Consider the following 87,475-nt stretch of genomic DNA (forward strand, 5'->3'; position numbering starts at 1 on the left):
GCGAGCCAATACCTCAAAGCCTAAATAGGTCACATATGCCACACAACAAACCATGAGTGTAGTAATGACGACAAGGGGTGTATTATTCAGCAAAACGATGTTTATGAGATTGGAGCCTTCCCGCAAATTACGGGAGCCAATGTACATAAAATAGATCACATACATTAAACCCACCGCAGCACCCGCATATTTACCAAGTAATTTCCGGCTGATCGCTGTCAGGGGAAGTGTAGGGAAATGTCTGGATATAGAGGTATAGAACCAGAACAATACAGCCCCAAGGATCATACCGATCAGCGAGGCCATCCATTCGTCCCTGCCTGCCGAAAAGCCTAGATTGATGACCGCAGCAACACCTATTTCAAACATAAGCATCAAGGAAATCATTTGCCCCGTACTGATCTGGTTTCTATTCATCTCTAATCCTCCCCTCCGCTGCTATATGGATTGGTACGTGTCAATGTGTTCATAATGACGGACTGTACGTCGACTTCCACTTCACTTTGCGAAAATTTCTCAGACCAGTCATCACTTTCTTCCCATTGCTTATATTCAGGAGAGCGGTTCTTCTCCAGCACATAGCCAAAACCAAGCACATCCGTACCCGCCTTCTGTGCTGCGGTTACAGCTGACATGACAATCTCCTTGGTCTTCTCACTCCAGGTTTTCTCATAGATCTCAATGACCTCCCCTTCATCCAGCTTCAGCGGACAAGTCACCTCATTAATCGTACCTTCCTGCTTCACATCAATATGAAAATGAGGTACCCCATCGATGACCGATGCTTTAATACTGGACTTATAGAAATAGGCTTCAATCCCGACAACTTCCGCGGGATCGATGTGGCAGGACAAATTAACCATTGACTTCATCGATCTATTCTTGATAATCGCAAGACCCAGCGGCTCATCACCTTCCATCCACCCTACCAGCTTGTCTCCCTTGAACATGGCCATGCCATCCAATTTCGTGTAAGCAGACACATAAGAGCTTTCGGTATTTTTTCTTTCTGTGCCCGCGCTTTTGTCTCCTTTAACCACCACACCACTGATTGTGGGGCCGCCACCCGGAACAATCATCCCCCGGATCGTTTCATCCACCTCTGACGAGAAGTTATGCGAATATTGCTTGGAGGCGAATCTGACCTTTTCCGCTATATTGTTGGCTGTAATTGGGCTTACTGGACTTGTAATGGCGAGCACGTCTTTGGCCTTTGAGCCTCTAGCAATAAGAATCTGCATGGTAATTCTCGTCTCGGGATCTCGCTCAATGAGATCTATAAATCGGCCAATGCCTACATCCCTGGCCAGATCTTCACTGATAATCACGACTTCAGCATGAGAACCTGACGATCGCCTCGGAATCTTCTGAGACATTTTGCTGACGACTTCCTGTAAGGTTCTTCCCTGATCCGAGAATACAAATGAGGGTGTGGAACCAATTTTCCGGCTACCCGATACCTCATTGGATACAACACCCTGAAATGAGAATTCGTATACTCCCTTAGCATTGCCACGGTCCATTGCAAAGCCGGAAAGAATCAAGCGATCCTTCAGCTCTACGGCATCCCAGCAGCTCGTGAGGATCATGGACACCAAGGTTAGTACAGTGATAAGCAGCAGCTTCCGCTTCATATCAAGATCCTTTCTGTTTGTTTTGTCTTGCACTTTCATTCTTATCATCCGTTTTATCCGCGGTAACAGGCCCATCCTCGGTTACGACGTTATACTCACCGCTCCGGCTGCCTGGTCTCTGCTTCATCAAGGAAACGGGAAGTCTGAGAACCGCGTCCTTCTGCTGCTTCAATACGAAGGGACTGAACGGGGTCATGTACGGAACACCAAAGGATCTCAGACTATTCATGTGAGCGAGCAGCGCGATCAGCCCCAGCATGATGCCGTACAAGCCAAACGTCGCAGCAAGTACGATAAACCCGAACCGAAATATACGTCCTGCGATCGCCATGGTATAGGTTGGAATCGCAAAGCTCGCGATGCCAGTAATGGCGATAACAATCGTGAGCAGGGGACTCACAATACCGGCTTCTACTGCCGCTTGTCCCAGTACAAGACCGCCGACGATATTTGCTGCCTGACCTACCACGCGCGGCATTCGAACCCCCGCTTCTCTCAGAAGCTCGAATATCGTCTCCAGAATAATCGCCTCCACGAAGGAGGGGAAGGGAATCGCTTCTCGCTGTGCTATAAGACTGTACAACAGTGCACTTGGAATCAGCTGATAATGGAAGGTCGTCATGGCGATATATAAGGACGGTCCCAGCAGCAAAATGATAAAGCTGATGATTCTTAGCAGACGAAGCAGTGTCGCAATATCGTTCCGATCCGAATAATCTGCTGCACTATGAAAAAAATGTATAAACACGGTAGGTACGATCAGGACAAATGGGCTCCCATCCACAACAAGGACGACCCTTCCTTCAAGCAAACGGACTGCGGTCGTGTCGGGCCGCTCTGTGCTGTATACGGTCGGGAACGGGGTTATTGCCTTATCCTGAATAAGCTCTTCTATATTGGTCGAGTCAAAGACCCCGTCAATTTGAATTTCATCCAGTCTCCGAAAGACCTCGGCCACGACATCTTCATCTGCAATCCCGTCCATATAAAGAACGGCCACACGTGTGTTGGACTTATAGCCGATCGTTTGATACGTCACTCGCAAATCCGGACTATGAATTCTTCTCCGCAGAAGGGAGACATTAATGGACAGTGTTTCAACGAACCCTTCCTTGGGTCCACGGACGACAGACTCCGTCTGCGATTCTGTAATCGCCCGGAATTCTCCGCCGGCTGTAACGATATGAAGCACATCTGTGCTGTCCTCGGTCAATACGAGCGTGTTCCCGAGCAGCAGCTTGTCCATCATATCTTCCCAGTCTTTGCAGTACTCCACGGTACCCAGACTGAATACTTTCTTCGTCAGTCCTTCCTTCAGAATGCTCTTGCTGTCTTTACCGTCTGTGATTTTATCCAGCTTGAATTCAGAATTCAGCAAGGAACGAATAATAAAGTCGTTAATTGTGTCTTCCTTTACCAAACTGCTGATGTATACGATAGCAATAGAAATACTGGGGCTCGTTCCTATTTCCAGCTTTCTAATTGTAATATCACTACTGTTCCCATTTTGGATTAGAATACCATCCAGCATCTGCTGAAGATTTCCGCTGAGCTCATCAAGCTTAGCCTGAGGTGCTTGTGAAGATTGAGACACGGGTGATCCAGAAGAAGCCTCGCTATTAGAGCTGTCAGAATTCTTGTCTGATTGGTCACTGCCGTTTGAGGCATATTCACTTCCTGCAGAAGCCACTTCCGGCTGCTGCTGATCCGATGACTCAGGAGCTTGATCTTGGCTGTAATCGCTATTTATATACTGAGCGGTACTTTGCTCCGTATTTTGGACTGGGTCCTCGCTCGTATCTTGTGCAGGTTGGTCACTGGACGATTTTGGCTTGAGCTTTTTTAAGTATTCACTGCGACGATGACGTTTCAAGCTGCTCCCCTCACTTCCAAAAAACGTATATACTGATTCTTACCATCCAGTATTTACTTTATGTATGGATTTATAAAACGACAAAAAAGCTTCCTGCATATTCAGGAAGCTTGTGCTTATATTCGCTGTGTTATTTATTGATTTATACTAACCTCTTATTTACGATCCGGAGAGAATTCCTTCAATCCGTTCCAGTACTTCCGCCTCTAATTCGATTCCAGAGGCCCCGATATTTTCTTTGACCTGCTCCGGACGGCTTGCACCCACGAGTGCACTGGATACATTCGGCTGACGCAGAATCCAGGCAAGGGCCAGCTGACCCACCTTAATATCCAGCTCGCCGGCAATGTCAATTAACTGCCGAACCTTCTCAATTCGCTCAGGGCTCATTTTCTTGTCATCCCATCCAAGCCTTGCAGCACGGCTGTCCTCTGGAATGCTGCCTGTATCGTTATATTTACCTGTCAACAGCCCTTGTGCCAGCGGAGAATAGACGACTTGTCCGATCCCCTTCTGCTCGCCAAGCGGAATAATCTCATCCTCAATATACCGCTCAAACATATTATAGATCGGCTGGTTCACGACGATCCGATCAAGCAAATACCGGTCTGCAAGACCCAGCGCGGCCTCCATCTGAGCTGCTGTCCACTGGCTGACTCCGACATACAGCACTTTGCCTTGACGAACCAGATCGTCCAGCGCTCTCAGTGTCTCAAGCAGTGGCGTTTCGGGATGGAACCGGTGGCAATAATAGATATCTACATAATCGGTGCCGAGCCTTCTAAGGCTTGCTTCGCACTGCTCCATAATGTGCTTCCGTGAAAGGCCTTGATCATTCGGACCCTCGCCCATCTTGCCGAATACCTTGGTAGCCAGCACATAGGATTCCCTTGCGTAATTCTTCAGTGTCTTGCCCAGCAGCTCTTCTGCTGCTCCGCGTTCATATACATTGGCTGTATCAAAGAAGTTGATCCCCGCATCATATGCAGTTTCAATGGAACGAACCGCATTCTCCTGCTCAACGTATCCTCCATACGTGAGCCAGCTTCCAAGACTGATCTCGCTGACCTTCACACCGCTGCCACCTAATCTCCGGTACTTCATGCGTGCCATTCCTCCCTTGAAAAATATGTATTTGTTTCCTTTTTAATATAAACCTTCGGCCTTAAAATGAAAAGGAACGCGACAATTCCTATAAGCATAAATAAATAACAAAAAATCCGGTACTCCAAGCGTACCGGATAACGGATTATGCATCTTTTATAACAAAAACGTTCCTATGACCAGCGATACTCCGATAATAATGGAGCGAAGCAATTGAGCCACTGCCATATTGCCTTTCTCAATCTCTTCACACACTTTGAACTTCGGCGTTATAAAATCAAATATAAGATATACAAGAATAAGTACAGCAATACCCACTACAGACCAGACAATCATATCTACCCATGAATGCGAGCTGAAGGAGACCATAGCCACAATAATACACAGACCCAGCAGCTTGCTGCCCATGTATACCCCGGCCGCTTCATTCCCGCCTCTAATTTCCTTCCCGTCGTCAAACCGGGTAACCTTGCTGAACAGGGTATATCCGACGAATAGGATAACCAGGATCAGGACAATCCCGATGGCCACATTCAGCAAATCAACTCCGAAATTCTCCATTTTCTATTGTTCCTCCTTCAAATATATAGGAAATGCAGCCGGACAATAATAAGCCATATCCCCTGTAATTCTGCCGCCTACGCGTGGAAGCAGCCCTGAATACTGGCCGCCAATAACATAAACTCCAGTCAATAAATATCCGGAAAAAGGGCCCTCTTCCGTATGTACCTGCACATCCTCCATCTGACAGCGCAGCTGATAGATAAGCGGCTGATTCCCGTAATAGTTCTGAATGTCCTCACGGCTGTCTTCCTCGCTCTGTCCCCATTCCGCCTCCGTCAATTGGCCTGCCTCATCAAACAGGGAAGTCCCCTTGCCCTCTCTTCCCCAATATCCTTTGGCAACATAAGCCTGACCTTGTTGAATAAACAGTGCGGGACTGTAATAGGTTGGCAGCAGATACTGCTGTATGGCCTCTAGCTGCTCACCCGTATACAGCGGTTCACCCAGCAGTTCGCTTGCCTCTTCGTGCCGTTCATATAGTGACCAGATTAGAGCCATGAAGCCTTTGCTCTGGGTGAGTATGCTTTGAGCCGGATTAATAAGACCTAGCTTCCCCTCTTTTACCAGCTCAAGCATCCATTCTCCAATTCTGTCCTCTGTATCCTCACCTTCGTCATTGACCAGATACTCTAATGGATACAGCCGATATAGCACCGATATGCGCTCACCCTTGGAATACAGCCCCTCACCTCGGACGATTTCCAGTTCAGATAGGGGAACATAGCAGGCTTCATACCCCATTTCTTGAACGATCTCCATCAGGTACTCGGTGTTGCGCCGATCCTCCACATGCCATTCATAGCAGGTGAATACAACGCGGCCGCCAAGTCCAATCGATTCATAATACTCAAGCAGCAGGCGAAAAGCCTGAGCAATATGCAGCCTCATCTTCACCGAAGTGGCCTGCAGACCGGAAGTATGACACTCGATCAGCTCCCGTGCCAGATAGGAGGCTTCAGGAATTCCAGTTGGAGTATCCGTATTATTCTCTATACACTTGATCCGCCCGCCAGGCTCCAGAATAAAATCCTGCCTGGATACCCCGTGTCCCGGGACCTCCATTCGCGCTGCAGGAATAAGGCTTGCAGGAACACCCAGCTGCTGCGAAAGAAAGGCATCCGGCAAATATCGCTGGGCAAAACGCAGTGTGCTCAGATAGATGCTGTCGATCATCTCCGAGGCATACATCAGCTGCTCGATTTCTTTTTCTGAATAACGTACTGCAGCAGGGAGACAATACTGTTTGCCGTACATCCGATGGTAGGGAATCTGTTCAGCTCTTTCCCCTGCAAAAATTCCATCATGCGGCTTATCAAATGGCAAAATTCGATTCATGTGATCTATCCCCCAGAGCTGAAAAATCCGCCGCTGCCAAAGCCCTTGGAGCTGGAACTCGAACTTGATTTATAGGTAGCAGAGGATTTGCCTGAAGATGAGCTTGATCCGCTGCTGCCTCCATAGTAATAAGCTCCGCCGCCGCTCGACCCGCTGTTATCATCACAATATCCATCATTATTATAATCGTAGCAGTCATCCGATTGATTACCGCAGCCTGCCAGCGCTACAGGAAGGGTGAGGAGAAGAGAGAAGGTCACCATCTTCTGCGCGTTAATTTTCTTAGGGGCTTTGGGCTTCTGAGCTGCATCGGGCTTATTCGTTCTAAGCCTAATGTCTTCTGTCTGTCCGTTCATCTTAGAATTCACCTCGCTTCAAATACAGCACAACCTTGGACCGATCGGTGTCAAATACGGTGTACACACTCTCATAGGTTTCATCACGGTGAACTAGATAATGATCCAGCAGGAGCCGTGCAATATCCATTGTCGAGGACAGAGGGATATTCAGCTCGAACGACTGGAAGGAACGCCCCTTCCACAATACATATTCACAAGCGATACTGCCTGACGATACTTGATAAGCATCGAATGCGGCTTCATACAGTGCTTTGCCATAACTGTATTCGTCCGGATTGAATTTCTTCGCGTAGATGAAATGTCGATGTCCATCTTCAGATTCGTTAGCCGTATGCTCATACAACTCGCCGCGAATGATCGTTGCATTCACCAGCTTGCGGACAAACAGCTCTTCTTGAGACACATGAAGCTGAGTGAGCGGTTCAATCACTTTCTTATCCGACTCAGACCAGTGCTCATAAATTACCGGTACATGCATGTTGTCATCTTTCCCCCATCTTGAGTCTTCTCTTGCCTTGCAGATCAGGCCTCTTGTTTATGCTTAATTTTAAACGTACGAACAGGGGAAGAGGTTACAAAAATTTTCAAAATTTCCTTTAACACCATTTATAAGGATAAGGATCTATGCAAAATTCGGATTGAGAAATCCGAATTGAATGATCACGGATGAAGGTACACTCTTTCCAGCTCACTTGCAGGCAGAGGACGGCTGAAGTAATAGCCTTGAACCTCTCTGCAATTATGCTGGCTGAGAATCTCCAGCTGATCCTTCGTTTCAATCCCTTCCGCAATGACATTCAAATTCAAATGATGCGCCATGTCAATGATGCTGGCAACAATCGCTTTATCACTATCATTGTGAGCAATATCCTGAATAAAGGAACGATCGATCTTGAGCTTGTTGATGGGCAGTTTTTTTAAGTAGCTTAGCGAGCTGTATCCGGTTCCAAAGTCATCCAGACTTATTCTGATGCCCAGATTCGCCAGCTCCTTGAGCACGGTGCTGGACACCTCCGGATTCATCATCAGACTTTCGGTAATTTCGAGCTCCAAGTACTTGGCCTCAAGCCCAGTCTGCTCAATAACATCCTTGATTTGCTGTGTCAGGCTCGAATGATAGAACTGATGAGATGACAGGTTGACGGCTACTGAAATCAGCGGCGCCCCTGATTCATGCCATGACTGCATTTGGCGGCATGCTTCGTACAATACCCTTGACTCCAGCTCCATGATTAATCCGGTATCCTCTGCCACAGGTACGAACATGCCGGGAGGCAGTATGCCCTTTGTCGGATGATTCCACCTTACCAAGGCTTCAACCCCGATAATGGATTCGTCATCAGCCCTTATTTGAGGCTGATAATGCAGTAAGAACTCGCCGCGCTCCAATGCTCTGCGCAAGTCAGCTTCCAGCTCGACCCGCTGCTCCACCTGGGCGTTCAGCTCACAGGAGAAGAATTGGTAGCCGTTCTTGCCATTCTTCTTCACCTCGTACATCGCCGTATCGGCATTCTTCATAAGCTGGATCGCGTCCTTCCCATGGCTGGGAAACACCGTAATTCCGATGCTGGTAGAGACGTAATAGTTATTCCCCTTCATATCATAAGGCTCACTGATTACCGCCATTAACCGTTCAGCCAGCTCCGAAGCATCTGACTCCTCGTTATAGTCGAGCAATAATATGGAGAACTCGTCTCCGCCGATGCGTCCTACCACCACACTCTTGTCCATGGTATGATGGACAATCCTCTTGCTCATCTCCTTCAGAAGGAGATCCCCGTACAAGTGCCCCAGTGAATCATTGATAATCTTAAACCGATCCAGATCCATCACCATGAGCACAAACGGCTGTGTCTCACTATTCTCCCTGTCAATGAGATCCGCAAGCACATTATTAATCAATCGTCGATTAGGCAATCCGGTCAGATCATCGTGAAAAGCTAAAAATTGATTTCTTTCCTTCACTTGCTTCTCAAAGGTAACATCCCTGACGATAATGTAATGGCCTGTAACCTTCCCCTCAATAATGATGGGTACATGCACCATGTTAAGATCAACACGGGTGCCCGCCCGGTTATAGATGACCGATTCATAGCTGAGCTTCTCTCCTGCTACAGATTTCTTATACATATCACGGACTCTCTCCCGCTCACTTGGGTCAAAAATCGGAAGAATCTCTTCAATATGCCGGTTCTTCAGCTCTTCTTCTCTTACCCCCGTGATTCGCTCGACAGCAGGATTAAATCCGATGATGTAATGACTCAAATTGACCGAGATTACCCCATCCTGATTGTTATCATATAGGGACTTATACCATCGTTCCTGCTCTCGCCTCTCCTTCTCCTGATTAGAAAATCTTCGTGACACATATAGCCCGATCATAGAGAGACCCAGTGTAAGTAAGGCTCCGCCGGCAATAAGATAACCAAGCCATGTTTGATCCAGCTGAACCCCGGACCGGTTCAAATGAATATGATTCATATCGTACTCGGTTCCCAGCATGCCGATATAGTGCATCCCTGAAATTGCAGCCCCCATGAAGAGTGCACCACCGAGTTTTTTCAAGTACCAGCTCTTCGAGTACTTTGTATTCTTGACAAAATAAAACGAGAACCACAATGCAGCAACCGATGCCAGAAAAGCAACGAGAACAGATAAGACAACAAAAATCCAGTTGTAATAGTGGTCTACAGCCATGGCCTCCATCCCCAAGTAATGCATAGAGGAGATCCCTGCTGCAATGATGCTCGCTCCTAGATATAATCGCGTTCTGGTCAATGATCCATATGCTACAAGGTACAAGGTGACAAAGGAAGCTCCGATCCCGACCACAACAGAAGCCAGAATAAGTGTTAAATCATACGTAACGGTCAGGTGAGTAGAACCGGCCATCGTGCCGACAAAATGCATAGACCACACACCCAGTCCCAAGACAACGGCTCCGTACACAAGCCAGGCTCGGTTTGCCCCCTTCGAACTGCTAAGGGCTCCCGCCAAAGTTAATACGTTGTAGGATGAGACTACAGCGATCAGATATGAGAATAGAACCAGCAATTGGTCAACCGAATGTTCAGTGTATTCCATGAAACTCCCTCTTTCATTTGTCATACGCACCAATGAATAATATATCGTCCAATAAAAAGCAAAAAGTAACATCACGAGTCACCATTTGGTTAACAAAAAGAGCCTTAATTCGTTTAATAACGAACTAAGGCTTCATTAAGGCATACGGGCTTTGCTATTGTACCGGTCAAGCGCTTGCTGCTGAATAGCAATGGCCTGCTCCATATTCATGGATTTCAGCTGCTGTATATAGCTCTCAAACTCGGAGAGAGGCTCAATGCCCATAATCATCTTGAGAGACACTTCGTCGACATGCTTGTTGACCTCCTGCATAATGGCGGACAATTCCGCATTCTCTATCTCCGACTTTGGAAGTGCAGGCAGAAGGTGAAGTGAAGCATCCGTATCCGCCCAGATCTGAATCGCCTCCTTCTGTTCAGGCAATGTGTAATACTGCTCCAAATAACGAATGTCCTGCACGAACGGGCCAAAATAGCTGGCACGGGTGTACATCGCGAGCGCCTGTGACGGAGAGAGCTTATCCTTATTGTTCAGGATGAGATCCGTGTATGTCGGATATCCATCGATCATCTCATAGCTCAAGCCTTCAATTCCAAAATTAAACAGCAGATGTCCTTCTTCTCCATATCCGTAATCCAGCATTCGGATCGCAGCCTCTGCATTCTGAATGCTCCCTGAAAGTGCTACACCGCCGCTGATGCCCACCTCAGGAGCCAGCTGCCCGAACTTGGGGCGCATCCCTTCATGTAGGACGGGGTAAGGAGCGGCGATGAGTTCTGCGGAAGGATTCACTTCTCTGATCTTCGGAAGCCATGTCCCAATGCCCGCTCCTGCATTCCATATCGCTGCTCCGCTCCTCTCCATCGTCATGTTCATATCCTGGGTTTCGGTATCGGTTGTTGCAAAATGCTGGTCAATGAGACCTTCTGCGTACCAGGATCGAAACAAAGCCAGGAACTCCTTGTATTCCGGCTCCATCGGACCGAATTTGACGACTCCGTCCTCCATATAGAAGCCTTTTCTTATTCCGTAGGCTCCCACGAAGCCCCCGCCCTCAATTCCGGATAAAGGGTTTGAATTACCAAGAATCGTAAGCGGGGCGGGTACTCCTTTTTGCTCTTTGAAGGCGGTTAGTACGGTATGCCACTCCTCAATGGTCTTCGGGACAGGCAGCTTAAGCTCATCCAGCCAATCCTTCCTTATAATAGGACCCTGATAGGTACGCAGCTTATCCTCTGCCTGAATGAACGGAAAGACGTAATAGCTTCCATCTGCCGTCTTGATTTGACGATCGATTTCAGGGTGGTCTTCTAGAAACTGTTTGAAATGGGGTGCATGCTCCTCGATGAGCTCATTTAATGGGAGGATAATGCCGTCATGAATCGCCTTCTCTGGTCCTCCGGGATAATTCATCCATTCATACTCGATCATATCCGGCAAATTGCCGGATGTGATCATCACATTAAACGCCTCTTTACCTTGATTGAGGGGCGGATTAATAAATGTAAGATTCACCCCTGTTCTCCGCTTCCACTCTTGAAAGAAAGGAATATCCTCCAGATTGGATTTGATACTTGCCGCGTTATTGCTTAGACCTGCCCAATACGTTAGATCGGCCTCGTCTTCCAGTACATCATCCGAATCCGTATGCTGAAATTCGGCCACACTCAATAGAGAAGATTCGTTTCCCCCTGTATTCATACAAGCCGACAGCATGAGCATGGTTAAAACAGCCAGAGCAGCGATCCACCCTCTCTGATATCGTAGGAGCCGGCATCCCATTCATAGGCCTCCTTTCTAATAGAGCTCTTTATATTTGCCAGGCGTAATCCCTTCATACTTTTTGAACACCCTGATAAATGTTGCGGCATCGTTATATCCTACATGCTTGGAGATTTCATTGATTGAATCCTGCTTGGCAGTCATCATCTGCTTGGCCTGCTCGATCCGATATTTGTGAATGCAGTCAAGCAGGCCTTCTCCTGTATGTGTTCTAAACAGCTTGGACAGATAGCTCCCCTTGAGCTCAAAATGCTCTCCAATTGAATTAACATTCAAATTCATATCCTGGTAATTCTCTTCAATGTAGCTCGTAACCTGTGCCGTTAAACGCACCAGGCTGTCTTCTTTCTCCTGCGTAATGCCGTGTGCTCGCTTGGCTGCAGCATAAGAGCAAACCTCCTTTAACAATGACTCCAGCGCTTCACGCATTTCCTGAAGGGTATCACAATCGGTAATGTGTTCAATGAAGCGTGGATTGCGCTCCACGATGCTCTGATCCACCTCGTTAATCGCCTTCATCATGGTAGCTGCAAGGTTATACATCAGACACCGGGCAATCGTTAAGGACATAACCGGCTTGTTAAAGTTGCGGTCCGTTATTTCTCTCATATAATCGGTTGCCTGATCTAATTCCCCGGCTTTGATCAGATTAATCAGCTGCTGCTCGACCTGAAGCGGATAATAGTAGCCGTATTGATCTTCCAGGGCACCTTCTACCCGGATATTCTCATGCTGAATGATTCCGCTCTTGCCAAGGACCATCTTATATTCCATTGCATCCACAGCCTCTTGATAGGCTGTAGCTATTCCAATCCATGAGCTGTGCTTCCCACTGATGGAGACGGTTATTTCCATCTCATACCGATGAAGGAACTGCTTCGCTTCTGACGCAATGGCATGGAGATCAGCCGCCGCCTCACAAGAATCCGCTTTCAAATTTACGAGGCACACCATCATATCATCTACCTCGGCTACGTATCCAACATGCTGATGCGTATGCACCAGCTCCTCTACCACATTGGAAACAATCAGCTGGATGAGCTTTCTTCGTTCGTTGATATCAATACCCGGCAGCTTCTCATACAAATTCTCTTCATTTTCTACATCAAACAAAATAACAGCAAAATCCTGCGATTGCAGCGGCATGTGAAAGGAACGAAAGGCATCCTCATACGGGACAAGTGTATCGGGTCTGCCCTTCAACAGGCGATTGATCAAGTTGGACCTGAGCACCTGTTCATGCTTGTGCAGCTGCATGCTGATCTCATCATGCTTCGTTCTCGTTTGCAAGACTGCCTCCTGAATAAAACGCAGCTCATTGCCCTCCTGGAGCTCCATCGTTCCAGTATGATCTGTCAATGCACGCACCAGCTGCTGAATCGGCGAATAATTCCTTCTCATAAAAAACCAGGTGATGAGTATCGCACTGATGATGCTCACCGCGATGCTGATATACGTGAAGCTGCGGACATACTCGGCTTTTTCCCAATAGATCCGGCTTGGGATGATGAGCGCATATTTTAGGTCCGATACGGCCGATGGAATGTAGAATATTTCTGATTCCCCCTCTGCTGTTGCGGATAGCTCTACCCGCTGCCCCTTCAGGAATGGAGCAAGCTCCGGTGCATCCGGACGGGTGGACATAAGCACCTCATTATTGTCATTCAGAATGAGCAGCAGGCCTTCATTGAAGCCGGCAATGCTCTCCAGCGGCTTCTGAAACCGGGTCATATCGGCCATAACGACCACGCTTCCGGTATCTCTCCCATTCAAGCCCTTAGGCAGATGTGTTATGTAGGCAATGGATGACGGCAGCTCCGTATTATTTAAATGGGGCAGTACCGTGAACCGGTTTGAGCCGGGAAGCTGAACGGTATCTTTCCATTGCTCATAGGTGAGAGTCCCTGTATCATGCAGCGTTCTAAATGCGGTTTCCATATCCCGGACATTCCCGGAACGGAGGACAGAATGATCGCTGTCCCGGACAATGTAGAACTCGTCGATTGAGGCATAAGATGTCTTGTACAGCTTGAATTGCTGAACTAATTGATAGGAAGTATAGGAAGATTCCTCAGGAGAAATATTGGAGTACATCAGTGTCTGCAGGTTCGAATTCCAGGTCATCTCCATACTCAGACGCTTCATCAGATCAATCTGGTTATCGATCGTATATCTGACTTGCTTCAGAAGCGAATCATTCGCCCGGTCAATCTCGCCCTTCAGTGTATCGCTTGCCTGAAAGTAAATGACAAGACTAATGATGATCGGTATAAAAAGGACTGCCGTGTAAGAAACAAGCCAGGTGACAATGATGCTTTCACGCTTTTGCCACAAATGTTGAATGTTCCTCAATAGTCCATCACCCTATTATTCGTTTTTTTGTGAAGTTCCACTGACTGTGGATTACATTATAACGAAACAAGGCCAGGGACGGAATATACAATAAGTACAATATCATGAGCAAAACGTACAATCCCTTGGAGTCATGATGAAAAAAGAACGCAAACAGCCCGAAGGGCAGCAGCAATACTGTCATTCGGGTGTTGCGCTATATTGTGCTGTATATCCAGTAATGCTAGAATATCCGATGCTTCCAGCCATTCAGCTTGGCGGTCGCCTCAACGAAGAAGTAATCTCCATAGATGAGCGACACGTTGACATTCTCATCCGCAGGACGGTTTCCCGTCCCCTGCAGAAGCATTCCTTCATGAGCGGTGTTGTCCCATGTTCCGTAAGATTGATATAGAGAACCGAGGATATGTTCAGCAGCTGCACGATATCCTCTCCCCTGGGTGTCTCCAAGATGTCCCGCCAGATCGATGAGACCCGAAGCCGCACAGGCCCCTGCCGAACTGTCCCTCGGAATACCACCTTCCTCTTCATCCGCTCTGAAGTCCCAGTAAGGAACCCCATCCTCCGGCAGATGAGCGATGAAGAAATGGGCGACACGCTGTGCAGCGCGAAGATACGTCTCATCACCTGTATGAGTATACGCATTCGTCATCCCGTACAGCGCCCATGCTGCTCCCCGGCTCCAGGCCGACTCCTGAGCTGCCCCTTGGCCGCCGATTGCATCTACCCGCTCTCCTGTCTCCGGGTCAAACCGGACGATGTGATAAGTAGAGCCGTCCTCCCGGATAAATTGTCTCACGACCGTATCCGCATGTGCTCTGGCCACATGCATGAATCTTGGATCGCCGCTCTCCTTCGCAGCCCAGAACAACAGAGAGAGGTTCATGGCGGTATCGACGATCGACCATCCTGTCTTATCCGCTCTCCAAGCTCTAATAAAATTCCCCTTCAGATTGAACCTTCCAGCGAGGAAATTGGCTGCAAACAACCCCCGCCTTGCTCCATCCTTGTCGCCTGTAATCTTGTGCTTGATGACCGCTGTCGGTAGAAACTGAAAGCCCACATCATGATCATAACGGTTCTCCGTCAGGAACAGCTGCTCCATTCGTTCATCCCAGCTCCAGGCGGCATCCTTGTACCGCTGCTCACCCGTCATATCATGCATAATCCACAGAATACCCGGCCAGAAGCCGGACGTCCACCAATCCAGTCTCGTATCATCGTAGATGCCGTCACTCTTCGCCACATGAGGACATTTGCCAGCCATCCTGGGAAGCACCGCATCGACCTTTCTACAGATTTGTTCCCATACCGCCTGATTTGCAGCTGTTTGCAATTGCACCATGAACAATCCCTCCATCCGCTGAATTTTTGGATACTAGCCTTTAAGCGAACCTACCATGACGCCTTTGACGAAAAAGCGCTGCACAAACGGGTACACGCACAGAATCGGTACTGTTGCGACGATAATTGTGGCATACTTAATCGTTTCCCCAATCTGAAAACGGTCTCCGGCTGAAGCTCCGGTGGACATGCTGTCTGTTGAGTTGGCAATCAGGATCTCCCTCAGCACCAGCTGGAGCGGGAACAGCTCCCGGCTCTTAATGAACACCGATGCATAGAACCAGCCGTTCCATTTATCTACGGCATAATACAGAATCATAACGGCAATGACCGGCATGGACAGGGGAATGATAATGCGGAACAAGATGGTAAAGTGGTTGGCACCATCAATTTTGGCCGATTCCTCCAGACTGTCCGGTATGCCCATAAATGCCGTACGCATAATGATCAAGTTAAACGTGCTGATGCTGAACGGTATAATGGTAGACCAGAGCGAATCCAGCAGTCCGACGCCCTTGACCACAAGATAGAGAGGAATCAGCCCGCCGCTGAAAAACATCGTAAATACGATCAGGAACATAAACACCTTGTTCCACATCACATTTTTGCGTGACAGCACGTACGCCCCAAGAGAAGTCATCAGCAAGTTCACGGTGACCCCCACCACGACAATGAACAGCGTATTCCGAAACCCGAGTCCAATCCCCGGGTTAGCAAGCACGCTTCGATAAGCATCCAGATTAAAGCCTAGCGGCCGCCACAGAATTCCGTCATTCTGCAGCAGCTTCGCCGCATCGCTGAAGGAAGCGAATAGTACATAGAGCAAGGGATACAGTGTTGCCGTAACCAGCAACAGCAGGAATGTATAATTGATGAGATCAAAGATCCGGTCAAACCAGCCAGTTTCCTTTTTCATATCGCTTCACCTCACCATAGGCTGTTATTACTGACTCTTCGGCTAATGTAGTTGGCTGTCACCAGCAGAATCAGATTGATGACGGAGTTGAACAAGCCCACCGCTGAGCTGTAGCTCCATCCGAATTCCAGAAGCCCCTTCCGATAGACAAAGGAGGAGATGACATCGGCTGTCTCATAGGTCACCGGATTGTATAGCAGGATAATTTTTTCGAAGCCGACATTTAGAAGATTCCCCATCCGGAGGATGAGCATAATCGTGATCGTAGGCAGAATGCCGGGCAGGGTAATGTAGAACATCTGCTTCAAACGGTTCGCTCCGTCAATGCGTGCAGCTTCATACTGCTCTTGGTCAATGCTTGTAAGTGCCGCAATGTAGATGATGGATTCCCAGCCGATCCGCTGCCATATTTCGGACAGAATGTAGATCGGCCTGAACAGCTCAGGCTTCTGGAGCATGGCCTGCCCATCATAGCCAAGCCACATGAATAATCGATTGATCAGACCATCCGCATTTGTAAAATCCGTAATAATTCCACAGATCACGACCAGTGAAATAAAATAAGGCATGTACGTAATCGTCTGCACGACCCGCTTGAACCGCCGCTGACGAACCTCATTTATGAGCAGAGCAAGCAATATGGGCATCGGAAATTCAAACAACAGGGAGTACAGGCTGATCAGCAGCGTGTTCTTTAGAATCCGCCAAAAATAGTAGCTGTCAAAAAAATCAATGAAATGCTTCAGACCGACCCAATCGCTGCCGAGAATGCCTTTAATGGGTGTATAGTCTTTGAAAGCAATGACTGCACCGTACATCGGCGTGTAATGAAAAATGAGATAGTACGCGACGACCGGAAGCATCATGAGATAAAGGTATTTATTCAACATGAAATCCCGGATAAACCGGCTTTTGAAAGATCGGGAATGGTCCATGGGGCGGTTTAGTCACCTCATTCTTTTTGAGAGTTTATTGATCTATTTGGTTAACGGTTGTTGTAGCGCTCCAGTGCGGCCATTTGAATCTCGATCGCCCGATCCAGGTTCAGCTGCTTCATCTTCGCTACATAGCTCTCGAACTCATCTACAGGGTCGGTTCCGAGAATGATCTTGATCGTCATCTCGTCCACAAGTGTATTGATATCATTCATAATTGTGGCATACTCGGAGCTCTCCTCCGGGTTCGGCGTAATCGGCGGCAGACTGTACTTCTCTGCATCTGTTTTACTCCAGATTTCTATCGCTTCACGCTGTGTCTCAAGTGCAAGATACTGCTCTATATAGCGTCTATCCTGGACAAAAGGCCCGTTGTAGCTGCTTCGTGCGTACATGGAGATGGCTTGAGCCGGTGCCAGATTGTCCGGGTTCTTGAGCAGCAATTCCGTAAACTGCGGGTATCCGTCTTCCGTCAGATTATAGCTGACACCTTCCTTGCCGAAATTGAAGAACATATGCCCCTCTTCACTGTATCCATAGTCGAGCATCTTCACAGCCAGCTCTGGATTCTCAGACGTTGAAGTAACAGCAACCGTTCCTTCCGACGAATATGCCTGATTTCGCTGTCCAAACATCGGCACCTCGCCCTTGTTTAGGACGGGATAGGGGGCAGCAGCAAGCACAGCGTCCGGATCATTCGCTTCAACGAGCGGCTGCCACTTCCCGATGCCTCCGCCTGTATTACCGACCGTGGCTCCCGTCTCACCGGAAGCCATATTGCTGTCAATCGCTTTCAAATCTGTCGTCGCGACGTTCTTGTCGATCAAACCTTCTGTATACCAGCTGTTGAATAAGCGAAGGTACTCCTTGAAGCCCGGCTCTGCCGGTCCAAATTTCACCTGTCCATCCACCTGATAGAAGCCTCTCGTGACACCGAATGCACCTAGAAATGCACCATTTCCTGAATCATTAAAGAACCTCGGTTTACTGACGACTGAGAAAGGAGCAGCAGCACCCTTCTGTTCTTTGAAAGCGCGCAGCGTCGTTGTCCATTCGTCAATCGTCTCTGGAATGGGAAGGCCCAGCTCATCGAGCCAATCCTTACGTATGATGGGCCCTTGGAATACACGCAGGTACTCGTCCTCTCTAATGAACGGAAAAGCATAATAACTGCCGCTATCCGTCTTCACCATCTTGTCAATCTCCGGATGCTCCGAGAGGTACTTCTTCAAATTGGGTGCGTACTTGTCAATAAGCTCATTCAGCTCAATAATGTAACCGTCTTTGATCGCCTTCTCTGGACCCCCCGGAAATCCGAGGAAATTATACTCAATCATGTCTGGCAGATCCCCGGAGGCAAGCATGACATTGAGTGCCTCTTGAGCCTGTCCGGATGGAGGCGCGGTATAGGACAGCGGAACTCCGGTTGCCTTTTGCCACTCCTGAAAAAAAGGAACTTCATCGTGTGTAGCCTTGACTCCTATGAGGTTCCCTGGAAGCTCGCCCCAATAGGATAACGTCACATCGGTTTCGATTGGATATGTCGTCTCTTCCGTGACCACCGGAGCTTCTTGATCTCCTTCATTGGGTTCCTCCGCACTTCCTCCATTTCCAGTACAGCCGATCAATAAGGATGACATCAGCGCCATCACAAGCGTAGAAGCAAACCAACGTTTCATGTACCCAACCCCCACTTTGATTGAATTGAATTGCTGTAGTGACAGATTAATGGATGAAAGCTAGAGCGCGATATGTACAAATCATCAAATGGAGTGTTTATTTTGTTCAACGGAACTGACCATTTCGCAAATGCAATAGACAAAAACGCAAAAAGCGATGGAATGGCTCCTTCGAGAATACCTAGAGGTCACCTAAATTTGCTTCCAAGCGCAATGTTTCTGGCTAACGCGCGTTTCTATCAGGTGCCGGGTGGTAATAATTGAGAAATCGGAACATATTAGGCCCGTACTTGAATAGGAGGATTTGAATATATGAATGACATGAATCAGGAATTTACTGCAGCAGAGCTGCCGAAGAGCCGGGAATCGTTATGGCGTGGAACCGTCTCTCTGCCTTCATTTGAACGATTGTCTGAGAACCTGAACACAGAAGTAACAGTTATTGGTGCCGGTATGACGGGGATTACTACCGCATATCTTCTCGCCAAGGAAGGCTATAAAGTTGTCCTTATTGAGGCAGGCTCAATCCTGGATGGAACGACAGGTCATACGACCGCGAAGATTACTTCCCAGCACAACCTGATCTATCACGAGCTCATTCAACACTTCGGCCATGAACAGGCCAGACTGTATTATGAGGCTAACGAGGAAGCACTGCGTTTTATTCGAAGTGTCATTACCGAAAAAGAAATCGACTGTCAGCTGACGGAAGAGGACGCGTATGTCTATATTCAATCGGAGAATGATCTAAAGAAGCTGAAGGACGAATTCGATGCCTATCAGCAGCTGGCTATTCCCGGTGTGTGGCATGATAAGCTGCCGATTCCGGTACCGGCTGTAGCGGGGATCAGTGTGCCGAATCAGGCACAGTTCCATCCACTCTCTTATCTCAAGAAGCTGGTTGAAGAGCTGATTCACCTCGGCGTTAAGATCTATGAAAAAACGACGGCTGCTGACCTCAAAGAGGAGGATAACAAGGTGACCGTCATGCTGGAAAGAGGCGGACATCACATTACAAGCGAGCATGTGGTCGTGGCAAGTCATTTTCCGTTCCATGATCCACGTATGTACTTTGCCCGTATGCATGCAGAGCGCTCCTACGCCATTGCTGTGGAGCCGGAAACGGAGTTTGAGGGCGGCATGTATGTAAGCTACGACAAGCCGGAGCGCTCTGTCCGCTCTGCACTGTACAATGGCAAGAAGCTCCTCGTTATTGGCGGAGAGAATCATAAGACGGGTCAGGGAATCAGCACGCACCAGCATTTTGAGGAGCTGGTTCGGTTTGCCGGACAGCATTTTGGTGTGAAGAAGGTCCATTTCCGGTGGTCTGCACAGGATCTAGTCACCATTGACAAGATGCCGTTCATCGGGCCAATTGGCGGAGCTTACGAAAGGGTGCTGGTTGCCACCGGCTTCCGCAAATGGGGAATGACGACGAGCACCGTTGCCGGCAGACTTCTGACGGATCTCATCGTCGGCCGCCACAATCCTTATACAGAATTGGTTGATCCCGGCCGGTTCAAGGCAGATCCTTCGATCAAGAATGCATTAAAGGATAATCTGGATGTAGCCAAGCATCTCATCTCGGGCAAGCTGGGTCTCGTTCACAAGAAGATTGAGGATATTCAGCCTGGTGAAGGTGCTGTTGTACGAAATGACGGCAAGCGCGCGGGAGCCTATAAGGACGAATCCGGAACACTGCATCTTGTCGATACGACCTGTACCCATCTGGGCTGTGAGGTGGAATGGAACTCGGGCGAATGCTCGTGGGACTGCCCTTGCCATGGCTCGCGGTTTGCTTATGACGGATCTGTGCTTGAGGGACCTGCAGTGGAGCCTTTACCTAAACTTGATGCACATCAGGCCTAGCGGCTTGTTCAAAATTTCTGGATTGCCTTGTTTCTAATAAGCGAAATCATGGTAGATAGATAGCATGAACTTAAGTGAAAAAAGCTTAAGTTCATAATATCAATAGATAGCATGAACTTAAGTGAAAAAAGCTTAAGTTCATAATATCAATAGATAGCATGAACTTTTTCAGCTTATGATTAGGAGGCATTTCATATGGATTTACAAACTGGCAAACTCTATTGGCCTGCTACGGTGAGCAGTCCTCCCATCTATCCCCCGCTCACCGAAGATATTCAGTGCGATGCGCTCATTATCGGCGGGGGCAGTTCAGGCGCCCAGAGTGCGTATCAGCTTGCGAGGCAAGGCCTTCATGTCGTCGTGGTTGATAAACGAACGATTGGAGGCGGAAGCTCAAGCACCAATACGGCACTCATTCAGTATGCCGGTGACAAGATGCTTACAGAGCTGGCAGCAGATTTTGGTGAAGAGAAGGCTTCGGCTCATCTGAAGCTCTGCAGACAAGCCATTGACGACATTGAGCAAGCCTGCAGTCAGCTGCCGGATGCAGCTGATTTCGTTCGCAGAGACAGCCTGTACTACGCCTCATCGGAAGCTGATGTACCTGCACTTAAGCAGGAGCATGCTCTACTGAAAAAGCACGGATTCGATGTGTACTTATGGGATGAGAACCAGATTGCAGCGAAATACCCCTTCCGTAAATCCGGCGCCTTGTATTACAGAAACGATGCGGAAATGAATCCGCTGAAATATATTTACGGTTTGTTTGAAGAAGTCAGAGGGATGGGCGGCAAAGTTTACGGAGGAACCGAAATTACCGGCAAGAAGTTCAGTTCAGATGAGGCCGTCTTCTATACTAAGAGCGGACACCAGATTCGCACCAAGTATGTCATCATGGCAGCCGGTTACGAGCAGATGGAGCTGACGCCTAACGCCAATGCCACAATTACCAGCTCGTACGTTGTCATTACGAAGCCTGTTGCTGATCTAAGCAGCTGGTACAAGCGAACGCTTCTATGGGAAACGGCTCGTCCATACATGTATATGAGAACAACACCGGATGATCGAATTATTGTCGGCGGCATGGACCAGGAGACGCATCGATCCGTGAGCAGGGATGCGCACATTGAGTCCGGACGAGATCAACTGATGAAGAATCTGTCCGAGATGTTTCCTGAAATCAAGACCGAACCGGATTACGTGCTTGGTGCCTTCTTTGCCGGAACGCTTGACGGTCTTCCGATGATTGGCCGAAGTGATGAGTACCCGAACTGCTATCACATCATGGCTTATGGAGACAATGGGACGGTATACAATATGACCCTGTCCCGCATTGTCACCGACATGATAACGAAGGGCAGCAGTCCTCACCTCGACTTGTATCTGCGCTCGAAGCCGCCGCGTAAGCAAGCCCAGTAGTAATCAACCGAAAGTAAATAGACCGCCTGCAGCTGCTTGTCCAGTCAGCTGCAGGCGGTCTTTCTTTTGTGCCACACATGATCCCACCTTCGACGGAAGTTTTAGTGCATGATGTGGTTCTGCTCCTGATCTCTATTTTCATCAATGTAGTCCCATTTTTTAAGTTTAAGCATATATGACATTCGAATTAATGCCCGGACCAGCATTTGAATACTTCCCAGTATAAATAGACAGGTACCGATCAGCTTAACTTCCGGATAGAACAAGCAGAAGCTGCCGGCAAGAAACAAGAGTGATGTGGCAATTTCGCTAATCATATGCGCGATTTCATAACGATTGCGAATCTGAAGTCTTTTTCTAGATCGGGGTGATCTTCTACGATAGAAATGGAGACCTATCCTTCTTTTCTTAGCATGCTTCTTCTGGGAATGCTCCTGTTTATGTGAGCTGGGCTCCTTCGCCTCTTGATGGTTGTGATTCATGTACGATCCTCTCCTTCTCTGCTTTCCTTACCCGTAGGGGAGAGTTTCAAACGGATGAGCCGCTTCATAAATTTCACTACCTTGCATTATTCAGTACTGAGTGTTAATATTTACCTGTTCACTACTATATAATAAACAGTACTAATCTAAATTTAGTAATTATTTTTAAAATGATGGCCACAGAAAGGAGACCCGAATCTGGTTGAATGTGAATATCCAATTTAAAAAAGGCGCATTAGAGCTGTGCGTTCTTGTACTGATTCACCGTAAAGACCGTTATGGATATGAGCTGGCTCAAGCCGTATCCAGGCATATTGAGATTGCAGAAGGCGCCTTGTATCCCCTGCTTCGCCGATTAGTCGCAGATGGATACTGTACTACCTATCTGCGTGAATCTAACGAGGGGCCTCCGCGTAAGTATTATAGTTTAACGGATTCTGGACTTGCCTATATGCTGAATTTGGAGCTTGAATGGAATGTATTTGTGTCCAGTGTTACCAATCTACTGAAGGAAGGATATAGCGAATGAACAGACGTATGTTTATGACGGCTCTGGAACGCGAGCTTAGACTGCTTGACAAAGGTGAACGGATGGAGCTGTTAAGTGATTACGAGCAGCATTTTGAAATGGGCTTGGCTGAAGGCAAGACGGAAGAAGATATTTCTAGAGAGCTGGGTCATCCAAGAGAGCTGGCGCTGGAAGCCCTCGGTGATCGGTATGCTCCCCCAGCACGGGAGGCCGCTTCACCTAGGTTCAATTACAATAACGCCTATGGTACATCTAACAATGCAGATGTGCCATTCACAGCGAGTATGCCTTATATGACAGAATCGAGATCAAGCCACCGCGCTTTCGGCAGCTTTTTCTCTGCCATCGGCATGTTCTTTCTGAATCTTATCTTTGCCCTGCCGATCTTTGCAACCATATGGTCCGTGTGGCTGGCTATTGCCGTAACATCAGCCGCTGGCGTTCTGGCTCCATTCCTTGCCCTGGCCGACTTTATGTTCCAGGAGAAGCGTGTGATCTGGGCTGAAGCGTCCGTTAGTATCGCCATGCTTGGCATAGGTATCCTGCTCGGCATTTTCTCGCTGTGGGCCGCCAAGAAGCTCGGAATGCTCACACGGAGTTATGTAAGCTGGAATGTCAAAGTGGTGAAAGGAAGGAACCAATAATGAAGAACTGGTTGAGATTTGGCATAGCCTGCATTGCTGTCGGCGTTGTCGGCATGTCCATATTCGGTTTTGAATTTGGAGATGACCGGATTGCATACGAGAAAGAGCTCGCATTTCCGGAAGCAGGCATCCATTCACTTGTAATGCGGACCGATAGCAGTACGAATATTAAGTTTGTACCGACTGAGGAGGATCAAATTACCGTATTGTTCACAGGCAAATGGCATCAGGATGCCATAGATCGAATTGAACAGACCGCGCCGGAGGGCAGCACACTTACAATGGATACGACAGCGGAGGATTCTTTTCAATTCCTATCCTTTAATCTGGATTTCTCAGACAATCATATCGAGGTTCGGATGCCCTCAGACAAAATACTAGTTGAGCTTATTGTTGACAATATATCAAGCAGTAACGATATTACCGGAGTCAAGGCACAGCATGTTTCTATTTCATCAACCTCAGGCGATTTCGAGCTCGAAGATGTTCAAGCCAGTCAACTGGCCGTGAGTCTCTCTTCAGGCAATCTGGATATGAAGAATGTCATTGCCAAGGACAGTGCAAGCTTTGAGATGATCTCTGGAGATATTGAGCTTGAGGACCTCACTTCAAGTCAAATTGCAGTAAAGCTCCAGTCCGGTAGTATAGAGGCGGCGGCAATACAGGGTCAGCTGGAGGTCAAGTCCACTTCCGGGGATATTGAAATTGACGATCTGCACGGAGATGCCAGCATTGAAGTACAGTCCGGGAATGTGGAAGTCAGTCAATCGGTGATCGGCAACTTAGATATCCGGGCTGTATCCGGCGATGTGGAGGTTATAGCAGCACCTGATTTTGCCGGATTCTATGATGTTCAGGCCGTATCTGGAAGCATCCATGCTCCCGAATCACCAAGAACCGGAACAGAGCTGATTAAAGTGCGCACCACTTCCGGAGATATTCAAATCGAACAGCCGTAAGCTTCAATTAACTTGCATTGAGGCCCGGCAAAAAATCCATACTATATGAATCCACTTCATGAATCAATTCATGATAGCAAGGGAGAGATTAGGTATGGATTTGCAAAGTGGTAAATTATATTGGCCTACAACTGTTGTTCAGCCTCCTTCCTATTCCAGGCTGGAAGAGGATATATCCTGTGATGTACTTATTATTGGTGCAGGCAGCTCAGGCGCACAGTGTGCCAATATTCTGGCTGGACACGATCTATCTGTGGTCGTGGTTGATAAAAGAAAAGCAGGTGCAGGCAGTACCAGCACCAATACGGCACTGATACAGTATGCAGGCGAGAAGAGCTTCGTATCACTGAGCAACTCCTTCGGTGAAGAGATCGCCGCACGCCATCTCAAGCTGTGTGAGGCGTCCATTAACGATATTGAGCGGGTGTGCGCTCAGCTGCCATTCGATTCAGAGTTTATAAGACGAGACAGTCTGTATTATGCAAGCTGCAAGGAGGATGTCCCTGCCTTAGCGGAAGAACATGCCCTCCTTCAAAAGTACGGGTTTCAAGTTGATCTGTGGAATGAGAAGCATATTTCTGGACTCTACCCTTTTCAAAAGGACGCTGCGCTCTATTATCATAATGATGCCGAGATGAACCCTTTAAAGTTCGTTTACGGGCTTCTGGAGAACATCAAATCTCAGGGAGGGCGCATCTATGAAGAGACAGAAATTGTAGGCAAACGTTTTGAGCAGGATTACGCTGTCTTCTATACCAAGGAACGCCGTAAAATTCGTGCAAGGCACGTCATTATCGCTGCCGGATATGAGGATAAGGATTTCAAGACGGAGAAAAATGCCACTCTGACCAGCTCATATGCTGTCATAACCAAGCCGATTGACGATTTCACCAGCTGGTATAAACGTACCTTGATCTGGGAAACCGCGCGTCCCTATGTATATATGCGTACAACTGCGGACAATCGGATTATTATCGGAGGTATGGATAAAGACACGACCTATACGGCAACAAGGGACTCCAAAATCATGGCAAGCAAGGACAAGCTGATTCAGGAATTTAACAAGCTGTTCCCTGACATGAATGCAGAACCTGAATATTTTCTCGGAGCGTTCTACGGAGGCACGCATGATGGGCTGCCCATCATCGGTCAATACGAAGGTTATCCACACAGTTATGTCATTATGGCCTATGGAGATAACGGGACCGTATACAATGGTGTCTTAGCCAAAATTGTCTCTGACCAAATCGTTACAGGATCAAGCCCTGACCTCGATATCTATCTGCAGAACAGACCGTTAGCCGCCAACTAAGTCAGTGCTTTTTACAGTCCAATATATCATTAGTCAACATCAAAGGGAGACATGCATCATGGATCTGCAGAGCGGCAAATTATACTGGCCAACCACGGTCCGCAATCCTCCTGTTTATCCGTCTTTAGCAGAGGACATTCAGTGTGACGTTCTAGTGATCGGGGCGGGAATATCAGGATCTCTATGCGCCTATCATCTTGCTGAGCGGGGGTTAAAGGTTGCTGTCGTAGACAAACGCAGGATCGGAGAAGGCAGCACAAGTGCCAATACCGCTGTTATCCAGCTATCAGGTGAGAAGAGCTTCGTGACACTGGCCAACCACTATGGTGAACAGATCATCGCGCGGCATATACACCTGTGCTGGCAGGCGCTGAATGAGCTTGAAGACATTTGTACGAAGCTGCCGATTAATGCACAGTTTGTTCGCAGAGACAGCCTGTATTACGCTTCCTCTACAGAAGACATTCCTTCCATTCATAAGGAGTATGACTTCCTGAGCAGGCTTGGACTTCCAGTCGAGTTGTGGAATAGGGAGCAGACCAGAGCTGTGTATCCTTTCGACAAACCGGCTGCACTGTACAGCTACAACGAGGCAGAGCTGAACCCGCTCAAATTCGTGTATGGATTATTGGAGAGGGTGAAGTCTCTCGGCGGCTCCATTTACGGTGAAACAGAAATTACAGGAAGAAGAAAGGATATGAAGGAAGCTGTCTTTTATACGGCTGCTCCTCGCCGGCACCAGATCAAGGCCCAGCATGTCATTATCGCTGCAGGGAATGAGAACCGTGATTTCCAATCGGAGAAGAATGCCGATATGATCAGCTCCTACGCGGTAATCACCAAGCCAGTGCCTGACCTCTCCAGCTGGTATAAGCGCACATTAATCTGGGAAACCGCACGTCCTTATGTCTATATGCGGACAACACCGGACAATCGCGTCATCATTGGTGGAATGGACAAAGATACCACCATCCCTGAGGCCAGAGATACCAAAATCATGCGGAGCCGGGACAAATTGATGGAAGCCTTCCACAAGCTGTTTCCAGATATCCCGGCAGAGCCTGAATATTGGCTTGGCGGCTTCTTGAGCGTAACGCATGACGGTCTTCCCATGATTGGCCGGTATGAAGCGTATCCGCACTCTTATATGGTAATGGGCTATGGCGACACAGCCATACTATATAATGCCGTCTTATCCAGAGTATTGGCCGATGTCATTACAGAGGGCTCAAGTCCAGACCTCAGCATCTATCTGAACACCAGACCTCTTCATACGGATTAACACCAAAATAAGCAGGGGGCAGCCATGAACGAAAGATAGAGTCCGTGGCTGCCCCCTGCTTTATTATTCCTTTAATGTTAGGTCGTTTCATTCACTGAAATCGATGATCGTGGGCATTACATTAATAAATAGTCGGCACCATACCCCCATCCATACGGATCGGCGAGCCTTTAAATGCAGAGGCATAAGGACTGCATATAAATGCAGCTAGTCTGCCAATTTCCAGCGGTCTGATAAATCGCTGAATCTCCGATTGGGGCAGATTTGACGCCATAAATTGTCTCTCCTTTTCCGAAAAAGACATCTTATCGTCAGCATAAATCCCCTCGATGATCTGCTGCACATTTTCGGAGAGCGTTGGTCCCGGCATAATCGTATTGACTGTTACTTCAGTGCCTATCGTTAATTTGGACAGACTTTTCGATAAGGACAGCAGCATCGATTTGGTCATGCAATACTGCGGCATCTGACCTGAAGGCATCACGGCCTCCTCACTCGCAATAAAGATCATGCGTCCAAAATTATTTTTCAGCATTTGAGGTAAATAAAATTTAGACAGGCCGTTGGCTGCAAGTACATTTGTACGGAAATATTTTTCCCAAGTTGCGTCATCCACGTCCTCATATTGCATAATTTCATAGATCCCCATATTGTTAACCAAAATATCCACATGTGGATATTTCTCAAACAGAGTCTCTCTTTGTTTCATATCTACCATATCGGCAGCCGCATTTTGAGGAGAAGTCGTTGGAAATTGCGACCTAATTTCGTTAACGGTTAGTTCTACCTCTTCGTAATTTCTTCCATTAATAAGTACATTCACGCCTTCTCTAGCAAGTTCAATAGCAATGGCCTTCCCTATACCTTTCGTTGAACCCGTGATCAAAGCTGTCTTGTTGTGTAATCCCATATCCATAATGCATTTCCCCTAAAATTGTGGTGACATAGACTCGCAAATCCATCTATGCGATAGGGATTATATTACCTTATGAAGTTAGTCATGCATCTAGCTCATGGCGTCAAGCTTCTTGCATTACACGCCAATAAATATCTTCTTCCCGCCATTTAGATATTCGGAGCGCCAATGAGAAGGGGTGTCCCCTTCCCATTGACGGAAAGCGCGATAAAATGAATTCTGGTCCTCGTATCCAACCAAGAACGCCACTTCTTTGATCTCGAGCGAGGGATCGGCCAAATATTCGATTGCCTGCTCATGTCTCGTTTGCGTTAATAGCACCTTATAACTCGTACCTTCGTCAGTAAGCCTCCGCTGAAGTGTTCGGTCGCTCATATGGAGCTCCTTCGCCACCGTCTGCATGTCGGGCCTGCCTCCCATAAGGCTCCGTTTCATCATCCACTTTACGGTGTCAGTAAGGGAGCGGCGGTGCAGCAGTTCCTCATCCAGCGTTCGATCCATCACCGGGGTCAGGATATCGAGCAGCTCTTCGTTATATGATGTAAAAGGAAGATCCAAGTCCCGTTGCCACAGCGTAATCCGGTTTCTGTCTCTACCTGCCCGGACAGGACATCCGAAATAAGCTTCCAATGTCTGCACATTACCCATGGGCTGTACAAATTCAACGCAGCGTGCTGTCAATTCACGCCCTGTTCCCCGGCGCCCCAGCTCCAGAAGGTAGGCTAGCGTAATACCCACCAATACCGATGGACCAGGCGCGTCCGTATGCTGCCACTGCAGCTCGACAATGCAGTCCTCTTCTGCCTCGGTAATACGCAAGCCCTCAGGAGGACACATTTGTTTGTACCTTGCCATGCGGTATAGAGCATCTCGATAATTGCGGGCATGGTATGTCGCCAACACAGCCGGCGGATATTGTGCGGTTTCGAAGGCTTGGGCAAGTCCAATGATACTTTCGGCAGTATCCCCTGCTAGATCGGAATAAGCCTGCCATATTGCAAAGTACTCGCTAGTGGTGACTTTTGGCTCAGTGATGACCGTAAGCGGCAGTCCTGCTCTGCGAGCTACATCCAGAGGAGCAATTCCTAACGATTTAAGTCCGGACCAGAATCCCGATGGAAATTTAATATGCGCAGCAGTTTGTGATGTCATATACAAGCCTCCTTTTAACTACTGGTTTGGATATATACACATGTATTAATATGGGTTTGCAGTTTAAAACACACATCAGCATACTCTCAAGTCTATTCCTATGTCTACTTAAGCCTAATTCCCTCCCATCAGCTGAGCTAGCACTAATCCTTCTAAAAAAAGACACAAAATTGTCACTTATGAAGCAAGCTGCGTATCATATATCATAACCTTTATGTTGTTCTAAAAAAGGAAGGATGTATGGAATTGCCTAGTAATAAAAAAGAAGGAATGATCTTTGGACTGTTTATGTGTTTTGGAATGGTCCTGATCATGTCACTGTATAACACAGCTTTAGTCGGATTCTCCACATTTCATATCCAGACGTTTGCCATTCAATTTGTCATAACCTTTATTGTCGCTTTTCTCGCAGAGTCTGTCGTGGAACCCAAGGCGCGTAAATTGGCATTATCTCTGCCTTATGATAAATCGAAGCCCATGAACATCATTCTGTCCATTGCCGTGTGTATGGTCCCGATGATGGTGCTCATCATGTCTGTCTATGGCATGATTCTGAAATCCATGATGGTAGGAATCGAAGGTTCTATTTTCACAGCCTACCTCAAAACAGTCGGTCTAAATATTATCGTTGCACTCCCGGCACAGCTGCTGATTGTGGGACCGATCTCACGGTTCTTGCTAACGAAGTTTGTTAAACCAGCACCTCATCTTCAGCCGGAGTGAAGCGAATAAATAAGGAAGCAGGCTGCCCTCGGCAGCTTGCTTTTTTTAATACAAATAAAGAGGAGCACCCTCTCTTCTTCTCATCCCAGATTATACTAGACTCAGGTCCAGTATGATTCACTTTCTCAAGACCGATTACAGCTTATAACAAGTATGATAAGATTCTGGTTAGATAAAATTTAGAGGGAAGGAGTGTCTCGCCTTGAGTATTAAAAACAAAGCAAGTTTGTTTGCCCCCCTGCTCATTATCGTCGGTGTGTTCCTGCTGCTGAACTCAGGTAATCATCTCGGAACCGGCTCCATCTTCGCCTATTTCTGGCCGTCCTTTTTCATCATCCCGCTGGGCATCTTTTTTCACTGGCTATATTTCTCGCTGATCGGAAGAGGCATCGGGCTGCTTGTACCTGGAGGGATCTTGCTCGTCGCAGGACTGACCTGCCAAATTGCTATAGTAACCGACAGCTGGATCACGATGTGGCCAGGCTTTATTCTTGCAGTGGCAGCCGGGCTGTTTGAGCTGTATTGGTTTGGCGGGCGAAATAAATATTTGCTGATCCCTATCAACATTCTGACCGCCTTGTCCTTCATCTTCTTCATTGCATTCTCACTTGGCTCCATGCTGAATCAATTCTCTGTTGTCCAGCCCTTCATTGCCCTGATTCTCATCGTAGCTGGAGTATCGGTCCTGTTTCGCCGCAAAAAGAAGCCGCATTTCTATTGATGTCTGACAGATCTCTGTCCGGCTATGACTACATATAACATCGGCAAGCCTCTCCCCGTTTTAGGGTGGAGGTTTTTTGCTTTACCAAGCTTGCAGTCACGCTGCGGGCTTTTTTTCTGCAGAAAACCGTCCTTTATCTGGTGTTTTTTCTTCTAACCATCCTGTTATTCCATATAATGAGGTTGGCACCTGATCCCTCTTTGGGGTAAAATTTATATTTGGTACTTCCTACCTTAAATTTGAATTTTTATCAAGTAAACTTATAGACGAATTCATGATCAATTTGAGCTTGCTCAATCAGAAATGGTGGAAACAGAAAAACATGATGTACACAGACTGGCTATATTGGCTATTCGTACTCGCAGCAGTTGTCCTGTACTATATCAGCCCTCATCGGATTAGACCGCTTATTCTCATTGCGGCAGGGATTTCATTTTATTCCTATTATGCAGGCTCCTTTGTCCTACTGCTGCTCGCAGAGGCGATCATCGCCTTCCTGTTGATTCATAGATCCATTAAACATGGTAAGCGCCGGATCTATCCTGCGGTCATTATTCTTATCGTCCTTGTACTCGGATATTTTAAGTACGGCAGCCGGCTTGGCAGCATGGTGAACAGCTTGTTTGGATTTATAAACGAACCTTCCCTGCCTACCGTAGATGATCTCATACTGCCTCTTGGGATTTCTTATTTTACCTTTGAGCTGATTCATTATGTCATTGAGAAGAAACGTGGAAATCTGCCGCAGCATAAGCCTGTAGGCTTCCTGGCATTTCTCTTCTTCTTCCCGACGATGGTGGCTGGTCCAATCAAGCAGTTTCAGCAGTTCTACCCTCAGCTGACCGCCGCTTTTCAATGGAAGAATGTTCGAATCGGCGTCCTGCGTATCGGGATTGGATTATTCAAAAAGCTGGTGCTCGCCGCCTCCCTTGACATTCTTGCTCAGCCTGTTTATTCGCCGGAAGGAATAAGCGGCGCGGACACATGGACATTATGGGTATCGCTGATCGCTTACACCTTTGTTATCTATTTTGATTTCTCGGGCTACTCAGATATTGCAATCGGGACGGCACGTTTATTCGGGATCGTTATACCAGAGAATTTCCGTAATCCCTATCTCGCCCGCAGTATTGCCGAGTTCTGGAACCGCTGGCATATCTCGCTGGGCTCCTGGCTTACTCGTTACGTCTATTTTCCACTCGGGGGAAGCCGTGTATCCAAAGCACGGATTTATGTAAACCTGATGTGCACGATGACCGTGTCTGGAATGTGGCATGGTGCAGCCTGGCACTTTGTAGTATGGGGGATGTTTCATGGCATCATGCTCTGTATTCATCGATTCTTTATTAAGGAAATTAAGCCCCTTATGAGGCCCGTACCGGTCTGGCTTAAACCCGGAACGACACTGCTTGCCATTGGAATTACTTTTTTTGGCGTTACCCTGAGCCGGGTGTTCTTCGTGCTGCCCGTATCGGATGGAATGGATTTAATGCTAAGACTATTCGGTCTTGGCTCCTGAGAGTGAGGATGTAAGATCATGTTAAACAAGCTTCCTATCAAAAAACTGGCCCTGGCGATGCTGGCTCTCGCTGTCCTTGGTTTATGCGCCATAACCTTATGGGCCGGCAATGCTGTGGAAGAATCAGAGCAAGCGATCGTAACCTACGCTGAAAAAGAGCTAAGGGTGCCTGCTTATGATTCTATTGTATATACACCGCTGTGGATTGAGCATCTACAGGCGCAGCCGGATGACCATAAGCCATGGGTCGGACTGTTCGGAGCTTCCACCGTGTACGGAACCACCGTAAGAGACAGCAGTAACACGACCTCCGGCGTGATGCAGGTTCACCTGAACGACAAGCGTGTGCTGAACCTCGGATTAACGGGGGCTCGGCTGGCCGAAACGTATGCCATCCTCGCCTCTGTCATCGATGAGGTGGATTATGTAATCTATGAGATCAATTACGGCATACTTCCACTGACAGATAATGATCCAGAAGTAACGGTATACCCTTCATTGCTCAGCAAGCTGGATCAGAATATTCCGAAATCGTGGCTGCGTCATTCTCCTGTCAAGAACGAGGAGTCCGTACCTAACGCCGTCCACGATTTCATGACAACCGAAATATTAAGCCATTGGCCGCTGTATCATGACCGCGATGTTTTAACTTATCGCCTGCTATCTACACGTACTTCACTTGAGAAGCTGCGCAGGGAGGTAGCTGCGGAACGGAATGAAAGACAAGGCATCGTAACACCTTACACACCACCGTATACACCTTATGAGCAGCTTACGGCAGAGCAGCAGGCGGGCATCGTCAATCATTTTACCAATCTATATACATGGAGCAAGCCATTTCATGCAGAGAGCAGCTTCGGACTGACCCTAATGAACAAGACCCTCGATTTGCTGGACAAGCATGGCAAGCAGGCTGTCTTCTATACGGCTCCACTAGACAAGGATCTGATTACACGGCACAACATGCTGAATTGGACAGACTATTTTACGGTTATGGGGGCCTACCAGGAGCTCATTGAATCCCGCGGCTATCCCTTCATTGAATTCAATGCGGGAGGAAGTAACCTGATACCACATGAGTTCTATCACGACTCTTCCCACATGGTAGATGAAGGAAGTCGAATCTTCGGGGAAATCTTATACGAAAGGCTGTTGCCATATGGAATTACAGCGCAGTAAAGTGCGGACAGAGCCCAATATCTTGGATCTCATTCCCCGCGCAGCTCGAATCGCAGCTTATGGATTGATATCCATTGCGGGTGCACTTGTAATTATCGCCGTCGTGCTGGGGATCATTTTCTTCTCTGGAGAATCCACGGAATTTATTTATATGAATTTTTAACGACAACGACAAAGGTCTGACCCTGTACAATGCAGTGGTCAGACCTTTTACATGTTGATAACCTTTAATAGGAGATATCCACCTATAAGACCTAATAGATACTCACAAATTCATCCACAGGCTTTCTATATCCCCGCGGTCTTATTTTCTCCTCATCCGCTTTGCCGAGCGTAATCATCATAACGGGAATAAGGTCCTCCGGGATATCTAGCAGTGATACCAGCTGCTCATCATCGTAACCGATCATCGGACAGGTATCCCATCCCATATCCTTCGCAATCAGCATGAGCTGCATCGCTGACAGGCTCGCATTACGAATCGCCTCATCCCGCTGGAAGGAAGGCCCTCTCGTCTCATACATCTCGATCACACTGCTTGTCTCTAAGTCGTATTCTGTTTGTGTCATCATGCCAAGTGCGAGCATTCCTTCGTACAGTTGTTTCACCTGTTGATAAGCCTTGGTATCCCCGAGCACGATAATGACTGCGGAGGCGGTCAAGGTCTTATATTGACCGGATGCCTCATAGGCCTTCTGCTTGTCCTCCGGACTCTGAAGTACCAGATAATTCGCATGCTGCAAGTTAAACGCCGAAGGAGCAAATTTATTGAGCGAGAACAGCTTCTCAAGCTCTTGTTTGCTAATCACTGCTCCTTCCTTAAACTTCATAGCGGAACGCCTTTCTTTAATTACCGTCTGCAGCTCTCCCATTGTGTTAACCCTACTTTCTTAAATTAAGATTCATATGTATCCACAAGCTTGTACTTCATTGAATCAATTTCATAAATCATTAACCAGGTGGATTTGAAGCTATATATACCCTTGTTTGAAGCAGCTCAAGGTATTATGAAATTAATCCTATTATATAATATTTAGTAAGTGAAAATAAGTATGTGTAATAGATTACTCTTGATGGATAAGAAATTTGATAGATAGCCATTGATCAAAATAGCAGCTTAAATTTGCCATATACAATAAATGCATAATTATTCAGTTGTTAAAGAGAGAAAAAGACCTGTTATCCACATGTGGATAACAGGTCTTCGTATTTAAGCTTATTTCGGATGCATTTTGAACTCCAGGAATAAATCATTGTAATGGGACAGCATCCGTCTGCCCAGGTTATCGTAGACCTCCAGCTTCCCGGTAAGCTCTTCATCTGGGTAGAATCGCTCATCTCCAGAAATATCCTCAGGCAGCAGCTCAAGCGCTGCCGCATTTGGCGTAGAATAACCGACGTACTCTGCATTTCTTGCCCCATTCTCGGGATCCAGAATGAAGTTGATAAACTGATGTGCTCCCTCTATGTTGCTCGCTGTCTTCGGGATCACCATGTTATCAAACCACAGGTTGGACCCTTCTTCCGGAACAACATAGTCGAGCTTCTCATTCTCGCTCATGATTTCGGATGCGTCACCGGACCAGACGAGACCCACCGCGGCCTCCTCGCCGGCGATGAGCATCTTGATCTCATCCCCTACGATAGCCTTGACGTTGGGAGTAAGGGTGGACAGCTTCGCGAGTGCTTCCTGCAGATGGTCTTCATTGGTATCATTCAGTGAATAATGCAAGCTGTTGAGCCCCATCCCGATGACCTCTCTTGCCCCATCCAGAAGCAGGATCTGATTCCTCAGACTCGGATCCCATAGATCGTCCCAGCTCTTGAAGGTGAGATCTGTCAGCTCCGGATTGAACACAACGCCCACCGTCCCCCAGAAATAAGGAATAGAGTATTCATTCCCGGGATCAAAGGACAAATCCATAAATCGTTCATCGATATACTTCAGATTCGGTATTTGAGAATGATCCAGCGGAAGCAGAAGATCATCTTCCTTCATTTTGCTGATGGCATATTCAGAGGGTATCGCGATATCATACGTCGTACCTCCCTGCTGAATCTTCGTCATCATCGCCTCATTGGAATCAAACGTTTGATAGATGACCTTAAGTCCGCTCTCTTCTTCAAACTCCGTAATCAGCTCAGGATCGATGTAATCGCCCCAGTTATAGATCGTAAGGGTATTGCCGCCGGAGTAGCCTTCACTGGAGTTGAGAACCGATGTAAGGTACATCAGCAGAAACGCAACGATCAGCACCACACTGAACGTCTGTACCAGCTGCTTCATGGTCTCAGCCCCTTTCCTTGAAGCTTGGCCTGCCGGGTGTTAATGAAGTAATAGCCAATAACAAGCACAATGGTAAGCAGGAATAACAGTGTCGACAATGCATTGATGGAGAGCGATACCCCCTGCCTTGCACGTGAGTAGATCTCAACTGAGAGTGTTGAGAAGCCATTGCCTGTAACAAAGAACGTCACAGCGAAGTCATCCAGTGAGTAAGTCAAAGCCATAAAGAATCCGGCAAAAATCCCCGGTTTAACAAACGGCAGAATGACTCTTGTCAGTACATGCCAGCCAGAGGCACCTAAATCTCTCGCTGCGTCAATTAGCGTTGGGCTCATCTCCTGCAGCTTAGGAAGCACCATCAAGACAACAATTGGCACGCTGAACGCAATGTGGGACAGCAACACTGAGCTGAACCCGAGCTGAATGCCCAGCATTGTAAAGAAGATCAGGAAGGAGGCACCGATAATAACATCCGGGCTCACGATAAGCACGTTATTAAGTGAGAGCAAGGTATTCTTGCTGCGCTTGCGCCGAACCTGATAAATCGCAAGTGCGCCGGCAATCCCTAATATGGTGGATACTACCGCGGATAGCAGGGCGATGACAAACGTATTCAGTACAATAATCAGCAGCCTTGTGTCTGCAAACACTTCTTCATACCATTCGAGTGTGAAGCCTTCAAAGTTCTGCATCGTTCCACCACTGTTGAAGGAGTAGAAGATCAGATAGAAGATCGGCAGGTACAGTATGGCGAAGATAATAAACAGATACAGATTAGAGAGCTTACTATTTCTTCCCATGAGGCACACCCCGCTTTCCTTGACCGCTGATGAACATAATTGCGATCATAATAATGATCAGGAAGACGGCAATGGTGGCTCCCATTCCCCAGTCCTGTGTCACGAGAAAATGCTGTTCGATGGCTGTACCCAGCGTGATCACACGGTTACCTGCAATCAGTCTTGTAATCATGAACAGTGATAACGCGGGAATAAAGACAGCCTGTATACCAGCCTTCACACCACTTAAGGTCAGCGGAAAGATCACCCGCCGGAACGTGGTAAAAGGCGATGCCCCCAGATCTCTTGCTGCGTAGATGAGAGATGGATTAAGCTCCTCTATTGCGTTAAAGATCGGCAGAATCATAAATGGAATAAAGATATATACCGAGACAAAAATAAAGCTGAAATCCGTAAACAGAATTTGCTGTGTTCCAATTCCAATCGTCTCAAGCAGCGCATTGGTGAACCCATACGTTCCAAACAGCCCGATGAACGCATACGCCTTCAGCAGCAGGTTGATCCAGCTCGGCAGAATGACCAGCAGAAGCCACAGCTGCTTATGCTTCGTCCGAGTCAGCAGATAGGCGGTCGGATAAGCAATCAGTAGCGAGAAGATCGTAATGAGCAGCGCATACCAGAACGAGCTCAGTGTCATTTTTAAATAAACCGGTGTAAAAAACTTGGCATAATTCTCAAATGTGAACTGTCCTTCAACATTAAAGAAGGAGTAGTACAGGATCAGCAAAATCGGGGCAACGACGAACAGCACGATCCATAGCATATAAGGGATCAGGTAGAAGTTGCGGGTTCCCATGCTACGATTCATGGCTTACTCCTTGTCCTTGAATTCCTTCGGACAGATCGCCATAGGATTCAAGACGCTTGTCGAATTCCTCCTCTGTCTCGCCAAAACGCATGACGTGGATTGCCTCCGGGTCGAAATAGAGCCCGATGGTCTCTCCAACAACAGCGCGCTTCGTAGAGTGCACGAGCCATTCGTTCCCTGCATCATCATAGCTGGAAATTTCATAGTGGACTCCGCGGAACAGCTGAGAATCTACGCGTACCTGGAGCTTACCATGGTCGGCCGTCGTAATCTCGAGATCCTCTGGACGAATGACGATCTCAATCGGCTCGTCCTTCTTAAGTCCTTTGTCCACACATTCAAATATCTTGCCTGCAAACTCGACCCGATAGTCCTCCTTCATCTTTCCAGCCACAATGTTGGACTCTCCAATGAAATCAGCGACAAATCGGTTAATCGGCTCATCATAAATATCGATCGGTGTACCGCTCTGCTGAATGACACCTTCGTTCAGAACGAAGATCTCATCGGACATGGCAAGTGCTTCTTCCTGATCATGCGTAACAAAAATAAAGGTAATGCCCAGCCGCTGCTGCAGCTCACGCAGCTCATACTGCATCTCGGTACGAAGCTTCAGATCAAGCGCTGACAACGGCTCGTCCAAGAGGATGATCTCCGGCTGATTGACAATGGCACGGGCAATCGCCACACGCTGCCGCTGACCGCCGGACATTTCTGTAATTTCCCGGTTCTCGTAGCCTGCAAGGTTGACGAAGCGAAGCGCTTCGCTGACCTTCTCCTTGATCTGAGCATTTTTCATCTTCTTGATTCGAAGACCGAACGCTACGTTCTCATACACATTCAGATGAGGGAAAAGTGCGTAATCCTGAAACACCGTGTTAACCTGACGTTCATGCGCCGGGACCCGGTTAATAATGCTGCCGTTAAAATAAATATTTCCTTCCGACGGCTCGGTAAATCCGGCAATGAGACGAAGAATCGTCGTCTTTCCGCAGCCAGAGGGTCCAAGCAGGGTGTAGAATTTACCTCTCTCAATTTCAAAGCTGACCGATTTAAGGATCGGATCGTCGCTATCATATTGTTTTGTGACGTTCTCAAACCGGATGATAGACTCCTGATTTGTCATGTAATAAAAAACCTCCTTTTTTGAGGGGATGTGCCTTGCGCCTTCGAGTTCATTTTGCATATGTCATTATATCCGTTCGGGCACACATCGAAACCATTATATATAATCCACCCCAATGCGCAACCTCTTTTTTTGACCAATCGTGAAAATTTTTCAGAAAAAAGCAGAAAAAAGCACCTCCATGGACTTAAATCTCCACGAGATGCTCTAACATGCTCTAACCCAAGTACAAGACACAGGCGTGAAATTGAATGTTATTAATGGTTACAAGATCCGTTTACCAAATAACGAACCGATCAGATCCACCGCCAGCTTCGAGGTCCGATTATTCCGATCCAGCCGTGGATTCACCTCTACAAAATCGCAGGAAGTAATGATCCCGGCTTCATACAGCAGCTCCATGGCAAAATGACTCTCTCTATAAGATAATCCGCCTTGGACCGGCGTACCTGTTCCCGGTGCCTCTGTCGGGTCTATGCTGTCGATGTCGAAGCTGAGGTGGACACCATCAGTTCCGCTGCTAGTGATATCCACTGCCTCATCGATCACCTTCTGTATGCCGAGCTTATCAATCTCATGCATTGTATAGCAATGAATTCCCAGCTCCTTAATCAGCTCCTTCTCACCGGGATCCAGCTCTCTGGCCGCGATCAGCACCGTCTTGGAAGGATCAATGTCTGCGGCGCCATCATAGATGTGAGACAGCCTCAGCGCAGCCCTGCCCAATCCGACAGCTAAGGGTATGCCATGCATATTCCTTGATGGCGTCGTCTCCTCCGTGTTGAGATCAGAATGGGCATCCATCCAGATGACACCGAGACTCCCTCCATCCGCCGTCAGCCCGGCAAGTGAGCCCATTGCAATACTGTGATCCCCGCCGAGAATGAATGGAAAATGTCCTTCGTCTCTTTTCAATTTAACCTCACTGGCTAATGCCGTACATATGGACAACACCTTAGAAGCATTTTTCAAAGGTACACTCACTGCCTTATCGCTCCATTGATCCTTTAATAAAATACGGGAAGGCTCATCAAGCACATACCCAAGCTCCTTCCATTGCTCTATCAGACCCCATCGCAGAAGACGCTCAGGGCCTAGCTCACTGCCCATTCGGCCCGCACCGTAACCAAAGGGCACTTTAATCAGAGAAATCAGCTGGCTTTTGTCCATTCCTTGCCCCTCCCTCGTGTAAGGTGATTCGAGAGCTTACCACTATATCTATTCCGAAACAGGCCGATGAATGACATGCTTCCTTCGCACCCTACGATGAGCACACAAAAAACCGCCAGGAATAAACCTGACGGTTCAAATGAATGATGAGAATGAGCCCGTTCTAGTGAAAAGGGCATTTTACTGAAGAAACAGTCTCTTGCCGTTGTGTTGTATCGTCTGCCACTTCCCGATCTGCAGGATAAGGGGCCTGTTGATAGAAGAAATTCGGCTTAAGCGTCGTGTTGTCATAGGATTTATGGAAGATATGCGTTGTCGCTGGCGAGACTGGCGGGATAAGCCAGATCCAGTCACCTGTAACATGCCGTCCTGCATTTGCTTCCCGTTCTTCAAACCTCGCAAATTGATTCGCTGCCGTATGATGATCTACTATGCTGACTCCAGCTTCTCTATACGAATACAGCACCGCCAGATTCAGCTCGACAAGAGCCTTGTCCCTCCAGAGTGTTCGTTCAGAGGAGGTATCCAGCCCCATTAGCTTCGCTACCTGTGGCAGCATGTCATAACGGAACGTATCTGCCAGATTTCGTGCACCGATCTCTGTTCCCATATACCAGCCGTTAAACGGAGCTGCCGGGTAATGAATGCCTCCTATCTCCAGCCGCATATCCGAAATCATGGGAACCGCATACCATTTCATGCCGAGTTCTGCGATCGCAGAATATTCCGGATGACTGATCGGCACTTCCAGCACCAGCTCCTTCGGAATCGGGAAGAGCTTCGGCATCTCACCATGGATCTCGATGATCAGCGGGAGCACATCATGGGCAGTTCCTTCTCCTTCCCAGCCGAGACGCTGCGCCTCTTGGGTCAGCTGCACCGAAGCAGGATCGCCGATTATACCTTGCTCTGTCTCGTAGCCAGCATATCGAATAAGCTGGTGATTCCATATTCTAATCGGAGCCTCCCCAGCTGCATTCATCGGCTTGAAGGCGGTGAGCATAGGAATCACCTTGCCTCCGTTTGTTGCCTGTCGGATGTGGGAAAATAACAGCTCAGCCACTTCTTCGGCCGTGGTGGCATCACGTGCATCCACAAGGCGAAGCGACTCCCAGAACAGCCGACCAATACAGCGGTTGCTGTTGCGCCAAGCCAGCTTGATTCCATACTCCAGCTCCTGTGTCGTATGCTTATAGGTGCCTGTTATTTCGATATCCTCTCGAATACGAATAAGCCGGGTCTCTGCCGTATCACGGCTCAGACCCAGCTCTTCATAGCTTGTATATATAAAAGCTTCCGCTTCTTTAATAAGTGCAGTCTTGTTCGTCATCCGACCTGCCGACCTCTCGTTCTACCGTCATCTTACCATCTAACACTTCAATGGCAAGCGTGACTTTTGAATTAGTTCCATTATACCCATCTGGTATCCATGAAACTACAAGAGCAAGAGGAAGTTCATCAGTTGGACACTTTCATGTGTCTATTTATTGAGCAGGATCCTGCTTATTTACCCAAGAAAGCGTTCAGCATCCAAACTTGCTTTTGCAGGGATGCCTGCATGCCGATCAGCATATCTGCGGTCACTTGGTCATCAAGATTCTCCGCTGCTTCCTGCGCTTCTGCCATGGCTTCGACCATTGTAGTATAGTCTTCTACGATCGCTTGAACCATTTGTTCCGCGCTCAAGCCTTGTGCTGCTTCTTCAACAGGAGAAAGGCTCAAGTGCTCAGAGATCGTAGCTGCTGGACGTCCGCCAATGGCCAGCAGTCTCTCAGCTACAACATCAAGGTTCTCTGCTGCTTCGTTATAGAACTCTTCGAATTTCTCATGCAGTTTGAAGAAATGAGGTCCTTTGACATACCAGTGGAAATTGTGAAGCTTCGTATAGAGCACGGACCAGCCAGCAATTTGGCGGTTCAGGGAGCTGTGCAGAAATTGCTCATCTTTCACTTGGTTCGCTTGGTTCGCTTGGTTCGCTTGGTTTGTTTGAGTTGTTGTCATATTCGTTATCTCCTTTAAATTAGAATTTAATTTACTAAGTAAGTTATTTCATTGCTAATTTTTTATTGCGATGTTCGTGATCACTTTATATTTCAATTTAGACTTAATCTAAATCCTGATATCATTATAACATGTTCTCTAGAAAAAGGAAGTGTTTATTGAAAATAATTTATGTAAATCAATTTCATAATAACCTTGGCTGCTTCAATCAAGAGTATATATAGTTTCAATTCTACCTTTTTTAATGATATATGAAATTGATTCGTGTAATTTTAGAATTTTTTTTCTTGTTGCGCTGCCGCTATACTAAAAACATCGGACGCTCCCGCTCTACTCTTTAGCGAAAGCCCCGATGTTTATACATATCTGCCATTTCAGTTTCATTCTATTAGTACAGCTGTTTCTTCAGCATATTTCCGAGCTGCTCATAGTTATCAGCAATAAAGTGCGGCTTATGCTCTGACTCGGGTTCTGCTCTCCGGTGATTGAACCATAGTACCGTCCAGCCTGCAGCAATCGCACCGACGACGTCATTTCTCCATGAATCGCCTACATAATAACAGTTCTCGGGCAACGTTCCTGTAACGTTGTTCACATGCTGGAACAGCCGCGCATCCGGCTTCGCATACCCTACTCCGCCTGAGACGAAGAACAGCTGCTGATCCACATACCTTTCCATTTGAAGTGCCTTGATCTTCGCCAGCTGATGCTCTTCTGGCCCATTCGTAATTAGACCCACCCGAATTCCATGGTTCTTTAATTGCTGAATCAGCTTAACAGCTTCCGGAAATGGCTTAATCTGAAACTGCATATCGAGATACGCCGCTTGCGCTGCCTCTGCCTGCTCCTCGTTGATGAATTCTCCAAATTCGGCCAGGGCGAGCATAAACCGGCGTCTGCGCATGTCTGCCATATCCTCTGGCGTAGGGACGGCGGATAGGTTCTTTTCCGCCGATAACAGGTCGCTGTAGTACCTGAATCGGTGGTAGATCTCCTCGTACGGCAGTGTCTCCGGCAAATGAAGCCTCTGTATTAAAGCCTCTCGCAGTGGAGTAAGATGATCATACAAAGTATCATCCACATCAAAAAATACAGCTTTGGCTGCTGGGCTTGCTTCTGCTGCGGTGCAGATGTGTTCCATCTGAGCTTGTCCCTCCAGATCCATATTTTTTACTAGTTTATCTTAACAGAGGTGATTTTGTTTGTTGAAGTCTAAATTAAGTTAAGATAAGAATAGAAAAAGGGAGCCGTGCTCCTACACACGACTCCCTGCACAACATACCGCTGTAAGAGCGGTCGGCAGTGGGCGCAAGTTCAAGAATAGACCGTGATCCTCTCTCACAAAGGGCGGTCTATTTCTTTTTGTCTCGGTTCACTATAGCAACGACAATGCTAACGACTAATCCGATCAGCGCTTAAACGATCAAAGAAACAATCTTACCCTCGTTTACATCAATTAGTCCGTGATCCGTAATTTTTAACGCTGGGCTGACGGCGAGTGAATGCGTGCTGAGCGACATAATCGGATTATAGTGCACATACCCGAGCGACAGCATCGCTTCACGCAGCTCCTTCACCTGATGTGCCACAATATGAAGCGGCTCCTCCGTCAGGATTCCACCTACCGGAAGCTCCACATGAGACAGGATTTCTCCATTCTCTACCACACAGAAGCCGCCTTGGCTATCGATTACCGTGTTCGCTGCGAGCAGCATGTCCTCTGGATTGGCTCCGACGATCAGCAGATTGTGATTGTCATGGGAATACGTCGTCGCGATGGCTCCGCGCTTGATCGTATCGCCTCCAATGAGTCCAAATGCATGATTTCCGTTCTTCTCGTAGCGCTCGAACGTAGCAATCAGACCATAGCCTGTATCTTCCCACTGCAGCACGCCGTCTTGAACAGTCACATCGACATGCGCTTCCTGAGTGAAGGTCGAACCATTCTTAACCATCATGGCCCGTGCTTGATGAGGACCATCCGGTACATCCACCTTCACTGTCAGGTCTTCCAGGCTTAGAGGCGCAAGCTTCACACTGCTGTAAAAATGAGCAGGGAACGCCCCGGTCTCACTCTTCTGCACATCATTCTCGTACAGATCGAATACTTTCTTGCCGCTTTTGTATACCTGCCTCACATCAAACTGATACAGATCAGATACAAGGATAAAATCGGCAATCTTGCCTGGTGAGATACTCCCCCGATCATCCATCTTCATCCGCTTCGCAGGCGTATAGGTCGCCGCAAAAATGGCATCCTCCGGCTTCATCCCCATCCGAATCGCCTTGCGCACGATATGATCGAGATGTCCTTTTTCCACGAAGGAATCTGGCATCACATCATCTGTGACAAAGCAGAAATGAGAGGATACCGGATGATGAATTACATAATCCATCACTTCCTGGGTCATCGACTTCTCTTGCAGCTCAATGAACATCCCTGCGGCAATACGGGCTTTCATCCCTTCAATACTCTGGTGTGTATGGTCAGAATCTACACCCGCATAGATCATACGATGCAGATCAAGTCCCATCAGCTTCGGTGTATGGCCTTCGATGACGAGCTTGGGATAGTTCTTCTTCATATGCTTCAGAATACGGTTTGTCTTGCTGTCCGGCTTGTTAATGACATCAACATAGTTCATGATTTCGCCAAGGCAAATAATCTCGCCTGTTGCCATCAGCTTGTCCATGTCCTCGATCTCAATGCTGCCGCCTGTTGTTTCCATCGGTGTAGCCGGAACCGAGCTCGGAATCGCATAGAACATATCGACCGCGCATTCCTTGCTCGCTTCCATCATCTCCTGCACACCCTCAATGCCGAATACATTTGCCATCTCATGCGGCTCAGGTACAATCGTCGTGACCCCGCAGCGCAGCAGTCCGTAGGAGAACGTCGCTGGTGTCACCATCGTGCTCTCGATGTGAAGATGGATATCAATCAGTCCAGGAATCATATAATGGCCGCGGCCATCCACAATTTCGCTAGCTGTGAACATTTTTTCCCCGCGCGGTCCGATATATAAGAACCGTCCGTCGCATACAGCCACACTGCCCTCTTCAAACACTTTATAGTAACTATTGTAAATTTTTACATTCAAGATTAATTGATCTATTCTCACGTCAGGAACCCCTTTTACAATCACCCTCCGGAAGGTCACCCTCCCAAACCCTCCCTGACAGGGAGGACCCCAAAGGGACCTCCCTTTGGGACACCCGGAATTGGCGGTTCGTTAGTTTAGTTCAAACTTGCTATGGTTACGATGGAGCGTGGAGCCGCGATGCGAGCTTGCCTGACGAATATTTCCGTCAGGCTGCTTGGCCGCATGGCTCTTATGCGTAGAGGCGCTTAGCCTTCGCACTTCGTCTGCTCGGCGGGGGGCCAGTGAAGCTTCGCTCTCTGTCCCCCAAGCGCGGGAAGATCTCTTTTGCCTCCGCACTTCGTCCGCTCCGGCGAGGGCCAGCGAAGCTTCGCTCGACTGTCCCAAAGTGCGCTAAAGATCTCTTTTGCCTCCGCACTTCGTCCGCTCCGGCGAGGGCCAGGAAGCTTCGCTCTCTGTCCCCCAAGCGCGGGAAAGATCTCTTTTGCCTCCGCACTTCGTCCGCTCCGGCGAGGGCCAGCGAAGCTTCGCTCGACTGTCCCAAAAGTGCAAGAACAGAGTGCCTTCGGGCTCCGCTTCCTCCGGCGTGTCAGCGGCATTCCTTCGTCATGCGACTGACACAAAGACGAAAGGCAAGAGACAAGAGACAAAAACAAAAGATAAAAATAGGCTAAACCAAACTCAAAATATTACTGCACTAGCACAAGCTTCTCCGGTGGGAAGATCAAATTCACCCGTTGGCCGCTCAGGTACGCGCTCTCCATCTCCTGGTTCGCGGTAAAGTCGCCCAGCTCGGTCTCCACGACATACTGATAGCTGCGTCCAAGGTACGTGCTCACCTTCACCACACCCGGCAGTGCATTCGCAGGCAATTCTCCCCCATCTGCCGCAGTTACGATCAGATCATCCGGACGGATTGCGCCTTTGCGCGCTCCCGGCGTAAGTGTGCCCGGGTTCTTCGTTGCGGTAAACTGACGAGCGCCGACACGCAGGGCGATCACTCCATCCTGCTCGCTCCGCTCATCAAACTCGACAAAGTTATGGAAGCCGATGAACCGTGCAACGAACTCGGTCGCTGGATATTTAAAGATCGTCTCCGGACGCTCCAGCTGCTCCACATTCCCCTTATTCATAATTGCTACCCGGTCGGAGATCGAGAAGCACTCCTCCTGGTCATGCGATACATATACTGTCGTAATCCCCAGCTCCTGCTGAATACGCCGGATCTCCACACGCATATTTACCCGCAGATTCGCATCGAGGTTACTCAGCGGCTCATCGAACAAGAGCAGATCCGGCTCGATCACGAGCGCACGGGCAATCGCCACCCGCTGGCGCTGACCGCCCGACAGCTCCTGCGGCAGTCTTTTTTCAAATCCCGCCAGGCTGACCACCTCAAGAATACGCATCACACGTTTCTTGATCTCGTCATCCTTGACCTTCCGCATTTTCAGTCCAAATGCTACGTTCTCATACACCGACAAATGCGGAAACAGTGCATAGCTCTGAAACACAAAGCCAAAGTTACGCTTATTCACCGGCACCCGTGTGTAATCCTTACCGTCAAATGTAAATTTGCCGTCTTTGGCTTCCAAGAAGCCTGCGATCAGACGCAGTGTTGTCGTTTTGCCGCAGCCGCTCGGGCCGAGCAGGGAGATGAGCTGTCCTTTTTCAAGCGCCAGATCAAAATCCTTGAGTATATAATTGTTGTCATAGGCCACTGAGACTTTGTCTAAAGTTAGCAATGCCATAATCTGAAGTGCCTCCTGTCATTAGCGTTTCGTGAAATAGGACAGACCCATCATCCGTTCAATCAAGAACATAAATGCGCCGGTAACAACCATCAGCAGCACGGATATCGCCGCGATCGTCGGGTCAAAATAATTCTCTACATATGTGAGCATCTGGATCGGCAGGGTGCTTACCCCTGGGCCGGTCATAAAGACGGAAATGTCAACGTTATTGAATGATTCCAAAAAGGCGATCAGAATCGCGGCAATAATACCGGATTTAATGTTCGGCAGAACGACCTTGAAGAAGGTCGCAACCCGTCCTGCACCCAGGCTCAGTGCCGCCTCTTCGATCGCAAAATCGAAGTTCGACAGACTGGAGCCGATCACCCGAATAATAAACGGCAGCATGATCACCGTATGACCAATCAGCAGTCCCGCATACAGCGGAAGCTGATACACGACGATCAAATAACGCATGAGTGTAAAACCAAGTACAATTCCCGGTATAAGCACCGGCGATAGGAAGATGGCATTCAGCGCATCCCGGCCTTTAAACCGAAACCGGCTGATTGCATAAGCGGCCGGTACGCCGATAAGCAGTGCGAGCACATTGCCCGCCAGCGAAATGATAACCGAAATCATGAAGGTTCGTACAAAGCTTCCTTGCTCAAAAATATTTTGATACCACCTGAGGGAAAAGCCCTCCGGCGGAAATTTCAGCACCGTCCCCGGCTCAAATGAACTGGCAGCGATAATCAGAAGCGGGCCCAGCAGAAAGATGAAGACCACAAGACTGATCAGGCTGAGCCCGATATTTTTCTCCCGCATGTTGTTTACCCCTTCGGATTTAATTTGTTCGCCGCCTTGTTCATCAGACCGACGACAATAAACGTAATGACGATCATAATCGTTGCGATAACCGACGCGAGGAACCAATCATTCAGCGTCATTGCATTCTGATACAGGAACGTGGATATGACCCGTTCTTTACCTCCCAGCAGCGCAGGTGTCGTATAGGCCGTCAAGCTGCCGACAAACACAAGCGTCGAACCCAGCACAAGGCCCGGAACTGCCAGCGGGAACACGATGCGTCTGAACGCTGTAAACCGGGAAGCTCCAAGGCTCTCCGCTGCCTTGATCAGATCGGTATCGATATTCTCCAGCACACCCACCAGTGAAATAATCATAATCGGCAGGAACAGATGCAAGAGACCAATCGTGATCGAGATCGGTGTATAGAGCAGGTCGAGCGGCTCATTAATCAGACCCATACCCATCAAAGCGTTGTTGACGAGTCCCTTGCGGCCAAGAATGATCATCCAGCTGAAGGAACGAACGACCGGGCTTGTCAGCATCGGGAAGATCGCCAGTGCAATCAGGATCGCTTTCTTACGGGCACTGCGCTTGGCAATATAGTAGGCTGTCGGAAATCCGAGCAAAATACATAGCACCGTCGTCAGTACACTGACCTGCAGCGTAGTCCACAATATTTTCAGAAAATAAGTGTCTTGTAAAAAGTGTTGGTACCCCACAAGTGTCAGGCTCCCATCCTGCACAAAGGTAGAGCCGATCGTCAGCACGATCGGAACCACCATGAACAGCGTCAGAAACAGGAAACCCGGCAAGAGAAGGTAATAAGCATATTTATTCTTCATTTAAGAGGCTCCAATGGGTTTGTTAAGTGCTTCAATAAATTGTTCCAGAAAAGCAGCCTGATTCACTTCCTCACAGACCAGTACATTCGCTTCATGCCCCAGTCGATTCTGGAAGTCGCAGACCATCTGTCCGTCGCACAAGCGGCTCGCCGTCTCTACGTCAACATAATACGCATTCCTTGTTACAAGATCTGGATTAAGCGCCACTCCTACTGCAAGCGGATCGTGCAGAGCGCAAGCACGCACTCCATTCATTTCTTCATAGCGCTTGATGTAAATCGCTGTGCTCTGCGCGACATAATCCTTGATCGCTGGAATGGTGAGACGTTCAATATGAGCTTCCGTCAGCAGCGTCTGGCGCGTCACATCCAGTCCTACTTGAGTGAGCTTAGGGAACCCCGCTTGCAGTACGATACGAGCCGCTTCGGGATCGGCATACGTGTTGTACTCCGCAACCGGCGTAACATTGCCCATCCCTTTCACGACGCCGCCCATGAAGATCACTTCTTTGACATGCTTGACGAGATCCGGCTTCTTGAGCAGCGCAAGCGCGAGATTGGTCAGTGGCCCTGTCATAATGAGCGTCACTTCCCCCGGTCTCTCCATGACCGTCTCGATGATACGGTCTGGCGCAAATCCGCTGTCTGCCTGCTTCTTGGCTGTGAACTCCTTGAGTGCTCCGCCTAGACCATCCTGTCCGTGCACGCGGTGCTCATAATGCGATTTGCGGATAAGGGGGCTCTCCGAGCCGCGATATACAGGAATCTGATCGGCCTGCATGAACTCAAGTATTTTACATGTGTTCTCTGTAGCTTGATCCAGCGACACATTGCCGCATACGGTCGTAATGCACGCAATGTCATCTTTGCGAGTTTGAACCGCCAGCATGATGGCGAGTGCATCATCAATACCTGTGTCTACATCCAGCAGAATCGGATTCATAAGACTCCTCCTTAGTTAGCAATTTCACGGTTCCAGCGGTCTGTCCATACAGCTGCATTGTTGTTAACGAACTCCATGTCCAGAAGCTTCAACTGATCTACCACGTCTGCGCCGTAAGTGATGCCCTCTGCTTCTTCCTCTGTCAGCTTCACGTTCACGTTAACCGGGGAATCCACCTTAGCTTTAGCAGAAGCGGTTTGCACTTCCTCGCTAAGCTGCCAGTTAATGAACTCTTCTGCAAGCTCTTTATTTTTCGATCCTTTTACGACATTTACTGTATTCATTACGGCATACGCGCCTTCACTAGGTGTTACGAACTTCGCTTCAGGCACAGCAGCCTGGATATCCTTGAAGTACATTTCCATGATCGGTCCGCCCGCAATTTCCTCTTGAGCGAACATGTTCACATACTCTGAGGTTTGGCTGTAGAACTTCACCACACCATCCTTCAACTTAGTCAGCTCGGCAAAAGCAGCGTCTTCATTGAATGCGGTATTGCCAGCTACGGTGGATGCTGCATCAAGCACCATAGGGCCTGCTGTTGCTGTGATGTTCGGCAATGTTAGATTTCCGGCGAATTCATCACTCCACAGATCACTCCAGGATGTCACTTCGTTCTTGATCAGGTTCGGATTATAAGCAATGCCCAGCTGCCCAACAGTATAGGCTGGACCGTAATCTTCACCCAGTGGTGCTTTGGCAGAATCATAGATTTGTTCGATGTTCGGGATGTTCGCACGGTCGATCGTTTCAAACAATCCTTCTGCAATCCCTTGCTGTGCATAATAGTCAGACAGGAACACGATATCGACTTGTGAAGTCCCCTGACGGATTTTATTCAGACGTTCTGCGTTGTTACCGACCTCAACGACAATATCAACGTTATGCTCTTCTTCAAACGGAGCGTATACTTGCTCATTGAAGAATTCTTCCGAGAAGCCCCAAGTCGATATGACCAGTTTTTCTTTTGCCGCTCCGCCGCCGTCGCCGCAGCCTGCTAGCAGCATGGAAGCCAGTGCAACACTCGTAATTCCTGTCAGTACCTTTTTCATTGTAAATATCCCCCTCAGAATCTTTTGTCTTTTGTAATATGGCCCAAAATGAAACAAAAAAAAGAAAAGCATCCTTGTCAATGTACAAGAACACTTTTCTTCGTAAACAAAGAAATAGCGACACCCGCTTATAAATTCACTGGTTCTCCTCCAGAGTTGATCCGAAGTTGATTGCCGTTATATATGGGAATTGATTGAGTTGTAGACCCAATCCACACCCTATTGTCAGGACTCTTCGCGCACGATCAGCGTCGTAATCGCAATCTGCGTCGGAGCGTCATAATCTCTCAGCAATGCTTCTATCTCAAGGTTCATCTGCTCCTCAAGCTTGTCCCGAAATATCTTCTTATATAGAAGAGACATTCGAAAATCAACTTCCTGCTTGAGTTCAGGGGCTTCCCCTTCAAGAGCAGCCGAACGAGGTGAACGGCGGTGCTTCGCATAGAAGGTAACAATCCGATCGTCAACACTAGCCTTCAGGAGGGTCGTGCCGAATCCGAATAGCTCCTTAGATACTTCATTATAAATCTGGCACATCTTCTTCTTGTTCTCGTTCGTGTCCAGCTGCATTCAGATACCACCTTTACTATTCGAAAGATACTACCGTACATTCGGACATCTCACAGGTTTGATTATACATAATCATTCGTATTCAAGCAAGACATGAGGAATATTTTACATAAAAGGTTATTAAAACACGAACATTGCCGAGGGTCATTCGCTTATTTTATTCGGAACCGCTGGACTCCTGCTACCCATGCCTACTTTATAAGGTTCTTGCTATGACCAAGAAAACCTCCCGTTAGTGCCCATAAATGTAGTGTGCCTCTAATGGAAGGTTTTCATTTACTTATTCCTGAATCTTTAGCCGACCTCAGTAAGTACGTACATGCCACTTGGGTTGTACAAATAAGGTTCTTCTTCATTAAAACATTCGGGTTCATACTGGCTCGCATACGTTCTACCATAAATCTTGAATTCTTTGCCTGCGCTGCTCTCTTCTTCCGTCTGCGTCAGCAGGCCATACAAGAATTGAGACATGACCTGCATAGAGGCATCCGGATCCGTATCTATGCTGATCGCTGCTTCGGGAAGGCCAAACATCTGCATCCCGCAGGAATAGTAGTATTGTTCATTCTGCCTATAGCTGACAAAGGTATGCAGCAGCTGGTCGACTCTAGCTTCACTTGTCAGCTTGTCCCATTCCTCAGATGTATAGGCTTTGCCTGAATTCTCAATCTTCACCGCGAGCCCGCCGCTCTTCAACAGAAGCTGCACGGCCGGCACGATTTTTTGTACAGCATCCAGGCTGCCCATATAGCTCATCAGATGCAGCACATGGGTATGCTTGTCCAATTTATGCAATGCCTTCTCATTCATCATGCCTCGTTCCGAATAATAGAAGGCTTCTGACAGCTTGGCGTCATGCTCCTGGAATCGAACCTCAAACGCACGATTGTGCTTCGTATCCATCAGCAAATCTTCAGCCAGCACATACTCGCCCCGACTCTTCTTCTGAACCGAACGCTTCAGCTTGTCCCGATCCTTCCACTGACCTGGAATACATATAACTAGCTTATCATTCATTTTTCGTAAAATATCCTTTCTCGTCAACACCTGAAGGTGACTTCCCGTCATCAGCTCCGTGCTTAATCTGCTGTGATGCTTAAGACGTATCCTTTCATTTTACCAAAACAGTGCCTTGAGTAAAAACATAGATGATAGAGAGGCCAGGACTTAGGTTTGCACAAAAAAAAGGGCTGATGATTCCGACCAAGAACAGCCAGTTCGGGAACCATCAGCACTCTTATTCTCTAAAGCAGGTATTAATAACGCTTAGGTGCTGCTTTCTTCGCAAGCTCTACCAGATAGGCAAAGAAGGCATCCGGGTTCGTATCATATACCAGATTTACTGGCTTACCGTTCGGATCGATGACGGTACGTCCTTGACTTGGACCCTCTGGAATGACAGAACAATGAACTACTTTCCGTGTAACCAGGTCTTCTCTACCCACAGCCGCTGTCGTTAATACATCCCACAAATAATAGGTGGAGTTCGTCTCGCTATATACCAGCGGCGGCACTCCGGCATAGCAGTTACCCAGGAAGTCTACACCTTCGTAATTACGGTCCTTTGCCCACAGATTACGCACAGCAGGGGTGAGTGGAACCTTATTTGTGCTCTCAAGTGCCACAAGATCAATCTCAATGCCCGTCTTCCAAATTTGGTATGCGGCCTCCGGATCCCAGTACACGTTCCATTCCGCTGTTCCATCATGCTCTGGCTCCTGAACATTCCCGTTCTCAAATGTACCGCCCATCCAGACCAGACGCTCAATCTTCTCTTCTATCTCCGGCGCCTCCTCAAGCGCACGTGACAGATCTGTTAGCGGACCTGTGAAGAGGAGCACGGTCTTCTCTTCTGTATTGTTCAGTGTCTCAATGATATGTTTGTGTGCAGGCAGCTCCGACAACGGGGCCTCCATGGTGCCTGACTCGTTCAGAATAGGAAGTGCATCTACGAAGTAAGAGTGAATTCTCCAGTCGCTTGGAAAAGGATTCTTACCCCGTGAATTCGATTTTGCCACTTCCACCGGATAGGTGCTGAATCGATCTATAATCTTGCGGCTTGCATCTGTTGCCGGTTCCAAATAACCGTCTGCGGGAATTACAGATACACCCGTTACCTCTACGTTATCCATTTGCAGCAGCATAAATAGTGAAACAAGATCATCAACACCGCCGTCATGGTTAAGATATACTTTTGCCTTCTTTGTCATGTTGTAAATCCCCCTGCTTGTCTAGTCTGATGCTTAAATGTCTGGTTAAACTTCATTCATCTTAAGTCTTATCCTAAGGCAATTGCAACCATTCAGCAGATATTCCTACCTGACCCTATGCAAAAGGGCACGTCAGCTTCACACTTCTGCTAACATGCCCCTTATTATATAATTTTTTACATTTGTTTTTGTTTAACTGCCGTCTGGGACTCTTCCTCACGAGTCAGCTTGCCTGGCCAGAAGGCCCATTTCCCCAGCACCGTAGTTATAGCCGGTACAATCAATGGCCTTACGATGAAGGTATCCAGCATCACACCAATTGCTGTAATGATACCGAACTGCACAAGCACCTGTATCGGCAATGTTGTCAAGACAGCAAAGGTCCCGGCCAGAATAAGTCCAGCGGAAGTAATCACTGAGCTGGTCTCTCCGACCCCTTCCTTGATGGCCTGTTTGAGCGGCATTTGCTTACGCTTCTGCCAGATGCTTGAGACCATAAAGATGTTGTAGTCCTGTCCAAGCGCGATAAGGAAGACGAAGGCATACAGCGGAATCGCTCCTTGAATCGCATCTGCACCAAGACCGTAATGAATAATAATCCAGCCAAGGCCGAGTGCCGAGAAGTACGACAGAATAACTGTCGCCATCAAGTAGATGGTCGCAACGATAGAACGCAGGTAGAACAGCAAGAGCAAGCTGATCAATCCGATAACAACCGGTATGATGACGTCGGAGTCACGATTACTAGTCACCTCAGAATCATACTGCATCGCGGTCTGTCCACTGATCCAGACGTTGTTCTCCGGGTTAGATATGCCAGCTGCCGCAAGTGACGCTTCGGCCTCTGCTCTGAGATCCGGAATGTGCTGCATGGCTTCCATGGAATACGGGTTGATCGTCAATTCTACATCATACCCTGCAATTTGGCTGTTCTCTGCCCCTTGCTGCGGCTCAGAAACAACGTTCACATAGTCAAGCTCGGCCAGACGATCAGGAAGGTCTACATCCTCTCCCTTGGTATCCACCATAATCTTGACCGGAGCAAGCTCTCCCTCAGAGAATTGCTCTCCAATGATCTTAAAGCCTTCGCGGGAAGGTACATCCTCCGGGAAGGATGACAACAGATCGTAAGTATATTTCACCTGCGGTGCGAAGGCAGCGAACACACTTAGCAGCACTACTGCCGATATGATAACTGTCCAAGGACGTGTTGTGACAATATTACCGATTTTGCTCTCTTTCTGCTTACGTGGAGCGGGAGCCGGCTTACCCTTCTTCTTCGCATGAGCAGCAGCAAGTTCAGGCGTTCTTGGCACGAATGGATAGAAAGACACCCGGCCAAAAATAGCAAGCAGTGCTGGAATCAGCGTCAGGCTGGCGATGAGCATGATCAGAATAGATAGACTGAACGGAACCGCGAAACGCTGATAGGCCCCATACTCCGCGATAAGCAGCGAGAACAGAGAAATAACAACGGTCAGCCCGCTCATGGCGATCGCGCCCGAGGAATTCATAATCGCTCGGAACAAAGCCTTCTTCTTATCGGATTCATGCCATAACAGCTGACGAAATCTTGAGATGATAAACAGGCAGTAGTCCGTACCTGCACCAAACAGGAGCACCAACATAATGGAAACGGATTGAGAATCCACAGTTATAATGCCCTGGTCAGCCAGTATACCTAACAAAGGACTTATCACCAAATAGGCAAATCCAACACCGATCAGCGGAATGATCGCCAAGATTGGAGATCGGTAGATCAGTAACAGAAGAATCAGTACGATGAGAACAGTTGCGATGAGCAAGGATACATCCGCATCCTCGAACAACCCGGTAGCATCAATAGAGATGCCGACGGGTCCGGTTACACGTGCACTCAGCTCGTCACCATTGATATCGGCTTCAAAAGGACTCGCGCCATATAACTCCTCAGCCTTGACCTCCAGCTGTTTGATTCCTTCCTCCAGAGCAGCCGCATCCGCAGCTTCATCAAAGAACACAGGAAGTATAATCGTGCTGCGGTCTTCAGACAGCTGGGCATCCAGTGCCGGTGGCGGCAGCTCATGCAGCGGAACAACCTGGCTCTGATTAGCCACAGGCTCGCTTGTCAGTTCTTCGGTAAGCTGCTGAAGGTTGGTTAAATCCTCATCCTGCAGCCCACCCTCCCGGTGCCACACGATTAGTGCCGGAACACCTGTATTATTCGGGAATTCCTGAGCAGCAAGGCGCTCAGCCTGTACGGATGCCTTGTCATCGGCAAGGTTCTCCGCATTGTTATTCTCACGCTCTCCTACGGCAGGCAGCGTCAGGTTAAGAACGAGAGCGAGGACGATCCATACGAGGAGCGTAATCCACTTGCTTCGATTTCCTGCAACCCATTTACCATAATTCGGGCCGGATTCATGCATTATAGTCTCTCCTTTTTGTATATTGCTTTTTTTTGAATTCAATTCATAACACCGACTCATTTAACTTGAATAAGGAAGCAATTAAGAATATGATCAAAGCAATTATATATACCGGAAGGTTAATTATCAAGTTTAATTTTGATAAAATCCGCATCTTGTCATAAACTGTTCACAGGAGGTTTCATATGAAAAATACACAAACCCCGCGTACGCCGGGCAGACCCAAGCAAACCAATGACCAAGTTCCGATTCAGGAGACGATACTCAGGACGGCCTCTATACTCTTCATGGAGAACGGTTATGAGCCGGTATCGCTTGCTCAAATCGCCAAAATATGTAATGTGACCAAGGCATCCATTTACTATCATTTCACTAGCAAGCCTGAGCTCTTCAAGATCTCTGTGACGACCATGCTGACGAATGGGTACAAGCATACAGCTAGGTTCCTTGAAGAAGCCGATACATTTGAACAAGGGCTGCTTCGCGTTGCCGAGGCCAAGATCGCTAGGCCACACGCCGAAATGGAAACAATTATGCGTGAAGCTGAGGCATTCTTGAGCCCAGAGCAGATCAAGGAAATTCGAGATGCAGAACACCGCATCTATGAAGTGATGTCTGTTCATTTTGAGAAGGCTATGGAACAAGGTGTGCTTAAGAAGGGCAATGCCATGCTTCTCGCCCAGGCTTTCACTGCAATGCTGATGCTTGGCAACCGGGAGGACACAAGAATCCAGTACCCAGCCCCGCTTGATCTTGCACAAGCGCTGGTTCAATTGTTCCTGCAAGGTGCTGCGCAGCAATAAAGAACGGAGCTCATCACGAGTCTCCGTTCCTTGGCATTAGAAATTTTAGTCTCTGCTCAAGCACTTTTATTTCAGCCGGTGCAGAGAGATAGACTTCTCCATCCGTATCTGCCGGCATCTCTACTTCTGTCTCCAAATGAATATGACTCGCCTTGAAATATTTCAGGCTGTCATTATGCGGCTCCCACCTGCCTTCGGGCTTTCTTGCCAGCAGTTCCCGTAGAAGAGGGATACCCGCCTCGCGTATGATGAGCACATCAAACTGTCCATCCGTAAGCGAATCCTTGGCAAATGGCAGTGTGCTGGTGCCTAGAGATCTGCCGTTCGATACATAGATCATCACAGCCTCATCTTCGATCTGTGTGCTCTCCGTCTTCAGCTGATAACGAAAAGGTTCGGCAGCCCGAATCGTCTGCAGTGTGCTGATGAAATAACTGAGCTTGCCGAGTGATCCTTTGAGTAGGGGATCAATATTCGCAGAGGTCTCTGTTATGATTCCAACACCGAAAAAATTGGTGAATACCCGATTGTTAGCCATTCCAAGATCCAGGCTTACCGCATCTCCGTGAATCAAAGCCTCCGCTGCCTCCGGCACATGGATCGGAATACCGAGCGTACGTGCAAGATCGTTACATGTCCCGCCCGGCAATATGCCCGCTACAGGTGGCCGATGAAGCTGTGCCAGCCCGTTAATGCATTCATGAACTGTACCGTCACCGCCCAGAATAAAGACCGCATCCACATCTTCGCCCCGCTGCCGGCATATCTTCTCCCCATCGCCCGCTGCCTGTGTCTTCATGACAACAAGCTCTGGAATAACAGGGGCCAGCGCAGACACCGCTCCGCCGACCATACTCATTGCCGAACCCGCCGCTTCGTTATGGATGAGGAGAGCTTTTTGAATATCCATGCTTATCTCCTCCCCACCAAAATCACATCTTACTTTTATATCTACCCTAAATGAGGAAGAAATAAAACAAGCTCAGCGCTGCAGACGATGAACGGATCGCTTTATTGTGCACCCCTTGGATTATTTATGGACCCCACAAACAACCAGGCTCCCGTATCCTCATCCTCAATAACTGTAAAGAAGGGCCGATTGATATTCATCACTTTGGTATCTGCGACCATTGCCCCTGATTCTTCCATAGCCACGGAAGTCGCTGCCGCTGCCTCGGAGCCCTTTTCATTCACTTCAAGCACGGCTTTATGCTGTATATCGCTGATGAATAAATCGCCCTCTGACATCCGAGAGAAGTCAGCATCTTCAAAAGCCGACTTCATCCCCATATTCATGAATGGGTCCACAAGCCCTGCTTCATATTCGACCTTGTATTTCGGCATGGAGAGCTGAATCCGATGTTCATCGAATGGAGCGGCAAATACTTCAGGCTGCTGTATCAGCTGCTTCATGGTGTCATCCAAGCTCTTGCCCTCAGCCGGCAGAATCACCAGCATGTTCATGCTTGAATCACGATAAGGCAGACGAACGGCCTGCCAGTCCTCTGACTCCTTATACCCATACGGATTGGTATCGTGCATCATCGGTATGTTCAGCTCCGTACCATCCCCGGTTGTAAAAGCTCCCTCCTTGGTTAGATTCTCATCGAAGGTGTACAGCCAGGTTCCTTTGAAATACAGGGCATTCAGCAAATAAGCCCGCACCGCGCTGTCCAGAGGCTCGCTCAGCATCTTGTCTATCAGACCTTCTGTTCTCTCACTGACCCAGGTATTGATGGAATTCATGGCTTCCTCGGAAGACAACTCTGCTTCCAAGATCTCAGCTCCATAGCTGGTTCCTGCCGTTTCAAGAAACGCCGGTTTTAAGGTATAGCCCGCATCTACCCAGACCGAGTTTGCTGTCATCAGCTCCACCCCTTGACCAGGGCTGTTCAGAAGCTGCATATATATCCGGCTGGCCTCATTCACCTCTTCCATACTTAAGCCGGTAAGCCCAAGTACTTCTGCCATTTCCTGCTCCGTTACACCATTGGAGCCGGTATAAGCAAGCGTTAAGGCAGAGGCAATACTGTAGGGTGAGATCAATACATTCTTAGGTGCAGCTTCCTGATCTCGAAGCTCCTCCATCAGCTGGATACCCAGTGTATTCTGCGATTTAATCAGTACCGGATCTAGTGCTGCAGCCAGCCGATCACGCTCCTCTGTACTCATCTGATCGACCTTAGCAGGTAACGTGGACAGGCTTTGCGGGATTTCTTCCCCCATGTCTGCCTGAGGTGCACAAGCACTTAAACCGAGCACAAGCATAATGGCCAGAAACGATCGATTCACTGCCTTCTCTCTCTTCGTCATTAGCATCCTAATCATCCCCCTTTTTTAGGTAGACTCTCACGGCAGCAGAATAGTTCCAATATATAATGGGATTTTTTCTTTGTTTCTAGCGTGTCTTAGAGCGCTCAATAGGGTAATGAAGCTGTAAAATGATGTCCATCGACGAGGAGGAGTGTTTCTATGATTCCAGCAACGCTTGAAGAACTTGAAGCCATTCGCAAAGAATGCCGTTCCATGGTAAATACAAGAGCCTTCGCATCCGGCGGCACTGCGCTTGTACCGATTCCCGGAACAGATGTTGTCGCGGATGTAGGCATGCTGATGCAGCTCCTGCCTGCCATTAATGATAAATTTGGCTTGTCCGAGAAGCAGCTCAGCGGTATGGATGCAGAATCCAAGGCTGCAGTGTATGGACTTGTTATGTCCATGGGGAGCGCGGTAATCGGTAAGCTCATCACCCGGGAGCTCGTCATCAAGCTGCTCCAGAAGGTTGGCGTACGGATGGCGGCCAAACAAGCGGCACGCATTATCCCGATCGCCGGTCACGCTTTATCTGCAGCGCTGAGCTTCTCTGCCATGCGGTATGTTGGCAATAAGCATGTAGAGGATTGCTATAATGTCGCCAGACAGCTGATCGAGCAGAGAAGAGCGAAAGAGCTGGAAATACCGGCAGACGCTGTTATTGTAGACACGGTTAAAGTATGACCTGATCCAAGCTGTCCGTCATAATCATGCTGCTTGCGAGAACAAAAAAAACACACTGTACCTCTTGGGAGGAGCGCTCTTGCTCATTCAAGAGAGTACAGTGTGTTTTATCTATTGAGATGAATCCATCTCATAACAGCCTAAGCTTGCCAAAATTTACGTTAATCAGCCTACCTCTGTAAACTGGCTGTTATATAGCTCTGCATAGAATCCATTTGCCACAAGCAGCTCCTGATGGGTCCCTTTCTCAATTACATCCCCATGGTTCATGACGAGAATAACGTCAGCATCCCGAATCGTTGACAGTCTGTGGGCAATCACAAAGCTGGTGCGATCCTTCATCAACTCATTCATCGCCTGCTGAATCAAGGTCTCTGTCCGGGTGTCGACCGAGCTTGTCGCTTCATCGAGAATAAGGATGGAAGGATTCGCAAGAATGGCACGGGCAATCGTCAACAGCTGCTTCTGGCCTTGTGAGATATTAGATGCTTCTTCATTGAGAACCGTTTGATACCCATCTGGCAGTGTGCGGATAAAATGATCGGCTCTAGCTGCAACAGCTGCTTGCCGCACCTCTGTCTCCGAAGCTCCCTCACGGCCGTATGCAATGTTGTCATAGATTGTGCCGTTGAAGAGCCATGTATCCTGCAGCACCATGCCGAACATGCTCCGCAGTCTGCTCCGCGGCATATCCGTAATATCCACACCATCGATTCTAATGGTGCCACCTTGTACTTCATAGAAGCGCATGAGCAGGTTAATAAGTGTTGTCTTGCCTGCCCCTGTCGGTCCTACGATGGCCACCGTCTGTCCCGGCTTCACATCGACATTCATATCAGTGATGAGCGGCTTGTCCTCGCTGTAGCCAAATTTTACATGCTCGAAGGTTACTGCACCCTGCACCTTGCTTGAAATACGGGCTGTATCCTGTTCAGGCACTTCTTCTGTTTCATCCAGCAGCTCGAACACGCGCTCGGCCGAAGCCACCGTGGATTGGATGACATTCGCAATGTTAGCCAGCTGATTGATCGGCTGAGAGAACTGACGTGAATATTGAATAAACGCCAGGATACTTCCGACATCCAGTGACCGTGTCGATACGAGAATTCCCCCAACCACACAGATCAGCACATAGCCAATGTTTCCGATGAACATCATGAGCGGCATGATCAGACCAGAAATAAACTGGGCCTTCCAGCCAGTCTCATAGAGCTCCTCATTGATCTTGTCAAAATCGCGGATCGACTGCTCTTCCCGTCCAAAGGCTTTAATGACATTATGCCCGGTGTACATCTCTTCGACATGACCATTCAGCTCCCCGAGCCTCTTCTGCTGTCCTACAAAATATCCCTGTGACCGGGAAGCGACTACGGCAACCACGATTAAGCTGAGCGGCAGTGTAAGCACTGTAATCAGTGTCAACAATGGACTGATCGTCAGCATCATGACGATGACACCGACCAATGTTACAAACGAGGTAATGAACTGCGCGAGACTCTGCTGCAGCGTATTGCTGATATTATCGACATCATTTGTAGCCCGGCTGAGGATTTCCCCGTGTGTTCTTCCATCAAAATATTTGAGCGGAAGCCGTGACAGCTTGTCGTTAATCTGCTCCCGCATCTCAAATACAACACGCTGCGAGACGCCGGCCATGAGATACTGCTGTATATAGGCAAACAGCGAACTCAATAGATACAAGGCACCAAGCCACATCAGAATTCTGGCAATCTCTACGAAATCAATAGCCGCATTCGGATCAAACAGCGGCTCGGATAAAATATTTGTCGCCACCGCCATTAGTTTAGGTGAAACAATGGTAAACACCGTGCTTAGAATAGCCATAATAAACACAACGATTAATATAGTGTTTTGCGGCTTCAGATAACGAACCAGCCTCTTCATTGTGCCTTTGAAATCCTTGGCCTTCTCAACTGGTCCACGACCGGGATGGCCCCCTGGATGCTTCGGCCCTGCCATGCTGGACGTGTTTTGCGAAGCTTTACTTTTACGACTCATGCAATCTCCTCCTCTGACAGCTGTGAGGACACAATTTCTCGGTATACCTCACTATTTCGGAGCAGCTCGTCGTGAGTTCCACTGCCTACGACTACGCCTTCATCCATAACTAGAATCCGATCTGCATCTCTTACCGTGCTTACCCGCTGGGCAACGATAATGACTGTTGAGTTGACGGTTTCGTCAACAAGAGCAGCTCTAAGCTTGGCATCCGTCTTATAATCTAGAGCGGAGAAGCTGTCATCGAATACATAGATCTCGGGTCTGCGCACCAAGGCTCTCGCAATAGACAGACGCTGCTTCTGTCCCCCAGATACATTGCTGCCTCCTTGCGAGATGATACTCTCATATCCTTCCTCCATCCCGCCGATAAATTCTGCGGCCTGAGCGACCTCTGCAGCATGCCGAATCTCTTCCTCGGTTGCATCCTCCTTGCCGTAACGGATGTTGTCTGCAATGGTACCTGTGAATAGTACGGCTTTCTGCGGGACATATCCGATCTTCGAGCGCAGCTCTTGCTGAGAAATATCTTTTACATCGATGCCATTGACGCGAACACTGCCTTCGGTGACATCATAGAAGCGCGGGATCATCGCAAGCAGCGTGGATTTGCCTGACCCTGTGCCGCCAATAATGGCAGTAATCTCTCCTGGCTGTGCCGTGAAGCTGATATCCTTAAGTGCATATTCCTCAGCGCCTGGATATTTAAACGACACGTTATCGAATTCAAGAGTTCCATGCAGCTGACCTGCCGGCTTGGACACTTCAGGATCTGCAAGCTCCGGCTTCATTGTCAGTACTTCATTGATCCGTGCCGCAGAAGCTGCTGCCCGGGGCAGCATGACGAAGATGATCGACACCATCAACAGAGAGAACATGATCTGCATGGCATATTGAATAAACGCCATCATATTCCCTACCTGGATCTCTCCCGTGTTGATCCGAAGACCGCCGAACCAAATAATAGCGATGACAGAGAAGTTCATCACCAGCATCATAACCGGCATCATAAAGGCCATAATCTTGTTCACCTTGATCGCGGTATCTGTGAGGTCACCATTGGCCTCGGTGAAGCGCTCCTTCTCGTACCCGGTACGATTGAATGAACGGATGACCCGAATGCCTGTCAGCTGCTCGCGCAGAACGAGATTCAGACGATCCAGCTTCTTCTGAATGGCCTTAAAGAGCGGCAGCCCCTTGAAGGCAATCAGGGCAATGGCTCCTGCAAGGATTGGAAGCGATACAACAAGAACAAGAGACAGCTTCGCATCTTGGGATATGGCCATTACAAGACCACCTATAAACATCAGCGGTGCACTAATCATCATCCGCAGCATCATCAGCAGCACGTTCTGAACCTGAGTAATATCATTTGTTGTTCTGGTGATGAGCGAAGCTGTTCCCACCTGGTCAAACTCATGAAGAGAGAAATTCTCAACATGTCTAAACAAACGGCTGCGAAGATCACGTGCAAATTTGCCTGTAACCTGGGAGGACAGGAAGCTTACAAGAATAGAGCATACAGTACCCAGCAGTGCAACAATGAGCATTACACCGCCAATACTCCATATGTAAGAAACGTCCCCATCTGGTATTCCAAAATTGACGATATCAGACATTAGTGTAGGCAAGAATAAATCAGATAACGATTGCAGCAGAAGCAAAAAAACGACGATCGATACACCCGCCTTATACGGATTCAGCATCCGCAGCAGTTTCATCATGTGTGATCACTTCCTTTTGTTGAAAATCTATCTTTGCAGTGCGGGTCAGTGCTTGTCCGCTTCTGTTCCTTATACTCGTACACCCGAGTCAGTAATTTCGCTAATTGAGCACTATCCTCTTCACCTAGATATTCAATCATTTCCTTCATATTGCTAATGAGCTCGCGGTGAACACCCCGGACAGCCTCCCGCCCGGCTTCAGTGATGGTAATCCGCATCACTCTGCGATCGGCTTCATCCATTCTTCTCTCGACTAAGCCCTGCTCCTCCAGTCCCTGAATGACAGGAGTAATGGTCGGCGCCTTGACCCGCATAATTTCACTGATCTCGGATATCTTAAGCCCTTCAAGCTGATCCTTGGTCGTTGGTCCATTCTCTTGAAAATCCGTAATCATCCGCCCGACCACAGCAGGATCGTGCTTCTCAGGCGTTTCCTTCCCCCGGATTAAAGTAACCAGGAGCACAATTTCGCTCGGATTGCGGCCTTCCGTCTTAGGCTGCTTCCAATTGCTGCGGTTAAATCTCATAAATGCAAAGAGTAGATTTTGTGCAAGTATATCCTTCTCTTTCAATGCCTCACCCACTTTTTTTATTTGAACAAAAATCATTGCGATATTGCGATAGATCGAATTAATTAGGTCTCCTAATTAATTATAAATCCATGCAGATTATATGCTTTTGCACGCCTAAGTGTCAAACCGGAACCTTGCAGGATTTTGCTGATCCTTAAGTTATATATTGGCTGTTCTTGGACCGTCACATTCTCTTCATTCCATATAAAAAAAGACGACTGTGGCTCTATAGCCACAGCCGTCCCTCCGCGGATCTGTCATCCATAACTTTTTCTCACTGCTCACCGCATTCATTTCAGCACCAGCATTTACTCTACTATACCTTGCTGTATGCACTCTCAAAGTTAAAATAAGTCCGTGCATTCTCGTAGGATATGCCCTGTACAATACTGCCGAGCAGCTCAAGGTCATGCGGCGCCTCTCCGTCCTCTACCCATTCTCCAAGCAGATTGCACAGCAAGCGCCGGAAGTACTCATGCCGTGTATAGGACAAGAAGCTTCTTGAATCGGTCAGCATGCCGACAAATCGACTGAGCAGACCGACGTTAGACAATGCCTTCATCTGGGCGAGCATGCCATCCTTCGTATCGTTGAACCACCATGCCGCACCGAGCTGGATTTTGCCAGGAATACCGTCACCCTGGAAGCTGCCAGCGATCGCAGCCAGCACTTCATTATCACGAGGATTGAGAGAGTACAGAATCGTTCTTGGCAGCGCATCCTCACTAGCCAGTCCATCCAGCAGCTTCACCAGTGGACCGGCAAGCGGGCTGTCATTGACGGAGTCATAACCAGTATCCGGGCCAAGCAGTCCGAGCATACGTGAGTTGTTGTTTCTTGCTGCATTGATATGGTATTGCATTGCCCAGCCGCGTGCCGCATACAGCTTGCCGAGGAAGATCAGTGTGTAAGTCTTATACTTCTGCTCCTCCAGCAGACTAGCCTTCTCGCCATTTAACACCTTGGCGAAGATGCCAGCTGCTTCCTCGCGGGTTGCTTCCGCATACGGTACATAGTCGAGCGCATGGTCGGATACACGTCCTCCAACAGAATGGAAATAATCTACTCTTGCCTCCAGCACCTCAAGAAACGTATCGTAGTTCGTAATTGAACGTCCAGCAGTCTGCTCCAAGCGGGAGAGCCACTCCCCGAACCCTTCGCGGTTAATCTCAAGCCCCTTATCAGGACGGAATGAAGGCAGCACCGCGGTATCAAAACCATTCAAGCCCCGAATCGCTGTATGATATTCCAGCATATCCGCAGGATCATCTGTCGTGCAGACTACCGTTACTTTGGATTTGGTAATCAGGTCACGAGCACCAAAGCCTTCACCGTTCAGTTTGGCATTTACTTTCTCCCAGATGACCGGTGCATTCTTCTCGTTAATCAGCTCATAGACGCCGAAGAAACGCTGCAGCTCCAGGTGTGACCACGCATATACCGGATTGCCGATCGTCATCGGCACCGTTCTTGCCCAAGCGAGGAACCGATCGTAATCGCTGACTCCCTCGCCTCCTGTTACATACTTCTCTTCAACGCCGTTTGCCCGCATCAGCCGCCATTTGTAATGATCGCCGTACAGCCAGGCTTCGGTTACATTGCGAAACGTTTTATTCTCATAAATCTCCTTGGGACTCAGGTGGCAGTGATAATCAATAATCGGCATATCCTTTGCATACTTTTCGTACAGCTCAATCGCTGTATCATTCGTAAGTAGAAATTGCTCATCCAAAAAAGACTTCATCTTCCTTGCCCACTCCCTTAAGGTTGATTTTGGTTCGTTCAGGTTTATTTCTGCTCTCAAACTCTAACCTACACCCTTTCCCAAGAAAGTTCAACAATAAAATGAGAACGCTAACAAAAATGTATACTGAATGGACATGTGCGTACGCTCACTGACATTTTTCGTGAATTCATGCAATGTAAATGACTGTTGGCTGACATGTCGGCATGATATAAACCGAAGGACTTATATAGAAAATTTTGTTTCAGGGAGGGATTCTGATGATCTATATACCCTTGATTGAAGCAGCTAAAGGTATTATGAAATGGATTCAGGTGAATAACTTTTTCTGAATTTTAACGTTCTTCTATATTGGGAACAGTATAATTGAAGAAAAAAGAAAATGAGGTGTATCGGACAAATGCAAATTACATTTCTGGGGACGGGAGATATGTTCAGCTTCGAACAAGACCACAACAGCGCGATGATCCTGTATAATGACACTCGGCTCATTATTGACTTTCCTGAGTCGAACGCGAAGGTGCTGTATAAGATGGGAATCAAGCTGGATGAGATCAAGGACGTGTTTATTACCCATCTGCACGATGATCACATCAATGGCCTGCAGCAGCTCGGTTATTACGCGCAAGTATTTGGTGAGCAGAAGCCTAGGCTCTACATCCACGAAGATTTAATGGAGCAGCTCTGGCGCTCGCTAGAGCCTGGCATGCGTTATACCGTACAGGGTGAGCGCACCCTGGAAGACTATTTCGAGCTGGTTCCGCTGCGGGAACAGAAGCCCTTCAGCATTGGAGGCGTTACATATGAGCTTACGCTCACGAAGCATGTACCCGGCATGCTGAGCTGTGGATTGTATGCTCCCGGGCTATTCTATTACAGCGGTGATGCGACGATGGATTCCGAGCTGCTTGAGCGCATTGCTGATGATGTGCAGATTATTTTCTATGAGTGCCATCTGCAGGACGTGACCATCTCATCGCATACCCATTTGGACGACATCAAGTCTCTACCGCTGCCGATCCAGGCCAAAACGCTGCTCATGCATTACCACGACGGCTATGCGTCACCTGATGCCCGCAAACAATTTAACAAGGGTGCTGTGTCCAAGCTCGTAGAACCGCTGGAGGTGATTCGGCTGCATGAACAATAATCCACAGAACTCCCCCGATGAGAAGCATACTTCAACAGGCCTGCTATCTAAAAACTCTTTCTACATGGTCATGATCGTTATTCTTTTGGTCATTCTCACCATAAGTATTATCATGAGCTCTCTGGGGATTAACATTGCAGTAACTCTCTCGATCTTAATGAGCTGTGTTGAGTGGATGACGAAATTCATCCTGCCCTGGATCTTCCTTTTCTACTTCATCAAGCTCGTCCACAGCTACACTAGATCGAAGCAGGGTTAATCTGCTTGTACTCCCTCCACTCTTCAGGCAGCAAGGAACGGTAAGGCTCCTGTGCGAAGCGGTCATCGACCAGCACGAGCACACCCTCGTCCTCCTCCGTACGGATGAGTCTCCCGCCTGCCTGAAGCACTTTGTTCATTCCCGGGAAAACATAAGCGTAATTAAACCCGTTTCTCCCGGTCTGGTTGAAGTAATCCCGCAGCATATTGTTCTCCAGTCCAATCTGAGGCAGACCCGTACCTACGACGATTACACCGTTCAGCCTGTCGCCGGGAAGATCAACCCCTTCGGAGAATACGCCCCCGAGCACTGCAAACCCCAGCCGCGTGCGCTCAGGATTCGGCTGGAAGCCGGACAGGAAGGCATCTCTCTCCTCCTCGCTCATGGAAGACTGCTGTATGATGGCATCTACACCCTTGCCTTCATCCTGAGTATAGGTTTCATACACTTCCTGCATATAGGAATAGGACGGGAAAAAGACGAGCAGATTTGTCCCCGGCCGCTCCTCCGCGATCCGCTGCAGAAGTCTGGCGATGGCTCCCTTCGACCTCTCCCGGTCATTGTATCTGACCGACAGCGGTACCAGCCGTACATCGAGCTGATCCTTGCTGAACGGCGAAGGAATGCTGAGCGTATAATCCTCTTCGCCAGCACCCAGCATATCCCGGTAATAATTCATCGGTGACAGCGTGGCAGAGAAATGAATGATAGACCGGTAGCCTTTGCCTGCCTGCCGAAGCAGCTCCGAAGGATCGAGACAATACAGCTTGATTCGGAAGTCACTGCGGATGATCTCCGCATATGTCAGGTAGTGATCATCATAGAGCTTAGCCATTCGAATAAAGTTCTGGGCCGCGAAATACGTGCTAAGCAGCTCTTCCTGCGCTTCGAGACTGACTCGATCTGCAGAAGAGCCGGAGACCAGCTCAATTTCTGCTGTCTCTACGAACTTTTCCAGCCGCTTGATCAGTTCTTCCGGCAGCTCAGACTGAATGATCCGCCCCTCGCTGTTACAGTTGTTCTTGACTGCGTACAGGAACGAGTTAACCTCTCCGGCCGTTCGGGATACCCCTTCATTAGCCGTCTTGTACTCATCCTTGATCCCGAGAAAGACGGATTTGACGAGCTCCGCCGAGAACATATTCCGGCCTCGATCGACCAGATTGTGAGCCTCATCGACCAGTACGGCCGTCTGCTTCTTCTGGTCCTCAAATAAGCGCTTCAAGGACACTCGGGGATCAAAAATATAATTATAGTCGCATACGACCGCATCCGCCGCGTAAGCAATGTCGAGCGAATATTCAAACGGGCACACCTGGTGCTTGCGGGCATATGCTTCAATAACCGGCCTAGTCATGATCGTCTCGTGCTTCATAATATCCAGAACCGCCCCGTTGATCCGGTCGTAATATCCTTCGCACATCCTGCACTGCCCGGCATCACATGCTTCCTCTTCCTTGAAGCAGATTTTGTCCTTGGCGGTGATCGTCACCGAGTTCATATACAGCCCTTGTGCCTGCATTCGCGCAAAGGCTTCCTCCGCCGTTGCCCGGGTCGTTGTCCGTGCCGTCAAATAGAAGATTTTGCTGATATGTCCTGCTCCGACTGCCTTGACAGCCGGGAATAAAGTCGACATCGTCTTGCCAATTCCTGTCGGCGCCTTCGCCATCAGCCCGGCACCTTCGGAGATCGTTTTGAATACAGCACCTGCCAGCTTGCGCTGTCCCGCACGGTAGGAAGGAAAAGGAAAGCCAAGCGCTTCAATGGACGGCTGGCGCTTCTCTTCATGCTCCCTCAGCATCTCCGCATAAGGCGCATAAGCTTCAACAACTTCTCGTGCAAAGATCTCAAGCTCTTCTATAGAGTGGGTAACCAGCATTCTCTTCTGCTCACCGCTGCCTGTCCGTACATAGGTCAGCTGAATCTGCATGCTTGAGAGTCCCTCTGCCTTGGCATACATATAAGCATACATTTTACCCTGTGCCCAGTGAACCGGAAGCCCGCCACCCAAGTCCTCAAGCGGAGCTGCTGTCGACTTGATCTCATCAATCGTCCATGCCCCGTCCAGCTGAATAAGTCCATCGCATCTCCCTTCCACCTTGAATAGAAGATCTCCGCAGGGGATCTGGCCCTTGAGAAATACTTCCTTTTGATCCGTATCTGCATAGGTCTTCTGAATGCTCTGATGAATCCGGGTCCCTTCGTGCATCGTCGCATTCGTCCGGAATCCGCCCGTAATGCTGCCGCTTCGATATACATACTCCACCAGAGGTCTGACAGATATAGAAATTTCATATGGCATGCGTTTCACCCGTTCCTGTTCATTTTCGTCTTCTCACTGTATCAAAATGAAGGTGAAGATACCAGTTCTCTAAGCAGCTTATCCGTATTCGTAAAAGATCGACAAAAACCCCTCTTACGACCACTTGAACGATAGCAGCCAGAGAGGGGTTCTATGAACAATTCGCATGAATTCACTTAAATTCACTTTACTTCTTCGTTTCCTTATAAGGCACGTAATCGGGATAGTCGGTAATAATTCCGTCTACCCTTAGATCAAGCAGGTAGTCCGCTTCCTCTCGGCTGCGCAGTGTCCAAGCATAAATCTTCATTCCTCTAGCATGGATTTGACGAACAAGTGAATGCTCTACTGCATAGATATGTGGATTTACATACGAAGCATAGGCTCGGTATTCATCCAGCTTGTCGTTATCCAAATCTGCAGGATCCTCGATCAGCACACCCGTCGGTACGGTAGGCAGCATATCATGGAATGTCGCCATGGATTCATGGTTAAAGGACTGAACGATCACCTGCCCGGGCCCCATTTTGTCATATCCGTACTTGATCAAGGAGTCCGCCACTTGTCTCTCGATGCCGGGATACAGCTCAGGTGCCTTCAATTCTATGAGAAACCCGATATTCTTACCTCTGTAATGCGCCAGAACCTCTTCGAACGTAGGAATCTGCTGGCTGCTATACTCTCCTCCGAACCAGCTTCCTGCATCCAGGCTTCTCAGCTCCTCCAGCGTATGCATTCTGACTTCTCCCGTCCCACTTGTCGTCCGATCCAATGTGAGATCATGAATGACGACGAGCTCTCCATCCAGGCTCCGCTGTACATCCAGCTCGATCATACTTGACTGCATTCGGTATGCTAATTCAAAAGCAGCCATCGTATTCTCCGGCGCGTACCCCGCTGCTCCCCGATGGGCAACAACTACCGGATCAGCCGAGTTGGCAGCGGCAATATGATCTGTATCTCCACCAATTCCGATGATGGAAGCGATAAGCAAAGTTCTCAAGGTTTTGACCACGCCCGACTCACCTCTCCTTTTTTTTACCTCAACATAACAGGAGAATGTAAAGACCTATCATCATCTGCTGTATATGAATGTAAAGATTTTGAGTTTACTGTTATATACCCGGAATCCATTTCATAATACCTGTATCGTTATTGTTTCCATTGATCTGTTTAGTAAATAGAGAAGAGAATAAGCTATGCTATATTGGATATTGAACATTTTAAATAACAGGAGGTCTAAAGCGATGTATCTATATTTTTTGTCATCACCAATATCGGATGCACTTAAGGAGCACCCTTATTTCACGCTTCAGAATGATGAAGACACACGTTATGTGATCGAACTCGATGCTATGGTCGACAACGACCCGGCCATTCCTGCCTATGAAGCGATTGATGCAAGCGGAAGCCTTAGCGGAAGCAAGTTTATTGTCATGAACAATATTCCGGTCACAGACGATGGAAGAGAAGCATTTGAAGCGAGATTTATGAACCGTGCTCGAAAAGTAGAAGATGAGCCAGGCTTTGCAGGTATCCGCGTGCTTCGTCCGCTGAACAGCGATACGTATGTCATCCTTACCGCATGGGATTCCAAAGCAAGCTTTGAGGCTTGGCAGCAATCCCAGGCCTTTGCCCATGCTCATCAGAAGCGTGATTCTCAAGAAGGTCTGAAGGCTCAAGCTCCTTCAATCTTTGCCCGTCCTTCGTTTATTACGACGTACACGGTGGAATAATCTGATGAAAGACTAACACGATCCTCATGTAAGCCCGTATTACCTGATCCTGATCCTTTAGGGCTGGTGAATGCGGGCTATTTTACATTCATTTCCCACTTGGCGGCTTTTGACAACTTTTTAAATCCATAGGATAATATTTTATTGCAGTGCTGTAACAAGCACCCGATCTTATTGTATACTAATACCATTATTTTACATTGCAGACTGCTTGCAAGTGGAAGGAAGGCGGTACATTTGGAACGCTTCGCTTGGAAGACATTCTTAACCAAGCCGTTTGTTTTCTTTACCTTAATCATGCTGATCAAGAGCTACCTTACCTGGTACGCCATATTTGATGATATCCCATTCTGGCAACCTCTCTTGACTGAGATTCCTTTTGTATGGCTGATCTTTGCCATCATTGAACGCTTCGCTGACAAGCGAAAGATCGGGTATTACATGATGACGAATCTCATCATAACGGTCATCTTTTTTGCTGCTATTATGTACTACAAATATTACGGAGTTATCGTTACCTACCATGCTCTTGCCCAGGTTAATCAGGTAACTTCGGTCAACAGCAGTATCTTCTCACTGCTCGCTCCTTATTATCTGCTTATTTTTGTAGATATCATTGTGCTGCTCGTATATTTCATTCAGCGCCGCATTCGTCAGAATAAGCAGGTATTCTATACCCCGAAGAAGCTGCCACGGCTTGGAAAGAGAACCGCTGTCAGCATATTCGTCATCTCGGCCATCATTACCGTATTTAACATCTGGCCGAACCGGGCAAGTATGAATGAGCTGAATCAAGCGGAATCCATGGGTATACTCAATTACGAGGCCTTCTTGATTGCCTCAGACCGGCCTGAGGACCCCGTGCCTCAGAAGGAGATTACCCAGGAGAGCATTAATGAGCTCAAAGGCATCGATGCACCAGAGTCCATCATTTCCAGCTACTGGGATGCAGCCAAGGGCCGCAATGTGATTATCATACAGCTCGAGTCTTTCCAGAATTTCCTGGTCGGGCTGAATGTGGATGGCCAAGAAGTTACGCCTAATCTGAATAAACTGGCGCAGGAAAGCTTGTATTTCCCGCATTTTTATCAGCAGGTCGGTCAAGGGAATACATCCGACGCCGAGTTTGTCGTCAATTCTTCCTATTACATCCCTCCGCGGGGAGCCGCCTCACAGGAGTATGCGGATTATGAGGTGCCGAGTCTGCCGAGACTGCTTACGGAGAACGGTTATAATACAACCACTTTCCATACAAACCATGTAGAATTCTGGAACCGGCTGGAGATGTACTCGGCTCTCGGTTTTGGAGATTACTATGAATATGACTTTTTCGGGGAAGAAGATATGATTGCATTCGCGGCATCAGATGCCGTGCTGTACCGTAAGACAGCAGAGGAGCTGGCAGCTCTGCAAGAGGAAGGGCGGCCTTTCTATTCACAGGTGATTTCGATGTCTGCCCATCATCCTTACCATTTGCCTGAGGACAGATACAAGATGGACCTGCCGGAACGTTTCGAGGGTACGCTGGTCGGCAATTATATTCGAGCACAGAATTACGCCGATTACGAGTTCGGCCTATTTATAGACCAGCTCAAAAAGAACGGCGTCTGGGATAACAGTCTCATCGTTGTGTATGGCGATCACCTGGGTCTGCCCATCTATTCCCTTGAATCCGATGATAAAGCACTGATGAAGGAAATATTCGGACGTGAATATTCCACGGCAGACATGATCAATATTCCGCTCGTTATTTCCGCCCCAGGTGCCGTAGAAGGTGCAAGAGTAGATCAGCTTGGCGGGCAGGTCGATATTGTACCGACGGTTGCAAGCCTGCTGGGCATCTCAATGGACGATTATATTCATTTCGGACAGGATCTGCTGAGCGGACAGCCGAATCTGCTTCCTGAGCGCTATTATCTGCCAACCGGATCATTCATCAGTCAGGAGGGAATGTTCATTCCCGGCAGTGGCTTTGAGGATGGCAAGCAGTATAAACTGCCCGAGATTGAAGAAACAGCATCAAAGGAATTTATAGATTCTCTTGTGCCGCCTGAAGACCCTCTGCTCGCGAAGGAAGCATCAGGAACGGAAGCTCCTGACGTAAGCCAAGATCAGTACGAACGAGCGCTTGCCCTAATGCATTATTCATACAGCTATGTGTCACAGCTGCCTGAGCGCTCTGACATAGAGGAATAATTTAATTAAGTAGATATATAATGATAAGAAATAAGCCTTCTGCCGCTGGCAGAAGGCTTATATTTATTCTATATGCGGACCGGATCAGACATCCGCTCCGAGCTAGGCGTCATAACTGTCCGCAGATCATTCAGCTTCGCTATTGTCAGCCCAATTAGAGCGGAAGCAGCGCCTGCTCCTCCTGCTCCTCCAGCTTATCCACCATGGAAGTCCACTCTGCCGGCTTGACAGGCAGCACTGCATAATAGCGCTTCAGGAAGTTCGCCACCAGCTTGCTGGAGATCCCCTTCTGTGATTCATCTGTCGGCATGAAGCACAGATCAAGGCCGCCGACCGCCTGTCCATCACCTTGCCATGAAGGATGAACATAAGGGAAATCAATCTTTTTATAACCTAGATGAGACAGCACTTCTCTACGTACATAAGGATTCATCGACTTGATGCCGCCAAATTCATGCTCATCCGATATGTAGGGATTATAAATCTCGGCAAACATGCCGAAGAGCTCCTTGCCTTCCGCCTGCGCCAAGCTTCTCAGATCGCGCCGGCGTGCATTGGCCAGAAACGGTCCAATCCCAAGTCCATCATGCCCGATAATCGTGAAATCGGTCATCGCTACATTCCAATCCGAATAATAGCGATACTCCGTAGCTCCAACCACCTGATCGTCCAGCACCGCCACAAATACCCGGATCCCCGGGTCCTTTAATGGTTCCTCCCACAGTGAGAATTCAAGCACTTCCTCCGGGGGAAACACCTCTTGCATCAGCTTATGCATTTGTGCAAAGAGCGGATCCTTGATCGAGACAATACGAATATATTCCATTATGACTACCTCCTCGTTCACCTTAATTAACTAGCCCGCATTCTCATTTTACGATTCTGCGCATAATTCAGTTTTATTTAAACGGATTGCGCCATTCCATCAGTGCTCCATAGTGACAGGATTCCTCGTCATCCAGGTAATTCTCAGCGACGGCCACAGGTGTTCGTCCACAGCGCAGCAAAAAGGAAATGACGGGATCACGAAGCTCACCGCAGGCGACCGCAGACAGGTAATCCGCAGCACTCATCCTGTCCGCCACTTTATGGTACCCGGGCATTCGGCCGCCTCCCAGAAGCCGCTGAGCACCTTCCTGTATAACGACATGGTACATGGATTGCATGAGCAGCTGTCCAATGCCGAGTTTGCGATAAGCAGGACGGACGCTGATATCCACGACATATAGTGTATCACCATCCGGCTGGTGATTTCGAATATAACCTTCGTCAGTTGCTTCTGCCCAGGTATGTTCGGGATGTGCCGGGTCAAACATCGTTCGAAGCCCCGTCATTGAACCGGCTAGTATGCCGTCTACCTCAACCGTAAGTGCCCCTTGTGGAAACAGGGTAATATGACTGCTCAGCTGTTCTCTGCTCCACCACAGCTCCGGTGGGAATGGAGGCGGAAAGCATTCTGCCTGAATCGCAATCAGCTCATCAAAGTCGGTCTCGGTATAATTCCGAACGACGGCAGGAACCGGCTTACCCTCACTTAGGATATACATTTCTTTACGATACACCGCCAAGCTCACCTGCCTTTTCTACCAGTCTGGGTACAGATCCACCCGGCGGTCACGCCAGGTTGTTACCGCTCCGCGCTCACGCACTTCATACAGCAGGTCAAGATCCAGATCCGCGGTTACGATCATATCGTCATTGATTTCCCCTTCGGCCATAATTCCGCGCGGCGGAAACGGAATATCATTCGGCGTAATAATCGCAGCCTGACCATAATTGGCCCGCATGAAGTCAACGGTCGGCAGGCTTCCGACCGTTCCGGTCAGAACCACATATACTTGATTCTCTACAGCTCTCGCATGGCTTGTGTATCGAACACGATAGAATCCGTGACGGTCATCCGTACAAGAAGGGCAGAAGATCACATCCGCTCCCTTGGCTTTGGCCATACGAACAATTTCAGGAAACTCAATATCGTAGCAGGTCAGCACGGCAATCGTTCCTTTATCCGTCTCAAATACCGTTAATCCCTCGCCTGCCCCCATATTCCATTCCTTCACTTCCGTAGGCGTAATATGCAGCTTCGGCTGCCGGCCGATCAGGCCATTCGGATAAAATAGATGTGCGGTATTCAGCAGCTTGTCATCCTTCTTGATCACATGAGTGCCTGCAATAATATGGACATTGTACTGCTTGGCGAGCTGTGTAAACAAAGCCTCGTAAGCCTCCGTAAAATTCGGCAAATCCTCGATCCCAAGTGCATTCCTATTCTCATCGCCGATCGACATCAGCTGTGTTGTCATAAACTCTGGAAACAGGATAAACTCGGCGTCAAATTCCTCGGCTGTCTTTATATAATGCTCCACTTGGGCTGCAAACTGCTCAAAGCTGGTAATAGTCTGAAGCTTGTATTGTACGGCAGATACACGCAGTTTCATTCGGGCTTCCTCCTTCACTTATCTAAAGTTCGATGTGGGTCATGGTCTAAGTATTGAATCGTCACTTCAAAGCCATTGTATCAGGGAATATCCCTTCTGTTTAGTGCTTAGGCTTAAGCATTTTCTCTGAGAAAGCAATCCACTCTCGTACCGCAAATGACTGGTAGCGGTCCTTCCGCCACACCATGCCGAGATCCCACGGAATCCGCTCCTTCAGCTTAAGGATCCTTACCTCCTCTTGGCGAAGCTCTCTGCAGATCGTCTCCGGCAGCAGAGCAACCCCGAGTCCGGCGGCAACCATGTTGCTGATCAGATCCCACTGTGCGCTCTCATATATAATTCGCGGCTGATATCCTGCCTTCTGACAGGCTCCAATAATCCGGTCATGCAGTGAGAAATCCTCGCGGAACAAAATAAATCCATCCTCGCTAAGCTCGGCGAGCTGAATCTCATCCTGTTCTGCAAGTGGATGTGTTGGGTGAAGGACGACCTTCAGGGATTCATCAACGAAGATATAGCTGTCGAATAAATCCTCATCTGCAGGCAGTACCGTCACCCCCACGTCCAGCGCACCCGACAGAATGTCATTCTCGACCTTCTTCCCGCCATCCTCAAACAGCTCAATTGTAATGTTCGGATACTGCTTATAAAATGCACCAATTACTTTAGGAAAAAAAGAAGCGCCGATCATAGGCGGGAGTCCGATCCGGATATGCCCCTTCTTCAAATTCATCAGGTCATCCAGCTCAGAGGATAAATTGTGGAATGAAGTCACAATCTCCTGGGCCTGACGGGCAAATACTTCACCTGCATCGGTCAGCTTCACATTCTTGCCATAACGGTCAAGCAGGGTCACACCAAGCTCGTCTTCCAGACTTTTTACCGTTTTGCTGATCGTTGGCTGCGTGATGAACAGCACCTGCGCTGCCTTCGTGAAGCTGTGCTGCCTCGCCACCTCTAGAAAATACTGCAAATGCCGAATATCCATGGATTAATAATCACCTTCTATAGAAAAATGGAATGACAGGCATGCTTAATATGCATTTTACTCATGAAAATGAATCATGTAAAATTTCAGTAACAACTAGTATACATTCTAGGAGAATGGAAGACATTATTATCACTTTAATATAAAGGAGGCGGACTCATCTTATGAAGCAAACGGGAAAGATCCTATTTCAAGTCGTGATTCTGCTCGTCATCTCATTTGTGATGAATGGGTTGGTACAGCTCTTACAGCTGCCGATCCCCGGCTCCATCATTGGCATGCTATTGCTATTCATATTGTTGAAGACCGGTATCGTTAAGCTGCGCTGGATCGAGGCCGGTGCCAGCTGGCTGCTGGCTGAAATGCTGCTATTCTTCATTCCTTCCGCTGTCGGCATCATGAACCATCTAGATCTCATGAAACAGAGCGGTCTCAGCATTCTGCTCGTGATTCTTATCAGCACATTTATCGTCATGGCACTATCCGGGCTTGCGGCTCAGGCAATCACCAAGAGAAAGGAGAATAAACCCTATGACAGCCCTGCTGTGTCTCCTGTTCACCATAGCCATCTATCTGCTGGCCAAAAAAATGTATAAACAATTTCCTAAGGTCTACCTTTCCCCGCTGCTTATCGTACCTGCGGTAATTGTCGTCGTTCTGCTTCTAACCGGTACGTCTTATGAGTCATATAACGAGGGCGGCAGTTTGATTACACTGCTGCTTCAGCCTGCTACAATCGCTTTTGCAATACCGCTCTACAAGCATTTCGATGCTTTAAAGAAGAATTGGCGAGAGATCGCCATTGGAGTTACAAGCGGCTCGCTCACCGCCATCATCTCCACTATGGTTACCGCAAGATGGTTTAATCTGGACACAGCGCTGGAAACCAGTCTCGTCCCTCACTCCATCACAACACCGATAGCCATGGATATTTCGACAATGATCGACGGAATTCCGCAAATAACCGCCGTTTTCGTTGTCATTACAGGTCTCACTGGGCTGCTGATCGGACCCAATGTAGTAAAATGGCTGAAAATCGATGGAGAGATTGCCAGGGGAATCGCTTTTGGTACAAGTGCGCACGGTACCGGGACTTCCAAAGCATTCGAATACAGCCCGCTGACAGGTACCATTTCGAGTATATCCATGGTTCTCGCCGCTCTCATTACCCTCATGGTCTCCCCCCTATTTTCGGTATTTCTATAATATTAGTCTATTATATTGGCTAATTTTTGAAAAAACCTATTGTATTGCAGTACATTCTTCCCTTAAAATGAAGAAATGATAATATCTGCTGATTAGCGGGGGAGATTACCCATGAAAAGAACCGGTATGAAAAGAGCGCTCGACCGTCTTGGCCGAATTGTACTTCCCAAGGAAATGCGTGACACCATGGAGATCGATATCGGAGATCCGCTGGAGTTTTTTATTGAAGGTAAAGAATTAATTCTTCGTAAATACAAGTCTACTCTATGCATTTTTTGTGGAAATGTGGACACGGAGATGTATTTCAAGGAACAATTTATTTGTAAGAGCTGCGCTCAGGAACTGAAATTCACGGATCATTCGGTGGACATGCCTGAGTCTGATCGACAAGGTTCGACTAATTCCAACCAAGAACACCGCTTATCCCCATTTACAGATTCGAAATTCGCAGGATCATCAACTGTACATAAACATCTTTATTCAACGGGATCGGATGAATTTGCCCGTGACGTACGTCCCAAGACAGCCCAAATGCTTCGCAGGATGAAAGAAATTATAGAAGGCAATCCAGGTATCTCGCAGAATCAAATCGCTGAGAAGTTAGGTATTAGTCAAGGCCGTGTATCTCAGCTCAAGAAGCTCCTCTAGTCATATTAATATGAATTACTATAACCCTCTCGGTAGATCGAGAGGGTTTCGTTTTTTTTATTCACAGCTTGACTCGAATTTATTGAGTTAAGAGGTATAATAGAGTTATATCCATTAGTATGATTCTGTTCTATTATAATTCGAGGTGATCTCATGGAGCCCCAAAACAACGAGCGATGCCCGATTACCCAGGCAATGGACCTCTTAGGCAAGAAATGGGCTGTCCTCATTATGTATCATTTATTATCTGGCCCGAAACGCTTTACGGAGCTGGAAGCAGCTATGGCTATCAGCGGGCGGCTGCTGTCCGAAAGACTGAAGGAGATGGAGGTCGCTGGTATTGTCACCCGTAAGATGTATCCGGAGATTCCTCCACGCGTCGAGTACGAGCTCACGGATAAGGGCCATGCCATTGAACCGGTCATTAAAGAAATTTACGAATGGTCCACCGAGTGGATTATATAAATTTATGAGTTACAGCCCTGAGCAGAATCGATCGATAAGAATCTGTCCCAGGGCTGTTTGCTATTGTCATGTATGTTTAATGAGGATCATAAAAGGGAAACACGTTCTCCGGTCTGCGCAGATTTCAGGGCAGCCACGGTGACTGCTTGTGTACGAACCGCGTCCGAGTAATCGGAACGGATACGGCTTCGATCACCTGTACGCAGGGCATGAATGAAGGCTTCATTTTCCAGCAAGTATGCGTTGCCCTTATTCTCTATTGTTGTCATCCCTGCAGGTTCGGGCTGCGCAATCTGCAGCCTCTCCGGATTCCAATCCCATACACCATGAGATGAATAGAAGGTCAGCCCACTGCTACCCGGTACACCATCCGGTAGAATACATGTGTTGGAAATATTTGCTACGGCTCCGCTCTCAAGCCGCAAATTGACCGTTCCTACATCAGGTACGCTTACACCTTCATGCAGCTCGTGAAGGCTGCGGTTTGCGTACATAGCCTGAACCTCCACCACTTCTCCGGCCACATATCTCAGCAAATCTACAATATGTGTCGTTTGCTCAATAAATTGTCCGCCTGATCCTTCCTGACGCCGCCACCAAGCGACTCCTGGCATGCCTCCATTCCATGCTCCGTTCGCCATGCCAATGGTATGTCCGGCCAGATCCAGCCTCAGCTGGTCCACCGTCTCCTGATAACGGAAATGATAGCCCACCGATGTCAGCAGCCCCTTCTCCCGAATGGCAGCCTCGATCTTCTGCGGTAATAGAAGATCCGTTGCCAGCGGCTTTTCAACGAGAAATGGAATATTCCGCTCAATGAGCGCAAGCTCAATCTCCCCATGAGACATAGGCGGAACACAAATATATACGGCATCCAGCTGTTCAGCATCCAGCATATCTGTCAGCTGATCGTAACCCTTTGCAGCATAGTCTGCTGCCATTCGGTCTGCCTTCTCCGAGCTTGTCCCAAGGATGGATTGAACTTGTACACCCTCCATCTGCTGCAGCAGCCCGGCGTGCACCTTACTGAACCAGCCCGTGCCGATAATTCCAATTCTGAGTGTCATCTCGCCAATTCCCCTTTTCTAATTAAGATAACGGTTTCACTGAGAACCACAACCCATGAAACGCCTCCGCATGTTATCATCATTTTCCTTATTAAGGATAACAAATTTAACCGGCGAACTCTATCTAAACCACCGAAAAAAATGCCCTCCTGAAGAGGGCATACATCTTAATCATTATTTGTTCTGAATTGTCTCAGCCTGCTGCCGGTTTAGTCTCTGCAATAAGCTGGTCCAGCTCCTGTGTGTAGATCTGCTGCTCGACGTCTGTCCAGCCATTCACCTTCATCATGTATTCAATGACGGGAGCTTTATATTGCTTAACCCAGTCAATATGGAAGAAAAGTGCCCCTGTACGGCGGATGAAAAAGTCGGCTGGCGTTACCGCCATCTCTTCCTTCATTGCATAATTCAACTGCATGAGCACCTCGATTGGCAGATGAATGCCAAGAGAAGGTTCACTGCCTTCCGTATGCTGAAATAACCGTTCTGCATTCGACCCGTACATCTGTGACAAACGTGCTGCATCCGCTTGGGTCAGTCCATGCCGCATACCGATTTCTGTCATTCGCTGAACAAACGCAGGATAGCCCGTGCTTCCGCCGACATGTCCGCCTGAGATCGGCATACGAACCGTTTGGCATGCCTTGAAAGGCCCTTTTCCTTCGTTATGCAATAGTTTCGCAGTCAGATCCACAACGCTCTCCGCCATCTTGCGATAACCAGTCAGCTTGCCTCCCGCAATCGTGATCAAACCGGAGTTAGACTGCCAAATTTCGTCCTTCCGTGATATTTCTGAGGCGCTCTTTCCTTCCTGAAAAATAAGAGGGCGAATCCCCGCCCAGCCGGATTCGACATCATCAATCGTAATGTTCAGATCACTGAACATATAGTTAATCGCTTTGATAACATACTCAGCATCCTCTTTTTCGATCGTAGGATTCGCGAGTTCTTCTTTATATACCGTATCCGTCGTCCCCACATACGCCTTGCCGTCACGTGGAATGGCGAATACCATTCTTCCATCCGGTGTGTCAAAATAGATCGCCTGCTTCAGTGGAAACCGGCTTTGGTCAATGACAAGATGAATGCCTTTGGTATGCTGGAGCACTTTCCCTTGCCTCGATTGATCCTTCTCTCTCAGCTGATCGACCCAAGGACCGGTTGCATTGACGATCTTCGCTCCATGTATGGTAAAGTCGGTGCCTCCGATCAGATCCTTCGCCTGGATACCGCACACCTTGCCGTCTTTATAAATGAATGAATTTGCCTTGACGTAGTTCACGGCGAGAGCACCATTTTTCACAGCTTCCTTCATGACTTCAATCGTTAGTCGTGCATCATCCGTCCGGTATTCCACGTAGTAGCCGCCGCCCAGCATTCCTTCTTTCTTCAGCAGGGGCTCTTTGCTGAGCGTCTTCTCCTTGCTGAGCATGACCCGGCGTTCGCTTCGCTTCACCCCGGCCAGAAAATCGTAAACACGAAGTCCAATGGATGTCATAAACTTACCGAATGTCCCGCCTTCATAGAAAGGGAGCAGCATCCACTCCGGTGTCGTTACATGCGGTCCATTCTCGTAAACGATGGCGCGCTCCTTCCCGACCTCAGCCACAACATCGATCTGCATCTGCTTCAAATAACGCAGCCCTCCATGCACAAGCTTCGTGGAACGGCTGGATGTACCTGCGGCGAAATCCTGCATTTCGACGAGCGCTACCTTCATCCCCCGAGTTACGGCATCTAGTGCAATACCAGCCCCTGTAATACCACCGCCTATAATCAATAGATCAAAGTTCTCCTTACTCATCGCCGTTATGGCATCTGTTCTGTTCAGTTCAGCAAATCCTGTCATATCTATGACCTCCGCTTCTTATATTTACACACAGAAAACAGAAAAAGAGACCACGAAATAAACATCAATGGCAGGGTGCCAAATAATGTATTCGCGGTCTCTCCTCGTCTCCTGACAACTATTAACTTGTTACGACTATCATAACACGGGTTAACCGTAATGCAAACCTTTAACTGTATATCTTAAACCATCTGTCCATCTGTGTATTCCTATCCCTCTTGACGAAAAATAAATGCTTGGCTCTCTTCTCCTTAAAACTGTCCAGTAGCCAGCATTCTCTCCCTTGTTATACGGCCCAGTTGCAGCACAACCTCCTGGGCAGCTTCATAATTCTGCTCCTTGAGCACTTTCAGCGTATCCCGGTTGATGCCGATCGCGCTATAGTGCTTGATGTGAGGCGTTAGCTTGAACCGGACAATCGCATACATCCCCAGTTTATCCTTAAAGGAATCAAAGGTGCTCAGCATAACAGTGTTGCCAATGGATGCTACGATCTCCCTCATAAACAGAAAGTGATGCTCGATATATATCGCATAATCATTATTCTGCTCTGCAGTCCGCTGTGCCTCTACATGGGCAGTCAGTGATTCTAGATCTATATAAATATCTCTGCTGCGGTCCTTCATTACCTGGAAGCAGTAGAAGAGCATAGACTGAATTTGTTCATTCAAATCGATGAATTCCTTGCTGTTCATTTCCTTGACCAGTATTCCGCGATTCTTGAGTGCTGTTACATATCCTTCTGACTCCAGACGAGCGATGGCATGCCTTACAGGCGTCCGGCTCATCTGAAAATCTACGGACAGCTCATTCTCTGACAGCAGCGTCCCTGGCATTAATTCCCCGCGAACGATTTGATCACGCAGCAACGTGTATGCCGTATCAACCAGCGAGTTTTTTTTCATCATTTATGTAGTCCCTTTCTGCCCATGACTTATACTCACACTCGATTGTTATCACAGTTCAAACAAAATATCTATATTTTCGATATCATTTTACCTCATATTAACAATACGCGAAGAAAGGCCGCAACCCTGCCGAATATTTTACAAATCTTCAAAATTACCGATACATTCTTCTTACACTCAACTTGTATCCTACTTGTGTACCACATAATATGAACTTCAATATCGGGAGGATATAACATGTTAAAAAATAGGGGTCGTAAAGGTCATCAAAGCTTAATCGTATCACTTATACTTATGCTCGTTATTCTGTCTGGCTGCGGTGCCGAAGCAAGCTCAACCTCTGGTGAAGGTGAGGGAGGCATGCCGGAGGTCATTCGAATCGGTATGATGCCAAGTGAAGAAGGCGAGATGAACCGTTCGCAGGATCAGCTGGCCGCAGATATTACAGAAGCAACCGGCATTCCCGCCGAAATTTTTGTAGCTGAAGATTACAACATGGTTATTGAAGCACTGCGTGCAGGCAAAATTGAAATCGGGTTGATCGGTCCCTTCGGATATATTATTGCTACAGAACGCGCCAACGCCAAGCTGCTTGTCCGTTCAGAAAGTGATCAACCATCGAATACTGTCATTCTGGTTCAGAAGGATTCTCCTTATCAAACGGTACAAGATCTGAAAGGCAAGGATTTCTTGTTCGCTGATCCGGCATCCACATCTGGGAACCTGTACCCGCGTGCAACACTGATGGACGAGCTTGGCCTGACGAATGAAGAGCTGGATTCCTTCTTCGGCAGTGTTGCTTTCTCCGGTGGACATGACAAATCCCTGCTTGCGCTGGCTAACGGCAATGCAGATGCGATCGGTACTTCAAGCCTCATGGTACCTATGATGGCAGAATCCGGTCTTGTGAGTGAAGATGATTTCCGTGTGATTGCTGAATCCGAGCCGATTGTCGGCGGTGCACCGCTCTTGTATCGTCAGGATTTGCCTGAAGAACTAGTAACACAGCTGCGTGAGCTTATGGTCGGTTACCATGAGAAAAACCCTAGTTTCCTGGAAAGTGTGGGCGCTGCTCGTTTTGTGGAAGGCAGTGACAGCGACTTTGATCCCATTCGTGATGTAGCTAAGGCACTTGATATGTCTCCAGAAGAACTGTTAAGCAAATAATTAATTTCGTAATTCATAGCGACGATGAATTGGATTCAAATAAGCTGAGTATTTGAAAAGTGGGGAGGATTTTTAATATGACACTACTACAAGTGGAAGGTTTGTCCAAAGTATATCCAGACGGCACGAAGGCGCTTGATAACCTCGATCTTACAATTAATCCGGGAGAATTCGTTGTTGTCATCGGGCCGAGCGGAGCGGGAAAAAGCACCCTGCTTCGCAGCCTGAACCGGATGATTGAGCCAACGGACGGCAAAATCCAGTTTAAAGGCAGCGAAACGATGGGGATCAAGGGCAAAAGGCTGCGTGAGCTGCGCCGTCATATGGGTATGATTTTTCAGGGATATAATCTGGTCACCCGTGTGTCCGTACTAAGAAACGTACTTCATGGCCGATTGGGGTACATGAGTGCGTTCAAGGGAGCCCTTGGCCTCTTCTCCAAATCAGATACAGAAGCGGCGAAGAAGATGCTGCAGCGCGTCGGTTTGTTCGAACAGATGTACAAGCGGGCCGACGAGCTGAGCGGCGGACAGCAGCAGCGGGTAGGTATCGCCCGTGCACTTGCCCAAAGACCCGATCTGATTCTTGCTGACGAGCCGATCGCGAGTCTGGACCCCGCTTCATCGGAAACGATCATGAACTATTTGTATACCATCTGTAATGAAGAAGGCATCGCTTGTCTATGCAATCTCCATCAGGTAGATATCGCGAAGAAATATGCATCCCGTATTATCGGCATTCATAAAGGAACCAAAGTATTCGATGGAACACCAGATGAGCTTACGGACGAGATGATCCGGCTGATCTACAACCAGACCAATTCCCAAGTGAAGGAGACCGCCTGACATGAATGCGGCACAAATGCAATCTGCCCGTAAAATGAAACGCACTCAAACGATTCTGTTTGTTATCGTGCTGCTTGCGCTCATCATCTGGTCCTCCATCGGTGCTGAGTTTACTCTCGGAGCTCTGTTTGCAGGCGTTGGTGAGAGCTTCCGATTTATCTTTTTCGACTTTCTGCCGCCGGACTTCTCATCCCTGTCCCAGCTCGTAGAGCCTGCGCTGCAGACGTTATATATGAGTGTTGTTGCGATGGTGATCGGCTCAATCGTTGCTGGACTATTGTCCTTCCTGGCTGCGGCGACAACGAGCCCGCATCCTTACCTGCAGGTATTCGTTCGGGCGGCAACGTCGCTCTTCCGGAATATCCCGGTCATTATTTGGACGATCCTGCTTGTCGCTGCATTTGGACTCGGCGCAGTCGTAGGAACGATGTCCCTCATTCTGATCTCGATCGGAATGCTGACCCGCTCTTTTGCCGAGGTGCTTGAAGAGATTGATATGGGACAGGTTGAGGCCGTCCGCGCGTCGGGCGGAAGCTATTTTCAAGTGCTGTCTCAAGCCGTCATTCCACAGTTCCTGCCTGGCTTTATCGGCTGGACCTTGTACAACTTTGAAATTAACGTTCGCGCCTCCACGATCGTCGGTATGGTGGGCGGCGGCGGTCTCGGATTTATTTTGCAATCCAAATTGAAATTGTTTCAGTACCAGGAAGCCAGCATGGCCGTTCTGCTCGTGCTCGTCATCGTCCTTGTCGTTGAAACGATTACCAATCGCGTAAGGGAGCGGATCATATGAGTATGCAGCTAAACGGGCCTAAGCCATCCTTTACGGTGCTGACATCGACGGTCGAGCCGCCGAAGCCGAAGAAAAATAAGCTGGTTGTGATCGGTCTTCCGCTGGTCGCTGTACTGTTTATATTCAGTCTCCTGCAGCTGCAGTTTGATTATGCCAAGATTGCCGAGGGCTTCACGAAGCTGTGGGGTTATATGGGGACGATGTTCCCTCCCGACTTCTCCGATTGGAAGCATGTTCTGCTCGCTGCCGTAGAATCACTGCAAGTGGCCATTATTGGCTCCGTGCTGGGTATAGTCGTTGCGTTCTTCCTGTCCTTTCTCGCAGCCAGCAACCTGACACCACATCCGCTGATTGCCTGGGTTATCCAAAGCGCAGCCTCTCTGCTGCGTGCGATTCCTACCATTGTGTGGGCGCTCATCTTCATCGTGTCTGTCGGCCTTGGACCGCTTCCAGGTGTGCTGGCCATCGCCATATCTGCCGCAGGCATGCTCGTCAAAGTATTTGCCCAGTCACTTGAAGAGATCGACAAGGGTGTGCTTGAAGCGATGCGGGCAACCGGAGCCAGCTGGCTGCAGATCGTAATGCAGGGCATTCTGCCTACAGTGAAAACGGCGTTCATCGCCTGGTGTGTGCTCCAGCTCGAAGGCGGTATTGCCGAATCCACCATCCTCGGTGCAGTCGGTGCCGGCGGGATCGGATTTGAAATGACGCATGCGATGAAATCGTACAATTTTGCGGCAGCTTTGTTTGTCGGCCTGGTCGTCTTCGTCATGGTGTTCAGCGTGGAGTTCATTGCGAATAGGTATAAAATGAAATTGAAAACACGTAAGAGTTAAATCCATATTATATTAAATAGCTTTAATCCAGAGGATGTATAGATCGAATTGTTTAATTTAATGAGTTGTGAAATCGATTCAGTTTATGAGTTGGTTTAATGAATTTTGAACCTGTTATGTTCATCGAAATCTAAAGGAGGATTTATTATGTCTACATTTAACCCGTCATTGGAGCAAGGACCGATAGTACAAGCGAAATATACCAGCAATAATATCATTACGCTCGCCTGGAGTATGCCAGAGAGCCTGAAGGCCGAAGCGATCTACCTCTCAGCCAGCCCTGAATTTGATGAGAACAACAGCACACCGCTTGATGTTCAGATCGAGCCGGTAGGTGCATCCTTTACAAGAACGCCGTTCCCTGGGCGAAGCTATTATCATGTAAAGTTTAATGACGGCTCCGTCACTACCGTAACCGACCGTATGATTCACACCGATGGAGTGGTCAATTTCCGTGATATGGGCGGATATCTTACAGAGGACGGACGGACAACCCGCTGGGGAATGCTCCTGCGTTCCGCAGATCTGCATGAACTTAGTGAGCAGGACCTGAAGACCGCAGATGCTCTCGGAATTGATTGGATCTGTGATCTTCGCAGTGATTTTGAAGTCGCGAGCCGCCCGAGCCCTGCCATCGGTAAAGCGATCAACACGAATATCCCTTTTATGGCCGAAGCGAGTCCGCAAGAAATGCAGAAGATTGGACTTGACCTGAATGCAGGCTATAAGGCGATGATCTTGAACACAGATAAATGCTCGCTTATCCTGCATGAGCTTCTGAAAGAAGATCGCGACACCTCCTTGTTCCACTGTGCTGCGGGTAAAGACCGTACGGGTGTTGTATGCGCACTGATTCTCTTAACGCTTGGGGTGCCTCGCGAGGTCGTTATTGAAGATTATGAGCTTACCAACCTGGCGCTCGATGGACTCATGCAGCGATTCCTGTCCTCAAGTAAAGAGGAAGATTATAAACAATACATGGACCAAATGCCTGAACTGAAAAACGGGATTCCAGAGATGATGAAGGCTGCCTTTATCCGAGCTTCGCTGGAAGCGATCGACGATAACTATGGGACATTCGAGAACTACCTTCACGACGGTCTTGGCATTACCGAGGAAGAAAGAACACAGCTTAAGAAGAAATTCCTGGTATAAACCATTACTGAGAAATGAACCTTCCCCATCTTTAGCCTTGCTAGGTTCATTACACAAGTCAAATAAACCGACCCAATA

General features: G+C 48.2%; 80 protein-coding genes (1 of these 80 cut by a window edge). 27 read left to right on the forward strand and 53 right to left on the reverse strand.

Going from position 1 to position 87,475, the window contains the following annotated elements:
- The 15 genes from ACFSVM_RS23025 to ACFSVM_RS23095 form a co-directional block, all read right to left on the reverse strand.
- Window positions 1-417: the 5' portion of a GerAB/ArcD/ProY family transporter gene (locus ACFSVM_RS23025; protein WP_379264807.1), read on the reverse strand. The gene continues 690 nt to the left of window position 1, outside the view; only the first 417 of its 1,107 coding nucleotides appear in the window; its start codon is at window positions 415-417; the stop codon falls past the left edge of the window.
- A gap of 2 nt (window positions 418-419) precedes the next feature.
- Window positions 420-1,673 carry a Ger(x)C family spore germination protein gene (locus ACFSVM_RS23030; RefSeq protein WP_379264809.1) on the reverse strand — a complete coding sequence of 418 codons (1,254 nt, stop codon included), beginning with the start codon at window positions 1,671-1,673 and terminating at the stop codon, window positions 420-422.
- Entirely contained in the window at window positions 1,636-3,507 is a 1,872-nt protein-coding gene (locus ACFSVM_RS23035) for a spore germination protein (protein ID WP_076314428.1), read from the reverse strand. The genes ACFSVM_RS23030 and ACFSVM_RS23035 overlap by 38 nt, the downstream gene beginning before the upstream one ends.
- A 159-nt stretch (window positions 3,508-3,666) precedes the next feature.
- Entirely contained in the window at window positions 3,667-4,611 is a 945-nt protein-coding gene (locus tag ACFSVM_RS23040; protein WP_090724747.1) for an aldo/keto reductase family protein, read from the reverse strand.
- A 156-nt stretch (window positions 4,612-4,767) separates the two neighbouring features.
- Complete coding sequence (locus ACFSVM_RS23045) at window positions 4,768-5,172, reverse strand: DUF350 domain-containing protein (RefSeq protein ID WP_090724749.1); 405 nt, start codon at window positions 5,170-5,172, stop codon at window positions 4,768-4,770.
- 3 nt (window positions 5,173-5,175) lie between these two features.
- Window positions 5,176-6,510 (reverse strand): glutathionylspermidine synthase family protein, encoded by a 1,335-nt coding sequence (locus ACFSVM_RS23050; protein WP_379264812.1) that lies wholly within the window; start codon window positions 6,508-6,510, stop codon window positions 5,176-5,178.
- 5 nt (window positions 6,511-6,515) lie between these two features.
- The gene (locus ACFSVM_RS23055) at window positions 6,516-6,866 is read right to left on the reverse strand and encodes a hypothetical protein (protein ID WP_256209725.1); all 351 of its coding nucleotides are present in this window, start codon (window positions 6,864-6,866) and stop codon (window positions 6,516-6,518) included.
- A gap of 1 nt (window position 6,867) precedes the next feature.
- A complete protein-coding gene (locus ACFSVM_RS23060; protein WP_076314424.1) occupies window positions 6,868-7,347 on the reverse strand; it encodes a hypothetical protein in 480 nt (159 codons plus the stop codon).
- Between the two features lie 182 nt (window positions 7,348-7,529).
- Window positions 7,530-9,953 (reverse strand): EAL domain-containing protein, encoded by a 2,424-nt coding sequence (locus ACFSVM_RS23065; RefSeq protein WP_379264816.1) that lies wholly within the window; start codon window positions 9,951-9,953, stop codon window positions 7,530-7,532.
- Window positions 9,954-10,088: 135 nt separating this feature from the next.
- Window positions 10,089-11,735, reverse strand: coding sequence for an extracellular solute-binding protein (locus tag ACFSVM_RS23070; protein ID WP_379264818.1), 1,647 nt, complete (start codon window positions 11,733-11,735; stop codon window positions 10,089-10,091).
- Between the two features lie 15 nt (window positions 11,736-11,750).
- Window positions 11,751-14,087 carry a helix-turn-helix domain-containing protein gene (locus tag ACFSVM_RS23075; protein WP_379264820.1) on the reverse strand — a complete coding sequence of 779 codons (2,337 nt, stop codon included), beginning with the start codon at window positions 14,085-14,087 and terminating at the stop codon, window positions 11,751-11,753.
- Between the two features lie 223 nt (window positions 14,088-14,310).
- Window positions 14,311-15,432 carry a glycoside hydrolase family 88 protein gene (locus ACFSVM_RS23080; protein ID WP_379264822.1) on the reverse strand — a complete coding sequence of 374 codons (1,122 nt, stop codon included), beginning with the start codon at window positions 15,430-15,432 and terminating at the stop codon, window positions 14,311-14,313.
- A gap of 33 nt (window positions 15,433-15,465) precedes the next feature.
- On the reverse strand, window positions 15,466-16,347 hold the full coding sequence (locus ACFSVM_RS23085; protein ID WP_047911344.1) for a carbohydrate ABC transporter permease: 882 nt from the start codon (window positions 16,345-16,347) through the stop codon (window positions 15,466-15,468).
- 11 nt (window positions 16,348-16,358) lie between these two features.
- Complete coding sequence (locus ACFSVM_RS23090; protein WP_090724757.1) at window positions 16,359-17,282, reverse strand: ABC transporter permease; 924 nt, start codon at window positions 17,280-17,282, stop codon at window positions 16,359-16,361.
- A gap of 50 nt (window positions 17,283-17,332) precedes the next feature.
- Entirely contained in the window at window positions 17,333-18,961 is a 1,629-nt protein-coding gene (locus ACFSVM_RS23095; RefSeq protein WP_090724759.1) for an extracellular solute-binding protein, read from the reverse strand.
- Between the two features lie 312 nt (window positions 18,962-19,273).
- On the opposite strand from ACFSVM_RS23095, the gene ACFSVM_RS23100 reads away from it, so the two are divergent.
- Together ACFSVM_RS23100 and ACFSVM_RS23105 are read left to right on the forward strand one after the other, a co-directional pair.
- Entirely contained in the window at window positions 19,274-20,830 is a 1,557-nt protein-coding gene (locus ACFSVM_RS23100) for an FAD-dependent oxidoreductase (RefSeq protein WP_379264825.1), read from the forward strand.
- Between the two features lie 195 nt (window positions 20,831-21,025).
- Entirely contained in the window at window positions 21,026-22,249 is a 1,224-nt protein-coding gene (locus tag ACFSVM_RS23105) for an NAD(P)/FAD-dependent oxidoreductase (protein WP_076314414.1), read from the forward strand.
- Window positions 22,250-22,350: 101 nt separating this feature from the next.
- On the opposite strand, the gene ACFSVM_RS23110 is transcribed toward ACFSVM_RS23105, so the two are convergent.
- Window positions 22,351-22,731 carry a YrhK family protein gene (locus ACFSVM_RS23110; RefSeq protein ID WP_083656012.1) on the reverse strand — a complete coding sequence of 127 codons (381 nt, stop codon included), beginning with the start codon at window positions 22,729-22,731 and terminating at the stop codon, window positions 22,351-22,353.
- A gap of 202 nt (window positions 22,732-22,933) precedes the next feature.
- Here ACFSVM_RS23110 and ACFSVM_RS23115 point away from each other — a divergent pair, with 202 nt between their 5' ends.
- The 5 genes from ACFSVM_RS23115 to ACFSVM_RS23135 all read left to right on the forward strand — a co-directional run bounded on the left by ACFSVM_RS23115 (window position 22,934) and on the right by ACFSVM_RS23135 (window position 27,457).
- Entirely contained in the window at window positions 22,934-23,260 is a 327-nt protein-coding gene (locus ACFSVM_RS23115) for a PadR family transcriptional regulator (RefSeq protein ID WP_047911339.1), read from the forward strand.
- On the forward strand, window positions 23,257-23,904 hold the full coding sequence (locus ACFSVM_RS23120; RefSeq protein WP_076314413.1) for a DUF1700 domain-containing protein: 648 nt from the start codon (window positions 23,257-23,259) through the stop codon (window positions 23,902-23,904). The genes ACFSVM_RS23115 and ACFSVM_RS23120 overlap by 4 nt, the downstream gene beginning before the upstream one ends.
- Complete coding sequence (locus ACFSVM_RS23125; RefSeq protein ID WP_379264828.1) at window positions 23,904-24,863, forward strand: DUF4097 family beta strand repeat-containing protein; 960 nt, start codon at window positions 23,904-23,906, stop codon at window positions 24,861-24,863. The genes ACFSVM_RS23120 and ACFSVM_RS23125 overlap by 1 nt, the downstream gene beginning before the upstream one ends.
- 94 nt (window positions 24,864-24,957) lie before the next feature.
- Window positions 24,958-26,175 (forward strand): NAD(P)/FAD-dependent oxidoreductase, encoded by a 1,218-nt coding sequence (locus tag ACFSVM_RS23130; protein ID WP_379264830.1) that lies wholly within the window; start codon window positions 24,958-24,960, stop codon window positions 26,173-26,175.
- 58 nt (window positions 26,176-26,233) lie between these two features.
- Entirely contained in the window at window positions 26,234-27,457 is a 1,224-nt protein-coding gene (locus ACFSVM_RS23135) for an NAD(P)/FAD-dependent oxidoreductase (protein ID WP_379264832.1), read from the forward strand.
- Between the two features lie 121 nt (window positions 27,458-27,578).
- On the opposite strand, the gene ACFSVM_RS23140 is transcribed toward ACFSVM_RS23135, so the two are convergent.
- Together ACFSVM_RS23140 and ACFSVM_RS23145 are read right to left on the reverse strand one after the other, a co-directional pair.
- Entirely contained in the window at window positions 27,579-28,373 is a 795-nt protein-coding gene (locus ACFSVM_RS23140; protein ID WP_076314409.1) for an SDR family NAD(P)-dependent oxidoreductase, read from the reverse strand.
- A gap of 117 nt (window positions 28,374-28,490) precedes the next feature.
- A complete protein-coding gene (locus tag ACFSVM_RS23145; protein ID WP_379264834.1) occupies window positions 28,491-29,525 on the reverse strand; it encodes an AraC family transcriptional regulator in 1,035 nt (344 codons plus the stop codon).
- Window positions 29,526-29,771: 246 nt separating this feature from the next.
- Here ACFSVM_RS23145 and ACFSVM_RS23150 point away from each other — a divergent pair, with 246 nt between their 5' ends.
- From ACFSVM_RS23150 to ACFSVM_RS23170, 5 genes are all read left to right on the forward strand, one after another.
- Complete coding sequence (locus tag ACFSVM_RS23150) at window positions 29,772-30,248, forward strand: DUF2798 domain-containing protein (RefSeq protein WP_090725078.1); 477 nt, start codon at window positions 29,772-29,774, stop codon at window positions 30,246-30,248.
- Between the two features lie 202 nt (window positions 30,249-30,450).
- Window positions 30,451-30,969 (forward strand): hypothetical protein, encoded by a 519-nt coding sequence (locus tag ACFSVM_RS23155; RefSeq protein WP_177178720.1) that lies wholly within the window; start codon window positions 30,451-30,453, stop codon window positions 30,967-30,969.
- A 322-nt stretch (window positions 30,970-31,291) separates the two neighbouring features.
- On the forward strand, window positions 31,292-32,488 hold the full coding sequence (locus tag ACFSVM_RS23160; protein ID WP_379264837.1) for an MBOAT family O-acyltransferase: 1,197 nt from the start codon (window positions 31,292-31,294) through the stop codon (window positions 32,486-32,488).
- Window positions 32,489-32,506: 18 nt separating this feature from the next.
- On the forward strand, window positions 32,507-33,667 hold the full coding sequence (locus ACFSVM_RS23165; protein ID WP_379264839.1) for a hypothetical protein: 1,161 nt from the start codon (window positions 32,507-32,509) through the stop codon (window positions 33,665-33,667).
- Window positions 33,648-33,830 carry a hypothetical protein gene (locus ACFSVM_RS23170; protein ID WP_076314405.1) on the forward strand — a complete coding sequence of 61 codons (183 nt, stop codon included), beginning with the start codon at window positions 33,648-33,650 and terminating at the stop codon, window positions 33,828-33,830. The genes ACFSVM_RS23165 and ACFSVM_RS23170 overlap by 20 nt, the downstream gene beginning before the upstream one ends.
- 91 nt (window positions 33,831-33,921) lie before the next feature.
- Here ACFSVM_RS23170 and ACFSVM_RS23175 read toward each other — a convergent pair whose 3' ends face one another.
- The 20 genes from ACFSVM_RS23175 to ACFSVM_RS23270 form a co-directional block, all read right to left on the reverse strand.
- Window positions 33,922-34,539: a nitroreductase family protein gene (locus ACFSVM_RS23175; protein WP_379264841.1), complete on the reverse strand. Its 618-nt coding sequence runs from the start codon at window positions 34,537-34,539 to the stop codon at window positions 33,922-33,924.
- Between the two features lie 344 nt (window positions 34,540-34,883).
- Window positions 34,884-35,954, reverse strand: a complete 1,071-nt coding sequence (locus ACFSVM_RS23180; protein ID WP_379264843.1) for an ABC transporter substrate-binding protein — start codon at window positions 35,952-35,954, stop codon at window positions 34,884-34,886.
- Window positions 35,951-36,754, reverse strand: a complete 804-nt coding sequence (locus ACFSVM_RS23185; protein WP_076314402.1) for an ABC transporter permease — start codon at window positions 36,752-36,754, stop codon at window positions 35,951-35,953. Before ACFSVM_RS23185 ends, ACFSVM_RS23180 begins: the two co-directional genes overlap by 4 nt.
- On the reverse strand, window positions 36,741-37,562 hold the full coding sequence (locus ACFSVM_RS23190) for an ABC transporter permease (protein WP_256209727.1): 822 nt from the start codon (window positions 37,560-37,562) through the stop codon (window positions 36,741-36,743). Before ACFSVM_RS23190 ends, ACFSVM_RS23185 begins: the two co-directional genes overlap by 14 nt.
- Window positions 37,552-38,688, reverse strand: a complete 1,137-nt coding sequence (locus ACFSVM_RS23195) for an ABC transporter ATP-binding protein (RefSeq protein WP_379264846.1) — start codon at window positions 38,686-38,688, stop codon at window positions 37,552-37,554. Before ACFSVM_RS23195 ends, ACFSVM_RS23190 begins: the two co-directional genes overlap by 11 nt.
- 264 nt (window positions 38,689-38,952) lie before the next feature.
- Complete coding sequence (gene rocF / locus ACFSVM_RS23200; protein WP_379264848.1) at window positions 38,953-39,858, reverse strand: arginase; 906 nt, start codon at window positions 39,856-39,858, stop codon at window positions 38,953-38,955.
- A 163-nt stretch (window positions 39,859-40,021) separates the two neighbouring features.
- The gene (locus ACFSVM_RS23205) at window positions 40,022-41,188 is read right to left on the reverse strand and encodes a nitric oxide synthase oxygenase (protein WP_379264850.1); all 1,167 of its coding nucleotides are present in this window, start codon (window positions 41,186-41,188) and stop codon (window positions 40,022-40,024) included.
- Window positions 41,189-41,361: 173 nt separating this feature from the next.
- Window positions 41,362-41,859, reverse strand: a complete 498-nt coding sequence (locus ACFSVM_RS23210) for a Dps family protein (protein ID WP_379264852.1) — start codon at window positions 41,857-41,859, stop codon at window positions 41,362-41,364.
- 388 nt (window positions 41,860-42,247) lie between these two features.
- Window positions 42,248-43,000, reverse strand: a complete 753-nt coding sequence (locus tag ACFSVM_RS23215) for an HAD family hydrolase (protein WP_379264854.1) — start codon at window positions 42,998-43,000, stop codon at window positions 42,248-42,250.
- 274 nt (window positions 43,001-43,274) lie between these two features.
- The gene (locus ACFSVM_RS23220) at window positions 43,275-44,981 is read right to left on the reverse strand and encodes an adenine deaminase (RefSeq protein ID WP_379264855.1); all 1,707 of its coding nucleotides are present in this window, start codon (window positions 44,979-44,981) and stop codon (window positions 43,275-43,277) included.
- A 111-nt stretch (window positions 44,982-45,092) separates the two neighbouring features.
- The gene (locus ACFSVM_RS23225; RefSeq protein WP_379264857.1) at window positions 45,093-45,347 is read right to left on the reverse strand and encodes a hypothetical protein; all 255 of its coding nucleotides are present in this window, start codon (window positions 45,345-45,347) and stop codon (window positions 45,093-45,095) included.
- Window positions 45,348-45,649: 302 nt separating this feature from the next.
- Entirely contained in the window at window positions 45,650-46,711 is a 1,062-nt protein-coding gene (locus tag ACFSVM_RS23230; protein WP_076314394.1) for an ABC transporter ATP-binding protein, read from the reverse strand.
- Window positions 46,712-46,732: 21 nt separating this feature from the next.
- Window positions 46,733-47,521 (reverse strand): ABC transporter permease, encoded by a 789-nt coding sequence (locus ACFSVM_RS23235; RefSeq protein WP_076314393.1) that lies wholly within the window; start codon window positions 47,519-47,521, stop codon window positions 46,733-46,735.
- Window positions 47,522-47,526: 5 nt separating this feature from the next.
- A complete protein-coding gene (locus ACFSVM_RS23240) occupies window positions 47,527-48,348 on the reverse strand; it encodes an ABC transporter permease (protein WP_076314392.1) in 822 nt (273 codons plus the stop codon).
- On the reverse strand, window positions 48,349-49,290 hold the full coding sequence (locus ACFSVM_RS23245; RefSeq protein ID WP_379264860.1) for a nucleoside hydrolase: 942 nt from the start codon (window positions 49,288-49,290) through the stop codon (window positions 48,349-48,351).
- Between the two features lie 11 nt (window positions 49,291-49,301).
- On the reverse strand, window positions 49,302-50,342 hold the full coding sequence (locus tag ACFSVM_RS23250; protein ID WP_076314390.1) for an ABC transporter substrate-binding protein: 1,041 nt from the start codon (window positions 50,340-50,342) through the stop codon (window positions 49,302-49,304).
- Window positions 50,343-50,567: 225 nt separating this feature from the next.
- A complete protein-coding gene (locus ACFSVM_RS23255; protein WP_076314389.1) occupies window positions 50,568-50,912 on the reverse strand; it encodes a DUF2294 domain-containing protein in 345 nt (114 codons plus the stop codon).
- A 294-nt stretch (window positions 50,913-51,206) separates the two neighbouring features.
- Entirely contained in the window at window positions 51,207-51,929 is a 723-nt protein-coding gene (locus tag ACFSVM_RS23260) for a hypothetical protein (RefSeq protein WP_076314388.1), read from the reverse strand.
- A gap of 239 nt (window positions 51,930-52,168) precedes the next feature.
- Complete coding sequence (locus ACFSVM_RS23265) at window positions 52,169-53,122, reverse strand: nucleoside hydrolase (protein WP_076314387.1); 954 nt, start codon at window positions 53,120-53,122, stop codon at window positions 52,169-52,171.
- A gap of 176 nt (window positions 53,123-53,298) precedes the next feature.
- On the reverse strand, window positions 53,299-55,530 hold the full coding sequence (locus ACFSVM_RS23270; protein ID WP_379264863.1) for an MMPL family transporter: 2,232 nt from the start codon (window positions 55,528-55,530) through the stop codon (window positions 53,299-53,301).
- 185 nt (window positions 55,531-55,715) lie between these two features.
- On the opposite strand from ACFSVM_RS23270, the gene ACFSVM_RS23275 reads away from it, so the two are divergent.
- A complete protein-coding gene (locus ACFSVM_RS23275; protein WP_379264865.1) occupies window positions 55,716-56,333 on the forward strand; it encodes a TetR/AcrR family transcriptional regulator in 618 nt (205 codons plus the stop codon).
- Between the two features lie 13 nt (window positions 56,334-56,346).
- Here ACFSVM_RS23275 and ACFSVM_RS23280 read toward each other — a convergent pair whose 3' ends face one another.
- Window positions 56,347-57,243, reverse strand: a complete 897-nt coding sequence (locus ACFSVM_RS23280) for a diacylglycerol/lipid kinase family protein (RefSeq protein ID WP_090724793.1) — start codon at window positions 57,241-57,243, stop codon at window positions 56,347-56,349.
- A gap of 101 nt (window positions 57,244-57,344) precedes the next feature.
- Window positions 57,345-58,652, reverse strand: coding sequence for a serpin family protein (locus ACFSVM_RS23285; protein ID WP_177178721.1), 1,308 nt, complete (start codon window positions 58,650-58,652; stop codon window positions 57,345-57,347).
- A 153-nt stretch (window positions 58,653-58,805) separates the two neighbouring features.
- Between ACFSVM_RS23285 and ACFSVM_RS23290 the strand changes: the two genes are divergently transcribed.
- Window positions 58,806-59,330: a hypothetical protein gene (locus ACFSVM_RS23290; RefSeq protein WP_047911309.1), complete on the forward strand. Its 525-nt coding sequence runs from the start codon at window positions 58,806-58,808 to the stop codon at window positions 59,328-59,330.
- 165 nt (window positions 59,331-59,495) lie between these two features.
- Here the strand turns inward: ACFSVM_RS23290 and ACFSVM_RS23295 are convergent, their stop codons facing one another.
- From ACFSVM_RS23295 to uxaC, 4 genes are all read right to left on the reverse strand, one after another.
- On the reverse strand, window positions 59,496-61,349 hold the full coding sequence (locus ACFSVM_RS23295; protein ID WP_090724796.1) for an ABC transporter ATP-binding protein: 1,854 nt from the start codon (window positions 61,347-61,349) through the stop codon (window positions 59,496-59,498).
- The gene (locus ACFSVM_RS23300) at window positions 61,346-63,073 is read right to left on the reverse strand and encodes an ABC transporter ATP-binding protein (RefSeq protein WP_090724797.1); all 1,728 of its coding nucleotides are present in this window, start codon (window positions 63,071-63,073) and stop codon (window positions 61,346-61,348) included. The genes ACFSVM_RS23295 and ACFSVM_RS23300 overlap by 4 nt, the downstream gene beginning before the upstream one ends.
- On the reverse strand, window positions 63,070-63,645 hold the full coding sequence (locus ACFSVM_RS23305) for a MarR family winged helix-turn-helix transcriptional regulator (protein ID WP_090724799.1): 576 nt from the start codon (window positions 63,643-63,645) through the stop codon (window positions 63,070-63,072). Before ACFSVM_RS23305 ends, ACFSVM_RS23300 begins: the two co-directional genes overlap by 4 nt.
- A gap of 316 nt (window positions 63,646-63,961) precedes the next feature.
- Complete coding sequence (gene uxaC / locus ACFSVM_RS23310; RefSeq protein ID WP_379264869.1) at window positions 63,962-65,389, reverse strand: glucuronate isomerase; 1,428 nt, start codon at window positions 65,387-65,389, stop codon at window positions 63,962-63,964.
- Window positions 65,390-65,789: 400 nt separating this feature from the next.
- Between uxaC and ACFSVM_RS23315 the strand changes: the two genes are divergently transcribed.
- Window positions 65,790-66,539 (forward strand): MBL fold metallo-hydrolase, encoded by a 750-nt coding sequence (locus ACFSVM_RS23315; RefSeq protein ID WP_379264871.1) that lies wholly within the window; start codon window positions 65,790-65,792, stop codon window positions 66,537-66,539.
- Window positions 66,529-66,798 carry a hypothetical protein gene (locus ACFSVM_RS23320; RefSeq protein ID WP_090724803.1) on the forward strand — a complete coding sequence of 90 codons (270 nt, stop codon included), beginning with the start codon at window positions 66,529-66,531 and terminating at the stop codon, window positions 66,796-66,798. The genes ACFSVM_RS23315 and ACFSVM_RS23320 overlap by 11 nt, the downstream gene beginning before the upstream one ends.
- Here the strand turns inward: ACFSVM_RS23320 and ACFSVM_RS23325 are convergent.
- Together ACFSVM_RS23325 and ACFSVM_RS23330 are read right to left on the reverse strand one after the other, a co-directional pair.
- Complete coding sequence (locus ACFSVM_RS23325) at window positions 66,779-69,100, reverse strand: ATP-dependent DNA helicase (RefSeq protein WP_076314379.1); 2,322 nt, start codon at window positions 69,098-69,100, stop codon at window positions 66,779-66,781. The two genes, ACFSVM_RS23320 and ACFSVM_RS23325, sit on opposite strands and share 20 nt — an antisense overlap.
- 187 nt (window positions 69,101-69,287) lie before the next feature.
- Entirely contained in the window at window positions 69,288-70,115 is an 828-nt protein-coding gene (locus tag ACFSVM_RS23330) for a glycerophosphodiester phosphodiesterase (RefSeq protein ID WP_076314378.1), read from the reverse strand.
- Window positions 70,116-70,347: 232 nt separating this feature from the next.
- Between ACFSVM_RS23330 and ACFSVM_RS23335 the strand changes: the two genes are divergently transcribed.
- Window positions 70,348-70,836 (forward strand): antibiotic biosynthesis monooxygenase family protein, encoded by a 489-nt coding sequence (locus tag ACFSVM_RS23335; protein WP_090724807.1) that lies wholly within the window; start codon window positions 70,348-70,350, stop codon window positions 70,834-70,836.
- 297 nt (window positions 70,837-71,133) lie between these two features.
- Window positions 71,134-73,032 carry an LTA synthase family protein gene (locus tag ACFSVM_RS23340; protein WP_090725083.1) on the forward strand — a complete coding sequence of 633 codons (1,899 nt, stop codon included), beginning with the start codon at window positions 71,134-71,136 and terminating at the stop codon, window positions 73,030-73,032.
- A gap of 154 nt (window positions 73,033-73,186) precedes the next feature.
- Here ACFSVM_RS23340 and ACFSVM_RS23345 read toward each other — a convergent pair whose 3' ends face one another.
- From ACFSVM_RS23345 to cidR, 4 genes are all read right to left on the reverse strand, one after another.
- Window positions 73,187-73,858, reverse strand: a complete 672-nt coding sequence (locus ACFSVM_RS23345; RefSeq protein WP_090724809.1) for a GNAT family acetyltransferase — start codon at window positions 73,856-73,858, stop codon at window positions 73,187-73,189.
- A 73-nt stretch (window positions 73,859-73,931) separates the two neighbouring features.
- Window positions 73,932-74,594 (reverse strand): GNAT family N-acetyltransferase, encoded by a 663-nt coding sequence (locus ACFSVM_RS23350; protein WP_256209728.1) that lies wholly within the window; start codon window positions 74,592-74,594, stop codon window positions 73,932-73,934.
- A gap of 21 nt (window positions 74,595-74,615) precedes the next feature.
- Window positions 74,616-75,470 carry a carbon-nitrogen hydrolase family protein gene (locus ACFSVM_RS23355; RefSeq protein ID WP_076314374.1) on the reverse strand — a complete coding sequence of 285 codons (855 nt, stop codon included), beginning with the start codon at window positions 75,468-75,470 and terminating at the stop codon, window positions 74,616-74,618.
- A 100-nt stretch (window positions 75,471-75,570) separates the two neighbouring features.
- On the reverse strand, window positions 75,571-76,458 hold the full coding sequence (gene cidR / locus ACFSVM_RS23360; protein WP_090724811.1) for a cidABC operon transcriptional activator CidR: 888 nt from the start codon (window positions 76,456-76,458) through the stop codon (window positions 75,571-75,573).
- Between the two features lie 164 nt (window positions 76,459-76,622).
- On the opposite strand from cidR, the gene ACFSVM_RS23365 reads away from it, so the two are divergent.
- From ACFSVM_RS23365 to ACFSVM_RS23380, 4 genes are all read left to right on the forward strand, one after another.
- Complete coding sequence (locus ACFSVM_RS23365) at window positions 76,623-77,054, forward strand: CidA/LrgA family protein (RefSeq protein ID WP_076314372.1); 432 nt, start codon at window positions 76,623-76,625, stop codon at window positions 77,052-77,054.
- The gene (locus ACFSVM_RS23370) at window positions 76,990-77,664 is read left to right on the forward strand and encodes a CidB/LrgB family autolysis modulator (protein WP_090724813.1); all 675 of its coding nucleotides are present in this window, start codon (window positions 76,990-76,992) and stop codon (window positions 77,662-77,664) included. The genes ACFSVM_RS23365 and ACFSVM_RS23370 overlap by 65 nt, the downstream gene beginning before the upstream one ends.
- A 111-nt stretch (window positions 77,665-77,775) precedes the next feature.
- Window positions 77,776-78,312, forward strand: a complete 537-nt coding sequence (locus ACFSVM_RS23375) for an AbrB/MazE/SpoVT family DNA-binding domain-containing protein (protein ID WP_076314370.1) — start codon at window positions 77,776-77,778, stop codon at window positions 78,310-78,312.
- A gap of 153 nt (window positions 78,313-78,465) precedes the next feature.
- Entirely contained in the window at window positions 78,466-78,777 is a 312-nt protein-coding gene (locus tag ACFSVM_RS23380; protein ID WP_076314369.1) for a winged helix-turn-helix transcriptional regulator, read from the forward strand.
- Window positions 78,778-78,863: 86 nt separating this feature from the next.
- On the opposite strand, the gene ACFSVM_RS23385 is transcribed toward ACFSVM_RS23380, so the two are convergent.
- The 3 genes from ACFSVM_RS23385 to ACFSVM_RS23395 form a co-directional block, all read right to left on the reverse strand.
- Entirely contained in the window at window positions 78,864-79,844 is a 981-nt protein-coding gene (locus ACFSVM_RS23385; RefSeq protein WP_076314368.1) for a Gfo/Idh/MocA family protein, read from the reverse strand.
- 193 nt (window positions 79,845-80,037) lie between these two features.
- A complete protein-coding gene (locus ACFSVM_RS23390; RefSeq protein ID WP_090724814.1) occupies window positions 80,038-81,693 on the reverse strand; it encodes a glycerol-3-phosphate dehydrogenase/oxidase in 1,656 nt (551 codons plus the stop codon).
- 251 nt (window positions 81,694-81,944) lie between these two features.
- Complete coding sequence (locus ACFSVM_RS23395) at window positions 81,945-82,601, reverse strand: GntR family transcriptional regulator (RefSeq protein WP_083656004.1); 657 nt, start codon at window positions 82,599-82,601, stop codon at window positions 81,945-81,947.
- 237 nt (window positions 82,602-82,838) lie between these two features.
- Here ACFSVM_RS23395 and ACFSVM_RS23400 point away from each other — a divergent pair, with 237 nt between their 5' ends.
- The 5 genes from ACFSVM_RS23400 (at window position 82,839) to ACFSVM_RS23420 (ending at window position 87,397) form a co-directional block, all read left to right on the forward strand.
- The gene (locus ACFSVM_RS23400; protein WP_379264879.1) at window positions 82,839-83,768 is read left to right on the forward strand and encodes a phosphate/phosphite/phosphonate ABC transporter substrate-binding protein; all 930 of its coding nucleotides are present in this window, start codon (window positions 82,839-82,841) and stop codon (window positions 83,766-83,768) included.
- A 77-nt stretch (window positions 83,769-83,845) separates the two neighbouring features.
- Window positions 83,846-84,613 carry a phosphonate ABC transporter ATP-binding protein gene (phnC, locus tag ACFSVM_RS23405; RefSeq protein WP_047911290.1) on the forward strand — a complete coding sequence of 256 codons (768 nt, stop codon included), beginning with the start codon at window positions 83,846-83,848 and terminating at the stop codon, window positions 84,611-84,613.
- Window position 84,614: 1 nt separating this feature from the next.
- Complete coding sequence (phnE, locus tag ACFSVM_RS23410; RefSeq protein ID WP_379264881.1) at window positions 84,615-85,406, forward strand: phosphonate ABC transporter, permease protein PhnE; 792 nt, start codon at window positions 84,615-84,617, stop codon at window positions 85,404-85,406.
- Window positions 85,403-86,242, forward strand: a complete 840-nt coding sequence (gene phnE / locus ACFSVM_RS23415) for a phosphonate ABC transporter, permease protein PhnE (RefSeq protein ID WP_076314363.1) — start codon at window positions 85,403-85,405, stop codon at window positions 86,240-86,242. The genes phnE (ACFSVM_RS23410) and phnE (ACFSVM_RS23415) overlap by 4 nt, the downstream gene beginning before the upstream one ends.
- Before the next feature lie 147 nt (window positions 86,243-86,389).
- On the forward strand, window positions 86,390-87,397 hold the full coding sequence (locus ACFSVM_RS23420; RefSeq protein ID WP_379264883.1) for a tyrosine-protein phosphatase: 1,008 nt from the start codon (window positions 86,390-86,392) through the stop codon (window positions 87,395-87,397).
- Window positions 87,398-87,475: the final 78 nt, after the last annotated feature.

It is taken from the genome of Paenibacillus shunpengii, from assembly GCF_042684905.1.
GTDB lineage: Bacteria > Bacillota > Bacilli > Paenibacillales > Paenibacillaceae > Paenibacillus > Paenibacillus shunpengii.

Excerpts from the sequence above, each read along its gene's own strand:
- ACFSVM_RS23030 (WP_379264809.1), bottom strand. The coding sequence starts at position 1,673 with ATGAAAGTGCAAGACAAAACAAACAGAAAGGATCTTGATATGAAGCGG.
- ACFSVM_RS23040 (WP_090724747.1), bottom strand. The coding sequence starts at position 4,611 with ATGAAGTACCGGAGATTAGGTGGCAGCGGTGTGAAGGTCAGCGAGATC.
- ACFSVM_RS23045 (WP_090724749.1), bottom strand. The coding sequence starts at position 5,172 with ATGGAGAATTTCGGAGTTGATTTGCTGAATGTGGCCATCGGGATTGTC.
- ACFSVM_RS23050 (WP_379264812.1), bottom strand. The coding sequence starts at position 6,510 with ATGAATCGAATTTTGCCATTTGATAAGCCGCATGATGGAATTTTTGCA.
- ACFSVM_RS23055 (WP_256209725.1), bottom strand. The coding sequence starts at position 6,866 with ATGAACGGACAGACAGAAGACATTAGGCTTAGAACGAATAAGCCCGAT.
- ACFSVM_RS23060 (WP_076314424.1), bottom strand. The coding sequence starts at position 7,347 with ATGCATGTACCGGTAATTTATGAGCACTGGTCTGAGTCGGATAAGAAA.
- ACFSVM_RS23065 (WP_379264816.1), bottom strand. The coding sequence starts at position 9,953 with ATGGAATACACTGAACATTCGGTTGACCAATTGCTGGTTCTATTCTCA.
- ACFSVM_RS23070 (WP_379264818.1), bottom strand. The coding sequence starts at position 11,735 with ATGGGATGCCGGCTCCTACGATATCAGAGAGGGTGGATCGCTGCTCTG.
- ACFSVM_RS23080 (WP_379264822.1), bottom strand. The coding sequence starts at position 15,432 with ATGGTGCAATTGCAAACAGCTGCAAATCAGGCGGTATGGGAACAAATC.
- ACFSVM_RS23085 (WP_047911344.1), bottom strand. The coding sequence starts at position 16,347 with ATGAAAAAGGAAACTGGCTGGTTTGACCGGATCTTTGATCTCATCAAT.
- ACFSVM_RS23090 (WP_090724757.1), bottom strand. The coding sequence starts at position 17,282 with ATGGACCATTCCCGATCTTTCAAAAGCCGGTTTATCCGGGATTTCATG.
- ACFSVM_RS23095 (WP_090724759.1), bottom strand. The coding sequence starts at position 18,961 with ATGAAACGTTGGTTTGCTTCTACGCTTGTGATGGCGCTGATGTCATCC.
- ACFSVM_RS23100 (WP_379264825.1), top strand. The coding sequence starts at position 19,274 with ATGAATGACATGAATCAGGAATTTACTGCAGCAGAGCTGCCGAAGAGC.
- ACFSVM_RS23105 (WP_076314414.1), top strand. The coding sequence starts at position 21,026 with ATGGATTTACAAACTGGCAAACTCTATTGGCCTGCTACGGTGAGCAGT.
- ACFSVM_RS23110 (WP_083656012.1), bottom strand. The coding sequence starts at position 22,731 with ATGAATCACAACCATCAAGAGGCGAAGGAGCCCAGCTCACATAAACAG.
- ACFSVM_RS23120 (WP_076314413.1), top strand. The coding sequence starts at position 23,257 with ATGAACAGACGTATGTTTATGACGGCTCTGGAACGCGAGCTTAGACTG.
- ACFSVM_RS23125 (WP_379264828.1), top strand. The coding sequence starts at position 23,904 with ATGAAGAACTGGTTGAGATTTGGCATAGCCTGCATTGCTGTCGGCGTT.
- ACFSVM_RS23130 (WP_379264830.1), top strand. The coding sequence starts at position 24,958 with ATGGATTTGCAAAGTGGTAAATTATATTGGCCTACAACTGTTGTTCAG.
- ACFSVM_RS23135 (WP_379264832.1), top strand. The coding sequence starts at position 26,234 with ATGGATCTGCAGAGCGGCAAATTATACTGGCCAACCACGGTCCGCAAT.
- ACFSVM_RS23140 (WP_076314409.1), bottom strand. The coding sequence starts at position 28,373 with ATGGATATGGGATTACACAACAAGACAGCTTTGATCACGGGTTCAACG.
- ACFSVM_RS23145 (WP_379264834.1), bottom strand. The coding sequence starts at position 29,525 with ATGACATCACAAACTGCTGCGCATATTAAATTTCCATCGGGATTCTGG.
- ACFSVM_RS23160 (WP_379264837.1), top strand. The coding sequence starts at position 31,292 with ATGATGTACACAGACTGGCTATATTGGCTATTCGTACTCGCAGCAGTT.
- ACFSVM_RS23165 (WP_379264839.1), top strand. The coding sequence starts at position 32,507 with ATGTTAAACAAGCTTCCTATCAAAAAACTGGCCCTGGCGATGCTGGCT.
- ACFSVM_RS23170 (WP_076314405.1), top strand. The coding sequence starts at position 33,648 with ATGGAATTACAGCGCAGTAAAGTGCGGACAGAGCCCAATATCTTGGAT.
- ACFSVM_RS23175 (WP_379264841.1), bottom strand. The coding sequence starts at position 34,539 with ATGGGAGAGCTGCAGACGGTAATTAAAGAAAGGCGTTCCGCTATGAAG.
- ACFSVM_RS23180 (WP_379264843.1), bottom strand. The coding sequence starts at position 35,954 with ATGAAGCAGCTGGTACAGACGTTCAGTGTGGTGCTGATCGTTGCGTTT.
- ACFSVM_RS23185 (WP_076314402.1), bottom strand. The coding sequence starts at position 36,754 with ATGGGAAGAAATAGTAAGCTCTCTAATCTGTATCTGTTTATTATCTTC.
- ACFSVM_RS23190 (WP_256209727.1), bottom strand. The coding sequence starts at position 37,562 with ATGAATCGTAGCATGGGAACCCGCAACTTCTACCTGATCCCTTATATG.
- ACFSVM_RS23195 (WP_379264846.1), bottom strand. The coding sequence starts at position 38,688 with ATGACAAATCAGGAGTCTATCATCCGGTTTGAGAACGTCACAAAACAA.
- rocF (WP_379264848.1), bottom strand. The coding sequence starts at position 39,858 with ATGGACAAAAGCCAGCTGATTTCTCTGATTAAAGTGCCCTTTGGTTAC.
- ACFSVM_RS23205 (WP_379264850.1), bottom strand. The coding sequence starts at position 41,188 with ATGACGAACAAGACTGCACTTATTAAAGAAGCGGAAGCTTTTATATAT.
- ACFSVM_RS23210 (WP_379264852.1), bottom strand. The coding sequence starts at position 41,859 with ATGACAACAACTCAAACAAACCAAGCGAACCAAGCGAACCAAGCGAAC.
- ACFSVM_RS23215 (WP_379264854.1), bottom strand. The coding sequence starts at position 43,000 with ATGGAACACATCTGCACCGCAGCAGAAGCAAGCCCAGCAGCCAAAGCT.
- ACFSVM_RS23230 (WP_076314394.1), bottom strand. The coding sequence starts at position 46,711 with ATGGCATTGCTAACTTTAGACAAAGTCTCAGTGGCCTATGACAACAAT.
- ACFSVM_RS23235 (WP_076314393.1), bottom strand. The coding sequence starts at position 47,521 with ATGCGGGAGAAAAATATCGGGCTCAGCCTGATCAGTCTTGTGGTCTTC.
- ACFSVM_RS23240 (WP_076314392.1), bottom strand. The coding sequence starts at position 48,348 with ATGAAGAATAAATATGCTTATTACCTTCTCTTGCCGGGTTTCCTGTTT.
- ACFSVM_RS23245 (WP_379264860.1), bottom strand. The coding sequence starts at position 49,290 with ATGAATCCGATTCTGCTGGATGTAGACACAGGTATTGATGATGCACTC.
- ACFSVM_RS23250 (WP_076314390.1), bottom strand. The coding sequence starts at position 50,342 with ATGAAAAAGGTACTGACAGGAATTACGAGTGTTGCACTGGCTTCCATG.
- ACFSVM_RS23255 (WP_076314389.1), bottom strand. The coding sequence starts at position 50,912 with ATGCAGCTGGACACGAACGAGAACAAGAAGAAGATGTGCCAGATTTAT.
- ACFSVM_RS23260 (WP_076314388.1), bottom strand. The coding sequence starts at position 51,929 with ATGAATGATAAGCTAGTTATATGTATTCCAGGTCAGTGGAAGGATCGG.
- ACFSVM_RS23265 (WP_076314387.1), bottom strand. The coding sequence starts at position 53,122 with ATGACAAAGAAGGCAAAAGTATATCTTAACCATGACGGCGGTGTTGAT.
- ACFSVM_RS23270 (WP_379264863.1), bottom strand. The coding sequence starts at position 55,530 with ATGCATGAATCCGGCCCGAATTATGGTAAATGGGTTGCAGGAAATCGA.
- ACFSVM_RS23275 (WP_379264865.1), top strand. The coding sequence starts at position 55,716 with ATGAAAAATACACAAACCCCGCGTACGCCGGGCAGACCCAAGCAAACC.
- ACFSVM_RS23280 (WP_090724793.1), bottom strand. The coding sequence starts at position 57,243 with ATGGATATTCAAAAAGCTCTCCTCATCCATAACGAAGCGGCGGGTTCG.
- ACFSVM_RS23285 (WP_177178721.1), bottom strand. The coding sequence starts at position 58,652 with ATGCTAATGACGAAGAGAGAGAAGGCAGTGAATCGATCGTTTCTGGCC.
- ACFSVM_RS23290 (WP_047911309.1), top strand. The coding sequence starts at position 58,806 with ATGATTCCAGCAACGCTTGAAGAACTTGAAGCCATTCGCAAAGAATGC.
- ACFSVM_RS23295 (WP_090724796.1), bottom strand. The coding sequence starts at position 61,349 with ATGAGTCGTAAAAGTAAAGCTTCGCAAAACACGTCCAGCATGGCAGGG.
- ACFSVM_RS23300 (WP_090724797.1), bottom strand. The coding sequence starts at position 63,073 with ATGATGAAACTGCTGCGGATGCTGAATCCGTATAAGGCGGGTGTATCG.
- uxaC (WP_379264869.1), bottom strand. The coding sequence starts at position 65,389 with ATGAAGTCTTTTTTGGATGAGCAATTTCTACTTACGAATGATACAGCG.
- ACFSVM_RS23315 (WP_379264871.1), top strand. The coding sequence starts at position 65,790 with ATGCAAATTACATTTCTGGGGACGGGAGATATGTTCAGCTTCGAACAA.
- ACFSVM_RS23320 (WP_090724803.1), top strand. The coding sequence starts at position 66,529 with ATGAACAATAATCCACAGAACTCCCCCGATGAGAAGCATACTTCAACA.
- ACFSVM_RS23325 (WP_076314379.1), bottom strand. The coding sequence starts at position 69,100 with ATGCCATATGAAATTTCTATATCTGTCAGACCTCTGGTGGAGTATGTA.
- ACFSVM_RS23335 (WP_090724807.1), top strand. The coding sequence starts at position 70,348 with ATGTATCTATATTTTTTGTCATCACCAATATCGGATGCACTTAAGGAG.
- ACFSVM_RS23340 (WP_090725083.1), top strand. The coding sequence starts at position 71,134 with ATGCTGATCAAGAGCTACCTTACCTGGTACGCCATATTTGATGATATC.
- ACFSVM_RS23345 (WP_090724809.1), bottom strand. The coding sequence starts at position 73,858 with ATGGAATATATTCGTATTGTCTCGATCAAGGATCCGCTCTTTGCACAA.
- ACFSVM_RS23355 (WP_076314374.1), bottom strand. The coding sequence starts at position 75,470 with ATGAAACTGCGTGTATCTGCCGTACAATACAAGCTTCAGACTATTACC.
- cidR (WP_090724811.1), bottom strand. The coding sequence starts at position 76,458 with ATGGATATTCGGCATTTGCAGTATTTTCTAGAGGTGGCGAGGCAGCAC.
- ACFSVM_RS23365 (WP_076314372.1), top strand. The coding sequence starts at position 76,623 with ATGAAGCAAACGGGAAAGATCCTATTTCAAGTCGTGATTCTGCTCGTC.
- ACFSVM_RS23370 (WP_090724813.1), top strand. The coding sequence starts at position 76,990 with ATGACAGCCCTGCTGTGTCTCCTGTTCACCATAGCCATCTATCTGCTG.
- ACFSVM_RS23375 (WP_076314370.1), top strand. The coding sequence starts at position 77,776 with ATGAAAAGAACCGGTATGAAAAGAGCGCTCGACCGTCTTGGCCGAATT.
- ACFSVM_RS23380 (WP_076314369.1), top strand. The coding sequence starts at position 78,466 with ATGGAGCCCCAAAACAACGAGCGATGCCCGATTACCCAGGCAATGGAC.
- ACFSVM_RS23385 (WP_076314368.1), bottom strand. The coding sequence starts at position 79,844 with ATGACACTCAGAATTGGAATTATCGGCACGGGCTGGTTCAGTAAGGTG.
- ACFSVM_RS23390 (WP_090724814.1), bottom strand. The coding sequence starts at position 81,693 with ATGACAGGATTTGCTGAACTGAACAGAACAGATGCCATAACGGCGATG.
- ACFSVM_RS23395 (WP_083656004.1), bottom strand. The coding sequence starts at position 82,601 with ATGATGAAAAAAAACTCGCTGGTTGATACGGCATACACGTTGCTGCGT.
- ACFSVM_RS23400 (WP_379264879.1), top strand. The coding sequence starts at position 82,839 with ATGTTAAAAAATAGGGGTCGTAAAGGTCATCAAAGCTTAATCGTATCA.
- phnC (WP_047911290.1), top strand. The coding sequence starts at position 83,846 with ATGACACTACTACAAGTGGAAGGTTTGTCCAAAGTATATCCAGACGGC.
- phnE (WP_379264881.1), top strand. The coding sequence starts at position 84,615 with ATGAATGCGGCACAAATGCAATCTGCCCGTAAAATGAAACGCACTCAA.
- phnE (WP_076314363.1), top strand. The coding sequence starts at position 85,403 with ATGAGTATGCAGCTAAACGGGCCTAAGCCATCCTTTACGGTGCTGACA.
- ACFSVM_RS23420 (WP_379264883.1), top strand. The coding sequence starts at position 86,390 with ATGTCTACATTTAACCCGTCATTGGAGCAAGGACCGATAGTACAAGCG.